Genomic DNA, 115,343 nt, shown 5'->3' on the forward strand with positions numbered 1-115,343 from the left:
CCGACCTTCTGGTCGGCGAACCCGGCGAGGGTGGCGAGGATGCCGACGGCGGCACCGGCGGCGTCGATCACCGCCTGTCGATCCGCGCTGTCCCCGAGCGCCTTCGTGTAGTCCTGCGGGGTGGGCTTCGGCCCGGGACCCACCGGGTACTTCAGGCTGGCCGCGGCGAGCTGCTCCAGGATCTGCTCGTTCTGCTCACCGACCCGGCCCAGCGCGTTGCGCAGCTCCGTGCGCAGCGCATCGAGGAACGCCTGCCCGTTACCGAGGTGTTCGAGGATCGCCTCGGTGTTGATGAAGGAGCCGATCAGCGGGTCGGCGAGCAACTGCTCGGTGGTGGCGGTGGCGCTGACGCTGGCGTGCACCCCGATCGCGCCGTCCCAGGCGGCGGCCAGGTCACCGTCCTGGACAGCACGCCGGCTGAGCTGGCCCCAGGCCCGCTCCTGCACCGCGTAGAGCGCCTCCATCCACCGGTAGTTCTGGTACGCCGTCGTCACCGCGTCCTCGATCTCTGCGGACGCGGTGATGGAGGAGCCGATGGTGGCGTCGAGGACCGCCTTGACCATGGGTCCGACGACGGAAACGCCCTGCACACCGGAGAGCGCGTCGATGGTCTTGATGACCACCGAGTAGACGGTGCGGTAGGTGGTGTCGGAGATACCGGCGGCGTCGACCGCCTGGCGGGTGACGACGAGGTGCCGGGCCAGGTCGTCACGGGACGCGTTCGGGTGCCGGTCCCGCCAGTCCATCAGTTCGGCGGTGAGCACCAGGTTCTTGAGGCCGGCTGCCCCGGTGTTGTGGGCCCGCATGTACGCCGAGAACACCCCGTCGTGGAACTTCTGGGTCTCGAAGTCCACCGGGTCGGCGGCGTGCGCCGCGTTGGGGATGATGACGAGCACGGCGGCCACCATGGCTGCGATCAACGCGCGCAGCCGCGTCCGACGTGGTCGACGTCGGGAGATGAGACGCATTTTCCGGGATCCTCCTGATCCAGAGCGAAACCCGCCAATGGGCGGGTGCGGCTCGGGACACTGCCGCCGGCGGTGTCCCGCCCGCCAGGGGTGGCCGTCCCGTCCGGGCGGGACAACCGCGGCCGACCGTTCGGCCCAGTCACGGCGTCCCGGGCCGGCGGGACATCCGGCTCTGGTAGGCGGGTCGCGGTCCGCCGTGCAATACCGGGCATGACCAATGTCGAACCGGATCACTTCCCGGCCCACGTCAAGAACTCCTACGTGAACTGCGACGAGTACGTCCGCGAGGCACGGCTCACGCCGCCCCCGCCGCCGGTCGCCGCGTCCCGCGCAAGCGGCGGCGAGGGCGGTGCGACGGGCCGGCGGCTCCACCTCGTATCGGAGGCGGCGTGACCACCACGGCCCCGCCCGCTCTCGCCCCCGCATGGCGGGAGTGGATCGTGGAGAACCTGGCGATGGGCGTGCCGATCGACCAGGTGCGGCCTGCCGCCGTGGCCGGCTGCGGCGACCCGGACACGGTCGACGCGGAGTTGGCCGGGCTGGCCGACCACCCCTACTTCACGGTGTGCCGGCGTCTCGCGCTGCGCTACGACTGGATGGAGTCGGTGCTGGACACCTACCGGGCGCTGCGCAACGCCGACGGCGGGCAGGTGTTGGAACGCCGTAGCGGCATCGGCCCCGAGGAGTTCTTCACCCGGTATTACCTCGGCCACCGGCCGGTGGTGCTGGAGGCGATGATGTCGGACTGGCCGGCGCTCGGCTGGACGTTGGACACGTTGGCCGACCGGTGCGGTGACGCCCGGGTCGAGGTGATGACCGGCCGTGACGCGAACCCGGACCACGCCTGGCAGTACGACCGGCATCGCACCGAGATGGCCTTCCGCGACTATCTGGCGCTGGTCGGATCCGGGGGGCGGACCAACGACTACTACATGGTGCCGCGCAACGAGAACTGGTCGGGGGCGTTACGGCCGCTGGCGGCGGACGTCCGGCCCCCGCCGGGGATCGTCGACCCGTCGGGCGGCGGGCACCTGCTGCTCGGCCCGGCGGGTACGGTCACCCCGCTGCACATGGACAACAGCTCGGTGCTGCTCTGCCAGGTGCTCGGGCGGAAACGCGTACGACTCGTGCCCTCGTACGAGCGGCACCTGGTCTATCCGCGCGGCGGAACGTTCAGCGCGGTGGATGCCGCCGACCCGGACCTGCGCCGGCACCCCCGGTACGCGGAGGCGACGGTGCTGGAGACGGTGCTGCAGCCCGGTGAGATGCTGCTCATCCCGGTCGGGTGGTGGCACTGGGTGGAGGCCCTGGACGTCAGCGCGACCGTCACCTTCCATCACTTCCGCATCCCGGGGCAGAACCACAAGCTGGCGACCCCACCGGCCGCCGCCGCGTCCGACTGAGCCGGCTCGGCACCCTGCTGCTCGTGGCCAGCCGATGCGGGGCACGACCGCCCGTCGGTCAGTCGCTCCGCGTCGGCTTCTACGTCGGTCACCGGCCGATGTCGGTACCGCTGGCGGACGAGGCGGCGAGCTGGTCCAGCACGTCCTCGTACACCCCGACCTTGAAGTTGACCAAGTCCAGACACTTGCGGAGCTGGTCCATCTGGTCCAGGACCCGCTCTCGGTGCTCCCGTAGCAGCATCAGCCGTTCCGCCTCGGTGCCGCTGCCGGCGCGGACCAGTTCGGTGTAGCGCCGGATCGCCGGCAGCGGCATGCCGGAGCCGCGCAGGATCAGGCAGACGGTGAGCCAGTCCACATCGTCCTGGTGGTAGACCCGGCGGCCGCCGGGATCGCGCCGGACCGGGTTGGCCAGGATGCCTTCCCGCTCGTAGAACCGCAGCGTGTGCACGCTCAGCCCGGTGTGCTCGGCGACCTCGCCGATGCTCAGGCCCGGGACGACTTCGGACATGCTGTCCAGCGTACGGGTTGACCTAGAGTCGACTCCAGCTCCTAGGGTGCTCGCACGGCTGGCCGGCGGGCCGACCGCCCGGCGCGCGCCGACCACAAGGAGCACGACCATGCGTTACCGCGTCCTCGGCCGCACCGGCATCGAGGTGAGCGTCCACTGCCTCGGCACCATGATGTTCGGCTTCGTGGGCAATCCCGACCACGACGATTGTGCGCGGATCATTCACACCGCCCTCGACCAGGGGATCAACTTTGTGGACACCGCGGACATGTACTCCGCCGGCGAGTCCGAGCAGATCGTCGGCAAGGCGCTGCGAGGCCGCCGGGACGACGTGGTGCTCGCCACCAAGGTGCACTTCCCGATGGGCGAGGGACGGAACCGGGGCGGCAACTCGCGGCGCTGGATCGTCCGGGAGGTCGAGGAGAGTTTGCGCCGGCTGAGCACCGACTGGATCGACCTCTACCAGGTGCACCGGCCGGACGCCACCACCGACATCGAGGAAACCCTGTCGGTCCTGACCGATCTGGTACGCCAGGGGAAGATCCGCGCGTTCGGCTGCTCGACCTTCCCGGCCGAGCAGATCGTCGAGGCGCACCACGTCGCGGAGCGGCGCGGGCTGCACCGGTTCCGGACCGAGCAGCCGCCGTACTCGCTGCTCGCCCGAGGGATCGAGACCGACCTGCTGCCGGTCACCCAGCGCTACGGCATGGGCGTGCTGACCTGGAGCCCGCTTGCCTCCGGCTTCCTGACCGGCCGCTACCGCAAGGGGCAGCCGGTCGACCTGTCCACGGGTCGGGCCGCGCTCACCCCGGCCCGGTTCGACCCGGCGATCGAGGAGAACGTGCGGAAGCTGGACGTGGTGGAGCAGTTCGTCGAGCTGGCGTCGGAGATCGGCAGCACGCTGCCGGCGCTGGCGCTGGCCTTCCCTGTGGCGCATCCCGGGGTCACCTCGGTGATCATCGGACCGCGCACCATGGAGCAGCTCGACGCCGCGCTGAGGGGCGCCGCGCTGACCCTGGACGACGCCGTGCTGGACCGGATCGACGAGATCGTTCCGCCGGGCACCAACCTGTACCAGGCCGACGGCGCCTGGCGCCCGCCGGCGCTGACCGACCCGGCGCTTCGCCGTCGCCCGATTACCGACCGCGCCGCCGTCTGACCGACTGAACGGCGCGGACTTGCCCGTACTGTCATGAGCGCCGGCGCACGGGGGCGCGGTCTTGGCGGGCAACCTCACGCGTCTTCGAGAACCTTCTTGAGGAGCGCGAGGTCGCCGTTGACCAGTGCCGCGTCCCGCTCGAACTCCGCGTCGGTCATCCCCGGCGAGCGGCGGAGCGTGAAGACCACTTCACAGCCGGTGCCGCTCGCGATCGCCCGCAGTGGCACGTACACCGTCTCACCGGAGGGCGTCAGCACCTCGTGGTCGAGCACCCCGTACTCGTTCTCCGGGGCGAACGTCACCCGCACCCGGCCCTCCGGCGTCTCGACGAACCAGTTGTCGTCTATCCGCACCACCGGGCCGCCCAGACCCGGCGCCCACCGAGGCAGGTTTGCCGGATCGGCGGCGAATGCGTAGACCTCCCCCGTCGGCCGGCCGATGTACACGGAGAGGTGCCGGGATTCGGTCTCCATGAGGCGATGATGTCACGGCCTGCTCCCCCGTGAGTGGCCTCGCGGGGATCGTCGTCACGCGTTCGGCGGTGCGCACGCTTGCCTGGCCAGTGCGTCCTGCCACGACCGGCCGTATGGATCGCGGTCGCCCGACCACATCGTCTCGTCGGGCGCCTCGCCGGGGAGGCGCAGGGTCGGTGGCATCACGTCGACTGTGTGCGCGCCGAGGGGGCCCTTGACCCGCACTGGGATCGGCCAGTCCTCGGTGGACACGGCCGTGCAATCCGTCACCCGGTAGCCCAGCCGTATCTCGATCACCTCACCGGGGTGCAGCGTGGTCGGCAGCGTGCCCTCCAGATTCCTCGCGTCGGTCAGTTCCAGCCCCGGCCCCTCGGCCCCGACCGCCTGCACGACGACGGACACCTGGCCGTCGTTGCGAATATGCACCCCGTACGCGAAGCTTCGCTCCTCTGGGTTGATCTGTGCCAGGAACCCGCTGGCCTCGATCGCGCGCAGGCGCGGCACGACGATGCCGATGCTCCACAACACCAGCCCGGCACCCGCGAGCACGGCGACGGCCAGGAGCGATACGGCGAGACGTCGCGCACCCCGCCGGGTCATCCGACCGGCGTCGGGGTCCAGCCGCCGCCACACCTCGTCGGCGATCACGTATCGCGCCACCGCGTCCTCCCCCATCGTCCAGCGTCATGGCGCAATGTATCAATGGCTTGCTACATTGACTAGGTGGAGGTTGAAACGCTGGTCATGACCATCCTGTTCGGTGGCCTACCGCTCGTGGTGGCGGCGGCGCACGCGTACGGGCCGATCAGCCGGGCGCGGCTGGAGACGTTCGCCCAGAAACAGCGGCTCGACATCACGGCCGGCAACGGCGATCGGGTCATCGCGTACCTGGCGATCACCCGGCGCTGGAGGTGCGCCGGAGCCGGCCTGGGCTGCGCCATCGGGTTCGCCTGGGGCCTGCCCGAAGGCCGCTTCCAGATCAATTTCCTCGCCCTGTTCGCGGGTTGGTTCGTCGGCGCCCTCGTCGCCGAGTTGACCCTCGCCCGGGTACGCCGCGGCACCAGGCGCGCCGCGTCCCTCGTCGTACGCACATCCGCCACCTACCTGGTCCCGCTCACCCGCGGCATGCTGCCGCTCGCCGCGATCGTTCTCACCGCCGCGATGATCGTCGTGCTGATGCGCCGCGATCCGCAGTCTGTGCCGGCCGCTGCGATGGCCTGGATCGCGTTCGGCGCCGGGGTTATAAGCCTCGTCACGCTCGTCCGGCGGCAGGTCGTGACCCGGGCACGCCCGGGCGCCGAGCCCGACGTGCTGGCCGCCGACGACGCGATCCGCACCCGGTCGCTGCACGTGCTCACCTCCGGTGGGTTCGTCCTCGCCGGGATCAGCGCCATCGCCGCGATGAATCTCGCCGATCCGGGCGCCGCCGCCATCCGCACCGTGTTCGGTGGCCTTCTCGTCCTGTTGTGCGGCATCGCCATCGCGAACGGGCGCGGGCCGCAGCGCCAAGTCGCGCCGTGATCGTCGAGGTCGACACCGCCAGTGCCGTTCCGGCGTACGAGCAGATCAGGGCGCAGCTCGCCACGATGATCGAGACCGGCGTGCTGGCGCCCGGGACGAAGCTGCCGCCCGTACGTCAGCTCGCCGCCGATCTCGGGCTCGCCGTCAACACCGTCGCACGGGCCTATACCGAGTTGGATCGGGCCGGCCTGGTCACCAGCCGCGTACGCCACGGCACCGTGGTCGCACCTCACCAGGCGATCGGTCAACCGGAGATACGCCGACGGCTCGCCGAGGCCGCCGACAGCTTCGCCGCCATCGCGGGGCGCCTCGGTGTCACCCCGGACGAGTCGCTCGACGCAGTCCGCAAAGCCCTGCACCGGTAAACGCCCGTTAGTGCTGCGGCCGGTGCCCGTCGCCCTCGGCGGCCGCGGCGACGTGCTCGGTGGTCGGGCCGAGCACCGAGGGCTCCTCCGCCGCCCCCGGCCCGCCGGGCGCCACCTGCTCGCGGCCGCGCCGTCCGTACTCCTGAAAGAACTGCAGCAGCTCTACCGGGAACGGCATGACCAGGGTGCTGTTCTTCTCCGCCGCCACGTCCACCACCGTCTGCAGCAGCCGCAGCTGGTACGCCCCCGGCGTCTGCGACATCGTCCGGGACGCATCGGCCAGCCGGCGGGAGGCCTGGTATTCAGCGTCGGCGACGATGACCCGCGCCCGCCGTTCCCGCTCGGCCTCGGCCTGGCGGGACATCGAGCGCTTCATCTCCTCGGGCAGCGCCACGTCCTTGACCTCGACCCGCTCGATCAGCAGGCCCCACGGCTTCTCGGTGGGCACGTCGATCACCGATTTCAGCTCGGCGTTGATCTGATCCCGGTTGCTCAGCAGAGTGTCCAGGTCAGCCTTGCCGATCACCGAACGCAACGCGGTCTGCGCCACCTGCAGCACTGCCGCCGGGTAGTCCCGCACGTTGACCAGCGCCTTCACCGGATCGACGACTCGGTAGTAGACCACCGCGTCGACAGTGAGTGTCACATTGTCCCGGGTGATCGCGCCCTGCGCCGGCACCCCGATCACGGTGGTCTGCATGCTGACCCGCATCATCCGGTCGGCGATCGGGATGATCAGGTGAAAGCCGGGCTGGCGGACGCGCTCCAGCACCCGGCCGAAGCGGAACACGATGCCGCGCTGGTACTGCTGGACCAGCCGGACGCTCAGCGACAACCCGAGCAGCACAATCACGACGACGATGATCGCCACGATGATGGCGACTGCCATGTCCCCCTCGATCCCGGAGGCGCCCGCCTCCCGGCGCCGCGCCTACCCGTTCCGGCCCCGTCCATTCCCGTGCGGGCCGCCGCCCCCACCCAGGAGCCGCCCGGAGTGCAGATTCAGCACGATGTCGGCCACCTCGATCAACCGGGCGTCGTGCGTGGCCACCAGGACGGTTGTCCCCCGGCCAACGGACTCCCGGAGCGCCGCGACAACCTGCTCGACGTGCCCGTCGTCCTGGTGGGCCGTCGGTTCGTCCAGCACCGCCAATTCGGGGCCGAGGACGAGCGCCCGGGCCAGGGCGGTCCGCTGTTGCTCTCCGAGCGAGGTCTCCCGCGCCGGGCGCTGCGCGATGCGCTCAAGGTCCATCCGAGCCAGCAGGTCGGGATCGAGCGGCGTCCCCCGTAGCAGGGCTGGCAGGTGGACGTTCTCGGCGACGGTCAGCTCACCGACCAGGGCCAGTCGCTGGGGCGCGAGCGCGACGCCGGCCCAATCCCGCAGCGCGGTCGCCGGCTCGCCCTTGACGCGCACCTGGCCGGCGGTCGGCGCCATCACTCCGGCCACCAGATGGCAGAGGGTGGACTTTCCCGACCCGGAGCGGCCGGCGAGGGCCACCAGGACTCCCCCGCCGATTTCCACCGTGACCTCGTGCAGCACGGTGACGGCCGCCGCGCCGCGTCCGTGGGTGTGGGTGACCGCCTGGACGTCCACGAGCGCTGGGGGCGGGGCGTTACTCATCTGCGGCCCTCCCGGACGTCGCCGGCCGATCGGTCGACGTCAGGCGCACGTGGTCGGCGTGCACCTCGATCAGCGCGCGGCCGTCGGGGAACAGGGCCAGCGCCTGCTCGGGAAGCTGCACCCGCCCGAACCTGTCGATGGCCGCGGTCCGTGCCGCAGTAGCGTGCTGCTCGGCCGACAGCACCCCGTGCCGCAGGTGCAGCACCACGTCGGCGACGGCCACCGCCCGCGCGTCGTGGGTGGCGAGCACCACGGCTGCGCCCTGCTCCGCGCACCCGCGTAGCCGGGCCAGAACAAGGTCGGCGGTGGCGTCGTCGAGTTCGGCGGTCGGTTCGTCGGCGATCACCAGATCCGGTGGCCCGACGCACGCGACGGCCACGGCGAGCCGCTGCTGCTCCCCTCCCGACAGGGCGGCGGGCAGCGCGTCCACCCGGCCCGCAAGGTCCACGTCGCCCAGTACCGCGACCGGGTCGATGGGCATGCCACGCAGCCACGCTGTCTGCTCGACCTGTCGACGGGCGGACAGTTGCGGGAACAGCCCGTGCGCCGGCCGCTGGGCGATGTAGCCGATGTGGTGTCGGCGCAGCCGCTGCAACTGCCGCCGGGTCAGCGTGGCGACCGGGCTGCCGCGGTGGCGCAGCGTCCCACCGGCGGGCCGTTCCCGCAGGGCCAGGATCGCCAGCAGGGTGGACTTTCCACTGCCGGACGGGCCCGTGATCGCGGTCAGCGTTCCGGTGCGGATCCGCACGTCGACGCCGCGTAGCGCCTGGGTCGGACCGGTGGGCGTCGGGTAGAGCTGAAGCAGTTCGGTGCCGTCGAGCAGCGGCCGGGTGACATGGTCAGGCATCGGTGCGGTACGCCTCCTCCTCGCCACGGCCGGAGCGCTGGTGGCTGACAGCCGTCGCCGCGCCGGCCGCCAGCAGCGCCGCCAGGGCCGTCATCCCGAGCGCCGCCGGGGTGACGACCAGATGGAACGCGGGAGCCTCGTCGGGGGCGACGTCGAGCAGCCGCCCGGCCAGGGGTGTGAGCAGCAGCAACCCCAGCACGGCGCAGAGCAGCGCCAGGGCCGCCAGGGTGGCCTGTTCGACCGCCCGTGACAGCAGGACCCGGGGCCGCCCGAAGCCGAGCCGCGCGAGCATGAGGTCGGTGGGCCGGTCCGCGGCCGCGCGGCGCTGGGCGTGCACGCACAACGCCAGCACCGCGAGCAGCGCCAGGTAGCCGGCGACGGCCACCTGATAGCCGCCCGCCTGCTCAGCGGCTACGTAGATGTCGCGCCGACGCAGCCGCTCCGCGGTGTCGAGTTGCCGCGGCTGCACGCCGTGGGCGCTCAGCACAGCATCCACGGCCACATCCGAGGACCCCCACAGCTCGGTACGGGCGAAGATGCCGGTCGCCAGGTTGTCGCGTGGCTTGAGCCGGGGGTCCACCGGGCCGAACGTCGAGAATGCCGGCCCGGCGGACACCACGTACATCGGCTCGCCGGCGTACCGCGGGAACACGTCGACGGCGTCCACGACCCGGAGGCGTTCCCGCCACGGCCCGGCCTCGACCTGGACGATGTCGGCCACCTCGATCCCGTCCACCCCGACGGCGATCGCCGGCAGGCCGAGGATCGGGTCGTACGGGGTGTCCTGGTCGGCGAGTCGGCTGAGCGCGCGGCGGGCCCGGGCGAGTTCCGGTCCGTGGCCCCAGGAGGCGGCGTCGCCGAGCGTGGCCGGGTCCACGATGAGGAGCTGGTGTGTGCCGAAGGTCGCCGGGTTCGTGACGTCGATCCGCCAGACCAGCGTGGTACGGGCGGGCAACGGTGGGGTACGCACCCCGCGCGCCGGTTCGTCGGGCTGCGGCTCTCCGGGCTTCGGGCGTGGTGGCGCGAGCACCGGATCGTCGTCGAGCTGCCAGGCTGCCTCGATGGCGGCCACCGTCTCGGCGCCGGAGCGCACGGCGACCCGGTCCTCGATCGTCGTCCGGGTGGCGGCCACGCCCGAGAGGGCGAACAGCACCATGCCGAGTCCGGCGGTCACCGCGGCGGCGACCGGCGCACGGCCGGGCACGGTCGCGCCGAGTCGACGGCGGGCGAGCCACACCGCGTTCGGGCGCGACGCTCGGGACGGCCGGTGCCGCCTGGAACGGGTCAGCCAGGGCAGCAGCCGCATGGCGAGGGCGCCGGCCGCGACGAACACGAGTAGCGGCACGAGCAGATCGGTGCTCCGCGCGTCGCCGCCGGAGCGGTCCGCGGCCGCCAGACCCGCCGTCGCGGTGAGGGCCGCGGCGACCAGCAGGGCCAGCCACGGTGCGGGACGACGGGTGGTGCCTGGGGCGGCCGGGCGGACCCGCCGGGCGGCGACGCCGCCGGCGAGCGCCCCCACCAGGACGGCACCCACCGCCGCCGACGCCACCGCGAGCAGCAGCCCCGGCAGGACGGACAGGGCGGTCACGGCGCCGGTGGGGCCGGCCTGCCCGACGATCGCCCAGGCGCAGAGCCAGCCCAGGACGCCGCCCAGCGCGGCGGGTAACAGGTGTTCGAGCGACCAGAGCAGGGCGACGAGAACGGTGGGTGTGCCGGTGCCGACCGCGTGCCGCAACTCGACGTCCCGGCGGCGCAGCGCGGCGGCCACGACGGCGAGCAGGGCGGTCAGCGCGACCAGCACGGCGGCCCATTCCAGGGGCAGGGTGCGTTGCCGTGTGCCGTCGGCCACCGCGCCGGCCTGTTCGGTCAGGTCGCCGATGCCGCTGGCCACCCGGCGGGCCAGTACCTCACCCTCGGCCCGGCCCTGCACGTACCGCTTGCGTAGCACGTCGATCCGGTCCGCCACCACCTGCGCCTGTGCGAGCGTCAGGCCGGGGGCGAGTGCGGCGTCCACCGACCAGAGCAGCTGGTCGCCGACCTCGTCCGCCAGTGCTTCGGCGGTCGCGACGTCGCCGATGACGAGGTACGCCGGCAGGGTCTCCAGGGCGCTGTCGAGTGGCAGCTCGCCTCTGCGGAGGGACCAGTCCCGGTGGCCCGGGCGGTCCAGCGGCCGACGGCCGTCCTCGGCGACCCGGTAGGTCCCGGCGACGGTGGTGTCGACGCGCCGTTCGTCGCCGTCGCGGTTGCGGGCGGAGAACGTCACCGGGTCGCCGGCTTCGACGCGGAGTCCCTGAGCCAATGGCACGGGCAGCCAGACCCCGCCAGCCTGCCCGGCGGCGGCATCCCCCGTGGTCACCAGGTGCTCGGCCGGGTCGGGGAGGGCGAAGAGACGGGCGCGCTCGCTGCGGGTTCCGTGTGCGAGGAACGACTCCCACCGTGTTGACCGGCCCAGCTCGACGCCCACCGACTTCCCGTTCAGGGTGGGCGCGGACAGCCCGGGGATGGCGCGGATCTGGTCGAGGACGGCCTGCTGGTCGGCGCTGGACGGCGATGCCGACGCGGTCAGCCGGACGACGTCCGCATCGCTCTGGCGGGCGCCGGCGGGTACGGCGGCACGGACGCCTTCGAACGCCGCGTTCTCCGACGCCTCGGCGAACATCGGCGGTGCCGCACTGGCCGTGGCGAGCGCCATGAACACGAGCAGCACCAGCAAAGACCACGGTCCCTGGCGGACACCCCACCAGGCGGCCGAGCGCGGCAGTGGAGAACCACGTCGACCTGCTCGGCCCGGGCGGGGCGGGTTGCTGCCGGCCGGCGGGGTCGGGGTGCCGTGCGCGGCCGTCTCGTCGAGCCGATGCGCCATGGGGCCCCCGGTCGTGTGTGGACCCACTGATCCTGCCCGCTCACAGCGACGGGAGGAAGGCCCCGCCGACAAAACAGGACGAACCACGCCGATCGAAAATTGTCACTCGCGTGCCTAGCGCGGCGCACACCATTGGCAATATCCTCCGACTCACGAGCGGGTATTGAAGCTCCTTTTCACACCCTGGCTCTCGCCCGGCCACGGAGGAGATGACATGCACTTCGACCACCCTGAGCTGGATCGTCGTACCTTGCTGCGGGCCGGCCTCGGCGCCGCTGCGGTCGCGGTCGTCGGGACCGAACTCGCCTTCCCGGCCGCCGCACAGGCCGCGCCGGGCGCGAACCTCGACTGGATCATCAGCTGCAACGGGTGGGGCGCCCGGCCGCCTGCGGACCCGCTGTCGATCAGCGCTACCGCCACCAACAAGATCATCGTGCATCACATGGCGTTCCCGAACAGCACCGACTATTCGCCGGAGCACGCCAAGCAGCTCGCCCGCGACTGCCAGGACCTGCACATCGACGGCAACGGCTGGTCGGACACCGGCCAGCACTTCACGGTCAGCCGGGGCGGCCACGTGCTGGAGGGCCGGCACGGCAGCCTGGAGCGGCTCCGGGCCGGCGACCGGCAGATGATCTCGGCGCACTGCCCCGGCGAGAACGGCCGGGCCATCGGCATCGAGAACGAGGGCACCTACGTCACCGACACCCCGCCACGCGAACTGCTCGACTCCCTGGTCACGCTCTGCACCACCATCTGCCAGCAGTACGGGCTGCACGCGCACGACATCTTCGGCCACTGGGACTTCCGGGCCACGCTGTGCCCGGGAGCGACGTTCTACCGCGAGTTCCCGACGTTGCGCCGCCGGGTCTTCGCCAACCTCGGCACCCGCCTGGCCGACGTGCCGGCCCGCCGCTGGCCGGACATCTGGCGGTTCGTCGGCGGCCCCGTCGTCCAGGTCGCGCAGTACCTGCTCACGTTCCGCGGCTACCCGGTCCCGGTCAACGGCGTCTTCGACGCCGCCACCGTCGCCGCCGTGCAGGACTGGCAGGCCCGCAACGGCATCCCGGTCGACATCGACGCCACCCTCACCGGCCCGACCTGGGAGACCCTCGCCCCCGAGCTGGACAAGGACGCGACCGGCGTCCCGGTCAGCGCGGTGCAGTTCATGCTCAACTCCAAGGGCTACGCCGACGTCGCGATCACCGGCGAGTACGACCACCCGACCCAGAAGGCGCTCCAGGACCTGCAGCGCCTGCACGGCCTGACGCCGAACGGCAAGGTCACGACCACTACCTGGTGCGCTCTGGTGGGGGGCGTGGTGCGTCAGTCGTTCTCGAAGAACTGACCGACGCACCGGTGGGGGAAGCGGTGGAGGTGTCAACGGCGACACCTCCACCGCATTCCCGGCCCGGTCCCCGCGACTCGCCCGTTCCCGCCTCGTTGTCCACGCAGGGCGGGGCTGCGACGATGCCCCTCGCCAACGACAGAGGAGGGGTCCCATGGCGTCTCGGCTCAACCCGTACCTGAGCTTCCGGGACAGCGCCCGGCCGGCGATGGAGTTCTACCAGCAGGTTTTCGGCGGCACGCTGACGGCGACCACCTTCGGCGAGTCCGGCAACCCGGATCCCGCCGTGGCCGCCAACGTCATGCACGCGCAGCTTGAGACCGACCGCGGCTTCACCCTGATGGCATCCGACACGCCGCCCGAGATGGACCTCACCGTCGGCAACAACATCGCGGTGAGCCTGAGCGGGGACGACGCCGACGAGCTGCGGGGCTACTGGGACAAGCTCTCCGACGGCGCCGTCATCGCCGTTCCCCTAGAGAAGCAAATGTGGGGCGACGAGTTCGGCATGTGCGTGGACCGGTTCGGCATCGGGTGGATGGTGAACATCAGTCAGCCCCAGCCCTGATCCACTCCGGGCAGAGGGCGTCGCCCGAACGGCGGTATCCATGGCCGGCACTCATGACCCAACGGGCCATTGAGACACGCTGTAGAGTCGCCCCCCGTGGACAAGACGCGGCAGTCGCGCCGCGATGGCGGCATCACCGCTCTGGTGGAGGGGTTCTTCGGTGCGGCCTGGTTCGGCTGGGGGCACGTGGCACCACCGGCCTGGCTGGATCCGTGGCTGACCGCAGGCAGCGTGGTCGCCCTGCTCGTCGCGATCGCCGGAGCGGTGGTCGGCTTCTCCAGCCCGGCATCGACCGCCGCCCTCAACAATCGGGCGAGCGGGCGGCGGTACGGGATCATTGTTGGTGTCGAGTTCGGACTGGCCGGCGCGGGCGCCGCCCTCCTGGGGGTGTTCGGCCAGCCGGATTACATCCCCGTGTGGATCTGCGCCGTGGTGGGCGTCCACTTCCTGCCGCTGGCACCGGTGCTCCGCGACCGGAACCTCATACCGCTGGGCATCCTGGTCACGGCCACCGCCGTCGCGGCGTTGGTGGTCGGCCTGACCACCAGTGCGGCGCCGAGCACGATCACCGGGGTCGGCGCGGGACTGTCGCTGTCGTCGTTCGGTGTGCTCGCGCTCGTCGGGGCACTACGCCAGCCGCGATGAGCGCCGGCACGGTGCCGATCGGGCCGACGCTGGTCGTCGCCCTGCTCGGGTTGACCGTGGCGGCTGCCGCCGTGTTGCAGGTGAGCGGGGTCGGCCGGGGCCGGGCGGTACTGACCGCGGCCGCCCGGGCCACCGTGCAGCTCGGCGTGGTGTCGCTGGTCATCGTCGCCGTGCTGCGGGCCTGGTGGAGCACCGGCGTGTTCATCGTGCTCATGTACGTGGTCGCCAGCGTCACCGCCCGCCGGCGGATCGGGCCGTCCTGCCCGCGCCGGGTCGCCCCCCTCGCGATCGCGGCCGGGGTGGTGCCGAGTCTCGGCGTACTGCTGGTCAGCCGGGCGCTGCCGGCGACGCCGCTGGTGGTGCTGCCGACGGCCGGCATCCTGATCGGCGGGGCGATGACCGCGACCAGCCTCGCCGGCCGGCGCACCCTGGACGAGCTGCGCACCCGCCACGGCGAGTACGAGGCCGGCCTGGCCCTGGGGCTGCTCCCCCGCGACGCGGCGCTGGAGATCTGCCGGCCGGCCGCCGGGCAGGCGCTCATCCCTGCGCTGGACCAGACCCGCACGGTCGGGCTGGTCACCCTGCCGGGCGCGTTCGTCGGCGTGCTGCTGGGCGGGGCGGGGCCGCTGGAGGCCGGGGCGACCCAGCTGCTCATCCTGCTCACCCTGCTGGCGGTCGAGGCGGTGGCGATCGCGCTGGCCCTGGAACTGCTCGTGCGCGAGCGGGCCCGCACCGCGCCCTGATCCCGCCCGGCCTGGGTGTAGTCGGAACGCGAACGGGTACAGGCGGCCGGTGACCAGGGTCCGTAGCCTGCGCGTTCGACCCGACCTGCTCTACGTGGCGAGCGGGTGGAGCACCCTGGTCACCGACGTGCGTGGCCGGATCAGCGGCACCGATCCGCAGGGCTTCTTCGCCCGTAACACCCGGGTGATCAGCCGGGAATGGATCACCGTCGACGGCCGGGAGCCGGTCCCGTTCGCCACCGGCAACGTGCGGGGGCACGCCCAGCTCTCGTACGCGGAGCTGGGCAACGGGGAGGAACTGCCGTCACGAGCGGCGTACCTGCAGACCGAGCGGTTCGTCGGAGCGGGACTCCGGACCCGGTTCACCGTGGTCAGCTACGCCGCCCTGCGCCTGGAGTTCGCGCTGCAGATTCGGGTCGCGGCGGACTTCGCCGACACCAGCGAGGCGGAGACGGGGCGACGGTTGCAGGTCGGCGAGGTGGACACCCGGTGGGATCCGGCGGCGGGGGAACTGCGCCTGACCTACCTGTGTGACGGCCTCGACCGGGCGGTCGCGGTCGTGATCCGGGCCGACGCCCCGGTGGCGTACGGCGACGGCGCGTTGCGCGTCGAGCTGGCGGTGCCGCCGCGCGGCAGCGCCTCGGTGGAGCTGCTGGTCGAGCCGGTCTTCGACGGGGTCCGACTGGCCGCTCCCACGGCGACGTTCCTCGAGCCGGATGACTCCGCCGCCCGGGCCCGGTCCCGGCTGATCGGCGAGCTGGCCGATTTGAGCAGCAGCAATTTCGACGTGACGGCGGCCTGGCGGTGTGCCACGCACGACCTGGCCGTGCTGCCGCTCGGCGAACCGGCCGGCCCGGCGGCGCCGATCGCCGGGTTGCCCATCTACCAGGAGATCTTCGGTCGGGACACGATGACCGCCTCCTGGCAGGCACTGCTGGCCGGTTCGACAATGCTGGGCGACAGCCTGCGGCTCATCGCCGGGCATGTGGGTGAGCGGCTGGACGACTGGCGCGACGAGGAACCGGGCAAGCCGCTGCACGAGGCCCGGCACGGGCCGGTTTCCGCGCTCGGGTTGAACCCGTTCAGCAGCTACTACGGCGACTGGTCGACGGCGCCGGACTTCCTGGTCTTCCTCGGGCAGTTCCTCGCCTGGACCGGTGACCTGGACACCGTGCGGGAGTTGCTGCCGACGGCCCGGCGGGCGCTGGGCTGGATCGAGCGGTACGGCGACCCCGACGGCGACGGCTTCCTGGAGTACCACTCCCGCTCCCCGGCGGGGTTGAAGAACCAGGGCTGGAAGGACTCGGACACCGCGATCGTCGACGAGGACGGCCGGCTGGTGACCGACCCGATCGCGACCAGCGAGTTGCAGGCCTACTGGTATGCCGCGCTGCGGCACGCTGCCGTGGTGTTCACGGTGACCGGCCATCCGGCGCGGGGCGCCGCCCTGCTGGCCCGGGCCCGGGCGCTGCGCCGCCGTTTCCATCGCGCGTACTGGCTGCCCGAGCGGGGCTGTTACGCGATGGCGCTCGGGCCGGACAAGCAGCCGGTGCGCTCGACCAACTCCAACGACGGGCACCTGCTGGTCAGCGGCATCGTGCCGGCCCGGGCCGCCGCACTGGTGGCGGACCGGCTGCTGGCGCCGGACATGTTCAGCGGCTGGGGGGTGCGAACCCTGTCGGCCGACCACCCCGCGTACAACCCGTTCAGCTACCACCGGGGCAGCGTCTGGCCGGTGGAGGCGGGCACGATCGGCCTGGGGTTGGCCCGGTACGGCTGCTGGGACCACCTGCACCGGCTGGCCGAGGGGATGTTCGCCGCGGCGGCCCTGTTCGAGGAGCACCGCCTGCCCGAGGTGCTCAGCGGGCTGCCCCGCGACCCGGCCCACCCGCACCCCGGCATCTACCCGAACTCCTGTTCCCCGCAGGCCTGGTCGGCCAGCGCGATCGTCGCGCTGGTCCAGGCGCTGCTGGCGCTGCGGCCCGCCGCGCCGCTGCGCACGATCTTCGTGGATCCGCATCTGCCCGAGTGGCTGCCCGACCTACGGCTGGAGGGCGTACGGGTCGGGCACGCCACGGTCGACCTGACGGTACGACGGCGGCGCGGCGGGCGGACCTCGGTGACCGTGCGCGGCGACCGGCTGGCGGTGATCCGCCGCGCCCCGCGCCAGGCGATCTCCCCGCACGGGCGCCGGATGTAACCAGACCCGATCCGGGAATCCGCCCCGGAACTTCCGCGGCACAGAACGAAGGGACTGACATGGAGAGTCGCGCCAAGGCGATGGGACACAGCGTCCACCCCATCCTGATCGTTTTCCCGTTGGGGCTGCTCATCACTGCGGTGATCTTCGACATCCTCCACCTGATCACCAGTCGGACGGGATTCCAGATCTCGGCCGCGTACACGATGGGCATCGGCGTCCTCGGCGGTCTGCTCGCCGGGGTGTTCGGTTTCACCGACTGGCTGGGCATCCCCTCCGGTACGCGCGCGAAGCGGATCGGCGCCGTGCACGGCCTCGGCAACGTGGTGGTGCTGGCGCTGTTCGCGGCGAGTTGGTTCCTGCGGCTGGCCGCTGTCAACTGGGACACGCACGCCCCGGCCCTGATCTGCAGCTTCGTCGGCATCGTGCTGATCGGGGTGACCGGTTGGCTCGGCGGTGAGTTGGTGGAGCGGCTCGGGGTCGGCGTGAGCGACGGGGCGGGCGTGAACGCGCCGAACTCGTTGTCACGCCGCTCCGGAAGCCGGGCCCGGACCCGTGGCGCCTGAGTGGGCGTCCCTCGCCGGCCGCCGGCTCAGCCGAGGCCGATCTGCTTCATGAAGGTGGTCAGGTCGTAGAAGAGGTTCTCTTCGACGACCTTGCCGTCGACCCAGTGGGCGACTGTGCAGAAGTCCACGTCGAAGGACTTGCCGGTGGGCGGGATCTGGTTGCCGTCCGGGCCTTTCATGGGGCCGGTCATGGTGCCGGTGAAGCGGGCGATGGAGCAGGTCCACTCACCCGAGGCGAACAGCACCTTGTACGGCCGGTTGCCGAGGCGTTGGTCGGGGAAGGCGGTGAAGAAGTCCCTCGCCTCGGCCTCGTGGTTGTGCTGGCCGTGGGTCTCGGGCTTGCCGGGCCACCGGACCACCACGTCGTCGGCGTGGCGGCTGTTGAACGTCTCAAGATCCTGGTCGTTCCAGGAGTCGTCGAGCGTCTGCATGAGTTCCATGTTTCGCTGCTCGACACCCATCACCGGTCCCCGCATCCGTCGACGTCACCTACGACGCCGTCACGTTATCGGGTTGTTCGGTGCATTTCAGGCAATTGGCCAATCGCCGGGGAGGAGCTTGTCCAGGGTGATCGGCAGGTCGCGGACGCGGACGCCGGTGGCGTGGTAGACGCCGTTGGCGATCGCCGCTGCCACGCCGACGATGCCGATCTCACCGACGCCCTTGGTCCCCATCGGGTTGACGTACGGGTCCTCCTCTTCGATCAGGTGGACCTCGATCGCGCCGACGTCGGCGTTGCTGCTGATGTGGTACTGGGCGAGGTCGTGGTTGACCACGTGACCGAACCGGAGATCGAGCACGCTCTGTTCGTGCAGCGCCATGGACAGACCCCAGGTCATTCCGCCGAGCAGTTGCGAACGGGCGGTCTTCGGGTTGACGATCCGGCCGCACGCGAACACCCCCAGTTGCCGGGGTACCCGTACCTCGCCGGTCTCCTCGTGCACCCGCACTTCGGCGAACTGCGCGCCGAAGCTGTGCATCGCGTACTGCTTGAGGTAGGGGTTTTCCGGCATGTCGGCGGTAACCTCCAGCCCGTGCGCCGGCACGGTGCCGCCGTGTTCGGCGGCCAACCGCTGGCGCAACTGGTCGGCGGCTGCGCAGATCGCCGAGCCCCAGCTGGTGATCCCCGACGATCCACCCTCCTCGGTGGCCGGCGGGTACGCGGTGTCCCCGATCCGCAGGTCGACCTGCTCGACGTCGACCTGCAACGTGTCGGCGGCGACCTGGGCCAGCGCGGTCCGGGTGCCGGTACCGATGTCCGCGGCCGCGATCAGTACGACGTACCGGCCGTCCGGGCCGACCCGGATGGTCGCCTTCGACCCGGGCAGCCGCAGCACCGGGTACGAGGCGGCAGCCACCCCGGTGCCCACCAGCCAGTTCCCCTCGCGGCGCGCCCGCGGGGTGGGGTCGCGCTGCGCCCAGCCGAACCGGCGGGCGCCCTCGCGCAGGCAGGCAACCAGGTTGCGGCTGGAGAACGGCAGGCCGAAAAGGGGGTGCACGTCCGGCTCGTTGCGGATCCGCAGTTCTATCGGGTCCAGACCGCAGGCGATGGCCAGCTCGTCCATTGCCGACTCGAGCGCGAACATGCCGGACGCCTCCCCGGGCGCCCGCATGATCGTCGGCGTCGGGACGTCCAGGTCCGCCACCCGCTGCCGGGTACGGCGGTTCGGTGCGGCGTACATGCCTGGGGTGGCTCTGGTGCTCTGCTCGGCGAACTCCCTGACCTTCGAGCTCTGCTCGATCGAGTCGTGGTCGATCGCGACCAGCCGCCCGTCGCTGCCGGCGCCGAGCCGGACCCGCTGAATCGTCGGCGGCCGGTAGCCGGTCTGGGAGAACGTCTGCTGCCGGGTGAGCGCGAACTTCACCGGTCGGTCCGGAACGAGCCGAGCGGCCATCGCGGCGAGCACGACATCGGCCCACGGATAGACCTTCGACCCGAACGCGCCGCCCACGTGTGGCGATATCACCCGTACCCGGTCCGGTTCGAGCCGGAACGCAGCAGCTATCGCGGCTTGAATCCGATTCACCCCCTGGGTCGACAGGTGCAGGGTGAACCGATCGTCCGCCCAGCAGGCGACTGTGGTGTGCGGCTCCAGCGCGTTGTGGTTGTTCCAGGAGGTGCTGTAGGCCTGGTCCACCCGGACCGCCGCCGAGTCCAGGGCCGCGTCGACGTCACCCTCGGCGGTGTGCATCGGGAAGATCGGCAGCACCTCGTTCGGCACCCGCAGTGCCTCCCGGTGCACCTCGCCCCGCAGGTCGACGGTGTGCGGCCGCGCCTCATAGTCGACTCGGACCAGGCCGGCGGCGTGCCGGGCGATCTCCGAGGTCTCCGCGATCACCGCGCCGACGAACTGGCCCCGGAACGCGACCTCGTCGGACTGCAGGATGCGCAGGTCACCGCTGTCGGTGGCGACCCGGGGCGCGTTCTGGTACGTCAGCACGGCCAGCACGCCCGGCTGGGCACTCGCCTGGCTGCAGTCGATTCCGGTGATCCGGCCGGCGGCGACGGTGCTCTGCACCGGAAACAGGTACACCGGGCGCGCGGCCGGCTGTTCGAAGGCGTACCGGGCCAGGCCGCGCACCTTCTCCGCGCCGTCGAACCTGTCCAGCGCCTGGCCCATGGCCCGGGGCGTGACCGGGGTCATCGCAGCCCGCCGGTCAGATCCAGCAGCGTACGCACCATGGTGTTGCGGGCCAACGGGACCTTGAACGCGTTTCCCGGCAACGGTCGGACGTCGGCAAGTTCGGCCTCGGCGGCCTGGCGAAACCGCTCCGCGTCGGCCGGGCCGCCGCGCAACAGCTCCTCGGCCTTGGCCGCCCGCCACGGCTTGTGTGCCACCCCGCCGAGCGCCACCCGTACGTCACGCACCACGCCATCCGCCACGTCGATCGCGGCGGCCACCGCGACCAGCGCAAACGCGTACGACGCCCGGTCGCGGACCTTGCGGAAGTGGGAGCGGGCCGCGAACGGCAACGGCGGCAGGTCGATCGCGGTGATCAGCTCACCGTGCTGGAGCACGGTGTCCCGCTGCGGTTCCGGCCCGGGCAGCCGGTGCAGCTCGGTCATCGGGATCACCCGCTCCCCGTCCGGCCCCACGGTACGCACCACCGCGTCCAGCGCGGCCAGCGCGACGGCCAGGTCCGACGGATGGGTCGCGACGCACTCCGGTGAGGTGCCGAGGATGGCGAGGTCGCGCTGGTGCCCCTGGATCGCGGAGCAGCCGGTCCCGGGTTCACGTTTGTTGCACGGGGTGGTGACGTTCTGGAAGTACGGGCAGCGGGTGCGCTGCAACAGGTTCCCGGCGGTGGTGGCGAGATTGCGCAGTTGGCCGGAGGCGCCGGAGAGCAGGGCCTGGGAGAGCATCGGGTAGCGCCGCCGGATCAGCGGGTCGGCGGCGAGGTCGCTGTTGGGAGTAGCAGCGCCGATCCGTACCCCGCCCTCGGGCAGCTCCTCGACCCGGTCGGACGTCAGCCGCCGTACGTCGACCAGCAGGTCCGGCCGGGCCACGTCGAGCTTCATCAGGTCCACCAGGTTGGTTCCCCCGCCCAGGAAGGCCCCGTGCGGCGCCTCGGCGAGCAGCGCGACAGCGCCGGACACGGTGCCGGCGCGCTCGTAGCGGAATGTCCTCACCGCCGGGCCGCTTCCTGGATCGCCGGCACGATGTTGGCGTACGCGGCACAGCGGCACAGGTTGCCGCTCATCCGCTCGCGGACCTCGTCGTCGGTCAACATCGCCCCGGTCGGGCCGTCTCCCCCGCCACTGCCCACGCCGGCAGGCTGGCCCGCGGTGACCGCGCTCGGCCAGCCGGCCTCGGCCTCGCGCAGCATGCCGACCGCCGAGACGACCTGACCCGGCGTGCAGTAGCCGCACTGGAAGGCGTCGTGGCGGATGAAGGCATGTTGCATCGGATGCAGCTCACCGTCCGGCGCCAGCCCGGCGGCCGTCACCACCTCCGCACCGTCGTGCGCCACGGCGAGCACGAGGCAACTGTTGACCCGTCGGCCGTCGAGCAGCACCGTGCACGCACCGCACTGCCCGTGGTCGCATCCCTTCTTGGCACTGGTGTTGCCCAGCCGCTCGCGCAGGGCGTCGAGCAGCGTGGTGCGGACATCCACGGTCAGTCGGTGCGGGGTCCCGTCCACCCGGATATCGACTTCGACTTCCATCCTCGCCGACCCCCGGCACCGTCCCGCCAACCTGACGGGGTCGAGAGTAGCCAGGACAACCCGATATGTTGCAGAAACAGGGGGATTGCCTGTTTGCCATCACGGGGGAAACGCGAAACGCGGGGTCGACAGCCCCTTTTCGAACAAGTGTGCGAACATGGGTGCGTGTCGAGTGAGGCCACGATCCTGCACGCCGACCTGGACGCGTTCTACGCGTCGGTCGAGCAGCGCGACGATCCCCGGCTGCGCGGCCGGCCCGTGATCGTCGGCGGCGGGGTGGTGCTGGCCTGCAGCTACGAGGCGAAGGCGCGCGGGGTGCGCAGCGCGATGGGCGGGCGGCAGGCCCGGCGACTCTGCCCGGAGGCGATCGTGGTCCCGCCGCGGATGGCCGCGTACACGGCGGCGAGCCGGGCGGTGTTCGACATCTTCCGGCAGACCACGCCGCTGGTGGAGGGGCTCTCCATCGACGAGGCATTCCTTGACGTGGGTGGGCTGCGCCGGCTGGTCGGCCCGCCCGCCGACATCGCGGCGCAACTGCGCCGGGAGGTACGCGAACACGTCGGCCTGTCGATCACCGTCGGCGTGGCCCGGACGAAGTTCCTGGCCAAGGTGGCCAGCGGGGTGGCCAAGCCGGACGGGCTGCTGGTCGTCGCGCCGGAGCGGGAGCTGGCGTTCCTGCACCCGCTGCCGGTGGAACGGCTGTGGGGCGTCGGGCCGGTCACCGCGGGGAAGTTGTGCGACCGGGGCATCCGTACGGTGGGGCAGGTGGCCCGGCTCGACGAGGCGACCCTGGTGTCGCTGCTCGGCACGGGCGCCGGCCGCCACCTGCACGCCCTCGCCCACAACCGCGACCCCCGCCCCGTGCAGGTCGGGCGGCGACGGTCCTCGATGGGAGCCCAGCACGCGCTCGGCAACGAGCCGCACTCCCCGGCCGAGCTGGACGCCGTGCTGGCCGGGCTGGTCGACCGGGTGACCGGGCGGATGCGCGCGGCACACCGCACCGGGCGCACGGTGACCCTCCGGCTGCGCTTCGCCGACTACACCCGGGCGACCCGCTCGCACACGCTCGGCAAGGCGACGGCACAGACCGGGCCGCTGCGGGAGGCGGCGCGGGCGCTGCTGCGCACGGCGCTGCCGGAGATCGAGAGCCGGGGCGTGACGCTGCTCGGGGTGTCCGTCGGCAACCTCGATGACGGGCACATGCAGTTGACGCTGCCGTTCACCCGCGACCCGGGTGCGGAACTGGATGCGGCGGTGGACGCGGTCCGGGACCGGTTCGGCTCGACGGCGCTGACGAGGGCCGTGCTGCTCGGCCGGGATCCCGGCTTGGAGATGCCCCGCCTGCCGGACTGACCGGGGTATGGTCCGCGCATGTCGATCTTCCGGACGCCGCAGGTGATCCTGTTCAGCGAGGACGTCACCCGGGCCGCCGCCTTCTACACGCGGCTCGGGTTTACCGAAACCTTCCGGGTGCCCGCCGAGGGCGGGCCGATCCACGTCGACCTGACCCTCGACGGTTACCGGATCGGGATCGCGTCGGTCGTCTCCACCCGGGCCGACCACGGCCTCGACCCGGTGCCCTCGGGTCAGCGCGCGGCGGTCGTCCTGTGGACCGACGACACCGCCGCCGCGTACGCGACGCTCACCGCCGACGGCGCACCCGCCCTGGCCGCCCCGCACGTCTGGCTCCACCGGCTGCTCATCGCCTGGACGGCCGACCCGGACGGCAACCCGATCCAGCTCGTCCAGCAGCTGCCGGCCCGATAACCGGTCGTGGCACCGGGCGCCGCTGCCGCACAATCAGCCGATCATGAGTACGCGCCTGCGGGCCATCGCCCGAGACACCCTGGACATCCTCGACGCCGGCCGGTACGTCAACGGCCGGGGCGAGACGGTGCACCTCGCCGATCCGGTGCGCGCCGCGGTCGCCGGCACCCGCCTGCACCTGCCTGACGAGCCGCTGCCCACCCCGCCGGTTGACGGCGCCGGGCCGGTGGTGGAGGTGACCGGGGAGAGCACTCTGCTGGCCGCCCGGCGCCTGGCCGCCGGCGGGGACGTCGCCGCGCTGATGTTCGCCTCGGCGAAGAACCCGGGCGGCGGTTTCCGCACCGGCGCGCAGGCGCAGGAGGAGAGCGTCGCCCGGGCGTCCGCGCTGTTTCCCTGCCTGATGTCCGTCCCCGAGTTCTACGATTTCCACCGCGAGCAGCGGGATCTTCTCTACAGCGACCGGGTCATCCATTCACCGCGGGTCCCGGTGTTCCGCGACGACAAGGGGCGGCTGCTCGACGCCGCCCACGCGGTGTCGTTCCTGACCGCCGCCGCACCCAACCGCGGCGCGGTGCTGCGCAACCAGCCCGCCGACGTCGACGAGGTCGGTCCGGCGCTGCGTACCCGGGCGCGTCGGGTGCTCGCCGTCGCCGCCGCATACGGACATCGGCGGCTGGTGCTCGGCGCGTGGGGGTGCGGGGTGTTCCGCAACGATCCGGCGACGGTGGCGGAGGCGCTCGCGCTCGCCCTCGGCGACACGGCGGGCTGGTTCGACCAGGTCACCTTCGCCGTGCTCGACCGGGCGGACGGGCCCGTGCGCGCGGCGTTCGCCACCCGCTTCGGCGCGACCTGACCGGCGCGCGGTGATCGCCGGGCAGGGACCGGCGATCACCGCTGGTACGAACTACGCGATGCGACGGATCCGGCGGATGGCGAGGTAGAGCAGGAGCAGGGCGAGTACGACGAAGATGCCGGTCTCGATGCTCTGGAAGAGCCAGAATCGGTCCCCCGGCTGGTAGAGCTGCCAGTTGTAGGCGCCCGGCCCGAGGCCCAGATCGGCACCGCAGGCATCGCCGGCCGGCCCGCCACCAGCCGGCGGGCAGGCGACAACAGCGTCGGGCGCCACCATCTTTCCGTCGGCGTTGCGGACTCCGCTGGCGAGGACCCAGTCGCCAAGGGACATGACCGGTTGGGCCCCTTCCACGGGGGAGGTGAGGGTGAGTGCGGGCTGATAGTGCGGCCGAACCAGGATCGCCAGTGCCGCTCGCATGCCGACGAATCCGACGAGGGTGACGGCCATGGCGGGTAGCATCCGGCGCCATACGGTGCCGGCGAAGATGCCGAGCGCCACGGCGAAGAGGGTGTAGCCGATCGGGACGACGCCGAGCAGGTCGAAGACCATGATGCCCATCCGGCCCCCGCGTGCGGCCTGGGTGATTGGGCTCGCCCACCACGACATGCCCAGGCCGTAGCAGATCGAGAGGGCAACCGTGGCCGCGCCGACCAGGCCGAACTTCACCAGCGCCCAGTGGGTGCGGCCGACGCCCTGGGTCCAGGCGAAGCGGTGCGTGCCGTGCTCCACTTCGCGGGCGACCAGTGGGGCGCCCCAGAACAGGCCGACCAGCATCGGCAGGACGAGCAGCAGGACGGCCACGAGATTGAGGGCGCCGTAGCGGTTGGTGAAGCGGCGGAAGCCGGCCTGGCAGGCGTCCGCGGTGGCCTGGGCCACGTCGGTGCGGGCCATCTCCCGTACGCAGTCGGGCAGGCCGAGGTCGCTGAACGTGTGCCGCATCGACAGGCCGATCGGGATCATCAGGGCGGCGAGCGCCGCGAACCCGATGAGGGTGAACAGCAGTTGCTTGCGGTGTTGCCGCCAGGTCAGCCAGATCATGCCGGCACCCCCCACTCGGTGTGACTGGTCATCGTGTCGCCGTCGGCAAGGTAGGCCAGGATGATGTCCTCGACGCTGACCTCGCGAACCGTCCAGGCGGGATCATCGATCGGCCGGTCGGTGCGGACCAGCAGCGTGGACTGTCGGTCGGTGTGGCTGGCCCGGACCACCGCAGCGACGCCGACGGGCGGCGTGCCGTCGAGTCGGGGGCCGACCAGTTGCCGGTGCCCGGCCGCGATCTCGTCGACCGGGCCGGTGAGTTGCACCCGGGCGGCGTGCAGCACGATCAGGTAGTCGCAGACCCGCTCCAGATCCGCCAGCAGGTGCGACGAGAGCAGCACCGTGGTGCCAGCGTCGGCCACGCTACCCATCAGCGATTGCAGGAACTCCCGCCGGGCCAGCGGGTCCAGGCTGGCGACCGGCTCGTCGAGCAGCAGCAGCCGGGGCCGTTTGGCCAGTGCGAGCGCGAGCGCGACCTGGGCGCGTTGCCCGCCGGACAGTTTGCCGACCGGCCGGTTGGGTGGGATGCCGAGCTGGGCCAGTCGGTTGCGGGCCAGGGCCGCGTCCCACCGTCGGTTCAGTTTCGCGCCGGCGGTGACCAGTTCGGCGGCGCTGAAGTCCCGGTACAGCGGGGTGTCCTGGGCGACGAACCCGATGTCGGCCAGGGTGTTCGTGTTGTTGTAGGGCGACTCGCCGAACACCCGCACGGCCCCCGCGTCCGGGCGGAGCAGGCCGACGGCCATGTGCAGCAGGGTGCTCTTGCCCGCGCCGTTCGGTCCGACCAGGGCGGCGACCCGCCCGGCCGGCAGGTGCAGCGAGCAGTCCCGCAGCGCCCAGGTGCTGCCGTACCGCTTGCCTAACTGGTCGGCCTCCAGGACCACGTCCATCTTCTGTCCTCTCCTCCGCTCACGCGGGCTCCTTTTGCTGTGCTTCGTCGGCGAGTGCGGCCCGCATGGTGGTCTCCACCAGAGCGGTGACGTCCTCCGGGGTGAGCCCCGCGGACCGCGCCCGGTGCAGCCACGCCACCAGGTCCTCGCGCAGCTCGGCCTGGTTGGGCAGGGACGCGCCCGCCAGGGTGCGCGTGACGAAGGTGCCGACCCCGGGGCGGCCGCCGACCAGGCCCTCGATCTCCAGTTCGCGGTACGCCTTGAGCACCGTGTTCGGGTTGATCGCCAGCGACTGCGCGACGTCACGAACCTTTGGTAGTTGGTCGCCCGGCATCAGCAGGCCGACCCGCAGCGCCTGTTTCACCTGCTGCACCAGCTGCATGTAGGTGTTCACCTTTGACCGGCTGTCCAGCACAAACTCGATCACTCAGGGCGGTCCTCTCTATTGTCCTACAGCAGTAGGACTATGGGACAGCGTCGTCGCGATTGGAGCCACTGTCAAGGCCGGCCGTGGCGGGTCGCGCGATTGGGTGACAGGAGGGCCGAGTGAGCGCGTCGGCGACCCTGTCGGTGGCAGGCCGTACCCTGGCGTCCGTGGTGGCTTCGATCGACCGCGTGGAGGTGCTCGGCTTTCGCGCGCGCGCCCAGCAGCTCGACCGCACCGACGGCACGTTGGCCGACACCGCCGTGCTGGAGATCGGCGCGCAGGACACCGGCCCGGACGGCGGGCTGTGGGCGCTGCGCAACCGTGGCCTGGACGGCTCGGCACTCGCCGATCACGGCCTGGCCACGCTCTGGACGGTGCGCGGCGCTCCGCATCTTTACCGCCGCGAGGACCTGCCGCAGGTCGCTGCGGCAGTGACGCCCTTCTCCGACGCCGACGCCGGCAAGCGCATCTACGACGCGGCCAAGCCGTTGCGGGCGGCCGGCATCGGCAACCTCGCCGCGCTGGACGCCGTTGCCGCCGCCATGCGATCGGTGGTGACCGCGCCGCTGGTCAAGGGCGAGGTGTCCGCCCGGGTCGCCGCCCTGATGGACGCCCCCTACCTGCGGCACTGCCGGCCGTGCGACGCCACCCACCTCTACGAAATGCCGTTCCGGCTCGCGGCGGTGCGCGCCGGGCTGGAACTGCGGGCCGGCACCTCCCCGCCGGTGCTGCAACCCATCGCCGGTCTCCGACCGGCGGCTCGGGTGTCGGAGCGGTTCGACCTGATCCGCGCCTACCTGCGGCTGCTCGGCCCGGCCACCCCCAAGCACGTCGCCGACTACCTCGACGCCCCGGTCAAGGACGTCAAGGCCCGCTGGCCGGCCGACGCCGTCGAGGTGTCCGTGGCCGGCGAGACCCGCTGGGTGCTGCCCGCCGACGCCGACCAGTTCGACGCGCCACGCCCGCAACTGGTCCGGCTGCTCGGTCCGTTCGACCTGTTCCTGCAGGCCAAGGACCGCCCGCTGCTGGTCGACGAGCCGGCCCGAGCCAAGGCCCTCTGGCCAGTGCTCGGTCGGCCCGGCGCGGTGGTTGCCGACGGTGAGATCGCCGGCACCTGGCGACCGCGCCAGTCCGGCGGCAAGCTGACCGTGCAGGTGCAGTTGTGGTCCGGGGCGTCCGCCCGCGTCCGGGCCGCCATCGGGGAGCAGGCCGAGCGGCTGGCCGCGCACCGCCAGGTCCGCCTGCTCAGGGCTGACTTCGTCGACTGACCAGGGCGCGGGAAGCCCGACCGGTGCCAGCACAGCTGGTCCTTCCTCGGCGTGTCGACCAGGTCAGCTGTCACCGATCACGAACCCGACCTCCTGTGTGTAGGAAATCTTCCGGGCAGGTGTTGACTTTGGTGATTTCCAACACAACAATCGCCATCTATATCGACGTTCATCGCTGTCGATTACCGACGATGGGAGGAGGTAACCATGGGAGCTCTGCAAGGCGAGGTGTCCTGGTTCTGCTGCGGCAGCGCCTGGGGTCCCTGCGGCACCGCGGGCGGCGGCGCCTGCGGCACCTGCAAATCGGGCAACTACCAGCACGCCTGGCCCAACGCCTCGGACGCCTGTAACGCCATCACCCGCCCGGACGCCTGCGGAATCAGCATGAGCCGCCGCGGCTGCGGCTTCGTGCACTACACCACCAACCTCTGCAACGGCGCCCGGGTCGGCACGAGCATCGCCGACTGCGGGCCGCGCACCGTCTCGTTCTGCGGCGAGCGCACGTGCTGCGGCTCGGCCTGCGGCAGCAACCGGGTCGTCGACCTGACGCCCGCGGCGTACAGCGCTATCGCCAGTCTGTCCACCGGCCTGCAGCCCTGCACGATCGACATCGTCTGAACGGGAGGGCGCCATGATGCACCAGACCCTCAACCGCCGGCGACTGCTCGCCGCCGCCGCGCTCGGTGGCGTCGTGGGCGCCACCGGGCTCGGCTCGCTCGCCCCCGAGGCGGCCTTCGCCGCCGAGGCCGCCGCCATCGCACCCGGGGCACCGGACCCGAACTTCGCCGAGGGCCGGATCAGCAAGGTCTCCGGACACATGCTGCTGGTCACCGGCTCGGACACCGTGCTGCACTCGATCCGGGTCACCAACGGCACAAGCATCTGGAAGCTGCACCCGACCACCTTCGACCAGGTGGCCGTCGGGGACGGCCTCTACGCCCGCGGCGTCCGCCTGCCCGACGGCACGCTCGCCGCCGACTCCATCTGGGTCAACATCGTCAACCTGCACGCGCACATCGCGTCGGTCGGCCGCAACATGGTGCACCTCGACCACCAGGGTCGCCGGATCGTCGCGCACGTCGTGCCGGGACGATCCGCCGCGGTCTACAACGGCACCCCGGCGATCAGCGACCTGTCGCTGCTGCGGGTCGGCCGGCACGTCCAGGTGCTCGGCGCCTGGCATCCGGACACCAACGAGATCAGCATCGCCACCGTCTACGCCGCCGCCTGACCGACGACGCCCGGGCGGTGCGCCGCGTACCGCCCGGGCACCGCCGGCCGGACAATCCGAGGGGACAACCCATGATCGAACTGATCGCGGCGCTGCAACCGCTGGTCGTCGGTGTGGTGCTGATCTGGTCCGCGCGCGTCAAGCTGTTCAGCCGGCACGCCGCCGAAGCCGCCAACCAATCGGCCCTCGTGCGGCTGCTCGGCCAACGCCGGGCGCTGCCCGCGTACCGGCTGCTCGGCGGCGTCGAGCTGACCCTCGGCGCGCTGCTCCTGCTGCCGCCCGCACTGCGGCTGGAGGCGGTCGCCGCGACCGTGCTGGCCGTCGGTTTCCTCGCCTACCTCACGTACGCCCGGCGGGCCGCACCCACCTCCTCGTGCGGCTGCCTGAGCGCCCGATCGGCACCGGTCTCCGGGCGCAGCCTGGGCCGGGCCGTGCTGCTGGTGGTGGCCGGCGGACTGGCCGTCGTGGCAGCTGGCGGCTGGCCGGCCGCGCTGTCCGCGCGGCCGCTGGCCGGCGCCGCCGTCCTGCTCGCCGAAGTGGCGGCGGTGGTGGCGCTCTCGCCGGAGCTGGACGTCGCCTGGCTGCTGCCGCTGCGCCGGCTGCGCGCCCGGCTGACCCACCCGCTGCGCGGTGGCACCGGCGTGCCGCTGCTCGCCACCGTGCAGCAGCTCCAGCTCAGTGACGCCTACCGGCGGGTCGCCCCGCTGCTCCGCTCCGACGTGCGGGAGCACTGGGACGACGGAGACTGGCGCTTCGTCGGGCACACCGCGCTCTATCAGGGCCGCCCGGTGACCGCGGTGTTCGCCGTGCCACTGGCCGACCAGCAGCCCGACGCGGTGCGGGTCGCCGTCGTCGACGACGCCACCGGCCACACGCTGCTGAGCATGGCCGGCACGGCGCCGCCCGCCGGCCCGCGGCTCACCGTCGTCCCCGCGTGACAGCGGCGGAACGTTCAACGCCGAGCCACCGGCCGCCTCGTCGGACCGGGCGGGCCTCATGGTCCCGCCTGGTCCGATCGGCTCTCGCACCGGAGTTCCGACGCGCCCCGGTGGCCGAGAGCCAGGCCTGCGGTCATTCGCAACGGTACGGTCCCGAGGTGACCACCGAAGCCCTGTTGCGCCGCGCGGACGCCGGCACGCTCGACTACTACCTGCTGCACGCCGAAACCGACGCCGCCCAGGCGGCCGGGCTGCTGGTCGAGGAGTTCGTCCTGGCCGACGACCTCTCCGCCATGCGGCTGAGCAGCGCCGGCTGGACCGCGGCCGACGGCGGCTGGTGGAGCTCCGCCGCGTTCGCCCGGGCGATCCGCGCGGACCAGCAGCTCCGCACCCGCCTGAGCGCCGTCGACCGCGCCGCCGCCGAGGCGACCTACCGCCGGCTCGGCGGCGGCACGCTGCCCGACGAGGAGGCGCTGCGCGGCCACTTCCACGACGACGTACCGCTGTCATCCGGGGCGCCGCTTCGGCTGGGGGCCGGCACGGACGTCCACCGGATCCTCTTCGCCGGCGAGTTGGACGATCGCCGGTTGGCCCGACTGAGCGCGCTGCTGCGGCTTGGCGACGTCCCGACCCCAACCGGACGGCAACCGGGTGTGGTCGGCACCGGGCACCTACGGGTCAACGACACGAACTTCCGGTGGGACCTGCGACGCGTCGGCGGCGCATGGTGCCTCGACGTGACATCGCAGCCGGCCGCCGGCGAGGCGCTGCGCTGGGTGCTGCGCCAGCTCAGCGCCGTGGCACGCGGCCACGGTCTCGTCCCCGCCACGGTCGACCGGCTCTCCTGAGTGTTAGGGCAGGTCGAGGACGAGATCGGCGACAGCGACACCGACGTTGCCGCCGTACCCGGCGCGGGCTGCGAATCGCGCGGCCGCCGGGTCCGTGCCCGGCCGGAGATGGGTCAGGATCAGGTGCCCGACGTCGGCATCCGCGGCCTGCCGGCCGGCCTGACACGCGCTCGACTGGTAGCGCCGCGAGTCCGGCGGCACCTGATCGAGATAGGTGGCCTCGGCGAGCAGCACGTCCGCGCCGCGCGCCAGTTCCACCACATCGGGGCTCGGGCCGGTGTCCCCGGTGTACGTCAGGACGCGGCCGCCGGCAGCCAGCCGGACGCCGGCATTGGGCACGAAGTGCGGCAGTGGGCGGGTCTCGGCGCGGAACGGGCCGATGTCGAGGTGACTGCCGGCGTTGAACTCGTGCAGCACGTAGGCGGCGTCCAGCACCCCGGGGCGGTCCAGCGCCAGCACCGCGTCGAGCGCGCCGGGCAGCGCGTACACCGGCAGCGGTGGCGGCGGATCGTCACGCAGCGTACGCGCCCGCAGCAGCGGGTTCAGGTCGGCGCAGTGATCGGGATGGCCGTGACTGATGAACACCGCGTCGACCTGGTCCGCGGTGATCCGTTCCAGCAGCCGCAGCACGGTGGCGTAGCCGAGGTCGACGAGCAGCCGGAACCCGTCATGTTCGACGAGGTAACCGCTGCACGCCTGACCCGCGTCGGGCCACACACCGCACCCGCCGAGCACCGTGAGCCGCACGCTGGAGACTGTACCGACCGGTGGGGGCCTGGCGCTCACGGACGACGCGGCTGCCCCCCTCACTCCTCGATCGCGCCGCCCACCCGGCGCAGGTGCTCACGGAACGTCAACGCCGGCTGCTCCTCCCGAGCGGTCAGGTACGCCCCGAAGCCGACCTGCGCCCGTAGCGACTCGCCGGCCCGGATCCGGTCGGCCTGCCGCCGCTCGAGGTCCCGGATGGACTCGGCGAGGTCGAACAGCTCCCCCAGCCGTCGGGCCGGTACGAAGAGCACGCCATCGTCGTCGGCCAGCGCCACGTCGTCCGACCCGACCTGCCACCGGCCCACCTGTGCCGAGGTCAACGCCTCGGCCGGCCGGGGGTCGAGCCGCTGCGGCCCGGTCGGCGTGGCGCCGACTGCTGCGCCTGCAACTGCCCACTCGGGCGGATCCGCGTTCGTATCGGGACTGGACGTGGGTGGCCTGCCCGATCAACCTGCCACCCACCGTCCCCGCCTCAGCGGTCCTGCACCTGCCCACCCTCCGCCTGGCAGGCCGGCAGGTGCGCGTCGATCTCGCCTACACGCATCCGGTGCCGAAGGCGAAGCACGCCGGGCATGAGGTGGCGCTGGGCGTGGACTGGGGGCTGAACACCCTCCTGTCCGCCGGAACCGTCCGCCTCCGTCCGGACGGTCGGATCACCGCGTTAGGTGCCGGCGGCCAGGTCCGCGCCGCTGGTGTCCTGGCCAAACAGCACCGCCTGCGGCGCCTGTCGGAACGGTTGCAGACCAAGGCCGATCACTACCAGCGGCTGCTCGACGGCTGCCCCGACGAGCACCTGCAAGCGAGACACGCGGTCCTGCGCGACGAGATCCAGTATGTGTCAGCCCGCCGCCGGACCTTGAACGACGCGCTTGCGTGGGCGGCCGCCCGCTGGGCGGTGGACCAGGCCATCGCCGCTACCGCGACCGTGATCTATCTGGAGGATCTGCGGTCGATGGAAGCCACGGGTATGGGCCGCACGTTGAACACGCGCCTGTCCCAGCAGGTCCGCGGGAAGATCGCCGACCGCATCCGACACCTCGCCGCCGAGCAGGGTGTCGCCGTGGTCACCGTCCCCGCCCGCAACACCTCCAAACACTGCCCGCAGTGCCTCACCCCGCTACGGCACCGTAAGGCCCCCGACCAGCCGACCGTCGCGGGCTGGAAGTGGGCCATCTGCCCCCACCCGTCCTGCGGCTGGCAGGGCGACCGCGACCACGGGGCCTGGCGGCGTATCGCCGCCCGGGGCCTCACCCACCAAGGTAAGACCGTCATCGACAAGACCACCGGTGCCATGGTGATCCGCGCGGTCGTCGACGCCCTCGAAGCTGCGGCCGTCGTCACCCCCACCACTACCAAGACCAGCCGGACGGATCGGTCCAAGACCGGCCCCACCGCGCGCAAGCCATCACGCCCCGCGCCCAGGCGACGCAGGGCACCCTCCCCCACCCGACCTCACGGCCGGGCGGGCAAGCGTCCGGAGGGACACGCACCAACGGACCGGCGGCTGCCCCGCGCAGCCCACCGGCACCAGAACGTGACCACGACCAGCACACCCACCACCGGCCACCAGGCCCGAGGAGCAGCGCTGGGCGCAGGATTCCACCTCCACGCCCACGCCACCCCACCCAGGTGGGAAACGATCCCGGAAACCTACTCCGACACAGGATCACTAAGCTGAACTGAGACGCTGAACACCGGTAGCCCGACCGCGCGGATGTCGACGGTGTCGCGGTGCAGTCCCCAGATCACCACCCCGGCCAGGCCGGCCGCCTGGGCCTCCAGCACCACCAGGTCGCCGACGCATGCCTCGTCGGTGCGCCCGGCGTTGTCCACCACCAGCACGTCGCCGGGCGCGGCCCGGTCGATCGCCTCGAGGAAGATGTCGACGCTGCCGGCGTGCCGGGCCGGTCGTACCCGCCCGACCGTCCGCCCGCCGGGCACCACCGGCCCCAATCCGGCCGGGGCGCAGCGTGCCGGGACACCGACCCGCAGGCCGGCGTGGGCGGTGGTCAGCGCGGCGAACCGCTGGCGCATGCTCTTCGGGTCGATGCTCATGGGCGCACCCTAATCAGCCGGGGTCAGCGGCGGAACGTCCGGTCGAGCAGGTCGAACAGGGCGGCCCAGTGCCGCTCGGTGGCCTGCTCGTCGTACATCGGGGTGTCGGACTGGCTGTAGCCGTGCGCGGCGCCGGGGTAGACCTCCGAGCGGTAGGTGACCCCGGCGGCGTCCAGGGTCTTCTCCAGCGTGGTGATCTGCTCGGCGGTCATCGACGGGTCCTGGTCGGCGTGGCCGAAGTACAGCTCGCCGGTGATCGAGTCGACGGCCAGGTGCGGGCTGTCCGGTGCGTCGGTGACCAACCGCCCGGCGTGGAAGGCCGCTGCCGCGGCGATCCGGTCCGGGTGGGCCTCGATGGCCCGCAACGCGTTCATCCCGCCCATGCAGTAGCCGGCGATCGCGGCCGGTCCGGACGCGACACCCGGCTGACCGGCCAGGAAGTCCAGGTAGGCGGTGGTGTCCCGGGCCACCACTGCCGGGGTCAGGGCCTGCATCATCGGGCGGAGCTGCTCGAACAGCGCCCCGCGCCGGTCGGGGTCCGCGAACGCGGACAGGTCGATCACCGGCGCGCGGCCGGCACGGTAGAGCAGGTTCGGCACCAGTACGACGTAGCCGCGGGCGGCGATCGTCTCGGCCATCCTCGCCACCGCCGAACGCAGCCCGAACGCGTCGGTGAAGACCAGGACGGCCGGGAAGGGACCGTCCCCGTCCGGCCGGACAAGAAACGCGTCGGACACGCCGTCGCCGGTCGGCACGTCCACGGTCGTCGTCTGCATTGGCGAACCTCCTCGCACTAGATCGTCTCGCCGTGCACGCTACCGGCGGCGTCTATGCCCGGTGTGCCACACCCCTGGTGGCCGATGGCGCCGCGCCGGGGCCGCCGTTTGGGGTGGCGGTGGCGGGGAAGTCCCGGGCAGCCATCCGAGAGAAGGGCCTTGCAGGTGGACGACAATCAGTTCATCGGCCTGGTAGCCACGCGTACGGGGACGTCGTCGGAACAGGCGACCGCACTCGTCCGGGCCACACTGACCACGCTGGCGGAGCGGATCGACGGCGGCGAGGCCCGGGACCTGGCCGGCCAGCTGCCGCGGGGCCTGCGGCCGTACGCTTTCGCCTCCGGTGAGACCGCCGAACGGTTCGGGCTCGACGTCTTCGTCGAACGGGTCAGCGGGCGCGCCGACATCGACGTGACGCAGGCGAAGGACGGAGTGACCGCGGTGTTCGACGTCCTCCGGCAGGCCCTGCCGCCCGCCGGGTACGGCGACGTCGTCTCGCAGCTTCCGGCCGAGTACGGCGAGGTCGCCGACCTGACCGCCCCCTTCGTCGAGCGTACGCGGTGAGTCCCGCTGATCCGCTGCGCCGACCACCGGACGCCGACGCGCAGGAGCAGCGGCAGGACGAGACCGTCGTCGGCCCCCCGGACCGGGTGTCGGACGCCGTGCCGGAGGCGTCCGAGGCCGACCTGGCGGAGCAGGGCGTCCTGCGGTCACCGAGCGACCAGGCCGACCTGGCCAGCTCGGTGCGCGGCGACCTCACCGCGGCCGACGCGCTGGAGCAGAACCAGGAGGTCCCGGTCCCGGACGAGGACCGTCGGGGCTGAGCGGGCCCGGTCCGCCGGCCCGCCGACCCGGATGCTGACCGGGCGGGCCTGGTGTCGTCCCCGGGTCAGTGCGCGGCGACGGCGAGCGCGGCCGGTTCGACCTCGGCCAGCCGCGCGGGCCGGACAACCACGAGCAGGACGGCCGTCGCCGCGGCCATGCCGCCAGCGACCACGACGGCCATGGCAACGCTGCCGGTGCCGAGCACGCCGACCAGCGGCGCCGCCAGCGCTCCGACGCCGAACTGCACCGAGCCGAGCAGCGCGGCCGCGGTGCCGGCCGCCTCCCCGTGCCGGGACAGCGCCAGGGCGGGTGCGTTCGGCATGGCGAGCCCGGCGGTGGCGAGCACCACCCACAGCGCGGCCAGGACGGCAGCGAGACCGCCGAAGCCGGTGGCGGCGACGGCGACCAGCACGGCCCCGGCCACGGTGCCCACGGCCAGGGCGGTGACGAGGATCCGCTGCGGCGAGTACCGGCGCAGCAGCCGCACGTTGAGCTGGGTGGCCGCGATCAGGCCGACGGCGCCGGCGCCGAAGGCGAGCCCGAACTGCTGCTCGTCGAGGCCGTACTGCTGTTGGAAGACGAACGACGACCCGGCCACGTACGCGAAGAGGGCCGCCATGGCGAGCCCGGTGACCAGCACGAGGCCGACGAACGTCCGGTCGCGCAGCAGCGCGCGGTAGTCCCGCAGGGTGGCGGCGGCGCCGCCGCGGCGGCGGCGCTGGGGCGGCAGGGTTTCCGGGAGCTGGAGGGCCGCGACGATGATCAACAGGACGCCGAAGACGGCGAGGGCGAGGAACACGCCCCGCCAGCTCGACCAGCGCAGCAGGCCGCTGCCGAGGGTGGGGGCCAGGATCGGGGCCACGCCCATCACCAGCATCAGGCGGGAGAACAGCTTGGCGAAGGCGGCGCCGCTGAACAGGTCGCGGACGACCGCGGTGGACACCACGGCGCTGGCCGCGACGCCCAGTCCCTGCAGCACCCGCAGTGCGCCGACCGTGCCGATGCCGGGGGCGATCGCGCACAGCAGGGACGCGACGATGTGCAGGCCGAGGCCGGCGAGCAGGGGCACGCGCCGGCCCACGGCGTCGGAGAGCGGGCCGATCAGCAGCTGGCCGACGGCGAGGCCGGCGAGGGTGCCGGTCAGGGTCAGCTGGACGGCCGCCGAGGTGGTGTGCAGGTCGGTGGTGATGGCCGGGAGGGCGGGCAGGTACATGTCGATGGTCAGCGGCCCGATGGCGATCAGGGAGCCGAGGACGAGCACGAGCCGCAGCCGTTGCCGGGTGCTCATCAGGTCACCGGCGAGCGTGGGTGTTTCGATCGTTTCGACGGTCGCGGTCATGAGGTCACGCCCGTGCGTGGGCGGGCGGAGAACTGTGCGGCGGTCACAACTGCCACCAAATCATCCGGCCGCTGTTCTCATTCCCGTACAAGAAGATGGTGCCTCAGCTCACATGCCTCGCGCACCCTTGACCAAACCGATCGGTGAACCGCTGCCCGACCGAGCCCAGTAATGGAGGAAACGGTGACAGACTACCCCAAGGCGGTCACCCCGGTCGACCACATCGAACCGGTGCCCCGCCGGATCCGCGCGTTCCTCGCCGCCGAGCCGGTGCTGGACACCACCCGAGCCCAGTACGTGTGGGAATGGCCGTTCTATCCGCAGTACTACATACCGAGCGCGGACGTGAACCGTGACCTGCTGATGGACGAGCAGCGCACGGAGCCGTCGCGGCGCGGCACCGCCCGGCTGCACGGGCTGCGGGTCGGCGACACCACCCGTGGTTCGTGCGCCCGGTGGTACGGGGACGACGCGCGGCCCGGGTTGGCGGACACGATCCGGTTCGACTGGGCGGCGCTGGACGCCTGGTTCGAGGAGGACGAGGAGGTTTTCGTCCATCCCCGCAACCCGTACGCCCGGGTGGACGCCCTGCGCTCCTCGCGCAGCGTGCGGGTGGAGCTGGACGGGACGGTGCTGGCCGAGTCGACGTCGCCGGTGCTGGTCTTCGAGACCGGCCTGCCGACCCGCTACTACCTCGACCGCACCGAGGTGAACTTCCGGCACCTCGTGCCGTCGGACACCACGACCGCCTGCCCGTACAAGGGGCGGACCGGCGGCTACTGGTCGGCGCGCGTCGACGGCACGGTGCATCCCGACCTGGCCTGGTCGTACCGCTTCCCCACTGCGGCGCTGCTGCCGATCGCCGGGCTGGTCGCCTTCTACAACGAGAAGGTGGACCTGATCGTCGACGGGGAGCGGCTGGCCCGACCGCGTACCCACTTCTCGTGACCTTGACGTCCGGTCACCGGGTCGCCGCACCAGGGGGTACGACCGTTGGCTGGCGTGCTCGGCTGCGGGGTACGGGGTGGTCCCACCATTCGGTGAGGTGCCTGGCCTGTCCGGGCCGGGTGTCGGTGTCGGCGTGCAGCCCAACGCCGGTTCGCAGCGGGAGTTGGCCGCGGGCGGGGCGCCGGCCTGCGCCGCGCCACCCGACGCGCCAGCCACTGCCCAAACGACCTGATCACCAGCGTGACCAGCGGTCACCCGACACGCAATGACCCTGGCCTCTCGGGCTCGCGGGCGGATTCGCCGTCCGCAGGGTGAGCTGCGGACGGCGAATGCCGGGTCAGGTCAGCTTTACTGCGCCGAGCCGTTGCTGCGGGGAATCGGCCAGCCGGGTTGCACTGGGTTCTGCCACACAGAGCAGGTCGCGGGCGGGCAACTGACCGGAGAGCAGGTAGCCTGTGGCGGCCGCCTCAACGCAGGCGTTGGGATACTCGCCAAGCACGCTGTGGTGACTCGCCGGGACGGTGATCAGGCGGGAATTGGGCATCATCCGGCGGGTTGTCAACGCGCCGCGATATGGCGTAGCGGGATCACCCGTCGAGTTGATCAAAAGTAGGGGCACCCGACTGCCGGCCACGCTCGGCTGATGCCTACGCTCGATGTCCGGCCAGAACGCGCACGGCGTGATGTTCGCGGTAGCCGGCCCGAAGAATGGGTAGGCGCGGCTGTCCATCGCGTGCTCGATCCGGTACCGCGCGACGCTGGTCGGCCACTTGGTGTCCGCGCATTCGACGAGGAAGTATGCCGCGACGGCGTTGTCGGCGGGAGCCGGCGGTGGCGAGTCCGAGCGGCCCAGGTTCAGCAGGAACGCGAGGTTAGCCGGCAGCGGCAGTCCGTTGTGGAGTATGCCGAGGAAGCGACCGAGGAGGTCGAACCGGTTCTCGGCGTAGAGCAACCGGAAGACGATGGCCCGGAGTTCGGCAGCGGTGAGGCTCTTCGTTCCGACCTGAAGTAGCCCTGTTTCCGCTTGCGCGACCAGCCTGTCCACCGCCCGGCGCACCTCTCGTGCGTCGCTGCCGAGCCCGTACCGGGCATCGTTGCGGGCTGCTGCCGAGGTGAAGAGCCCGAGCATTCGCTCGAATTCAGGCCCGAATGCCCGGTCGGCTTCCCGGCCGTCCTTCAACGGGTCGGTGTTGCTGTCCAGCACGAACCGGTCGACCCGGTGTGGAAAGAGCGCCGCGTAGACACGCCCGAGGGTCGTGCCGTAGGAGTAGCCGAGGTACGAAATCTTGGGCTCGCCGAGCGCCGTCCGGATCAGGTCCATGTCCCGGGCCGCGTCGGCGGTCGTCGCGTACGGGATGGCCCAGCCGGCGTGCGTGCCACAACGTTGCGCGACCATCCGAGCCTGGGCCACCTCGGCAGGGAAGCCGCCCGCTCCGGGCCAGCGTGATATTGCGATGTCGTCACCGGTCAGGCCGCAGGTCACCGGTGACGAACGGCCGACGAAGCGCGGGTCGAAGCCCACCAGGTCGAATTCTTCGACGACCCGCGGATACCCGCTGAGCAACTGGGCGATGTACTCCGGGATTTCGAGCCCGCTGCCACCGGGCCCGCCGGGGTTGACGAGCAGCACGCCACGGCGGCGGGCCGGTTCGATCGCTGGCAGGCGGGAGATGGCGAGCTCGATAGTACGGCTGGCCCGGTCGTTGTGGTCCAGGGGCACCTGGATGGTGGTGCACTCCAGACGACCGCCGGGGCTGCCGCATGGACTCCAGTTGAGTAGCGGCGCCGCTGGCCGTGCCGCTGGCTCGGCCGCCGCCGCAACAGGCGTGAGTGGGAGCAGGATTCCGAGGGCGATCGTGGCAACTATGGCCCTGACTCGACTCATTCTATAGGTCTACATCACGATCTATCGACGACGATAGAGCGATCCGCCGATGATTCCGTGGGGCGCGGCGGCGGACGCGACACGACGCCATGTCCCATCCTTACCCGCCCGGTCGCTCTCGTCTCGGTTAGTGAGGGTAAACATTCACCCAGGGCACGTGGGATCCCGGCTTGATAGCGCTGGGTGAGGTCGCACGATGCGAGTGAGCTCGCCGATTGGAGGATTGATGACGATGGCGTAGCTACGGGTTAGTGCTCGACGACCTGTCCCCGCTCTGACCTGCGGTCGGCGGTCGGCGTGACGGGTGGCGCGGGCGATGTTGGTGTGGCCGTGGACTCGGTGGTAGCCGATTGCGGTGTTTCGTAGCGTTGCCATGACGGCGGGTCCGGTACCGGTCCGAGCCCGATGTAGGTCCTCACGAAAGGTGACGTCCCGGATGCGTCGGCGGCGGGGGTCGAGACGACCAGGTAGCAGGTTTCGCGGCTGGTCTTCGCGCTGGTCGTGTGGGTGCGAGTGATGCTCCCGGCAAGGCAGTCGGCGTCCCGGAAAACCAGGTCATCGCGGCGCTACCGGAGGTCAGGCCCACTCGCCGGTGAAGAGGGGGGCGACGGGACGCTCGCGGCGCCCGATCCGCAGGTCCCCGAAGACGGTGCTGCGCTCCGCTCGCTCCACCTCTGCGTCCAGGTCGATGCTCAGCTCCGCGGAGGCGTCGTGGGCCGCTCCGATGAGCACGATCTCGGTCCCGGCGTGATCGAGGAAGTCGGGTGGGTCGAGCGGGGCGAAGCGGCGACCGTGGAAGGTCGCCTGCAACGCGGCGGGCAGCCGGACCTTCCGGGATCCACTGAGGCCGACTCCGGGCGGGGAGGGCGCCTGCGGGTTCTTCACCGTGACGATGTAGCTCGCCTCGGACTCGATGCTGAGGTCGTGCTGCGCCTCGCCGAGACGCGGCGGGAGTTCGAGTTCGTACGCGAGGTGGGTGTGGTCGTCGTGCCGCGCGATCGCGTAGGCCCCCTCCGCCGCGGGCCGGGCCGGCGGCTGCCGGCGGTCGGCGCGGGTCCTCGTGCGGTAGCGGTGCGCCTGCAGGGCGTCGTGGAGCTGCTGGGGTCGGTCCACGACCGCGTCGACGAACGCCCAGAAGCGGTCGTGCACCTCGATGTCGGGCAGGCGCTTACGCCCGACCACCAGCAGCCGCAGGTGCCGTCCGTGCCACGGGTGCAGCACCACCAGCAGCCGCTGCACCTCCTGCAGGGAGTCGACGTGCTCCTCCTCGACGCGGGGTCGGTAGAGGAAGTAGATGTCCCCGTCCTCGAGCAACTCGGCCATTCGGCCCGCGTACCCCGATCCGGTCGGTGACCAACGCCCCGGTGACTCGCGACCGAACATGCCGGCGATGTAATGAGCCAAATACTGCTTGCTCATTACATCGATATACAGTAGTGTATCAATTTGCAGGAAGCAGTTATGCACCCGCCGGAAGAAACGCCTCACAACATATCAAATCGGCTATTCCCACCAGATTCGCCATGCTCGCCGGATGATCGGCCATTCCGGAGAATGACCCTGGCACGAGTGGAATAAGAAGGGCCCAGGATGAGGGGGATTCCGACCGCGTCTCTGGTCATCGGCATCGCGTCCTCGCCGGACGAACGCCGGCAGCTCGCCCAACTGCTCGCGGGGAACGCGGCCTTCCTGATCGTCTCGAGCGTCAGCCAGGCGCGCGAGTTCCTCGGCGTGCCCCAGACGCCCCGCACCACGGCGTCACCGCCCACCGAAGCCGCGGTCACCGAAACGGCGATCGCCGAGCCCGTGGAGGACGTCGACGCGCCACCGCACTCCGGCCTGAGCGTCGACTCTGACCGCCGGGTGCTGCGCTGGCGGGACCGCGAGATCGAACTGACCCCGCTGGAGCATGACTTCCTGCGCTGCCTGGTCGGCACGCCCGGGCAGGTGTGGACCTACGAGCGGTTGCACCTGAAGGTCTGGGGCAACATGCACCTCGGCCGGGGCTCCGACATGCACTCGGTGGTGCGCCGGGTACGGCGCAAGCTCGCCTGGCTGAACGCCACGACGACGATCCACGCGGTCCGTGGGGTCGGTTTCCGCCTGGCCACCTCCTGACCATCGCCGCTCCCTGAGGGCAGAGCCGCCGGGCCGACGAGGCCACCAAACGGGTTCGGCCCGCCTGGTCGATGACCAGGCGGGCCGAACCTTTCAACTACCGGTCAGGTTGTCAGCAACGGATGGGAGACAGCGCGAAGTCCTCCACCGTCGGCGCACTGTTGTTGATCTTCGTCGTACGGGTCTGGGGCTTCCAGCCGTCCTTGGCGACGATCAACGTCAGCGGGTTGTTCCGCTTGTCCATCCAGTAGGCGTACCCGCCATCGGCTTCGGTGGTGAACGTGAACGACATCGCCCACGTGTCCACCTGGACGATCGCCCCGGAAATCGGCGCCTTCGCGCCCTGGCAACTCGTCCCGGTGACCGTACCCATCAGCTTGCCCCAGGTCTTCGGCGCGCTCGCGATCATCGTCACCGGCACCGGCTGCACCTGGTACGGGGTGTTCTGCTTGATCGCGACCGAAGCGGTGTAGGTGCCCGGCTGGTCGACGTTCGCCGTCATCCCGACGGTGACCGTCACCTTGGCGCCCGGCGCCAGCGTGACCGCCGTCTTGTCGATCGTCATCCAGCTGACGTCCGCCGCGGCCTCGCTGCATCCCTCGAACCCGGGCAGCACCTCGTTGTCGGAGGTGGCGTCGAAGCTGCCCGACGAACCGCCGATCTTGTAGAAGCCGCACGCCGCGGCACCGCGGTAGCGGGCCGTGTTGGCGTTCGGCAGGTTGGACCACGCCTTGGTGGCCGGGTCGTAGGCGAAGCCGGCGTTGGTGATGGCGCCACCCTGCGAGCCACCGACGACCATGAGCTTGCCGCTCGCCACGGCGAACGAGCTGGCCCAGCTGTCGACCGGCGCGTCGGCGATCGCCGTCCAGGCGTTGGTGCCCGGGTCGAAGGCGTAGCTGGCCTTCAGCGCGGCGGAACCGTCGTTACCACCGGTGCAGTAGACGACGCCGTCGATCCCGCCACAGGACAGGAACGCCACCGACTTCGGGTAGTTGGGCAACGTCTCCCAGGCGTCGCCGCCCGGGTCGTACCGGACGACCGAGTTGGACATCGGGGTGCAGGACGAGGTCGTGCAGCCGCCGACGGCGTACAGCTTGCCGCCGACCACCGCCTGCCCGGCGGCGGAGCGCGCCGCGGGGTTGTTGGCCTTCTTCGTCCAGCTGTTGGCCGCCGGGTCGTACGACCAGGTGGTGCCGTCCGGCCCGGACGCTCCCCAGCCGCCGGTCGCGATGATCTTCCCGTCCACGACGCCCACCGTCATGGCGTTGCGCGCGCCGGGGAGATCGGCGATCGGCGCCCAGTTCTGCGCGATCGGGTCGTAGGCGTAGTTCTTCGCGGTGGAGGACGACCCGTCGCTGCCGGCGATCGAATAGATCTTGCCGTCGAGGTTCACCACCCGGTTGTCCATCACCTTCGCCGGGTAGTTGGCGATGGTGGTCCACGGCGCGGCGTGCGGGCCGACCGCGGCGGGTGTCGCCGTGGTCCCCATGCCGGACGTCTGCGCGGCGAACGACGTGGAAGCGGTGAGCCGCTGCTCCGGTGCGCCGCTGGACGCGAGCACCTGCTGCTTGCTCAGCTGGGTGCCGTCGGCCCGCTCGAGCACGAAGCCGCCGTCCCGCTTGCTGAACTCGACGTCGACCGGGGCGCCACCGGTGTTGGTCACCGTGAACTTCGAATTGACCTTGCCGGTGGGCATCTGCGCGGTGCCGACGACCTCGGCCGGGGTGATCGACAGCTGGCCGGCCCCGAGCTTGAAGTTCACCGACGTCGCCCAGTCAGTCTCGACGTCGACCTGCTTGCTCTGGCTGACGTACTTGCCGGCCTTCGCGGTGAAGCTGTGCGAGCCGGTCAGCGACGAGAACATCCAGAAGAAGCCGTTGGGCAGAGCGGGATCGTCCGGCTTGGCCACGGTGGTGGCCTGCTCCGCCGGCCGGTCGTCGCTGGTGACGGTGGCGCCGTTGAGATATCTGTCGTCGTTCTTGTCCTGCACCTGGCCGAACACCAGGCCACCGTCGATCGGCTCGCAGAGGACCTGGCTGCCGATCAGCACGTTGTCGATCTGCCACCACCACACCCACTGGGCGTCGTAGAAGTGGAACCGAACCCGCGCCTGGGACTTGCCCGCAGCCTGCGGGATCTTGACCTCCGTCGCCCGCGGACCACGGGCGTCGGCCGTCTGCCGCAGCACGTTGGTCCAGGTGGCGCCGCCGTCGAGGCTCAGGTCGACATCCGCCTTGTTGGAGCTCAGCTGGCGGAAGTCCTGGTTGAACCGGATCACCGGCGCGGCGACGTTGGTCAGGTCGACGATCGGGCTGACCAGCGAGCTGTCCTGCCGGTTGCCGCTGCCGTACTTGTCGCTGTCGAGGATCGCGAAGTTGCCGGTGCCGCCGGTCAGGTTGCCCCGGAGGCCGGGGTCGTTGAACTGCCACCCCTGGCCGTTGCCGATGTTGTCCACGATGGACCAGCCGGCCGGTCTGGTGGTGCCGTCGAAGGTCTCGTACACCCCGTCGGAGCCGTTGCGGTAGCCGGGCGCCGTGGTGCAGGAGTTGGCGGCCACCGGCACGGCCACGTTGTGGGTGACGTTCTTGGAGCCGACCACGACGTCCTTGGTCACCGTCTGGTAGCCGGGGTACTGCGACTCGACCTTGATGCTGTAGGTCGCCCCGGCCGGGAGCGTGAAGCTGTAGCGGCCGTTGTTGGGCTTGGTGTAGGTCGAGACGCCCGAGGGGCCCGTGACGCTGACCCTCGCGTAGAGCGGCCAACCGTGTCCGGAGCCGTCGGTGACCGTTCCGCTGACAGTCACGCTCGGCACCATCGCCAACGCGACGTTGGTCGTCGTGGTCGCGTTCTTGGTGATCGTCGCCGACACCGTCTTGCTCTGGTAGCCGAACGCCGACACCGCGACCTGGTAGTCACCGGCCGGCAGGGTCGACGAGTACTTGCCGTCGCTGCCGGTGGTCAGATCGCGGCTGGCCGCACCGGTCAGGGCGACGGTGGCGCCCGGGATCGCCGCGCCGGTGCCCGCGTCGGTGACCGTGCCGGCCAGGGTGCCGGTGTCGCCGATCGGGGCGGCGTTGAGCAGCGCGAGGACGTCCAGCCGGCCCTCGCCGTAGACGTTGTTGTTCGCCGCGGTGCCGCCACACTGGCTTCCGGCCGTGTCGATAGCCGTGGAGTTCAGCAGTGCGCGGGTCCGGGTGATGTCACCGACCAGCGTCGGCGCCGCCGACCACAGCAGCGCGATCGCGCCCGCGAGGTGCGGCGAGGCCATCGAGGTGCCGCTGGCGCTGCCGTAGGCGCTGCCCGGCAAGCTCGACCGGACGTTGACCCCGGGCGCCGAGATGTTCGGCTTGATCGTGCCGCCCTGCCCGGCGCCGCGGGAGGAGAAGCTGGCGATGGTGTTGTTGACGTCGTAGGCACCGGCGGAGTAGTTGCTGGTCCGGCTGCCCGGCGAGCCGCTGGTCTGGCAGCCCGGACCGTTGTTGCCGTTGGACCAGGACCCGAAGATGCCCGAGGCGGCCCACGCGTCGGTCACGTCCTCCATGAACGGGTCGTTGGAGGGCAGCTCCGTTCCCCACGAGTTGTTGATGATGTTCGGCCGCTTGCTGGCGTCCGGGTTCTGGCCGTTGAGGTCCCGGGGCTGGAGCATCCACTGGCCGGAGTTGATCAGCGCGGCGTCGGTGGGGCAGCAGCCGTTCGCGGCGATCCACTTGACCTCGGGGGCGACACCGATCTGGTTGGCCCCGGCGGAGCCGGCCATCGTGCCCATCGTGTGCGTGCCGTGGCCGTTGTTGTCGCAGGGGGTGGCGCAGGTCCCGGCGGCGTTGTACCAGTTGTAGTTGTGGTTGAACGTGCCGTCGCCGTTGTTGCCGCGGTAGGAGTTCACCAGCGCCGGGTGGTCGAACTGGACCCCGGTGTCGATGTTCGCCACCGTGATGCCGGCACCCTTGACGCCGTACTGGGACCAGACCTGGTCGGCCTTGATGTTCGCGACGCCCCACTCGACGGCGTTCACCGTCTTCTCGTCGGTGCCCTTCGTCGTCTCGGGCACCTTGTACTCGATCGGGGCGTAGAGGCCCTCGACCTCGGCGTGGGTGGCGAAGTTCTGCACCATCATCGACGAGCCGCCGCTGACCTTGATGGCGTTGGTCGCCCAGAAGGTCTGGTACTTGACGCCCGAGCTGTTCAGCTCAGCCCGGATGGCGGCCTGGCTCTTCGCGGCGGTCTGCTGCAACGCTTCCGCGACCGCGGTGCCCCGCTCGTTCCAGTCCTTGATCGCGCTGGCTTTGCTCAGGTCCGCCTTGTCCTTGAAGTGGATCCAGAAGTCACCCTCGCTCTTGCCCTGCAGTTGCTGCGCGAGATCCGGGCGGATCTTGTCCGACGGGGACACCGCGCCGATGCCCGTTCCGGCCTGCGCGCCGGTGCCGGTGGCGACCAGGGCTGTCGCGACGAGGGCCAGAGCCGCTCCTGCACTCAGCAGGGGTCTGGCGATCTGCCTCGGGTGTGGACGTCTCAGCATCGCTGCTGCCTCCTCCAGTACGACCCGCGGTTAATCGAGCCATGCCGAAGGGTTCAGGAGATCCCTTCCGTCAGGATCACACCGGAACGAACAGACCCCCGCACCCCCCGGGCCGCCGTGCGGGTCACGCCGGCTGCCCGGTTGGACACTATGATCGAGGCAAAAGGACGATCAAGAACGCGACGTAAGCAACTTGTAACTAACGGTTGCCTAGTTGCGGGCGGCTTTGACAATTATGGTCACGACCAAGACGAAGCTGGGCAGAAACTGCCCGTCGTTTCGGGGTGGAGGGCTGTGGCCGAGGACCTGTTTCCACTGTTGATCGCCGTGACACCGTCGCCGGCCGAGCGGATCCGGCTGGCGGAACTCCTCGACGGTGTCGCACCGCTGCTGCTGGTGGCTGATTTCGATGAGCTGCGCAGGCTGATCGCGGTCCCGCAGCAACGTACGGCGGAGCCGCCCGGCCGGGCACCCGCCGCCGTGGCCGCGGCGGTCGACGACACGTTGCTGATCGACTCGGTCCGGTCCACCGCCCGCTGCGGGGACCGTCAGGTCGATCTCACCCGGCTCGAGCATGACCTGCTGACCTGCCTGACCACCGAGCCGGTCCGGGTGTGGAGCTACGCCGAGCTGCACCGTTCGGTCTGGCACGACGAGCGGCTGCAGCGCAGGGCGGACGTGCAGTCCCTGGTGAAACGGCTGCGGCGCAAGCTCGCCGACCTCGGCACCGGCGTCACCATCGACGCCGTACGCGGTGTCGGGCTCCGGCTGACCCACCACCGACGGCCCAGAGTCGGTGGCGCGTGATGCCTCAGACGGTGGGCATCCGTCGGGCACCGGTGGGCCACAGGATCGTGGTCGGGATGCCGCGCTGCCGCGCCCAGTCGACGGTCCGGTCCGTCGATGCGGCGTGGCAGCCGAGCTCGCCGTCCCAGACCGCCACAAGGCGCTGTATCCGGCGGAGCAACTCCCGGTTGGCGGCCACGTAGGCGGCGGTACCGGAGCGGTTATGGTCAATGTGGATGACCCGGGTCGCCCGCTGGAGCAGCTCGTCGTAGGCGGCCCGGCGGTCCTGCGCGATCGCCGCGGCCCGGTAGTCCGGGGCCGGCAGGATCACCTCGTACGTGCCGCCGGTGGCCAGGACCGCGCGGGCGAAGATCTGGTCGGCCCCGGCCGCGAGGCAGGTGACGCCGTGCACCGGCCGGTCGCTGATCCGGCGTAGCTCGACGCGGAGCGCGTCGGCGATGAGCCGCTCGGTGTCGGGCGTCAGGTTGATGTGCCCGGTGATGCCGACGCGCAGCGGTGCGGGGTCAGGCAGCGTCATCGGCCGATCCTTTCCGCTGCCCGGGCACGGCGGACGCCAGCCGGATCAGTTCGAACCCGCTGTCGGACAGGACGTCGGGCAGCGCTCGGATCTCCTCGCGGTTCTGCTCCTGAACCTCGGGAGTCAGCTCGTGCCAGGGTCGCAGTGCGGGATGCTGCCGCCGGGCGTCGTCGCGGGGCTCGCCGTACGTCCAGCCCTCCCCCTGACGTTCCCGGCACCAGCGCTCGTGCTCGAGTTGGGCGAGTTCGTCGACCCGGTCGTCGATGGCCCGCCCGGCGGCCGAGGCGTCGCCGGTGCTGCCGTGCCGGGGCGCCACGACGCAGCCGAGGTTCAGCAGCTTGGCGGCGATGTCCTGGACGTGGGCGCGGTTGGCCCGCCGCAGGGACTCGGGCAGGTGCGACCAGTCGACCATCGCGGGTGCGTCGCCGGGGCGTACCCCGGCCCGCTGCTGGGCGTGCAGGTAGCGGTCGTGAATCTGCTCGGCCAGCCGTTCGGTGAGGTCCTCGGCGATCAGTCGGGCGTCGCAGGCCCGGGTCAGCACCGGGTACAAACGCAGTTTGCCGTGGACCTCGTCGAGCAGGTCGTGGCGGGAGTCGCCGTGGAAGGCGGCGGCGAGCGCCGCCTGCCGGTAGACCGGGATGAAGACGGCGCTCGCCACTGCCCGCCAGAGCGCGGGGGTGTCCAGCACGAACTGCAGGCCGGTGCGTTCGTCGAGTGGGCAGAGGTAGATGCGGTCGTAGCCGCCGGCGGCCAGTTGCGGCAGCCTGACCAGGCCGTCGAGGTCCACGTCGTACGCGGAAAGCTGGCAGATGGTGGTCAGGAACGGGTAGCGGGAGGCGGCCAGGGCGAGCTCGGTGGTGGCGTCGGTGGCGACGAGGTCCACGTGCAGGGGTGGGGCGGGCTGACCCGCGCGGGCCGGGCGTGCCCGCCAGTGGCGGGCGGTCTCCACCAGCAGGGCGCGGCGGAAGGTGCCGTTGCCGGCGATGAGCACCTTCGCCGGTCGGCTCGGGGCGGGGCGCAGCGGGTGGTGGCGGTGCAGCGCACGGGCGGCGATGTCGTCGACGTGGAAGTAGTCCAGTCGTAGTCGGCTGGATCCGGCGGCGCCGAGCCGCCGGGCCTGCAGGGACAGGCACATCTCCGGGTCGTGGACCTGGACGTAGACCCGGGGTGCGGGCCGCCGGTCGTGAACCAGGTGACTGGCCGTGTTGGCGATGGCGTGGTTGCGGTCGTCGTCGCCGGTGCAGGCGTAGATGGTGCGGGCCCGCGGCAGGCCCGCGCCGCGCAGCACGTCGGCGCGGGTGGGGTCGCCGATGACGCCGAGGTAGCGGCGTTGGCGGAATTCCAGTGGCCCGAACGGTTCGGAGCGCACCACGACCACGCGTTCGCCGTCGGCGAAGAGCCGGTCGGCGAGCATGTGGGCGAACTGGGAGTCGCCGCAGACCAGGGCGTGGTTGCGGGCTCGCCGGGCGCGCAGGCGACGGATCTCGGCGGCGAGCAGCAGCCGGCTGGCCTCGACCACGGCGATCAGGGTGAACAGCGGGGCGGTGAACCGGGCGACCTCCAGCTGCCACGGGTAGGGGCCCCGCTGCTGGAAGGGCTCGGCGCTGAGCACGAAGAGTTGAAGGTCGTAGTAGAGGACGTCGTACACGTCGTGGATGGCGTTCGGCTGCTCCAGCCGCAGTTGCTGGAAGCCGAGGTAGCCCAGCGCCAGGGAGAGCAGGCCGATGACCCCGAACACCACCCGCAGCCATCGTGCGGTGGGGCGGGAGAAGCCGGCGAGGGGGTGCGTCATCGGGTGGCACTCCCGCCGATGGGATCGTCGCGGCGCAGGCCAGCCACCTCGGAGCGCCGGGAACGGCGTCGCGGCCACCAGGTTGCGACCATAAGTCCCATGGTATTGGACGAAATCGATCACGCCGGTGTTCGGCACACCGGGCCGGTCGGCTCTTTTAGCAGGTCAGCCCGCCGCCGCTGCGCCTGCGGCGGTCATCGCGCTCAAGTCCTCCGCGTCGGATTTCCGTCGTCGCGGCCGATGCGTAGGTCCCGCTCCAACTCCGTCAGCATCGTGCGCATGTCGTCCAGCCGCTGACTGATCATGATCCGGTCGAGATGATCCGGCACACCGTCGCCGTCCTCGTCGACCGCCATCCGCTCGGTCATCTCCAGCCGCCGGGCCTCCTCCATCGAGTTGACGACCACCGCGATCAGGATGTTCAGCAACAGGTTTACCGTGATCAACACATAGCTGACGTAATAGACCAGGGTCCACGGCGACAACGCCATGCCCTGCTCGACCAGCTCCGGCAGCGTGTTCAAGGACAGCAACACGAAGAGGGTCACCACACTCTGGCCGATGGTGCCGTAGTCGTCCGGATAGGTCTCGGCGAAGATCAGCCACCCGACCATGCCGTACACGTACAACGTCACCAACGCCAGCGCGAGGAACCCACCAACACCCGGAAGACTGCGCAACAGAGCCGCCACAATGGTCCGCAACCCCGGCGAGAAACGCACCAACCGCACCACCCGCGCCATGCGGATCACCCGCAACGCCGCCGTATCCCCGTGCAGACCCGGAATGAACGCCGCCGCGATCACCACAAAATCGAAGACGTTCCACCCACCCCGGAAAAAGTCCTGCGGCCGCCGACCATGCGCCAACACCCGGATGACGATCTCCACCACGAACACCGCACGGAAACACCACTCCAACACCCGCAGCAGCACCCCGAGCGACCCCGGATGCGGATAGGTCTCGACACCGAGCATCACCGCGTTCACACCGATGACGACCACAATCGTCACCTCGAACCAATGCGACTCCGCAACGCCGGCACACCAACGAGCCACCCGCGACGGCCGCGGCCCGGACACCACCGGGGCAGACCGCTGCGGCGGCACCGGCCGCCGGCTCACCGGACCGCCCGTTCTCCGGGGGCGATCAGGCCGAACGGCGCGTACGGGGGAACGGCGCTTCGCCACGTCACCGGCGAGATCCGGCCGCGCCGTTGGGTTGATCATCAGGGCAGCGTACCGACCGATCGAGGCGGTCACCGGTCAGCAGGGCGCGCAAGGATCGATCACCGACGCGGGCGGCGTCCCGCTTCGCGCAGATCGTCCAGCAGCAGGTCGATCAGCCGCTCCTCCATCACCGCGCGCCCGGCACGGCGCATCGCGTTGACCAGCGCCGGGTCCCAGGGCGTCGGGGCGGGAACGCCGACGAGGGTGGGGCCCGACACCGCGGCGGTCTCGTACTCGGTCGTGGACATCCGCCAGGGAAGCGCCGTCGGGTAACGCGCGAGGGCCGCGGCGGTCAGTCGTACGCCGGTCCAGTCCAGGTCGTTGCGCCACCGGATCGCGGCACCCCGCGCCGCGCGCAGCAGGGTGTGCACCGCCACCGACGGCACGCCCTCGGCGCAGATCAGCGGCGGGGCCTGCGCGCCGAGCGCGGCGGTGGCCGCCCGTAGCACCGCCGGGTTCTCGCAGACGAAGATCTCGTCGCAGGCCAGGGCGAGCGGGGCGAGGCGAAGCTGGTGCAGGGTGACCCGCACCGGCACGCCCGCCTCCGCGGCCTCGGTCAACCACCGTCCGAGCAGGCCGCCGGCGGCGGGCACGTTGAGCACCAGCACCTGACTGGCGAGGTCGTCGGGGACCAGCCCGACGGACTCCCACAGGGCCCGCTCGGGCTCCCCTCCGGTGGGAACCGGCAGCTGCTGCCAGGCAGCGAGGGCCCGCAGCACGAGGCCCCGCAGCGGGCCCTCGGCCAGGGCCTTCGTGTCGTCGAGCACCCGGTCGGCAAAGACCGGGATGGGCTCGTCCGGTGCGGGCAAGGCGTCGAGTACGCGCAGCACGTCCGGGAACGGAAGGCCGGCTCTGACGGCGCGGGTGAGGGTGCCGTCGTGGCGCAGGGCGTCGAGCCAGTCGCCGTACCAGCCGGCGGTGGCGTGCCGGCTGGCTTGAGCGAGGGTGAGCAGGGCAGCTCGCGCCTCGGCCTCGCGCGCCGCCTCGGCGGGCCGGTTGCGCAGGGGGACCACTGCGGAGAGCAGGTCGCGCAGGTCTACCCCGTGGACCGCGCGAAGATGATCGTCCACGTCGCTGAGACGCACGCTGAGCCGCGCCGACCCCGCGGACCGGTGGGCGCCGCTGATCCCGATGATCACCACTCGTTCGTCGTCGCTCGGGGACGTCAGGGTCACGGCGACGTCGAGCCGCCCGCCGGTGCGCTCAAGACTGCGCCGGGCGGCGGCCAGCAGCCGCCGCCACCCCGGGTCGTCGGACAGCCGCAGGCCCGCGCTCATTGGTCGGCGAGGTCGAGGACGAGTTCGGACGGGTCGATCTGGTCGGCGATGCCCGGCGCGCGGCGGGTCTCCGGCGAGCCGAGCGCGCGGGCCAGCGTCCCGTCGAAGTCGGCGACGTTGACCGATCCGTCCCACACCAGCAGCAAGGTGGACACCGTGTGCTCGACCGTGGAGTGGGACAGGTCGTAGTGAGCCGCGCCGCGGACCGTCGGATGGGTGGCCCACAGGTCGTATCCGGTCATGAACAGGTCCAGGTCGAACTGCTTCGCCAGCGCCATCAGCTCGCCCCGGCCGGTGTCGTCCACCCCCGCGAACGCCTCGTCCAGGCCGAGGAGGCGGGGCGCGTCCGGCCGGGCCGAGCCGAACAGCGCGTTCGCGGCGGCGAACAGCGGCAGGTGCAGCGACACGGACTGCTCGCCGCCGGAGAGCTGGCTGTGCCGGGCCCTGGTCAACGCCTCGGTGCCGCCACCCGGTGGGTGCAGGGTGAACGCGAACGCCCGCCACTGCCGGTAGTCGAGCACCTCCCCCAGCAGCTCCCGGTAGGGGCGCTCGGGGTGCATCGCGCGAGCCGCCTTGATCCGGGCGGCGAAGTGCCGGCGCATGGCGGTCAGCTGCGCCGGTCCCAGCCGGGCCGGGTCGCGTTCCAGCAGCTTGCACACCTCCCGCTGCTCGGCGTCGAGGTCGTCGGCGAGCCGCCACCCGACGCCGACGGTCAGCCCGGAGGACATCCGGCGGGCCCGCATCTGGGTGTCCATCGCCTCAACCAGGTCGCGAGCCTCGATGGTGCGGTGATGGATCTGCCGGGCGAGCTGGCCCAGCAGCGCGTCCTCCAGCACCCGCTGCTCGGCGTCGGTGAGCAGCTGCTCCTGATCGCGTCGCTCGCGGGCGATCCGGTCGGCGAAGTGCGCCACCGGGGTGAGGCCCTGCTCGTCGGCGACCCGGACGATGATGACCCCGTCATCGGTGTCCCACTCGGGGCGCTGGTCCAGCCCGGCCGCCGGCAGCTGCGCCTGCAGTTCGGTCAGCGCGGTGGTGAGCCGGGTGGCGCTCTGCTTGAGCGAGGTCTCGGTCGGGCTGAGCTCCCTGGTGGCGGCGAGGATCGCCTCGTGCAGGGCGGCCACCTGCGGATCCAGCTCCGCGCCGGGGCCGTCGCCCGTCACCCGGGCCGGCCACCGCAGGTCTGTCGGGCAGCGCAGCAGCCCGAGCAGGTCCGCCCGGGCGTACGGGCGCAGCCGCAACGCGTCGTGGTGCGCCTCGGCCACCGCGGCGGCGACGGCCTGCTCGCTCAACTCCACCCGGGTGACCGCGGCGGCCCGCCGCTGCTGGGCGACGCTCAGTTCGGTGCGGACCCGCTCGACGGCGGCCTCCGCTTCGATGATCTCGTCGGCGGTACGCGCCACGTCGGCCAGCACACGTTCCGCCTCGGCGCCGACGCTGGCCCGAAGCGTCCGGTACGCCTCGGCCTTCTCCCGGTGCCGCTCGGCCGCCGCACGGGCCGCGTCCTCGGCGGCGGTGAGCCGGTCGACGGCCTCGTCGTGGCGCTGCTGCGCCTGCTCCTCCTGCTCGGCGGCGCGCCTGGCGGCCGGATGGGCGGCATCCAGGCGTACGCCGCGCTTCTCGAACCGGTCGACGGCGTCGGCGGTGGCCTCCAGGCGCTCCAGCGGCAGGGACCGCTCCGCGATGACCCGGTGCAGCGCCGCGGCGGCCACGGCCCGTTCGGCCAGGGCCTGGTCCAGGCGGGCGTTCGCCGCGGCCGCGGACTCCTGCCGGTTGCGCAGCGTGACCGCCGCCCGCTCCACCTCCCGCAGCGCGGTGTGGATCACTGTGAGCGGTGGCAGCTGACCGGCGGCAGCCGACACGGCGGCCAGCAGCCGCTCGATCGCCGACCGCTCCTCGTCGAGGGTGCGCAGCTCCGCGTCGAGCGCGGCGCGCTGCCGGTCGCAGTCGGCGAGCCGGGCGGCGCGCCGGGCCGCCCGGGCGGTCGCGCCGATGTACTCGCAGCGGGGCTTGGCGAACCGGCCGACGCCGATGCCCTGGGCGTACCGGCCGTCGACGCCGACGGTGACCGCCGCCGCGTCCTGCGGGTCGACCACGTCCGCCAACGCCACCGAGGCCAGCAGCTCGCGGATCCGTTCGGCGGGCACCTCGTCCTGTTCCTCGGCGACCAGCATGTCGGCGAGCGTCGCGCCGGCGGGACGCCGCTGTGGCCGCAGGGGCAGCAGGTAGCCGTCCAACCCCTCGCCGGCCACCGCGTCCGCCGCGAGGTCCGGGTCGGGGTGCAGCCAGGCGTCCAGGAGACCGGCCGCGTGCAGGGCCGCCTCGATGGCCGCGGCGGTCGCGTCGGGCACCTCGTCGGCGAAGCGGACCAGCCGCCACAGGGGTGCGCCGGGCCGGCCGGCGCGCGGAGCGGGACGGGTCACCGGGGTCGGCGGCGCGTCGTCGTGTTCGGCGGCGATCCGGTCCCGTTCCGCCGCCAGCTCGGCCACCCGGCCGGCCAGCGCCGTGCGGTGCGCGGTCAACTCCGCGAGCCGGTCGCGGTGCCGTGCGACGGCCGGGGCGGTGGCGTCCGCGTACACCTCCCGTGGGGTCGGCGCGCCGGGCTCGCCGGCGGCGTCGACGGCGGCGCCCAGCAGGGCCGGCAGGTCCGGGCGGTCGAGGTCGGGCAGCAGGCCGGCGTGGTCCTGCGCCCACCGGTCGACGGCGGCGCGCACCTGCCCGCGAACGTCCGTCAGGGCCCGCTCGGCGCGCTGCTCGGCCTGCTCGGCCTCGGTGAGCGCGTCGGCCGCGCTGGCGGCGTCGGCGGCCGCCCGGCCATGGTCGCGTTCGGCCTGTCCGTGCCGGGTCGCCTGCGCACGCACGGCGCGCACGTCGTCGCGGCGGGCCCCCGCCCGGGCGGCGAGCCGCGCGGAGAGCCCTTCCGGAACGCCGTCGGCGGCGGTCCAGGCGATCCCGGCGGTCTCGGCGTCGAGCAGCAACTCGGCGGCGAGGCGCTCCGCGCCGGCCCGCGCGTCCCGGGTCGCCAGGACGGCCCGCTCCCACTCGCCGCGCCGCCGTCCGGCCGCGTCCTGCTCGACGGTGACGGACCGGCGGGCCCGCTCGGCCTCCTCGGCCAGGTCGTGCACATGCCGTTCCAGGTCGGCGAGCTGCTCGTGGGACTGATATGCCGCCGAACTCTTCAGGCTGTCCAGGTGCGCGCGCAGCCGACCCGGCTCGCCCTCCACCGCCCGCAGGCGCCCGGTGGATCCGCTCTCCGCCTCGGCCGCCGCCGTGGCCTCCCGGCGTGCCTCGCCGAGCGCCGCGGACCGGTCGGCGACGGCGGCGCGGCGCGCGGTCAGCAGATCGGCCGCCGCGCGGGCGTGGGTACGCAGGTAGGTGGAGTAGACCGTGAGGAAGGCGGCGGTGGCGCCGTCCGCCGCGGCCAGCCCTTCGAGGGTACGGGCGACCGCCTCCATGTCGTCGAACGAGCGAGCCGCCTCCACGAGCAGGTGGTCCTCGATCGGGCGCAGGCCCCGCTGCAGGGTGCGGGACAGTTCGACCGGGTTGAGGTCCTTGGCGAGCTGTGGCTTGCGCAGCGTCAACACCAGGTCGAGCAGCTGCTCGTAGCGGGCCGGGCCGAGGCCGAACAGGCGGGCGTCGACGAGCTGCCGGTAGTCCTCCGGGGAGTCCCGCACCGCGTCGGCGCCCAGCCGGTCGATGAGATCGCGCCGGGTCAGCGGCCGGTCGTCGCCGTCCAGCAGGGAGAAGTCCACGCCGACCCGGCCGTCGGTGACGAAGTGCCAGCGGGTCACCCGGTCCACGTGCCGGTGGGCGCGCAGCCCGATGCCGACCGTCACGTACTCCTCGCCGTTCCCGAACTCCATCCACACGTACGCGTGAGCCGTCTCCTGCCCGCGGTAGAGCAGGTTCGACTTCATGGTCCGGTCCTCGCTGGCGAACGGGTTGAGCCGGCGCGGCTCGATCCGCCCGTCGAGCACGAACGGGAAGAGGACCTCCAGCGCCTTGGTCTTGCCGGAGCCGTTCGGCCCGCGCAGCACCAGCCACCCGTCGACGAAGAGGAACTCCTCGTCGCGGTAGTCCCACAGGTTGATGATCCCGGCCCGGGTGGGCGCGAAGCGGCGTACGGCGCGTTGTTCGATCACGGAAACGTCCCGGGTGTCAGAAGAGGGTCTCGGCGGCGGCCCGTTGCCGGACCGCGGCCACGGTGTTGCGGTAGCGGGCCACCAGCGGGCGGACCAGGACGCCGCCCGGCACCCGGGTGACCGCGCCGAAGCGGTCCAGCAGCGCCACCGCCTCGCCGCGTAGCCGCTCCGGGTCGGCGTGCCACTGGGCGCCGAACGCGGACCCGTACCGGCGCAGGATCTCCCCGACCGCGTCGCGCAGGAAGCTGTCGGTGACGAACGGCAGGCGGTCGTCGCCGCCCGCGTCGTCCGGTTCGTCACCGGGCGGCGGCGGTAACTCGGCGTCGTCGAGCAGCACCAGCGTGGCCGTGGGCAGACCGGAATCGAGCTGGTCGACCAGCGCGTGGTGCCGGGCCTGCGGGTCGGGCGGGGCGAGCCGACGGACCCGGCGGCGGTCCGGGTCGCCAGCCCGGTCGGCCATCTCCACAGCGAGCAGCACCGCTGCCTGCGCCACCGAGCCGGTGCCCGGGAAACGCTCGGTGGTGAACCCGGCGGTGTCCACCAGCAGCACGCCCTCGGCGCGCCGTTCCAGCCGCAGCCCGGTGAGCCGGGCCAGGTCGGCGGCGAACGGGGCGCCGCGCAGGTGGTTGGCGACCGCCGGGTCGACGTCGGCGAGGTAGACCACCGGGGACTCCACCACCGCCCGCCGGGCGAACTGGGCGGCGTGCCGACGCTCGGCGTTGCCGCTGTGGGCCGCCGACCGGTCCAGCAGCGCCGCCACCGAGTCGACGTGTTGCAGCACCCGGGTCGGCCGGAACAGCGCGAACACCGCGTCGCGGGCCACGTCGTACAGCGCCTCACCCGCGCCGGGGTCGCTGGCCCAGGCGGCGCTGGACCCGTCGGCCACCCGCAACGCGCCCCGCTCCTCCAGCCAGCCGACGGCGTCCACGAACGCCCGCCGGTCCGCGCCCTGGTCCGGGTCCAGGCCCAGGCCGGTGACGCGGTTCGCGTCGGCGGCCACCGAATCGGCCAGCTCGCTGAGGGTGATCTGGATGCCGGCGCGGCCCAGCGCCGCCAGGCACAGGGCCAGGTACGCGTACCGCTGGCGGTCGAAGGAGCGGCCGGTGCGCGACACCGCCGGTTGGGTGGGGTCCAGCCGATCCTTGGCCCGGATCAGCCGGGCCGTGCCGCCGTGCAGCTCCAGCCGGTAACCGAACGCCTCGGACAGGTCCCGCCGCAGGGTCGCGGCGAACCGCCGTACCCGCGGCAACGCCCGCTCGTCGGGCCAGGTCGCCGTGATCAGCGGGTGGCGCAGCACCAGCCGGACGGCGCGCTGGTACTCGGCCAGTTCCAGGTCGTTGACGGCGGCGGCGAAGCGGTGCCGGACCTGATCGGTCATGCCGGCGCTCCGCTTCGCTCGATGCCGTCATGACACACCACCGCACTGCATTGATGATTCGCTCGCTGGCGCTCGCTCATGCCGGCACCAGTTCCGGGCGGCGGACCGCCGTGTGGGTCGCGGCGGTCACGGTCAGCGCGTACCCGTCGAGGTGGAGCCGGCCGGCGGCGGTGACCACCGTGGTGAACCGCCCCGGCGTCGGGGTGAGGGTGAGCCGAACGCCGTGCGCGGCCGCGGCCAGCGGCGCTCCCGCGGCACCGCCGACCCGGGCGGCGAGGGCGATGTCGAGCAGCCGCAGCAGCACGCCGCTCTGCGCCTCATCGAGTCGGTGCCCATCGAGCCCCTCCTCCGCCAGCACGGCCGCCGCGTCGGCGAGCCGGCGTTCCCGGCCGAGCTGCTCGGCGCGCAGCCGGTGCCGGCGGTCCTCGCCACGGTCGACCCGCGCCGGCCGGCCCCGCCCCGTGCCGGGTGCGCGACCGGTGGCCACCAGGGTGCGCGACAGTTCGACCGCCGGCGCCTCCCACCACGACAGGCGGGTCGGAATCGCCTCCGGGTCCGGATGGGCCACCGCCACGTGCCGCGGACCGCCCAGGCCGAACACGACGTCGAAGAGCGCGTGCGCGGCCTCCTGGGACCCGGCGCGGGTGAACCAGGCGGCCAGGTGCCGCAACTGCGACTCGCGGCTCACCCCGCCGCGCCGGGCCTCGGTCACCCGACGTAGCAGCGCCAGCACGTCACCGATCGCGCCGACGGTGGCGTCGGCGAGCCGGTCGGCCTCGCTGGCCTCCTCGGGCCCCGGCGGCGCCAGCCACGACCGCAGCCCGCGCCAGCGGCGCCGCCAGTCCTCCAGCCGCTCCGCGGGCGTGTGGAACAGCCGCTCGTCGGCCTCGGCCGCCGCCTCGACGAGCCGGTCGAGGCCGGTCGCCTCCACCTCCTCCACCGCCGCCCGCAGCCGCGGCGTGTAGCGCTGCAACTCGTCGTGGAAGTCCCGCAGGTGGGCCAGCAGGGCGTCCTTGTGGGTGAGGAACGCCTCCGGACGTACGTCGTTGGTGCGGCTCAGGTCACCGAGCATGTGGTAGAAGCGGGCGGCCCGCTCGGCGATGTCGGCCAACGCCCGGTCGAGTCGGTTGAGCTTGCGGTAGACCTCCTCCGCGTCGCCCGCCTCGTTCGCGGCGGCGAGCGCCGTCAGGTCGGCCAGCAGGTCCGCGAAGACCAGCCGGGACAGGGTCGTGTCGTCCATCGTCGCGGTGAGCACCGTCTCCACCGCCCGGTGCGCCCGGTAGCCGGCCTCCGTGAACTGGTAGACCGAGTGCCGGTTGCGGTATTCGGCGAGGGTCGTCGCGCGGGCGCCGTCCTGACCCCGGTCGAGCACACCCCAGTCCACGAGCGCGTCGAGCAGCCGCGGCAGCTCCAGCTCGGCCGGATCGGGGCAGTCCGGGTTGGCCTGGTGCAACGCCTCCATCGCCGTGGCGACATCGGCGGTGTGCAGCATCACGTGGTAGCTGGCGCGGGCCGTGTCGAAGGCGCGCAGCAGCCAGAGGTAGGCGAACCGGTTCTCGGCGGTGACGTAACCGAACAGCCGCATACGGTCGTCCAGCCCGAAGTCGTCCAGGCCGAACGTGTGCCTCGACGGCTGCGCGGTCATCGTCGTCCTTCCGGGCGGCTGTTCCAGGAGTCGGGCCAGCCTACCCATCCCACCCGAATTTCCCGGATCGAGCCGGCCGTGTCGCCGCCCCGACGTGAGGTCATCGACCGAGGTGGGTGAAGGCGGCCCAGGCCAGCGGCTCGGCGATCTCCCCACGGCCGCATTGCGCGACCAGTTCCACCGGCATGTCCGCCGGGTGCTTCCGGGCCGGGTCGAGCATCCACAACTGCGCCCGGTGCAGGGCCTCGGCCGGAGCGCACCCTTCCGCGCGCAGGAAATGGTGCACCAGATACATCAGCAGGGATGTGCCCACGTCCGGCACCGACCACAACGAGCCGTAAACGGTGTGGGCGCCGGCCGCGAGGAAGGCCGTGGCCAGGCTGAACGCCTCGTCGTGGTCGGTGCCGGCGAGGTTCGTGGTGCATGCGGCGAGAAAGACCTGGTCGAGGTCGAGCGCGGCGAGCCGGGACTCCTCCAGCAACTGCCGAGCCGGCAGCCGACCACCCACCAACACCACATGGGCATCCGCCGGTCGCGCCGGATCGACCCGCCCGTGGCAGGCGAGGTGTAGCAGCGACGGCCCGGCTCCCGCGGAGCGGATCCATTCCAGCACGCTTTCGGGAGTGGCGACCCGGCCCGGATCCGCATCCGCATCCGCATCCGCATCCGCATCCGGACCAAGGTACTGGCCGTCCGGGTAGAAGCGCTGGTGGATCGCCCGCGCCTCCACGCCGGCGAACGGCAGGTCGCCGAGCGGGTCTCCGATCACCAGAGCTGACCGGACGGGACGCGCCGGTCTGGCCGCCGCCGCACACAGCATCCGGGCGGACGGGCTGTAGGAGACGACCAGGTCGTGCACCGCGTAGTGGCGGCCGGACGGGGTGTCCTGGTACGCGGCGTGCCAGGGCACGAGCCCGAGCACGCCCATCGGCACGAGAACCAGCCGAGCCGGAGAAAGGCGGATCGATCGCAGGTCGGCGACGATCCGACCCATCGCCGCACGCCACGCCCACCGGCACAGGTCGTCGATCCGGGCGCCCACCGAATCGGGTGCCCCGCCGCCGACCGCCCCGGCGTCCCGTGGCTCCGCTCCTGCTTCCCGGCCGGTGACGTTCCGCCGCTGCGCGGCGTGCAGAAGCCGGTGCACCGGCGAGCCGCCGCCGACCACCAGCTCGGGAAGTTCCATCACGTCGATCTCGCCGACGGCGGGTACGACGACGGCGAGCCCCGGCACCGGGTCGGCGGCCGGCACCAGGTACACGAGCGCATCGACGCTCAGCGCGGCGAGCGCCTGGCGAACCTCCCCGGCACGTACCTGGGCCAGCGGGCCCTGGGTGGTCAGGCCGGCGGTCTCCAGTGCGCGCAGCACGCGCGTGCGCAGGTCGTCGGGAAGCTCACCGGCGGACAGGTCCGCGCCGAGGGCTTCGCCGGTGAGCCGATCGCGGCCCAGGCCCGCGGTCTGGCGCCACTCCTCGGCGAGCTCGGGTTGCCCGGCCTGGGTGAGCAGATCCGCCACCGTACGGGACACGGTGGCGGCGTGCAGGACGAGGCCTCGTCCCGCGTCCAGGGCGGTGACCAGATCGTCGTCGGCCTGGTCCTGCAGGCACCACCGGGCGACGGTGGTCGCGTCGGCGGCGGCCTCCCGAGCGGTTTCCATCGCGTGGTCGGTGCCGGCCTGCAGCAGGACCCGCCGGGCGTGGCCGTGCAGGGCGGCGAGGCCGAGCCGTCGGGTCCGGGCGCGGTCGGGGTCGCCGGCGCGGCGCAGCGCCTCGGCGTGGTCGCGGACCAGGTCGGTCCAGAGCAGGCTCTCCGGTCCGGCGACCTCGGCGGTCGCCACCTCGAACTGGCGGGCGGCGCGGGCGGCGGCGGCCCGATCGCCAAGGCCTCTTGCTCTGGTGAGCTCGGCCTTGCCGATGAGGGTCAGCGCCGCCACCCGGATGACGTGTCCCGGTTCCAGCCGGCCCGTGAAATCTGTCAGATGGTCGGCCCACTGGCGTAGCAGCGGCAGGTTCCCGTCGCGCACCGCCGCGGCGACCTGGGTGGTGGCGGCCGCGATCGTGGCGGTCACCGTCAGGTACGACAGCGGCCCGGCCGGCAGGGGCACGGGTGGTTGTGCCGGGATGCGCGCTTCTCCGGTGCGGATCGCGACGAGGTCCTGGCAGAGGCGGATCAGCGGTCCCAGCGCCTGCGCGTCCTGACGCGACGAGGGAAATCGCTGCCAGAGGGCGAGGGCCCGTTCGCTCGCCTCGTGCATGCCGGTGAGATCGCCCTGCCCGCCTCGTCGCACCGCCTCCATCACGACGGACAGCAGCTGCGACTGGGCGACGACGTTGCCGGTGTGCCCCTCGTCGCCGAACTCGGTGGCCAGCTGCGTTGCCCACGCTCCGGCGGCAGTGTGGTCACGCAGGTCAGCGTTGCCGGACGCGCGGGAGTGCAGGGCGAGCGGCAATGACGCTCGCAGCCGATCGCCGGCGACTCTGGCGAACGCCGGGTCCTTGCGGGCCCGCAGCAGTGCGCCGACGAGACCGTCCGAGTCGGGGCTCGCCGCGGCGGGGCCGCCCTCGTACTCCAGCATGCCCTCGGCCAGCTCCAGCGCCCCGACAAGGCCCGCAGGCGCGTCGTCGCCGACCGCCCGGCCGAGCGCGAGCAGGTGGCGCAGTCGCGCCGCGTCGACCTGGTCCATGGCCTCGGCGAAGCGGGCGAACTCGGCGTAGACCAGCACGGTGGCGAGGACAGCCCGCTCGCGGGCCGTGGCGGTGACCGCCGCGTCCAGCGCCCGGCCGGCCTCGTCGATCGCGCCGCGCAACTGCCCGAGGCTGGGGGGCACGCGGCTGTCGTCCTGGGCGACGTCGTGCTCCATCACCTCGTCCGCGACGACCACCCGCACGGCGTGCGCCGCCAGTAGTTCATCGTCCGCGTTGGCGGCGGCGATGGCGTGGTCCAGGCACCGGGTTGCGGCGTCCAGGCTGCCCGGCACGTGGGCGAGCTGCCAGTGCAGCAGATGGGTCTCCCCGAGTTGCCGCCACACCGGTCCAGGCTGGTCGGCGAGGGGCAGGGCCTCTTCGAGCAGCGCGACGGCCTCGGGGACACCTTCGGGATCCCCGGTCCTGACCGCTCTGCTGTGCAGCAGTTCGGCAAGGGTGACCGGGACGGCCGGGTCGTCGTCATCCTCGCGGACCGTACGCCAGCAGGCGATCGCCCGGGCGAGGTGGACCGGGTCCTCATCGAGGTCCCACAGCGCGGTGTGGGCGGTGGCCTGGCCGCGGTGGAGGCGGCGCCAGCCGGGCTGGGCCGGCGCGCTGGCGCTGATGGCTCGCTCCCCCACGGTCAGGGCCAGCTCGACGCTCGCTCGGTCCTTCCGCCGGCCGGCGGCTTCCAGGCAGGCCGCCGCCAGGTCCGCGGACGCGACGGCGTACCGGGGAGTGCTCCGCGGCGAAAGCTCCGCCAGGGCCGCCGTAAGGGTGGCGATCCCGGCGGTCAGGTCCTCGTCCCGTTCGCCGGCGTAGTCGTACCGAGCCAGCAGCGCCATGCCCAGGAGCATGCGGCCGTAGGAGGCGTTGTCCGGGTCGGCCGGGCTCACCTGGACGGCGAGCATCGCCGTCAGCGTTTCGTCGGCATCGGCGGCAGCGGCCCGCACGGTTCGCGACTCGTCCAGACACCGTTCCAGGAACCGCTCCCAGATCGCGTCCAGCAGTGTCACGGCCACGATGTCGCCCTCCGGATCATCCGGCGGCCACCCCTGATGTGCGACGGTCAGCTGCGCGACGGCCCGTTCATGGTCGGTCAGGCCGGGTCCGAGCCGGGCCCGTTCCGCATGGGCCACACCGAGCCCCCAGTGCCAGATCACCGCCTGTTCGTGGGTCGGCGCGTGGGCCAGCGCCCGCTCGAACTGCGCGACGGCGGCATGCAGGAGGTTCTCGTCCGGGTCGATGTCATAGCGTTCCAGATAGGCCCGTCCCAGCGTTCCGGTCAGCTCCGCGAGGTCGGAGCCCGGCGGCGGGTTGCTGATGAGCATCGTCAGCTGGGTGGTCCACTCGTCGAACGGGACACCGCTGAGGCTGCCGTCCTGGGTCACCGGCTCACCCCAGTCCGGCGTCGAGCGGTATCTCGGTCACCACCGGCACGGCCAAGGTGATCCAGTCGCACGCGCCAGCCTCGACCGCTGCGGCGTCGCGGTGCACGGCGGCCAGGCCCAGCCACCCGAGCAGACCAGTGACGGCGAGCGGGGCGCGGGTCCGCCCCGGCCATGCCTCCTCGGCCGCGGGCAGTTCGAACGGAGACGAGCTGAACTGCTCCTCCGCGGCCAGCAGCACCAGCCAGTCGCGGGTACTCGCCCCGGGTTCGGTCGGGGTCCCCGCGGGCATCCGAAACTCGACGGGGCGCCCGTGCAGGGCCGCGCCGCTGCGCCCGGGGGCGAGGTGGTCGCCGGGAAAGAGACCCGCGTGGACGCGGTGCCGTTGGGTGACGTCCAGCAGCACGCAGAAGAGTCGACGGTCGCTGTGGTTGTGCAACCGGACGAAGGCGGTCGGCGGCACCCAGCGGCCCTGTTCCTGCCGGTAACGCAGGTGTACGGCGCCATCCCGGTCGGGTCGCAGCCCTGGCCGGTGAGCAGGCCCGATCACCTCGCCGGGACGAGCCTGGACGAGGTCGACGGAGACCGCCCCGGCCAGCGTGGAAACCGGGTTCGTCAAGCTCCTGACCCGATGCACCCGGGCGAGATGCTCCAGCATCGCGGCCACCCGCCGGCCTCCGTCGCGGCGTACGTCGGTCAGGTCGGCGCAGAGCGGCGTCCCGTCCCCGCCGGCGATGCGGACCCGGTCCGGCTGGTCGGCGTCCACCCGGAGCTCCGGGGTACGCCCGTCGGCGCTGGCGTCCGGTCGCACGTGCGGCGAGGGACCGCCACCGGGCCCCGACGTCCGTAGCGCCGCCAGCACCTGGTCGACGGTGGGCTGGTGTCCACCTTCGACGAGCACGGTGACCATCGGCACGGGGACCCGGCTGACCACGACGGGGTACTGCAGGTCGCCGTCCGGTTCCCAACCGAGCGGCTGGACGACGCTGCGCTCGGGGTGCACCTGGACGATGCGCGCCTCGCGTAGGTCCGGCCCGGGCACGGCCACCCGGACGTCGTCCCCGTTGGGGCCGATCGACAGTCCGTGGCAGGAGCCGACGTCGATCTCCCACTCGTGGCGGACCCGGCGCATCCGCATGCCGCTGGCGGACGGCTTGACCTGCCCACCCAGGAACGGTTGGTCGGCGATACCGGGAGTGACCGGTTCCAGTTGAGGAATCTGCTGGAATGCCTGCCGTTCCACCTCGCACCGGGCTGCGGTGAGCAACTCGCGGTAGGTCGCCGACGGGCCGAGCCGCCGCAGGGCGGTCAGCAGGGACCAGCTGAACAGCCCGTGCGGTCGGCCCTCGGCCCAGGTCTCGATCGCGGTCTCGGACGACTGGCAGGCGGCCAGCACCACGTGTTCGGTCGGCGGACGGGTGGCGGCACGGCGCAACTCCGGCAGGAGCGCCTCGATCAACGGCGCGGTCTCCAGCGCGGGTGCGAACCGGACGAGGTTGCGGGTGGCACTGAACGAATGGCAGCTGTCGAGGACGACCGCCAGGTGGCATCCGGTGGCGGCTACCTCGCCGAGCAGCAGCGAGAGCTCCTTGTCGTAGAGGTCGGGCACCTCGTCGTGCCGGCTGTCGTGGCAGATCAGGGTCTGCATCTGCCCCGTCGGTTCCAGGTGCCACAGCTCGTCGGGTACGGCAGCCCAGGAGCCGTGCCCGCTGAACCAGAAGAGCGCGGTGTCACCCGGCCCCGCCTGACCCAGATGGTCGCGCAGACCGTCGACGACCGCCTGCCGAGTCGCCGTCTCGTTCTCGAGCAGCAGTGTGGCGGGCGGCTCGTCCCCCAGCGCCCGCACGCGCAGGAACTCTGCCACCTGGGTCACGTCGTTGTGGCATCCCTGCAACGGTCCGACGGCGCGGTAGCGGTCGATACCGACCAGCAGCGCGAAGATCCGTCCGGTCATGCGCCCTCTCCCGCCGGAACGTGGAGCCAGCCGTGTTCGAGGAACTGCTTCTCGGGCAGATCGATGGTGATCTCGGTGAACCGATCGGGCAGCGGTGGCACCTCGGAGTGTTGGATGACGTCCCGGTAGAGCACGTCGGGCACGGCGAGGACGTAGTCGACGGCCGGGTTGTCCCGCAGCGCGGCCCGCAACGGTGGGCTGTCGAGAATCCGGTGCACCGCGATGGCGGCGGCGCCGACCCAGCCGCTGTCGGCGGGTTTCATCAGGCCCCGGTGCAGGGCGACGCGCAGCCGTATCCGCTCGGCCGGGTCCAGGCCGTGATTCGTTCGGCGTAGTGCGTCGGTCAGACCACCGATCAGCAGCGGGATCACGGTCGACTCGTCGATGCCGACGGGCAGGACGGCGAACTGCCCGTCGCCCTGGGCCTGCACCGCCACCGCGGACTCGTCGAGGCGGGCGGCGCGACGGGCGTCGACGAGCGCTCGCACCAGCCACGACTGCGTCCGTTCCGCAAGGTGGTTGGGGCGGCGGCTGTAGCTCGACACGTCCGCGGCCATGCACAGCCGCACGGCTGCCGAACTGGGCTCGACCTTTCCCGGCAGCACCTCCCGGAACGGCACCGCGTCCTGCAGGGTGGCATGTCGTCGAACGGTGCGGTCCCGCCAGGTCCCGAGAGACTCGGCCCGCACGTCGAGACGACCCCGCAGAACGGAAACCGACGCCGGCACCTCGATGAGCGCGTGCATGCCGTACGTCAGGGGCAGGAACAGCCGGCCGGAGGGGTCCTCGTAGGTCCAGCCGAAGCGGTTGCGGTGCGCGCCGAAGGACCAGGCGCGGGGACGGCCGGGGCGTGGGGCCAGTCGGAGCAGCCAGCCGGGGCGAGCGGCACCGGCCGCGGCAACCGCCCGGTCCGCAGCGGTGGTCATCGGACGGGGTGCGCCCGCGCCGTAGCTGAGCCCCAGTGCACCACCGTCGTTGTCAAGCCGTACGGCCAGCGCGTCGTCGTTGTCGAGGGTGACCTCGAAGCGGACAGAGGTGTAGCGGCGCCCGTCCGTCAACTGGTCCAGATCGAACGCGACGAGCATCCCGTAGTAGTGCCGTCCGGTCGCCTCGGCGCGCCGGCTCAGCCGGACCGGAAGATCCTCCTCAGGTACCGGAAAGAACAGCGGTCGGCCGCAGCTCACCCCGCCCAGACCGAACGGCGAGTCCGGCCCGTCCGGGTCGCGCGCCTGGCTCGGTCTCAGCACCGACCGGGCCAGCACGTCGGACGGCCGCAGCGGCTCGTCCCCGCCCGGTACCCAATCCTCACCGGTCATTTGGCCTCCAGTCGACGATACGTTCCTCGGTAGTGCACGGCCGATTTCAGGCGGATCAGAAAGAGTGGCGCGGAGTAAATCCGCTACGACGATGTCACGCGCGAGTGCCGTCCCAGGGTGGGCTCCGATCATTCCGGGGCGGACCGGATCGATGACATCAGTGTCGCCGAATTGACAGACGCGTCGCTGCCGGCGAGTAGGGGGGCTTGATCTTCGCACCCCCTCACGATTACCCGACTGTCGGGCAGGAATCCCGTACAAATCCGGGATCGGTATGCATGCAAGGTGTCAGGCTCGACCCGATGGAACGCACAAAGGAGCAACAGGTGCTTCGACGGACAGCACCCACCCCGCCCGGCCCGGTGCGGTCCTGCCGGGTGGGCGGTCGTCGGGCCATTGCGGGTACGCCTCGGCTGTCGCAGACTTGCCGGGTCATCCGCAGTTTCCCGAATCACGGCGAGGTGGGAGTGGACGGTGCCGCACGGCGTCCGAAAGTCTCGCCGCCGAAGGCGTTTCTGGCCCGGCTGCCAACGGCGATCCGGCAGGAGTTGCTCGGGCGCGGCCAACCGTGCCGATACGAGCCCGGCGATCGACTGCTTGTCGAGGGCGGCGTTGACACTCATGTCATCCTGCTGACCAGCGGCTTCGTGAAGGTGACCAACGTCGTCGAGGGCTTTGAGGCGTTGGTGGCCATCCGGGGCGCCGGCGACATCGTCGGGGAATCAGCGGCGCTGGCCGATCAGCCGCGGATGGCCAGCGTCACGGCCTGCGGCGTGGTGACCGGATGCCTGGTCATCGCCGAGGCGTTTCGTCATGTGCTCGGCCGCCATCCCGATGCCGCCCGGCTGGTGACGGCGACGGTCGCCGAACGGCTGCGTTGGGCGAACCAGCGGCGGGCCGACTTCGTCGCCTACTCGGCGGAGGTACGACTCGCCCGGGTTCTGGTCGAGATCGCCAGAACCTACGGCCGGCAGCTCGACGACGGCGCGGTGGTGATCGACGTACCGCTGAGCCAACCTGAACTGGCCACGATGATCGGCGTCGCGGAGGCCACCGTGCACAAGGCGCTGCGGACGCTGCGGGACGGGGAACTCATCCGATCCGGGTACCGGCGGGTCTACATCCTTGATCTGGACGCCCTGCGGCGGATGGGCCATGAACCGCCCGGCCTGTCTCCGTAGCCGAACGTCCATCCTGGTCCAATGATCGATGCCGAACGGATGCGGTAATCCATATCCGTTCGGTTGACCGTTCGATCCCTTCGGTCGACGCGACGACTGAACCGCTGCCGAAAACATTCATGACACCTTTCCCAAACGCTTCTGCGTCGCTCCGTCTCCTTTTCCTCCATCACGAGATCCCATTCGCCGGGCCCTCGGAGTATCGTCCACGGGATCCGGCGACGACCTCCCGCACCGCAACGCAGCGGTCCCGAAGAAACGCGTGACGTCATCCTCGACATTCGCAGGCGAACCGGAGAATCATGTCCGACCTCAGCGCAGTACGGAACGACATTCGCGCCACCCAGCGAATGCTGGCCAACCTCCAGGGTGCCATCGACGGGGTGGGCAGCCAGGTCGATGTCATCGGGCGGGAGCAGCAGGCCACCCAGGACCAACTCCTCACCCTCCGCGCGGAGTTCGCCCGCTTCGTCCAGCAGGCCGAGCGGACCGCCAACATCCAGCGCGCCGAGACCGCCATCAACACCCTCAAGAACGACATCGAGCACCAGTTCGGCCACCACAAGGTGGTCCGCCGGACCGCGGTGGGGATGCTGCGCTCCTTCGACCTGGGGCTGGTGACCGAGGAGACGGTTCGGGCGGTCGGCGAGCAACTGATGTTGCAGACCCCACGCTACTGGCTGGCGCCTGTCCTGGTGGCGTTGGCGGCCTGGGCTGGAGACGACCCGGATCTGTGCGTCCGGGCGGTGGAGGAGGCCTACCACCGCTCTCCCCATCGCACCTCACTGCTGATGACGCTGGTGCTGCGGCGCCAGGGACGACGCTCCAGCGCCGTGCGGTGGCTTCGTCACTACCTCGACGCGCAGGACCCGGCTGCGCTCAGCCGCGAGTTCGCCGTCATCCTGGAGTCGATCGCCCAGGGTGCGTTCGGCCCCGCAGGTGTGGAACTCGTGCGCGAGCGGCTCGAGACCTGGCGCGACCGGCTGCTCGCGGACGAGGCGGTGACCATCGCCCAGGTGAACCGCTGGCGCCGGGAGATGGAAACGCACGTGCGAGCCGATGGCGTGGCGGACGACTTCCCCCGCCTGGCTGCCGCGTCACCGCAGTGGCCGCAGCTGCAACACGCGCTTGCCTGCGCCGATGCGCACCAGTCGATCATCGACCGGTACACCGCGCTGATGAACGCCGAGGCGCCGCCCAGCAGCCGGATCGAAGACGCCATCGACGACATTCTCGACCGGCTGGTGGGCGACTACGACCACGAGGAGCTGCCGCTGCGTCGGAAACTCGCCGCGAACGAGGCGATCGTCCAGTGCGACGGCGACCTCGAGCAGGCCGCGCGCGCCGCGCACTCCGAGGCCACCGGCCTGGAGGACACCCGTGACTACCTCACGATCCAGACCGAGTCCGCGCTCCACCCTGACGCGATCGGTGTGTCGACGCAGACGCAACGGCTGGCTGTCGCCTTCTGTCACGACTGGATGAGCCATTCCCACGCGGCGTTCACCCGCGACTACCGGCTGGAGGTGCCGGACACCGTCAAGGTGACCTTCGCCCTGCGCAGCACCTACGGCAAGATCGGATTTCGGCCACCCCAGTGGACCGGCTCCTTCACCACCCCGATGGACGCTCTGGAACGGTCGCTGGAGGCGCACTGGGACCGCCACGCCCAGTCCTTCCTGGACAGCCTGACGTTCGACTGGGGCAAGCGGCTCATCGGTCCGGCGGTGGTGGCCGTCCTCGTCCTGCTCGTCGTGTCCGGCATGAGCAACGTCGGGCTTGGCCTCCTCGCCGCCGCCGCGGTCGCCGGGGTCTGGGCGCTGGCGCTCAAGGGGCAGGCGGAGAAAGCGGCAGCGGAGCAGGAGAAGGCACGCGCGGCAATCGCCAAGGCCAGAACGGAGTCGCTGGTCGCGCTGCGGGCCACCGGGGCGGAACTCACCGACTGGACGAGCCGATTCACCGCGGCGGACGGCAAGGAGCCGCAGGTGAAGGCCCTGCTCACCGACCTGGCCACGGCGGGCGCCCCCGGTGCGCGGCACGAGCGTCGCATGGTCGGCCGAATCGAGGAGGAGTGACATGACCAGCACCGACCCTACGGAGGAACCGGCCACGCCGGCGACCTCCGACGAGCCCGAGGCGGTGCCGTGGGCCCGGCAGCCGACTCCGCCCCGGCAACGCAGCACCAGCCGGGTACGGCGGATCGCCGAGGGGCTGCCCGACTGGGAGCCGATGCCCCCCGGCGAAATGCTGGTCCGCCGCCCCCGGCAGGGCTGAGCCGTGGCGGTCAACGGCGGCGGCTACCAGGAATGGGCCGCCTTCCTGGAACGGTGGCGGGCCGGGGAGGAGAACACCTCCCACTGGCTGCCGGCGCTGGCCGAGCAGGACTATCCCGCGGACAGCTGGGCTCGACTCGTGGCCCGGATCACCCAGGCGCTGTCGTACCGGCTGCAGTCCTGGGCGGACGCGCTGCTGCGGGCGATGGCCGCCGCCCGAGACGAGTTCGAGGTGGCGCGGGCGCTGACCCAGGCTCGATGCGGCCTGGCGTCGATCCGGGCGGTGGCTGGTCATCCCGGCCTGCCGGCGGAGCTGTCGCGGCACCTGCGCGATGCCGTCGACGAGCAGATCCGCTCGGTCCAGCAGGCGTTGGAGGACGGGATCGAATCCGCCCGCCGCGCCGGCGTCGATGGCCGGGTGACTCAGGCCCGACTGCGCACCCTGCGCGACAACCCGATCACCGTGACCGGTGCCGGGAGGGCGGCTCGCGCGGACGGCTGGGCCGCCGAGCCCACCCGTCCCACCCGCCGCCGGATCATCATCGGCCCCGACACCCCGGGCGAGGAGTGAGCGTGTCCCACTACGACGAGGCCCGGCGGGATCTCGACAGCTACATCGCCGCGCGGGTGCCACTCATCGGCATACGCAGCATCGAGCAGGTGCGGGCCGTCCGTCTGCTGCGCGAGGTCGCCGCCAGCCCACGCCGGGCCAACCTGCCCTTCTGGATTCACACCCGGGCCACCGGGCTGCGGGACCTACGCACCAACACACCGGTCCAGGAGGATCGGTCGCTGGTGGCCGCCATGGATTTCGCCGCTGGCCAGTTGACCCGGCGGGCGCAGGCGACGATCGCCTTCGTCGACCCGGACGACCTTAGCGGCGACTCTCCGGTCACCCGGCACATCGCGGAGCTGGCCCGCCTCGCCGACGCCCACTCCGGCAGCGTCGTCCTGATCACGGACAACCCGCTCTGGACCGGCCTGCAACGCCTGGGCATGAGCATCACGCTCGCCCCACCCAACGCCATCGAGATGTACGACATCGTCGTCGACTTCCTCAAGGAACAGCAGGGTGCGGTCAACATCGACTGGACCGAGTCCGACGCGCGACGGGCGGCGGAGTTTCTCGTCGGGGTGCCGGAGGGCACCGCGGTCAACGTGCTGGCAACCATGGCCGCGACCGGGCGGATGCACCGGGAGGACGTCGAGCGCCTCGCCGAGTTCAAGGACAAGCACTTCGCCGACCTGTCCGGTCTGGAGCGCGTCGCGCTCGGGCCGGCCGACCACGAGATCGGCGGGCTGACCAGCCTGCGCGCCTGGCTGCGTCGCCGGCACCAGGTGATGGTTTCCGACCTGCGTGGCACCGGGCTACGTCCGCCCAGGGGAGTCCTGCTGGTCGGCGTACCCGGGTGCGGCAAGTCACTGTCGGCCAGGGCGGTGGCGGCGCAGTGGCGGTTGCCGCTCTACCGGCTCGACTTCGCCACCATCCTCGGGATGTACGTCGGCCAGTCGGAGACCCGCCTGCGGGAGGCGTTGGAGATGGCCGACCGGACCGCGCCCTGCGTGCTGTGGATCGACGAGATCGAGAAGGGCCTGGCCGGGCAGCACGACTCCACCGGGGTGAGCCGACGCCTGGTCGGACAATTCCTGTTCTGGCTCCAGGAGTCACGCTCGAGGGTCTTCGTCGTGGCCACCTCCAACGATGTCCGCGCGTTGCCGCCCGAACTGCTGCGCAAGGGGCGCTTCGACGAACTCTTCTTCGTCGACCTGCCCGACGAGGCCGAGCGGGCCGAGATCATCGGGCTCTACCACCGCCGGTACGTCGATGAGGAGCCGAGCGCGGATCTGCTCGGCCGGCTGGTCACCGTTTCGGACGGCTTCGCCGGCTCAGACATCGAGTCCGCGCTGCACGAGGTGGGCGTCGAGGTGTTGCTGCACGGACGCGGCAACCTCCGGCCGGAGTTCATCGTCGACACGTTTGTCAACACGTTCCCGCTGAGCCGCACCCACCCGGAGCAGATCGCGGAGATCCGAGCGTGGGGCCGGGACCGGGCCGTGCCGGCCGGCGTCGCGGGCACCTCGGCGTCGCCCGACGCTGGTGGCCGCCGCCGGGTCATCGTGCCGGGCGACGCATGACCGGGAGGCCGGAGATGAGCAAGGAACAGCAGCCGGACGGCGGAGCGATCTGGAACGTCCGAGCCCTGGTCGGCGACCTCGCCGACGAGACCCCGCCGAGCCCGGCCAGCCAAACGGGCCGGGAGGCAGGCTCGCCCGGCCCGGCCGCCGTCCACCAGGCCCCTGCGGACCCGGGCGAACCGCGGACCCGGGGTGGCTGGGTCAGCCAGGGCGAGGTGGTCCGGCGGACCACCGGAAACTCGACGCGAAGAATGACACTGCTGGCCGGGATCATGCTGGTGGGGCTGCTCGTCCTGCTCGTCGGAGCGGCACTGGTGAGCACCGGTGAGGACGAGGCCGACCGGCCGTTCTCGCCGTCCGTTCCGGCGGAACCGCGCAGCCTGCCCAGCCCGGACGAACCGGACCCGACGGAACCCACCAGCACCACCGCGGAGGCCGGCGACCCGGAGGAGGACGCCCTGTCGTCGCTGCGGCGACTCAACCTCCAGGACCTGTCCGGGATCTCCCTGGACGGCACGTACGCCGCCCAGCTGGCATCGAAAACCGTGGGCATCGTGGACGTGAAACAGACAGCGGCGAACGGCTCACACACCTTCTACGCCACCGACATCCTTGAGGAGCACCTTCGGTTGCGGGAAAAGTTCGATGGCGACGCCAGCGTGGTGCTCCTGCTCAGCACCGACTACGGACGGCAGCAACTTTACGACGGGCAGCCGCTCTGGATCACGTTCGCTCTCCTCTCCGCGCCTTCGAAGGAAGTGGTCGCGCAGTGGTGCGCGGGCCGGTTCCCCGACCTGACCGGATCGGACCTGGAGAACCGGTGCGTGCCGCGTCGGCTGAATCCGCCGGGCTCCCCGTAGTGCCTTGTCGTGATCGCTGCCAGGACCGCTCTCTGCACCGGGGCGTCGGGTCGCTGCACCGCCGTGGGCCGGTCGATCCGGGTCAGGCCGCGGCGAGCCGCAGCAGGTTGCCCTCCGGAATTCTCAGCTCGGGATACCCGTGCGCCACCAGCTCGGTGGCCCGGCTGGTCAGGAACGAGGACGCCCCGGCGACCGCCGTCGCGTAGACCCGGCCAGTGCGCCGGGCGATGAGCGACCAGGAGAAACGGTCGATCACCACGTGCTGTGCGGTACGCGCCATCCGCCGGGCGTTGCCGTCGTCGGCCAGCAGTTTCGACACGATGGTGGCCAGCGCCTCAGGGTTGGCGGCCGGGAAGTTCATCCCCGTCCGACCCGGCTCGACGATCTCCTTGAGGCCGCCCGTCGACGCCGCCGCGATCGGCGTGCCGGTCGCCGCGGTCTCCAACGCGATCATGCCGAACGGCTCGTAGATGGACGGCACGACCATCGCGTCGGTGGCCGCCATCACGGACGGCAGGTCACCGCCGAGAAATCCGGTGAAGGACACCGCCTGCTCCAGCCCCAGGGACTCGGTCAGTCCCACCAGCCGTTGCCGGTGCGGGCCGTCGCCGGCGACGATCAGGCGCAGTCCCGGGTGCTGCGCGCGCACCGCGGGTAGCGCCGTGATCAGGTCCTGGACTCCCTTCTCGTACACCAGTCGCCCGGCGAAGCCGATCAACGGCCCGTCCCCGGCGTACGCGCGGCGGGCGTTGTCCGTCCGCACCGGATCGCTGCGCCACAGCTCGGGGTCGACGCCGTTGGCCACCACGTCGATGCGCTGGTGTGGGACTCCGAACAGCTGGTTGACCTCCCACCGCATGTAGTGCGAGCAGACCACGACCCGGTCGGACTCGTTGGCCAACCACCATTCAGTGGAGTGGATCGACCGGTTGGTGTCCGCGGGCAGCCAACCCTGGTGACGGCCCGCCTCGGTGGCGTGGATGGTGGTCACCAGGGGGATCCCCAGGTGTTCGCGGAGCGTCATCGCGCTGTGCGCGACCAGCCAGTCGTGGGCGTGGATGACGTCGAACCCGGCGGTGTCGGCGGCCCGCAACGCGGCGCGGGTCAAGGTGTGGTTCAGCGCCATCGTCCAGGCGAGCAGCGTCGGCCCGGAGAACGTGAACAGCGGAGGGTCCTCCGCCGCCCGGATGACCCGGACACCGTCGACGTACTCCTCGTACGCGGCGCCGGGCGCGTGCCGGGTCACCACGGTCACCTCGTGGCCGGCCTGCACGAGCGCCTTCGAGAGCGAATACACGTGCCGCCCCAGCCCCCCGACCATGACCGGCGGGTACTCCCAGGACAAGAAGAGCGCCCTCATCGGGCCCTCACCCCTTCAGTCAAAACTCCCCCTTGGTTGTCGGCGCGGTACGCCCGGCCGGCCTGGCCCGGTCACCGTTCCTTCCCGACGGGCTGCGGTGCAGCCCCAGCATGGTCACGTCGTCGAACTGCTCGGCCGATCCGGTATGGGCGGTGACCGCCTGGACGAACCGGTCGAGCACGACCGCCGCCGAACCGGGCTCGTCGAGCGTCTCGCGCATCCGGTCCTCACCGAAGAAGTTCCCGTCGGCATCCTTGGCCTCGGTGACCCCGTCGGTGTAGAGGAACAACAGGTCGTCCGCGCGCAGCGTCTCGCGTCCCAGTTGGAACTGGGCGTCGTGCATCAGGCCCAGGGCCGGCCCGGTGGGCGCGAGACCGACCTGCTCGCCGCCGGCCCGGCGGATCATCGGCGGATTGTGGCCGCAGTTGATGTAGACCAACTCGCCGCTCCTCGGGTCGATCACCCCGAAGAACAAGGTGGCGAAGTACGCCTGGTGCAGGTGGTTGGCGGTCAGGTAGTCGTTGGTGGTGCGTACCGCGTGCAGCGCCAGGTTGGCGCTGGCGAACGGCGGCTCCGGCTCCTCGCCGCCCCGCCACCCGCCCCGGGTAGCGTCGTTGGCGACCGCGGCCTGCCGCAGCAGGCTACGGATCAGGGCCATGAACAGCGCGGCACCGACCCCTTTGTCGCAGACGTCGGCGATGGCGAAGCCGAGGAAGTTGCCGTTGATGATGTCGTACGCGTCGTAGAAGTCGCCGCTGACCTCGTGCGCCGGCGCGAAGTACGCGGCGATGTCCCATCCGTCGATCACCGGCAGCGACTCCGGCAGGAAGCCCCGCTGGATCTCGCGGCCGATCTGCAGTTCCCGCTCGACCTCGCGTCGGTACACGGCGGCCTCGATGTTGCGTACCGCCAGGCCCAGGTCCCGGCGCTGCCGCGACGTGGCGAGGCGACGGCGGACCAGGTGCGGCTGGAACGGCGCCACCAGAAAGTCGAGGCCGTCCTCCACGTGCAAGGTCAGCGCCTCGCAGTACCCCTGTGAGAAGCACACCACGGCGGGTGGGTGTTCGGTGGCCTCGGCGAGGCGCTGGACGAGGCCACGCATGGTGACCACGTCCAGCGCCGCGTCGACGAGTAGCACGTCCGGCGTGCTTTCGGCCGGCCACGAGTCGGCCAGCAGGGTCTGAGGCGTGCGGACGACGGACGGGATTCCCTCGTCCGTCAGCGCCCGCCACAGGTCCCGGGCCGCCGGACTGCACTCACTGACGATCAGTGTCATCCCGGCCATGGCCGATCCGTCCATCCTCGTCCGGTCGAGCCCGCCACATGGCGACGGTGGTCCGGTTGGATCCGCCGATGTACTCGTGTGACGCCGCGTCCACGGCGTGCCGGATCAGATACAGGCCCAGTTCACCCGGCTTCCGGTCCCGCAGGGGCCGGCTCAACCCGGTCGGCGTGCCTGCCTGGAAGGGATCGAAAGGTGGCGCGGTGTCGGTGAGACGCACCCAGGCGCGCTCCGCGGACATCCCGCCTTCGACCACGATCCGGCCGTCGGGTCGGCCCGGCCCGTACCCGTGCCGCACGATGTTGACGAACAGTTCCTCCGTTGCCAGGCGGAGTTGGTAGGCCGCCTCGGGGCTGAGGCCGGCGTCCGCGGCCAGTCGCTGGACCAGCACGGTCACCGGCTCCAGGGACTCCACGACCGCCGACACGGTGAGGGTCGGCATGACCGCTACTCCGGCACGTTGTCGCTGAACGTGACGCTCTGGTCGAAGCCGACCAGCCGGATGGTCTGGGCCACCCGCTTGCTCACGCCGACCAGCACGACCCGAACGTCGTCGTCCATCTTCTGCCGGGCGTAGATCAGCTGCCGTAGCCCCGCCGACGAGAGATAGTCGAGCTTGCTCATTTCCAGCACCAGTCGCCGCGGGTGGTGCGTGGCGGCCCGGTCCACGTTCTCCTGGAGAACCGGTGCGCCGTTCGCGTCGAGATCGCCGTTCAGAACGATGATCGCCGTCTCGTCGCGAGTGCTCAGGGTCGCGGTGAATCCCATTTCGAATCTCCTCCGGTTGATGCTTTCGCGGTCATCAGTCTTTCCGCAGAACTGCGATTCCTTCGGTGACGTTGTCGACCACCTGGAAGAATCGCAGGAATCCGGTCGCGGAGAGGATGCCGCGGAGCGGATGCGAGACGCCCACCAATGCGATGGGAACGTCCTTCTGCTGTGCCTGCCGGTAAACCATGAGCATGGTGCGTAGCCCGGCACTGGACACGTAACGGAGCTCGGTGAGGTCCAGCAGCACCGCGCTGCCCGTGGACAGGCCGCTCACCAACCGGTCCTGCACGATTGACGCGGTACGTGCGTCGAGTTCACCCATCAGGCTGACAATGGTCACCGAATCGAGCGTTCGTTGGGCGATCTGCATCGCTTCCTCCCCGGCCGGAAAAGGCTGTCGAAATCAGCCCTCCGACCCATTGCACCCAGCCGCTCAATGTCTTTACCCAGAGTCTTGCGGCCTGGGCGCGGCCGACGCAACCGCATCCGTCCGCTTCACCCGATGACATGGCGATAGCCCGCCGGTTTTCGTCAAGTCCGCCGGGCAGGCCGCCAAATCGGCGCCATTCACCGGGGCATCGAGTGAATCGAGGCCGCGGCGAGGGTCAGTGCATCGCCACCCCGGTCAGCTCCGCACACGCGGCCAGCAGTCCTTCCTGGAGGGACACCGAGAGGGCGGGCTCCGGCGGCTGGAGGAGCCGCATGTGCCGGAAGTAGCGCCCCGTGACCCGGGCCGCCGGCTCATCGCTGCCGGCCAGCCAGACCTGGGTGGCCGCGCCGGTCCGCAGGTCGGTCGGCGCCGAGGGGCCGCCCATCCGCGAGCGGACCCAGCCGGGGCAGACGGCGTTGCTGCACACCTGCGGCCGCCGCCGCGCGACGGCGAACGCCAGTGCGATGTCGGCGAGCTTCGAGTCGCAGTAGGCGCCGGTGCCGTCCCAGGGGCGTCGCTCGCGCTGCAGGTCGGTCAGGTCGACGGTGCCGCCCGAGGCCATTCCCGAGGTGAGGTAGACCAGCCGGCGAGGCAGCGGCATCAGTGCGGTCAACAGGTACGGCGCGAGCACGTTGACCTGGAAGACCCGTTCCAACCCGTCCTCGGTGACGGTCCGCCGCCGGGAGCCCGAGTCGGCGATTCCGGCGTTGTGCACCACGGTCTCGAACGGGCCGTGATCGGCGGCGGATTTGGCCAGGACCCGGGTCTGCTCCAGCGATGCGAGGTCACCGACGAGCACCGCCTGGGCCGCCGGCACCGCCGCCAGGGCCGCCTCGGCGCGTTCGTCGTTGCGGGCGTGCAGGAAGACTTGGTGGCCGGCGTCGGCCAGCATGAGCGCGGTCTGCCGGCCGATGCCGTCGGCCGAGCCGGTCACGAGGATCTTCGCCACGAGTCAGCTCCGGGTGAGGTCGTGGGGGGCATGGTCGTGCCGCCACGCGGCGGGGCGGCACGCCAGCCGCTCGGCGGGCCCGACCAACTTTAGTGGCGGCGACGCCGCCGCGACGCCCCTTCGCGCGTGCGAGGCCGGTGGCACCCCGGCACGCCGGACACGGCCCGTCGGCACCGCACGCACGGATCGGCGGCACCGGGCAGTCCCCGGTACCGCCGATCCGTGTCGGTGCGGTCAGCTGGTCGCCACCCCCGGCTCCCCCTCGCCGAACGGAAACCGGTCGCTGAACTCGACGCTGTAGTGGAAGCCGACCAGCTGCATCGTCCGCTGGATCGCCTCGTTGGCACCGACGAGCACGATCCGGCTACCGTCCGGCATCTTGTGCCGGGCGAAGATCAGCGTGCGCAGGCCGGCCGAGGACAGGTACTTCACCCCGCTCATGTCGAGCACGAGCTGGCTCGGCTGGTGTTGGGCGGCCCGCTCGACCTCTCCCCGCAGCGCCGGCGCGGTCAGCGCGTCCAGCGCTCCGACCAGGGTGATCAGAGCGGCAGTGCCATGGCGACGGAACGTGGTCCGAAACGACGTCAATGCATCCTCCCCCGTTTTCGGCACTTCTCCTCGGACCGGAACCCGGCGTGGGCCGATCTACCGGCGGCGTCCAATCAGGACGATCGCGGATCGGGGCCCGAGGTGCACCGAGTGCTGATTGTCGAGCGGTACCTCGCTGCCCGGGGCTACGTTGCCCGGGGCAGCCGCGAAGGTGTCGGCGAACAGGTGCCAGCTGGTGTCGGCAGGAAGCTCTGGCAGCTGTAGGTCGTGCCCCTCCCAGTGCGAGTTGACCGCAATGTAGACATAGTCGGCAAGCCCCTCCGCCGTCAGTCCCGTCCGAAGGACTGCCAACAGGTGGCTGTCCGGGGCCCAGTCAGCCGACCAGGCGTGTACGCCGTGCCAGCTGATGTCCGGGTAGCCGAGGCCGTGGTGGTCCTCGCCGGTCGGGTGCTGCCGGCTCCGCAGCAGAGGGTGGGCCACCCGGAACGCGATGAGGTTGCGCACGAAGTCGAACAGTTCGCTGTTGCGCTCCGTGAGACCCCAGTCGAACCAGGTCAACGTGCTGTCGTGGCAGTACGCGTTGTTGTTGCCCTGCTGCGTCCGGCCCACCTCGTCGCCGGCATTGATCATCGGGATGCCCTGGCTGGTGAGCAACAGCACCATGGCGTTCTTCATCTGCCGCAGGCGCAGCCGTTGCACCTCCGAGTCGTCGGTCGGCCCCTCGACGCCGCAGTTCCAGCTGTTGTTGTCGTCGCCGCCGTCCCGGTTGCCCTCGCCATTCGCCTCGTTGTGCTTGCCGTTGTACGTCACCAGGTCGTTCAGCGTGAACCCGTCGTGGCAGGTGACGAAGTTGACCGAGGCGTTCGCACCGCGGCGGGAGTACAGGTCGGGCGAGCCGACCATCCGGGTGGCCAGGTCACCGATCGTTCCGACGTCACCCTTGAGATACCGGCGGACGGTGTCCCGGAACTTGCCGTTCCACTCCGACCAGCGCCCGTAGTTGGGGAAGGAGCCGACCTGGTACAGGCCGCCGGCGTCCCATGCCTCGGCGATGAGCACGCAGTCGCGCAGCACCGGGTCGAACGAGAGCGCCTCGATCAGCGGCGGGTTGGCCAGCGGGGCGCCGTCCTCCCCGCGGTCGAGGATCGCCGCCAGGTCGAAGCGGAAGCCGTCCACGTGGTACTCGCTGGCCCAGTAGCGCAGGCAGGACAGCACGTAGTTCCGTACCACCGGGTGGTTGCAGTTCAGCGTGTTGCCGGTGCCGCTGAAGTTGTAGTAGTAGCCCTCCGGCGTGAGGATGTAGTACGTCCGGTTGTCCAGGCCCCGGAAGTGGATGGTCGGCCCGTCCTCGTTGCCCTCGGCGGTGTGGTTGAACACCACGTCGAGAAGTACCTGGATGCCGGCGGCGTGCAGCTCCTTGACCATGTTCTTGAACTCGTCGCACTGCATGCCGAACCTGCCCGTGGCCGCGTAGCCCGCCTTGGGGGCGAAGAAGCCGACCGTCGAGTAGCCCCAGTAGTTCAGCAGCAGCTCGCCGCTGGTCGGGTCGATCCGCTGGTTCTCGAACTCGTCGAACTCGAAGACCGGCATGAGCTCGACGCAGTTGACCCCGAGCGACTTGAGGTAGGGGATCTTCTCCACCACCCCGGCGTACGTGCCGGGCTCGGCCACGCCGGAGGACGGATCGCGGGTGAAGCCGCGCACGTGCATCTCGTAGATGACCAGGTCCTCCTGCGGGATCCGCAGCGGCTGGTCGTCGTCCCAGTCGAAGTCGTCGAACGCCAGCTTCGACCGGTACTGGTAGGGATCGTGCCAGTCGGGCTCGGCGCCCCAGACATCGCGGCCGGACATCGCCCGGGCGTACGGGTCGGCCAGTATCCGCTCGGGGTCGAAGCGGTCGGCGATGTGGGGATCCCGCGGTCCGTGCACCCGGTAGCCGTAGTCCAGGTTCTCGTAGTCCAGGCCGAAGACGGTGATCGCCCACACCCCGCCGATCCGGAACTCGTCCGGGATCGGCAGCTCGGCCAGGGGGGTGTGCTCGCCCCGCCGGAACAGGACCAGCGCGACGGCCTCGGCGGTGCTGGAGTGGAGCGAGAAGTTCACCCCGCCGGGCACGAGCGTGGCGCCGAACGGCATGTGCCGTCCCGGGCGGACGCCGTAGCCGGCGATCTGATGGGTGGGATACGAGTCGATCCGGTCCCGGACGACGTGCACCGGCGCGGTCATGCGGCCACACTCCGCCGGTGCTCCGTGCCCGCCTCCGAGGTCCCGAGCGCCGCGAGCCCGCCGGCGAGGTCGTCCGCGACCGCGAAGAAGCGGAGGAACCCGGTGGCGGCCAGCGCCGACCGCAGGTCGGGGTTGAGCCCCACCACGGCCACCCGGCCGTCGACGCACTGGGCCTGCCGGTAGATGACGAGCATCGTGCGGAGGCCGGCGTCGGAAACGTGCGACACCTCGCCGAAGTCGAGGAGGAGGGGCCGACCCTCCATCAGCATGGGCAGGATCTCCGCGTGCAGGTCCCCGGCGGTCGAGCTGTCGAGTATCCCGGCGAGCCGGGCCACCGTGACGTCGTTGACGCTGTTTTTCGATATCTCCATGGCTGCTCCTGCCAAGAATGGTGTGAAAGCGAGCGGAGGGGTGCGCCGCCGAGCCGGGTCCCCCACCCGGCCGGTGGCGGCGTGGTGATCGGTCATCCCGCCGGCGTGAGCTGCACCTTGACCGTCAGCGAGGACTCCGACTCGGGCAGTGCCACGGTCATCGCGACCGGGTCGAAGCTCTCCCAGGGCTTGCCGTCGATCTCGACCTCGGTGAGCCGGACCCGACCGGGCGGCAGCAGGTCGGGCGCGACCCGCAGGGTCCGGTCGGCGTCCGGGCGGGGCTTGAACCAGAGGTTCAGCGGCTGCTTGGTGATGAGCAGGTTGGTGTAGACCGCGGCCAGGTAGCAGAGCTCCGCGGAGTGGTACATGCTCATCGAGTGGCTGCCCTTGAGCCGCTCGGTGCCGAGCAGGTAGGGCATGCCGCTGGCCAGCACGTTGAAGTAGACGGCGCCCTCGTCGTGGTCCAGGAAGAAGGCGTTGTAGAAGGCCGTCGCCTGTCGGGCCTCGCGCTGGTTGGCCTCGCCGCCGATGCTGCCGAAGAGGATCAGGTACGCCAGGATCGCCTGCTCCTGCTGCCACCAGGCCTTGCGGTCGTGCCAGGCGAACCGGTGCCACTCCTGGCCGTCCTGGCGCACCCGCTCGACCACGTCGTACCAGCCGCCGCGCTGCCGGTCCGCGCCGACCGGCGGCATGATCTCGGCGATCTTCTCGGCCAAGGCGCGGTAGCCGCTCTTGGGCGTGTGGGCGTACATGCGCATCAGGTTCCAGGCGATCTTCAGGTTGTGGCCGACGACCGCGCGGTTCTGCTGCCAGGTGTGCCCCTGGTCAGGTGACCAGTCGGTGAAGAACCGCTCGTTGACAAACGGGCTTTTGGCGTAGTCGGGGAAGTGTTCGACAATGGTGTCGAACGTCCGCTCCAGCATCTCCGCGTGCTTTTCATCGCCGGTGGCGAGCAGCAGGTTGACCAGATAGGCCGGGGCGTGGTCGCCCACGGAGTTCCAGTTCTTGCGGGACTTGTTGAACTTGAGCGAATCGTGGTGCGGGCTCATCAGCAGCGGGTCGATGTGGGAGAAGTAGCCACTGCCCTCGTGGTCCCGGAAATACTTCTCGAAAAGCCGCAGCGTCGCGTCGACGTCCGCCGCGATCCGCCGGTCACCGGTCACCCGGAAGGTCTGCGTGGGGCCGGCGAGCGCGTAAATCTGCTCGTACATCGGAATGGCGTCGTAGTCGTCGTCGAACTCCGAGGTCAGCAGTTTCTTCTCGTAGCCGCCCTCGACCTTGACCCCGTGGTACCAGTACACGACGTCGGCGTCCGCGTCGACGAAGCGCATGTGCTTGCGCAGGTACTCGGTCCCCGCCTCGGCGACCGCCAGGTAGTCCTCGTTGCCGGTCAGCATGTAGGCGGAGGCCATGCCGTACACCAGCCGGGAGATCGTGTCGGTCTCCTGGACGTGGCTGTCGGTCTTCTCGCCGCCGAGCCGGATGTTCGTCCGGTAGTCCCGGTAGTCGATCGGGCCGGTGCCGAACTGGGCCTTACGGTAGAACCGGGCCAGCGAGTCGATCTGGCGCACCCACCAGTCGGGCCGCTCGAAGTTGAAGTCGGTGACGCCGCGGCCGAGGAACAGCAGCCGCTTCGCCTCGTAGTGGTAGGCGCCGCCCTCGGGGTAGAAGACCCCGTAGACGAACAGCTGGCGACCGGCGGTGAGCATGTCCTCGACGTGCTCACCGGCGTCCGCGTACGGCTCGTCCAGGTTGCGGAGCAGTTCCGCCGACATTCCGTCGGACAGCCGCACGTCGACCCGCCTGTCATCGATGGTTCTCATCGTGAAGACACCATTGCCGGGCAGGTATTCGACGACGGTCCCAGCAATCGTGTCCATAAACGGGAATTGCATGATCTCACCCATGGACGACCAACCTTCCTTAACGGCGCTGTAGTCGACAGTATCGGAGCACCGCTATTCGGAACGGTGCCCGCAGTCCCCTGTGTCGCCCGCCGGACACTCTCGTTCCGGCTAGTTTGAATGGTGTCGAGACGGCGGTACAGCGTCAACGAAAATGCCGTCGGCAGACCGCGAGGCACGGGATCGAGGGACATGCTTCGTCAAGTCGGACCCGAAGATATTCGGCGGCGCGGAAGTGATGGGAGACATCCCGTCCGCTATGAAAACGACAGGTGTCAAACGGTACGGGCCGGGACCTTCCGGTCCCGGCCCGCGCGCTTTCGTCGGCTTTCCGACTACCGCCCCGCGATCGGCGCCTGCGCGAACAGGAGGAGGTCGGCCAGGCCGAACTTCGAGCCGGCCGACGGCAGGGTGGGCCGCCAGGTCGGGTCGACGGTCAGGAACGAGTCCAGGTCGGCCCGGATCAGTCCGATCAGCACCTCCGCGACGATCCGGCCGCCGACCGGGCCGAGCCGGTCCCCTCCGCCGCAGTACTGCGCCTCCTTGAGGATGTAGAGCCAGAGCGGCGTGCCGCCGGCCCACTCCTCGCCGACCTGCACCGGGTCGAGCTGCTCCGCGTCGAGAAGGTGGGCGACCGCCTCACCACTCGGCAGGGCGGTAGCTCTCCCCCGCAGCATGTCCCGCACGGCCAGGGAACGGTGCTCGGCGACGTCCACCTCGCCGGTGATCTGCTCGGGTAGCGAGATGAGGCTCGCCGGCAGGCCGCCGTCGAGCCGCTTGGCGCGCTGCGCCGGCGGCCGCGACGGCAGATCGAACAACAGCGACCAGTCGAGTTGGTGTTCCGGACGGATCGGTCCGTGCCCGAACAGGTCGGGGAAGAGCGGATACTCCGGGCCGTCCGGCTGGAGCCGGTACCGGTGCCGGATCTGCCCGTGGCCGTAGCGGTACGCCGCGTCGGCGAACTCCAGCGGGATGAAGGCGGCACCCGGATCGGGCGCGAAGTACCGGGGCCCGCCGGTGAGCAGCTCGTCGACGAGCTGCGCACCGACCAGCCGGGGCAGGAAGTCGTGGATCACGATCCACTGGTAGTGCCAGACGAGCGCGCGCCGCGCCTCTTCGAAGATCTCGCTCTCGGGCACGCCGTCCTCCCGCAGGCGGTCGACCAACCCGTTGTGAGCGCACAGGAAGGCCAGATGCAGATGGGCGACGAAGCGGTGAACGTCGTTGCGCGGGTCGCCGATCAGTGCGGTGCCCTGCCAGTTGCGGGGCAGGTCCAGGCCGTCCGCGCTGGTGAGCAGCTTGGCCGGGTCGCCGGTGTCGTACAGGTACGGCGTGCCGACCGGCCCCTCGGCGTGCACCATCTCCAGGTTGAGCCGCGGGGAGCGCGCGTTGCGCAGGGCGATCACATCGGCCTCGATGCCCACCGGCGAGCGGTCCGCCGTGATGTCGTGGGCGACGAACTGGCCGAAGAACGGCCAGCCGGCCGCCTCGCCGCCGTCATCGATCGCATGCCCCGGGCGACTCGGGAACCGCGTGGCGTCGCAGACCCCGCCCGGCGTGCCGGCGGCGTAGAGCACCTGGGGGTCGGCGATCAGCGGCGGCAGGTCGGGGAACATCCGTCCGTAGCGCGCCCCCTGCGCGGGGGCGTCGACCATCCGCCCGGGCGCCAGGCAGTGGTCCCGGATGGCGCGGAGGCTACCGTGCCGCGCCGTTTCCACCGCCGCGGTCACAGCGCGTCCTCGGGCAGGAGGAAAAGTTCGTCGGCGTAGCACCAGCCCCATTCCTCGCCCGGCTCGTACGAGCGCACCAGGGCGTGCGCGACCGTGTGCCAGTGCGCGGTCGCGTGGCGTCGCGGGGAGTTGTCGCAGCATCCGATGTGCCCGCACTCCAGGCACTCCCGCAGGTGCATCCAGCGGGTGCCCTCCCGTAGGCAGTCCTCGCACCCCCTGCGGGTGCTCGGCCGGATGTCGACGGCCCGGTCCAGGTGGTCACAGGTCTTCGTCGTCGGGTTGCCGTCGGCGTCCCCGGCCACGGTCCAAGCGGTCATGGGCATAGCTCCTCGTGTCGGTGTCCGGTCCGTGGTCAGTCCGCCTTGAGCTCGGGCGGGTAGAGGAAGTAGTTGGCCGCCGAGGCCGCCTGGGCCCCCTCGTGCACGGCGGCGGTGACCTGGTGGGAGTGCAGCGAGGTGACGTCGCCGGCGGCGTAGACCCCCGGCACGTTGGTCTTCTGCTCGCTGTCCACCCGGATCCAGCCGCTGGGGGCGAGCTCGACGTCGAGCTGTTGCGCCAGGCGGGTTTCCGGGGTGGCGCCCTGGATGCTGAACAGGGAGTCGAGGTCGAGTCGCTCCCCGCCCCGGGTGATGACGGCGGTCATCATCCCGTCCTCCCCCTCCACCGACCGGATGTGGTCGTGCACGACGGGGATGCCGGCGTTGTTGAGCCGCTTCTGGAACTTCGGGCTGATGTCGAAGAACTCGCTGTTGGTCAGCAGTCGGACCCGGTCGGTCAGACTGTGCAGCTGAAGGGCCTCACCGGCGGCGGCGTCGGTGTGCCCGACGACGAGGATGTTGCGCCCACGGTTTTCGTAGCCGTCGCAGGTGATGCACCAGAACATGCTGCGGCCGACGTACGACTCCCAGTGCGGGAAGTGCGGGAAGTGGTCAAGCACCCCGGTGGCCAGGACCAGCACCCGGCCCTGCCATCGGTGGCCGCCCTGAGCCTCGGCGACGAAGCCCTGCTCGCCGTCCCCGCCGACCCGCTCGATCAGGTGGTGCACGAAGTGGATCCGGTCGTACCGGGAGAGCTGCTGCCGGGCGAGTTCGCGTAGCCCCACCGTGGCAATGCCGTCCGGGAATCCGAGGTAGTTTCGGTTCTTCTGGTGATGGGTCGAGCGACCCCGGCCGTTGTCGAAAACGAGCACTTCACGGTTGTATCGGGCCAGATAGAGAGCGGCGGAGAGGCCAGCTGGCCCACCACCCACGACGATTGCGTCGGCTCTGCGGGGAACCGAGGCGGATGCGGTCACGATGATGCGTCCTTTGCGGTCGGAGCTCGTGGTTGATGCCGGCGTTCGGGACCAACAACGGCCGTCCGGCGTTTATGCCGCCCCACGCCGATCGCACGTCGCGAGTGAATCACACGGCCAGCGGCGCCCACCGTATTCGAATGAAAGGCGCGCGGACTATCGGAGGTCCGGCCCCGGATTAAGTTATGTCCGCAGGCCAGGGGCCGCCGCGCCGGGCACGCCGAAACCTGACAACCTCGTCAAGTCTCCCCGTCAAGCATTCATTTCGGACAGTCGACGCGCATCCCGCGTTCGATCATGGCGAGGGGGCGCCGGAGGGACTCGGGGACAGATCCGCCGATCAGTACACATCGGATCTTCCGGTCATGCGTATGCCCTGCTCAGCGGAGCCCTTCATCCAACTCGAAACCCACTGTCGCGAGGTAAATGCGTGACGTTACGGCACGGGCGGCCCTTCCGACAGGGCTGAGGGCCGGCACCCGCCACTCATACGTCGCCACGCCGTCAGAATCCTGACTCTAGGATCAGTCAAGAACCGGGCAGCGACACGATCCACAGTTGGATGGACTCTGTCCGGCAGTTTGACCGGCAATTGGCACGGCCACGATCAACACAGGGGGAGGCATCAAGATGGTTGTGGCATCGTGAGTGGCAAAGGGGCGACTAACGAGGACTTCAGGGAGTTCTGCGCCGACGTGTTCGGCACACTCGGCCGAACGGACCAGCGTCAGGCGGCCGAGACCTACCTCTACGGGCTGCTCAACTGTACGGGCCGGAAGTCGATCCGTCGTCTCGTCGCCGCGGCGCCGGGTCGCAGCGAACAGTCCCTTCAGCAATTCATCAACCAGAGCCCATGGGATCCGGAGCCAATCCGGGAACGGCTCATGTACCGACTGGCCAAGGCCGTTCGCCCGACCGCCTGGGTAATCGAGGAGGTGCACTTTCCCAAACACGGCCAGTACTCGGCGGCGGTCGAGCGGCAGTACGTGCAGTCCCTGGGCCGGGTCCGCAACTGCCAGCTGGCCATCACGGTCACGTTGACCGCCGGCCGGATCACCGTGCCGGTGAACTGGCGTTTGATCGTGCCTGACTCCTGGGGCCGTGACCACGAGAGACGGACCCGGGCGCGCATGCCGAGCCACGAACTGCCACGGCCGTACTGGCAGTACCACCTCGAGGTGCTCGACGACATGGCCCTGGAGTGGGGCATGCCGGTGGCCCCGGTGGTCGTCGACACCAGCAACCGCGGAAACGTGGAGGCGTTCCTCGGCGCCCTCGAGCTGCGTCGACAGCCGTACCTGGCGCAGGTCGCCAGCACCTTCCTCGTCGCCTACGACCAGCCGGCGAGGGCAAACCATCCCAGCTGGGGCGCAAGCCCCGCGAACGGCTCGGCCCCGACCTGGCAGGGGACCGCCGGCGACCTCATCGCCAGGACCGGTCACGTCACCCGGGACACTGTCGAGTGGCGCAACAGCGAAATCGACAGTGTCATGCGCTCCCAGTTCCTCCAGGTCCCGGTTCGGTCGTCCGTACCGGGCCGGGGTGCCGGCGCCTCGTCGACGCCGACGGGTGCGCGGACGCTCATCGCCGAGTGGCCGCTGGGCAAGCCCGGTCCCCGCAACTACTGGATCACGAACATGACGGACCCGCCCCTGCCGGAGCTCGTCGAGCTCGCAAAGCTGCGAGAGTTGGCGACGCCCCGCATCGAGGAGTTCGCGGGCACGTACGGCCTGCGGGACTACGAGGGGCGTACCTTCGCCGGCTGGCACCACCACGTCACCCTCGCCACCGCCGCGTACATCTACTGCCTGCTGGACAGCCCTGGCTGACAACCCGGCGCCGGCCGGGTCGTCGAACGCGGCCGGCGCCCGCCGGGTCGGATGAGCGACAGGCCGGATGAGCGACGGGCCGAGCCCGGCCGTCCTGCTCCGAGGCGAGGGTCCGACCGACCCCGACGGAGCAGCCAGAAAATGGTGATGCGGTGCCGGTAACGACCGGCACCGCATCACCGTCCGGGGTCGCGGGCGAGGATCAGGCGCGCCCTCGACCGAGGAAGTCGACCCGATGGCCGACCGGACCGTAGACGAACTCCCGCATGGAGCTGATGAAGTCACTCGGAAACCCGAGCTGGATCGCGCTGGCCTCGTCCAGCCTCCGCACCGCCTCGTCGGGCAGCTCGAGTTCGGCCGCCGCGAGGTTGTCCATCAGTTGCTCCACCCGGCGGGCGCCCACCACCGGGTGCACGTGCGCCCGGGTGGCCATCAGCCAGGCCAGGGCAACCTGCGACGAGGACGCGCCCAGTTCGTCGGCGACCGCGTCCACCTCGCGGGCGATCCGCAGGTCCCGCTCGCTCAGGTCGTCCTTGCTCACCCGGGTGTGGGTGGTCGGATCCGAGCGGGTGAACTTGCCGGACAGGACTCCGCGGGCCAGCGGCGACCAGGCGGCGACGCCCAGGCCCAGCTCGTCGGCCATCGGAAGCAGCTCCCGCTCGGCCTCGCGTTCGAGGAGGCTGTACGGCAACTGGAGCCCCACGAAGGGACTCCAGCCGCGCAGCTCCGCGATCGTGTTCGCCCGGGAGACCACCCAGGCCGGCGTGTCGGACATGCCGACGTAGAGCACCTTGCCGGCCCGGACCATGTCGTCCAGCGCGCGCATCATCTCCTCGATCGGGGTGCCCCGATCCCAGATGTGCACCCAGAGCAGGTCGATGTAGTCGGTGCGCAGGCGCTTCAAGCTCTGCTCGACCGAGCGTACGAGACTCTTGCGGTGGTTGCCCGACGCGTTCGGATCGGCGCCGTCATTGGACAGCGTGTACTTGGTGGCGACCACGAACCGGTCGCGGTCGGCGCCGAGGAGCTCGCCGACGATGCGTTCACTCGCCCCCTCGGTGTACTTGTTCGCCGTGTCGATGACGTTGCCGCCCGCCTCGGCGTACGCACTGAACAGCTTGCGACACTCCTCGACCGGCGCTCCCCAGCCCCAGTCCTCGCCGAAGGTCATGGTGCCGAGGATCAGCTCCGACACCCGTAACCCCGACTGGCCGAGCGTGCGGTACCTCAATGGCCCTACCCCTCCCATAGCGCACTGTCTGTTATGGGCAGAGGCTACACTCGGTGCGCATCCCGTTGCGCCAAGCCGCCATGGTGGTGTGGCGTGGCAAGACTGGCCGGGTCCTGGTCCCGGTATCCCTGGCTCACCTCGACGACCACGCCGTCCGGGTCGGTCAGCCAGACACTGCGCCAACCCGGGATGAAGTCGTCGAACCGCAGCGGCCCGAGGGAGACGGGGACCTGCGTGCCGATCCGCTCGAGAAAGGCCTCCAGGTCGTCGGTCTGGAACGCGAGGTGCCGGGCAATGCCGACGTGCGGCGGGCCGTCCCCGGTCGAGGTGAACGGTGCGGGCTCCGGTGAGGCGAACAGCTCCAGGTAGACCGACCCCTGCCGGAGGAAGATGATCTCCTGCTCCCCCAGCGGCACGACCCGCGCCCGCTGGAAGCCGAACCAGCGTCGGTAGAACTCCTCGGTGGCCCGCTGGTCGGCGCAGTTGAGCGCCACATGCGACCAGCGCAGGGCCGGCGCCGGCGCGGTCATGCCGCCACCCGCCGATCGGCGAGAATGTCGATGATCTGCCGGGCGAAGAGGTGGGCGTGCATACCCGTCCGGCCGGTGACCAGGTCGTCGCCGTCGACCACGACGTCCGCGTCGACGTACTCGGCACCCATGTTGCGCACGTCCCCGACGAGGTTGTTGTGACAGGTCACCTTGCGTCCGCGGATGGTCTCCGGGATCGGCGCGAGCAGCCAGAAGCCGTGGCAGATGACGCCCTTGAGGATGACCGGCTCCTGGAAGGCGCGCCGGACCAGGTCGACCGCCGGCGCCAACTCGTTGACGTCCTCGGTGTACCGCAGCCGGTCGGAGACCATGCCCGAGGGAACGATCACCGCCGCGTACGACCGCAGGTCCGCGTCGGAGACGCCCTCGACGCTCTCCCGCGCCGTGAAGGGCGCCCGCCACTCGTGACCGTGGAAGGTGATCTCGGACTGCCCCCAGAGGCGGGTGAGGAAATGGACCGCCGCACCCTCCTCGGCGAACCGGCGCTGGTAGTAGTGGATCTCGGGCTCGAAGAAGTCGCTCTCCACCAGCACGGCGATCCTGGTGCCGGACAGCGGGCCGTCCCGCAGGACGAGGTCAGACATCGCGTGCCTCCTTGATCAGGTCAGCGGCCCGCTCGGCGATGGCGACGATGGCGGTGTGGCAGTTGCCGGAGGGCACCGCGGGCATCACGCTCGCGTCGACCACCCGTACGCCCTGCACGCCGCGCACCTTGAGCTGCGGGTCGACCACAGCGAGGTCGTCGATCCCCATCCGGCAGGAGCCCGCCTGGTGGTGGTAGCAGTCGGCCCGGTTACGGACGAAGTCCCGGATCTCCGCGTCGGTCCGGACGCCCGGTCCGGGCATCAGCTCGCCCTTCAGGTGCTCCTTGAACGCCGAGGTCGCGAAGATCTCCCGGCTCAGCTTGAACGCCTGCACCAGCCGGTCGAGGTCGGACCGGTCGCCGAGGTAGTTCGGGTCGATGAGCGGGTGGGCGAACGGATCGGCGCCGGCCAGCCGGATCGTGCCCCGCGAGTTCGGCCGGACCACGCCGGGCAGGATGGAGACGGCGTTCGGGTGGTTCTGCCCCACGATGATGTCGAACGGTACGTGCACGAACGCCAGTTGGAGGTCCGGCGCCACCATGCCGGGCTGGGAGATCGTGAAGAGCGCCGACTCCGACAGGTTCTGCCGGCCCGGTCGCACCGGGTCCACGGTCTCCGCGATCAGGCCGGTGAGCACGTGGTTGTGGAAGTTCTCCCCCACGCCGGGCAGGTCCGCCACCACCGGGATGTCGAACTGCCGCAACTGGGCGGCCGCCCCCAACCCGGACAGCAGCAGCAGCTTGGGCGACTCGATCGCGCCCAGGCAGACGATCACCTCACGGCCGGCCCGCACCTCCCGGGCGCCCGGCTCGGCGCGGTCGACCCCCGGCAGTTCACGCCCGTCGCCGGCGGTCGCCGCGGGCGCCTGCTGTCGGTAGCGCACGCCCACGCAGCGGGTGCCTTCGAAGATCAGGCCGGCGGCCTGGGCGTCGGGCCGCACGGTGAGGTTCGGACGGCCCAGCGCCGGCTCGAGGAAGGACTTCAGCGCCCCGCGCCGTTCACCGTCCTTCACGTCGATGTGGTGCCAGCCGGCGCCCATCATCTGCGGCCCGTTGAAGTCGGGCACCTCCGGGTGCCCGAGCTCCTTGCCGGCGTCGATGAACACCCGGGACATCGGGTTGGCGTCCGGCCCGCCGGCGTTGGTGACGGTCTGCGGCCCGCTGGTGCCGATCCGCGGGTCTGTCCGGTCCTCCTGCGCCTCCAGTTTGCTGAAGTACGGCAGCAGGTCGGCGTACGACCATCCGGCCGCGCCCTGGTACGCCCAGTTGTCGAAGTCCGAGGCGTGCCCTCGGACGTGCATCATGATGTACAGGTTGCTGCTGCCGCCGAGCAGCTTGCCGCGCGGCTCGTAGACGGTCCGGCCGTTGAGGCCCGGCTGCGGCACCGTCTGGTAGCCCCAGTCGATGGGGCTGCCGAGCAGTGTGAACCAGAGCGGCGCGGCGTCCACGTTGGCGGGCACGTGGCTTCCGCCGGCCTCCAGGACGAGGACGCTGACGTCCGGGTCCTCGGAGAGGCGGTTCGCCAGCACCGAACCCGCGGTGCCGCCGCCGACGACGACGTAGTCGAACTGTTCCATGATCTTCCGCCCTCCGGACCTCAGTCGTTGGACAGGACGGCGCGGAAGGGCACCGTGTCGTGGAAGTTGGCCATGTACGTGATGAGCCCGTCGACCACGCGGTAGTAGTTCACGACGTCCGCTTCCACCGTTCCCCCGGCGGGGGTGGTGGCCGAGATGTGCGAGACGACCGCCGCCTGATCGCCGTCGACGACGATGTGCCGGGGCACGTTCTGGAACCTGGCGTACATTCCGGGAAAACCCTTCATCATGTTCCGCAGGGTCTCCCGGCCCTCTACGTGACCCGCGAGCTGCTCGTCCATGACCTGGCCGGCCGCGAACAGGTCACACCACGCGTCCCAGTCGCCGGCGTTGGCGAGCTCGTAGTACCGGTTGACAACTTCCCTCGTGTTCATCGGTGCCCTTCCGCGTCCGCGTGGCCGCCGGCTACGCCCCGACGCGCGTGGCGTCGGTGGCCAGTTGCGACCAGAACTGGTTGAACTGGGTGGTTCCGTCACCGAAGATCGCGCCGCGACCCTCGATCACCTTGTCGTCGCGCCACCGCAGCAGGTGGACCACGTCGATCTCCAGCCGGTCGTACGGCGAGGTGCTGCCGTCCTTCGCGGTGACCCGGGTGCCCACGTTGTGTGAGACGTCCGCGGACCACTCGTCGCCCAGGAGGATGGCCGAACGGGTCATCACGAAGCTGCCGCCGGAGAGCTTGCCGACCTGCTCCATGAAGCCGAAGAAGCCGTCCAGGCCCTCCCACCAGCCGGCGAGCTGGTGGTTGCCCGGCACGAGCCAACGCATGTCCTCGGCCCAGTACTTCTCGACCTCGGCCCGGTCACCGGTGGCGAGCGCCTGGTAGGCGGCCTCCACCAACTCCTTCGTGGGGGCCACGGGTCAGTCCTCCGCGAGCCGGCTCGCGACGCTCTTCAGCGTGAAGCGCGACCACATGTACCGGTCCACGCCGTGCTGGTCGGCGGTGTGCACCTGGACCGTCTTGATCCGGCCGTCCTCGATCCCGTACGTGGTGCAGGTCGGGAAGAGGTACTCCTGGCCGTCCGCGTTGCCGTGCCCGTGGTGCTTCTCCACGACGGTGCCGTCGTCGAGCTCCCCGAAGTGGACGTCGTCCACCGTGATGCCGGCCTTGAAGAGGTCACCGAAGAAGGCGATGACCTCGTCGGCGCCCTTCATCGTGCCCGACAGCGGGTGGTGCCCCGGCATGGCCCAGGTGACCTCCGGGTGGAAGACCTCCGCCCTGATCTTGTCCATGGCGCCGTTGCCGAAGTGTTCGTACATCTTCAGTACGAGAGCGGTGTTGGACACTGTTGCCTCCCTGTTGGTGGTTCGCCCTGGCCGTTCCAGGGCGGGACTGGCCGACACCGTCGTCGACTAGAGCGATGCCGAACCCGGCATCGGGTCGAGGCGGTCGACGGTGTAGGTCTTGATCTGCGGCGTACCCCCCGGGCCGGCGACGACCTCCCAGGTCTGGTAGGCGTCGAAGCCCAGCCACTGGCTCTTCGCCGCGGGCGGAGTCCAGATGCGGGCCTGCCAGTTCACGACGACCTTCAGGTCGGCGCGGCCGGTGCTCAGGTTGCCGACGTCGACGGAGGTGACGGTGTGCACCTCGTCGAAGAATCGGTTGGTGACGGCCTTGTACCAGTCGGCGAAGCCGCTGTGTCCCCGCGCGGTGGCCTCGGGGAAGCGCATCTCCAGCCCGTCGGCGGCGAGGTACGTCAGCGCCTCGTCGAGATCGACGTGCCGGTCCAGCGCGACGTACCAGTCCGCCACCATGGCACGGATCGCCGCTTCGGTGAACGCCATTTCCACTCCTTCTCGGTGTCGTGCGAAGCGGTCAGGACCGCAGGGTGTCGTCGGTGGCCAGGTCGATCAGGAACGGCCGGCGGTAGGTGAGCAGCCGCTCGACCGCCTCGGCGACCTGGTCCGGCTTGTCGACCCGCATGCCGTCCGCCCCGAAGGAGCGCGCCAGCCCGACGAAGTCGACCTCGGGGTGGGAGAGGTCGAACGAGCGCGGGAACTCGTGCCGGCCGATCGCGCGCTCCGACCAGTACTGCTCGATGTTCCGGTTGAGCAGCTCGTACCGGTGGTTGTTGCAGACCACGAACGACGCCGGCACGTCGTGCCGCGCGGCCGTCCACAACGCCTGATACGTGTAGAGGCTCCCGCCGTCGCCGCTGAAGCTGACCACCGTCTTGTCCGGGTGGGCGATCTGCATCCCCACCGCGCCGGGAATGCCCACCCCCAGGGAGCCGCCTCTGGTGAGGTGGTAGTGGCCGGGCAACCGTGGCCGGAGGTGACGCGTGAGGTAGGGCGAGGCGGTCAACGCCTCGTCGAACACCATGAGGTCCTGCGGCGCCCGGCGGGCCAGCTCGGCCAGGAAGGCGGCGATGAGCGTGCCGTCCTCCGGCTCGACCTCGGGCCGTTCGGCCCGCCGGCGGGCGATCCGGTCCCGCGCCGCGGCGTCCTGCGCCGGGGTACGGAGCCGGTCGAGGTGGTCGGCCAGCGCGGCCAGGGTGAGCTTGGGATCGGCGACCAGGCCGAGGGTGACCGGGTGGTTCTTGGCGATCTCCCAGTCGTCGAGGTCGATGTGCACCACCCGCGCGTCCGGGTGGAACGGGCTGGTCAGGTCCGGGAAGACCTCGGGGAAGACGTAGGTGCCGACGATGAGCACGGCGTCCGCGTCCGCCACCGCGGCCCGGCTGGCCGAGCCGAACATGTGCCCCAGCGGGCCCCGCACCAGCGGGTGGTCCGCCGGCATGTGGGCCTCGGAGGAGTCCACGAACCACACGTCGGCGCCCAGCTTCTCGGCCACCCGGGTCAGCTCCGGCTCCGCGCCGGAGACCGAGACGCCGTCGCCGACGAGGACGAGTGGGCGCTCCGCCCCGGCCAGCATGGCGCCCGCCCGGGCGACCAGGTCGGGTGCCGGCAGCGTCCGGGTCTCCGGTACGACGGTGGGCAGCACCGGCTCGTCGTTGAGCGCGTCGAGCACGTCCATCGGCAGTGCCACGAAGACCGGTCCGCGCGGCGGTGTCATCGCCGTCTTGACGGCCCGGCGCAGCACCCTCAGCAGCGAGCGAGGGTCCACCACCCGCGTCGCCCACTTGGTCACCGGCCGTGCCATCGACACGAGGTCGGCGGCCATCTGGGCGTCCATGGCGTCGTACGCGGTGCCGGCCTCGCCGGCTATCACCACCAGCGGCGTGTGCCCCCGCTTGGACTGGTACATCATGCCGATGCCGTTGCCCAGGCCCACGCCGCTGTGCAGCTGGAGCACGGCCGGCCCGCCCGTCGCTCGGGCGTATCCGTCGGCGATGCCGGCGGCGACGGTTTCCTGGAGGGTCAGGATGTAGTGGAAGTCCGGAAACCCCTCCAGGGCGTCGAGGAATCCCTGCTCGACTGTTCCCGGATTGCCGAACATGTGGGTGATCCCGTCGGCGAGAAACTGCTCGATGATCGCTACTTTTCCGGGACGTGCCGCCATGGAAATCCCCTACCAACCGTACCGGCGGAGTCCGTGCTCCAGCATTTCCACCATTTTCTCGCCGGTCCGGAACGAGTCCGGCGTCGACCGTCCGGTGACGAACGGATAGTCGACCACGACGGACACCTCCTTGCCGAAGTTGCCGTGGTAGGCGCCGTCCGGTCCGGTGGCGTCCCGCAGGATGTATTCCAGCGGGTACGGCGGCGGGCCCATGTTGAAGTCGGTGTTCAGGAACCCGGTGCCGTCCTTGTAGTCGTATTCCTTGCAGTGCCCGGTGACGTGCTTGCCCCAGATGATGCTGCGGCGGTCCTCCCAGTCCCGGGCGAAGGCCAGGCAGGCGACGCCGTAGCATTCGGCGCCGATGACCTTGTCGGCTCGCAGGAAGGCCAGGATCAGATCGTGCACCCGGCCGTTGTTGGCCAGGTCGACGATCGGCCCGCTGCCGCCCACGACGAGCAGGGCGTCGTATTCGGCGATCGCCTCGGCGAGCGGGTCACCGATCGCGCGGTTGTACGCCTCCAGCTTGCGGAGGTAGTCGTCTTCGCTGGTGTACGGCCGGTCCGGGATCCACTCGGCGATGTTGAGCGGGTTGTCCAGCCGCGCTGCGGTGTCCACCTCGCGGGCGAGTTTGGCGACCTCCTCGGTGACCACGCTGCGGCCGAGCGGCGGGTCGATGAAGTCGGGCTGCAGGCTCGGTGGCAGCGCGTGCGGCCGACGGCCGTTCGGGGTGGCGAAGACGACCTCGTAACCGCGCTGGTCGAAGTGACTCAACGGGCCGACGAGTTCCTCTCCCCAATAGCCGTACTCGGACAGCAATACCAGAATCTTTTTTGTCACGGCGACTCCCGGGGTAGGAGATTTCCTGACGGCGGTGCCTTGTGCGCCAGGCCGATCAGCTCTTTCCGGATCGGATCCTCGGTCGCCGTGCAACATCGAGTCAACGCCGGGAAAAGCCATCCGGCACAGGACGCGGGATTCGGTTCCAAGCTTCGTCAAGTCGGGGGCACGGGGTCTGATCTGTGCGGCGGTAGTGGGCTCAACCGGGCGTATGGCCGATATGGGAGCCAGCCCCCCGACCGACGCGCGGAACGCGGTACTTCGTCAAGTTGCCGACACGACTCCCGGTAGTAGATTCGCCGGCCGGAAGGGCTCTCGGAACGGGTCCCGGGTGGCACAATCAGGCGCATGACCGAGGCACATCTGACGGATGCCGAGCCGCCGAAGCCGGTATCACCGTTCGAGCTCTTCTTCGACCTGGTCTTCGTGTTCTCATTGACGCGGGTGACCAGTCTGGTATTGGGGCACCCGGATGTGGCGGGTGTCGGCCGGGGCCTGTTGGTGCTGGCGCTGCTCTGGTGGGCCTGGGGCGCGTACGCGTGGCTGACCAACGCCGTGAACATCGACACGGCGTCCTCCCGGGCGGTGATCCTGGGGGCGATGGCGGCCATGCTCATCGTCGCCGTCGCGGTGCCCCAGGCGTCCGGCCGCAACGCCCTGCCGTTCGCGCTGGGCTACTTCGTCGTGCGACTGCTGCACCTGGTGCTCTTCTCGGTGGCCGGGGGCGCCAACCGGGCCGCCATCCTGCGCCTCGCGCCGGGCAACCTGGCCGCGTCGGTCCTGCTCATCATCGGCGTGTTCACTCCGACTGCCGTACAGATGGGACTCTGGGCCCTGGCCGTGATGATCGACTACGGCACGCCGTTGATCACCGGCGTCGGTGGCTTCACGGTGCACGCGGGGCACTTCTTCGAGCGGCACACCCTCTTCATGATCATCGCCCTGGGCGAGTCGGTGATCGCCATCGGCGCCGGCGTGCTGCACAGCTCGGCCAGCATCACGCCGATCGTGGCCGGCAGCATCGTCCTCGCGCTCGCCGCGATCAGCGGGCTGTGGTGGTCATACTTCGACTGGGAGGCCGGGGTGACCGAACGGGTCCTGTCGAGCTCGATGGGGCCCCGTCGCGCGCACCTGGCCCGCGACCTCTTCAGCTATCTGCACCTGCCGCTGGTCGCGGGCGTCGTGTTCGCCGCCGTCGGGGTGGAGAGCGTGACCTCACACCCGATGGACCCGCTGCACGGCGTCCATGCCCTGGGCCTCGGCGGCGGGGTGGGGATCTTCCTGTTGGGACTCAGCGCGGTGTGCGGTCGGCGGGGTCACCGCCCCCGCGTCGACCACCTGATCGGCGGGCTGCTCAGTCTCGCCACGATCCCGGCGTCGACCGTCCTGCCCGGCCTGCTCACGCTCGCGTTCCTCGTGGTCATCCTGCTCTTCATCGCCTTCGTGGACCGCGCCCACGGCCGCTCGGAGGTCGGCGAACGGACGGAACCCGTCGGGGTGCCGGTCCCCCGGTGAACCGAGGAGCGGGATCGGGCCGGCACACCGCCGGTTGAGGACTGTGGCCGCGTATTGTCCACGGCGAGACAAAGTGCTTTTCGTCACAGCTGAATGCGGTGTCACCAACCTGATTATCGCGTTGACCGGGTTCCAATTCAGTCGCCAGTATCGGACCACCCACAAGGAGGAAACGAGGTTCGATGCGAGCACGAAGAAGCGTGGCGGTCATCGGCGCCATCCTGACCGGATTGGGCATGGCCCTGGCGCTGGTGCAACCGGCATCCGCACGACCCAACTGCGATGTGCCGAATCCGCCACCGATCTGCGATCCGACTGAGCCGCCGGATGATCCGACGCCGGCGACGTATGTGCCCGTCCTGGCATTCGACGGTGCACAACAGACCACGTCCCGAACCGGCGTACACATCTGGGGCTGGACGGCGGACGACGACCTGCCGGCCACTTCCCTGACCGTGAGAATCACCATCGACGGCGCCTCGGCCACCACCCTGACCGCCAATCAGTCCCGGCCCGACGTCGCCGCCGCCTACCCGAAGTACGGCGCGGCGCACGGCTTCGACCTGGTGCTGCCCGCGTCCGCCGCCGGGCACAACATCTGCGTGGCCGCGGTCAGCGTCGGCGGTGGAGCGGACAAAACGGTTTGCCGTCAGATGGACGACATCGTCGATTTCGTGGCGTACAACATCAGCTACGACATCGCTCACGCCGTGCTGACCGGCGCATCGCTGGAACAACTCGACAAGGTGACCAACCGCAACGACACCACGTTGCAGCAGTCCACCGAAATCAGCGGTTCCCGAACGGCGACGGACAGCGAGGGATGGTCGGACACCGTCGGCATCAAGGTCACGGTCTCGACCGGCTTCAAAACCGGAATTCCGATTCTCGCCGAGGGCAAGATAACGGTCACCGCCGAGGGCACCTACAGCTACACGCAGAACGGTTCCCACCAGCGCGCCCAGACGTTCTCCTGGCGTCAGCCGGTTTTGGTGCCGGCGAGGTCGATCGTGGAAGCGACCGTCACGATCACGCACTCGACCATTTCTGTGCCGTACACGTTGACCGGTGAATTCGTCTACCGCAGTGGCGCACGGGCAGCCGGCAGCGTCAACGGGATGTTCTCCGGTGGCAACAGCGAGAACCTGTCGGTCAACCTGAAGCAGTACAACCTGGACGGTACACCCGCCGCCGCGCCGGCCTCGCAGTCGCCGGCCGCGATGCTCAAGGTCACGCAGGCGCGATAGAGCGACAGTCGAACTGGCTGCCGGCCCTCGACCGAGGTCGGCAGCCCGTTTCGGGTCAAGGCGGCCGAGGGTGCCCCAAGGTGCCGGTGGGCTTCCCGACGCGGGCAGGCGCAGGCCCGCGACCCGGCCGGAGTCCTGAAGTGACCAACCGGCCGACTGCTCACGATGGATGCGCGTAGATATCGTCGGCCGGTGTCGACCATCGCTGCCGCCGTACAGGACATCGTCGCCGACATCGCTCCGGAGGAAGTCGACCTGATCCCCACGGTGACGCGCGGCTTCTACGACAGCGCGGCCTCCCGCCGGGCAACGGTGCAGGGCGTCCTGCTCGGCAAGGGCCACGACGCCGCGCTCGGTTTCGGTGCGATCGAGACCGGGCAACTCGTCGCCTCGATCACCCTGATCGTTTTCAACGGAGTCGCGACCAACATGCTGAGTGGGATGACCGAGCGCAAGCTCACCGGGCTCGGACGCTGGGCGGCCCGGCGGCGGCTCGCGCGGCAGCTCACCACGGCGGCGCCGCAGGCGGAGGCAGCGCCGCTGCCGAAGCTCACGCCCACCGAGGCCGACGCCATCGCCGGCCTGGTCAAGCATCTCGCGCGCACCAACGGCCTCTCCGACGACGTCGGTACCCGACTGGCCATCAACCTGGCGGCCAAACTCATCGGTGCGTCGTGACCGAATCACCCGAGCACGTCGTGCCCGATGCTCACGCAGGCGCGGTTACCGCCGGGCGGCTCAGCGCCGCCGACGCGTTCCGGCTGCCGCCCGCGACCGCCGGTCGGTTCCTGCTGCTCATCCTGACGGCCCTGGTCAGTGCGGCGTACGCGTACAACTGGATCTTCACGCAATACCACGTGCGCATCGGCGCCAGCGTCTTTCAATGCGGCGCGCAGGCGTACGCGACCGTGGAGACCGCGACCCCGGCGGAACTCGTCGACACGTTCGACGCCTGCTACCAAGGGGTCGCCCTACGCACCGCCGCCTACCTCACGGCACCGAGCCTCCTCCTGATGATCGTCACGGGGATTTTCTACCTGCTCACGCCCTGGCTGGTGCTGCGCCGCGGCGCCGTGCCGCTGGACCGGGTCGGTGACGTGCCCGCCGTGGCCGTGGTACACGAGATGATCGCGCAGTCCCCCCGCCCAGTACGGATCTACGTGAGCATCGCGCCGCTGGTCGGGCTCGCTCGGACCTTCGGCCGGCTCCCGCGCTACCGCATCCTGCTCGACGCGCGGTTACTGCGGGCCACGCCGCAGGGGCAGGCGACACTCCGGGCGGTCCTGGCCCACGAGCTGGGCCACGTCGCGAACCGCGACGTCGACCTGACCTCCGTCGCCATCGCCGTGTGGTGGGCGTTCCTCACGGTCGTCGCCGCGCCCCTGCTGGTGCTGGGCCTGCTCCGCCCGGCGGGATTCGCGAACCTCGCCTGGCGGCTGGCAATCCTCGTGGCCCTGCTGTGGCTGGTCCGCGTGGCGGTGCTGCGCACCCGCGAGTACTACGCCGACCTGCGGGTGGCGCGGGCGTCCCCCGCGGACGAGCTGGTCGAGGTGCTGGCGACCATCCCGGACCGGCCCGCGATGCCGGGGCTGCGAGGCTGGCTGCGCTGGCATCTGCGATCCGTGCACCACCCGCGCACGAGCCACCGGCTGGCAGTCCTGCGCGGTGCCCCACGACTGCATCAGCTCAGCCCCACGACCGGGGCGGCGACCGGGCTGCTGCTCGGCTTCGGGTATCTGCCCGCCTACTTCATCGTCACGCTCGTCAACCCGTTGGACAACACCGAGCTTCGCGGCTGGATCGTGGCGCTCCTGTTCGGCAGCCTCGTCGCCGGTGTGATCACCGGCATGGTGTGGCGGGCCGCGCAGAGCAGCGTCCTCCTCAATACCCGTCCACCCCGCACCTGGCCGTTCGCCGTGGCCTTCACCCTCGGCGTCCTCGCCGCCCAGTACGCCGCCCCGCCGTTCCCGCTGGTGCTGACCTGGGGGATCCTCGTGACCGCAGCACCCCTGGTGGGTGCGCTCAGCGGCCTCCTGTTGCTTCTGCTCACCCAGGCGTATCTGCGCTGGACGATGCTCGGCGCGCTCTCCCGGCTGCGCCACGGGGCCAACGACCGGCGGGCCTACCGGCTCGGCGTCCTGCAGTCCGCCGTCGTCGTCGCGTTGTGGCTCGCGTTCTGGTTCCTGATGAACTCGCTCATCGTCGACGGCACGCCCAGCCTGCACGCGCTCGGCGTCGTTCTTTTCGCCGTCGCCCTCAACCCCGTACTGCAGTTGACGGTCCTCTGGGCCTGCGCCTACCTCGTGGTCGTCTGGCACGGACCGCGTACCCCGCTGGTATCCGTCCTCGTCCTGAGCGGCGTCCTCACCATCGGCTTCGCGCTCATCGGGATCCCGTTCTACCCGGCGCTCAAGCGCGGCCTCGTCGCCGCGGCGGCCGCCGGCAAGGACACCGCCTTTTACGGCCCGCTGCTCCTGCTCGTCGCCGCAGCCGCCGTCACCGCGTTGCTCGTGGGATTCGTCCACGGCCTGTGCTCTGGTGGTCGCGGCCGTACCGGCGTGGCGCTCGCGTCCGGCCTGCTCGCCCTGATCATTCCCGCGCTCTGCGCGGTGCCGATCGCCTTCGCACACATGACTCTCGCCATCTGCGGCCTCGGTCAGGAAGGATGGTACTGCCTGACCACGACCACCTTCCCGAAGATCATCGAGGGCGGGCGGGTCATGCTGCTGCTCTCCGGCATGGCGATCCCGACCATCCCGGCCGTCCTCCTCGGCAGTCTCGCGCGCAGCATCGCCCAAACCGTCTCCGGCAAGCCCCGAATCCCGCGGCCGGCCCGGGGGCGATCCGCCACCGTCGCGCTCTTCCTGCCCGTCTTCCTCGCCATCACGTTCTACGGATACACAGCGGTGCAGTCCTGGCTCGTCGGGCAGTTCAGCTCGGGCAAGCTCGTCGCCGGATCCGAGGTAGAGGGCTGGCTCAACCGGCAACTCGACAGGCCGGCGACGATGATCGAAGCTTGCACCCAGATAACCAGCTTCGGCCGCGACATCAATCTCACCGACGCGGTCGGCGAGACGTTCGCGCGCCAACAGACCGACATGGTCGTCGTATCGCGCGCCGCGCCCGACCCCGTCTTGCGGAAAATGTCGACCGAAGCGGGCGACGCGTTGCTCGCGGGCGACAACCGCCGGGCTGGCACCGCCCTGCAGGCGATGGGTCAATACTGCATGGCCCTCCCGCCGACCGCGTTCGCCCCGGAGGCGTACGGGCCGGCACCTGACCCAGGCCCCACGCCGTCACCCTCCGCGTCGCCCTCGGGCCCACCGGCGCCGGTCGCACCGACGGTGACGTCGGCGGACGTGGCCACGGCGGGCTGTCCGGGCTGTCGCATCACCGGGCAGTACAGCTTCGCCCACCCCTCCTGGGGACCGGTGACCCTCGTCGTCGCTCTGTCCGATGACGCGCAGTCGGCTCTCCTGGTCTTCGACGCCGGAGGCGCCGTGGTGTGGCAGGCGGACTACGCCGTTCGTTGGGAGTCAGCGGAGCTACCTGCGCCCACGATGGACGCCACCGGCAACGTGTTCGTCATCTTCAATCCCGGCCGGTACGACGGGGTAATCATCCTGCGGCCGATCAGCGGTGGCTTCGAGGACTTCGGCACGCTCCCCGACCCGGACACCGGATACGACGCCCGCTTCTACGGCGCGGTGTTGGCATACGACTCCCGCTCCGGGCAGTATTTCGTCCGTCACGAGGTCAACGACTGCACACCATCGTGCGCGGACGGGACGACGCACGTCACGGTCTACCATTTCGACGGACAGGACTACGTGCCGAAATAGAAGCGAACCCCCAGGCGACCGACGGCTGGGCTGAGCGCGCCCTCGCCGGCGGCCGACTGGTGGTCGACATCGCCGTCTACCCGCCGTTCTTCCTCCTCGCCCGGCTGACCGGCGATGGCCGCTGATCGGGTAACCGACAGGGGGCGGTGTCGCCGCGTTCCACGCCCAACTCTGCCCTTTGACGTGGGAAGACATGGGCCCCAGGCATCAGTTGCGACGCGAAAGTTCCTCATGGCAATCCGGGGTTGACGCTGCTAGCGTCATGCGACGTCCCGCCGGTCGAACGCGGTGACGCCTCCTTCCCCTTATGCCCTGAATGGACGAACCATGACGACTACGGCTACCGCGGGCTTGGTGCTGAGCATCGATGGCAAGGAGGTGCTGCTGGCGCCCCAGGATGTGTCGGACGCGCTCAAGAAGGGCGCGAGGTACACGCTGGCCGAGCCGGTATCGCTCGGTACGCCGGGTGAACTCGTGGGCTTCCTGGATCGTAACTTTGGCGCGTCGGGCTTCTCGATGCCGTCGCTTCCCGACCCGCTGGACTCGATCGCCGACAAGCTCGGAACCCTCAACGTCTCCATCGAGAAGTTCAACCTCACGATTCCGCCCACCAAGGACGACAAGGGAGTGGACCTGCCGCAGGACAAGCGGAAGGCGACCTCCTTCACGCTCGGGATGGCCGCCGTGTGGTCGGACGACGAGGTGATCAACCTGATCGACGACAAGCTGGCGGTCAAGGGCGTGTATCTCCAGGTGGTCAAGGACGACGCACCGAAGGCGTAGCCGCCGCGTCGGCCACACTCGCCACGGACATCGAAGGCAGCGACATGCGCGTACCACCCGCGGGTCAGCGATGACGACGACCAGCACCTTGTTCCTGCTGTACACGCTCGCCTTCGATGCCGGCGGCCAGCCGATTCGGCTCCGTGGATTTCTGGCTGTCGCACCGGGTGAGGCGCGCTTCGTCGTCGGGGCGGACGTGCCGTTCGACGAGATCGGCGGGTCCTCCCCCGAGGCTGTCACGACCCAGATCGACAACCCGCTCGGCCTGACCGGGGTGACGCTGACGGATCTGGCCGCGGAAGGAAGGATCTACCGGCGGCCCGCCGGACCACATGCGGGCGAGACCGCTGTCGACCTCGCGGTGCGAGCCACCGCGGTCTTACCCGGGCTGGGACTGAGGCTGACCGGCGCGATGGTGCTGGAGGACGGCGACGTACGGCTGGTGCTGGTCCAACTGTCCGCCGACCATCCGATCACCATGACCGAGTTCCTCAGCCAGATCCTGGGTGGTGTCGTGCGATGGGCGGCCATGGTGACCGACCAACTCGCGTTCCGCGCCGGGCATCTCTACTGGTTAGAGGTGCCCACGGGAGAAAGGGAGAACTACACCTACGACTATCCGCCGGCACCGGACGCAGCGTCGGTCACGTTCCGGCCCGGCTACCGGGTAGAGGGTACGTTGCGGCTGTTCGGCCGGTACGACTTTGTGGTCTCCCTGGTCGCATCGAACGGCGAGACCACGATGACCACCACCACCCCCAACGCGATCGACGTCTTCGACTTCGTCACCCTCGACCAGCTGGAGCTGGAATTCGCCAACGCGAGCCGTGGCAGCTACCTGCGGGTGCGTACCACGGTGAGCATCCTGCGGACCCCGATCCAGGGGAAGATCCTTGCCGAGTACGACACCGGCCGCAACGTCTTCGCCGGCCGGGTGACGGCGGAGCTGCCCGGCGTCCGCCTGCCCCTCCACGACCATCCCGTCGACGTGCGACTGGGCGTGGCATTCACCTGGGGGCGGGGCGGTGGTGGCGACTCGGGCTTCCGGATCACAGAGATCAGCGGCCTGCCGGATGGCGCGCTGGACATGCTGGACCGGTTTCGTTACCTACTCAACCCACCCTTCGGCTCGTGCGGGAAGATCGTCGAGGAATGGCTCGGCGAGACGCTGCGGGCCCGAATCACCCCGGCGCTGGACGGCAACCCGACCCGGCAGGGCCCCAGCACCATGCGGGTGCCCCTGAAGCTGGCCTACGCGCTAGAGGTAGATGGCCATTCCATCGTGGAAAACTCGATCAGCTTCGCGGCGGTCTTTGACATCCCGGGCAGCCTGGACGAGCTGCCCCGCAGCATCTGGCTGTCGCTGTTCGACAGCGTCGCGGACATCGCTCAGTCGGTTATCGCCCAGCCTGCCACGTACGAGGCACTCGCCTTTGAGGCGGGCCGCCGAGGTGGCGCGTCGGCGTTCGCCCGGTTCATCTGCCGCGCGTTGGAGGAGGCGTTGGAGGAGGTGGCCAAGGCACTCGCGCAGGTGGCCAAGACCGTCGTCGCCGAGACCATCGCGGCCGCGGCCGAACTGGCCGGCGCACTGGTCGCCGTGGCTCTTCTGGGCGTCGCCGCCGTGGTCAGCTTCTTTGAACAGATCTGGGACGAGATCAAGAGTTGGTTCGGCGGCGGCGACAGCAAGAAGGAGGAAGCCCGCGAGCGGGTACGCGCCATCAGGGCCCAGGTGGAGGAGGCGGTCAATGACGTCACTCGACAGATCGACGAGGTGTGCCGGCGGATCACCGCCTCGGCCCTGCGCACCACCCTCGACGACGCCGGCCAAGCGGCCACCACGGTCATCTGGAACGTGCCCGACGCCGATCGACAGGACACCGGGTGCCTCTCCTGCCACCTCCAGTACCTCTCCGGAGAGGCCGGTGACCCGAGCGGGACGCTGCTGCTGGACGTTCCCGACCCGACGTTCCCGGAGGTCCGGCCCGTGGACTTCGGCGCCGACGTCGACTACCGGATGAACGCCCGGATCCAGACCGCCGTCACCGGGATCACCTTCATCCGGCCTCAGGTTCTTGCCAGGATCGACGAGGCTGTTGATCAACTCCGAGGCGTCGGCGACCGCGAGGCCGGGGACTTCGCCGACTACCTGGCGTCCCTTCGAGTCAGGTACGACGGCTACAACCGCGACGGCATCCGGGGCGACTGGGTGTACGCGACGACGGACGTACCGACGTGGCTGACCATCGGTCGGAGCCGGGTCGGCTTCAACACCCGCCTCTCCACGTGAGCACCAGGCTGCGCGCGGACGGCATGCAGGAAAGGACAGGAACGTGACCGACGGCCCGCCACCGCTGATCCTGCGGCCGGTCTACCAGAACAATCAGGTGCTCAAGGTGGACGACTTCGTCCGCGAGCAGACCCTGCACGTCGCCAGCCGGCAGTTGCAGACCGGCGTCCTTTTCAGGCCCGGGATCCTGACCGGCTTCACCGTCACCCCCGGGCCGTCGCCGGCCGGCACGGGCGCCGTCGCGAGCGTGACGGTGTCGCCGGGGGCGGCGCTCGACGACCAGGGCCGGTTGATCCTGCTGGTCGACCGCGCCGAGTTCGAGGGGGCCGCAGTTTCCGCAGTCGGCGGCCAGTTCACGCTGCCGCTGCACGCGCCGCGTCCCGTCTCCCCCGGGGAGCAAGTCAGCGTGCAACTTGTCGTCGGGTTCCGCGAGGAGCCGGTGCCCGGGGCAGCCAACCAAGCCCGGCCGGCACCCGTGTTCTCGCTGGTCGTACCCCAGCGCCAGGAACCGCCGGAGTCGGTCATGCTCGCCGAGGTGACCCTGACCGCCGCGGGCGCTGCCGGGCAGCCCGGAACGCCGGGCGACATGCCCCTGGCCGTCACCGTGGACCCGGCGGTCGGGTGGACGGCCACGCTCAGCCCAGGACGGCTTCCGCCGATCGACGCGAGCCAGATCACCTCCGGGGTGCTCGACCCCGCTCGCGTTCCGGCGACGCAGCCGGACGACGGTCCGATACCGGCGGAGCGGATCGTCGGCCCGCTCGGGCCGGAGCAGATCCCTGCGCTGTCGGAGATCCTCAACCGGCTCACCGCTGTGGACGACTTCGTTCGCGAGCAGCCCGCGCATGTCGCGAGCAGCCAGTTGCAGACCCGTGTCTTCTGTACGGATGGCGTGCTGACCGGGCTCACCGTCGCCCCCGGCCCGTCGCCCGTCGTCGTCGGCGCCGTCCCGAGCGTGACGGTGTCGCCGGGGGCGGCGCTCGACGACCAGGGCCGGTTGATTCAGCTCGTCGAGCACGCCCAGTTCGAAGGGGGCCCGATCACCGCGGTCGACGGCCAGTTCACGCTGCCGCTGCCCGCCCACCTGGCTCACCTCACTCCCGGGGAAACCGACGGCCGGCTGATTGTTATCGGGTTCGGCGAGGAACCAGTGCCCGGGGCGGCCGACCAGGCCCGGCCGGAACCCGTGTTCTCGCTGGTCGTACCCCAGCGCCAGGAGCTGCCGGAATCGACGGTCGTGCTCGCCATGGTAGGGGTGACCGCTGCCGAGGCGGCCGAAGGGTCAGAGGCGTCCCTAACCGTCTCGGTGAACACGACGGTCGGGGGGATGGCGAAGGTCAGGCCCGATCGGCTCCCGCCGATCGACGCGAGCCAGATCACCTCCGGCGTACTCAATCCGGCGCGCGTCCCGGCGCCACAGCCGCAGCCCGACGTCGGTCCGATCCCGGCGCAGCGGATCGTGGGCCCGCTCGGGCCGGACCAGATCCCCGCGCTGACGGAGATCCTCAGCCGCCTCGCGGCCCTGGAACAGGCGGCGCCGACGCCGCCACCGGTCCCGCCAACCCCGACGTTCCGCGGCCTCTACTTCAACGGTACGAACGCCAGCGTCGACCTGGGCACCCCCAGCAAGATGGAGAAGTTCCCGGCGCTGACCGTGATGGCCTGGATCCGCCCAGAGGCCAGCGACGGCATCCGCAACATCGTGGCGCACGGCTACACCGACCGGCCCCGCGCCGAGATCTACTTCCGCCTCAACGACGGGCGATACCAGATCGGCTGTTGGGCGCCGGACTCGTTTGCCGAAGCGCCGATCCCCGTCGGCGACCTGGGGCGGTGGGTGCACCTGGCGGGCAGCTACGACGGCGCGACGTGGCGCCTTCACCGCAACGGAATCCAGATCGCCAGCACGGCCATGCCGGTCGGCCCACCGGACGTACCGGCGCCCTGGTCGATCGGCGCCCGAGGTCCCGCGACCGAACGCTTCTTCCAGGGACACATGTTCGCCGTGTCGCTGTGGAGGGCGGCGCTGGACCCCACCGAGATCCGCCGATGCATGGTGGGCCTCCCCACGGAGCAGCCGAACCTGGTCGCGTTCTGGCCACTGGATCCGACCATTCCCGTCCCGCCGGAACCAGTGCTCCTGCCGCCGCCCTTCGAACCGCCCGGGATCGTGCAAGGGGTCAAGCCGGCTGTCATGAAATTGAACTTTCGCCCGCCCGAACAAGGATTCAAGCCAGCTCTGGTCCCGGTGCCCGCCGAGCCCAGGATTCCCGCCAACGCCATGGTGGCGGATCTGGGGCCGGGTCGCCCTGCGCCGGGGACGTTACGCGGGGCTGAGTGGCGGACGGTGGAGCCACCCCCGACGGTCGTGCCGCAGTACGTCGTCCGTACCCGCTGGCGGCGGCTCGCCGGAGTCAGCGCCGCGACCGCACTCAACGCCGCCCGCGGCGACGGCTGTGCCCAGGGAGCCTTTCCCGCCGTGGCCACCCTCGTGGCCGCCGGCTACAACCTGCCCGAGGCCGTCGCCGCAGCCGGAACCACCACGCCGGGTGAGCTACCCGGCGACCTGGCACGGGTGCTCACCGACCCGAGGGCGCTCGCCGTCTCGCTGAACCGGGCCGGGGTTTCCGGCGGTGAGGCGTTGCCCATCCTCGCGGGCTGCTGCGCCACGACGCCACCGGCCAGTCAGCTGAGCGCCTCCTCGGCCGCCGGATACCTCCCTGGCGACTCATGGATGTGGCCGTGGCGCTCTACGTCGACCTGGACCCAGCCGCCGTGCAGCAACTCCTCGGCCCCCTTGGAGAGAGAATCCCATAGGGAGTCTGGATAGGCTGATCTTGGTTTCGATCCGACATCGGCCCGGGTCTGGGCAGGCCAGCCGCCTGACAGGCCGGGTGCGGAGGACTCGTTTGGGGCCTCGTCTCGCGGACACCCCCAAACGAGCCCCCAATGCCGCACCCAGCCGAGCCCCCAAACGCGGGCTGACAAACGCAGCGCCAGCGGACACGGGCCTTGGCCTTGTTGGCGGACAGCGGTGTCGCGTCGGGATACGCACGCGGTCGCGCGTACGCGTTCTGAAGCTCCCGCGCCGCTTCCGCTCCTCGGCGCGTTGGCCGCACCTGCGGTGCGGGGTCGGCGCGCCATCGGGCATCACGCATGGTGACCGCCGTGGCTCGGGAAAGACGGGATCGATCATCAGCCAGGCACCCTGGTGATCACCACGACGTCGCGCATGGCGGTAACGGCCCATCCGAATTGTCCACAAATTATGCTCATCACGAGTGACGAAACGTGCTCATGCCGGGTGCCGTTCAACAACCGCCCCCGGCCATCGCGGCGGCGGTGAGTGGCGTCCTTGATGTCAGCACCTGTCCGGTCAGATCCGGTCAGATCCGGTCAGGTTCTGTCAGGTCCGGTCAGGTTCTGTCTGGTTCTGTCTGGTTCTGTCTGAACAGCGGGGCCTGCTGACAGCGGCGCTCGCTCGCCTCGCAGGGGCGGCGCGGTCTGGACCGGAATCGCGGATCGCGGTCCTATCACGCAGAATCCCGGTCTGACAGGTCGCGCGGAGCTGGCCGAGTGTGGTGTGGCATCGGCACGCAGGAGGTGCACGAGCGCGGAGGCGGCGGCGTCGGACAGGTGGTGCCCGTCAGCGCGTAGCCGTCGGACGAGGGCCTTGCGGGACAGCGGTGTTCCGTGAGCGGCCAAGACTTGGCGGCGATCCGGCAATGCCTGTCATCCGGTCGCTGCCGGCGGGCTTCGTGCGGTGGTCGCCGGCGCCACCGCCCGCCAGGGCTGAGGACGACGGCTCGCGCTCACCGTCCAGGTTCTCCACCCCATTTGGTGACGATAGGCCCGTCCCCGTTCCGCTCTCGTCCCGGTCCCGGTCCCGGTCCCGGTTCCCACGTCCCCCGTCCCGGCCCCGATCCCACGGTCCCGCTCCCCCACCGTCCCCGTCCCGCTGTCCCCGTCCCGCTGTCCCCGTCCCGCTGTCGCCGCCCGAGTCCAACTCCCGTCCCGTCGCCCCCGTCCCGTCTGCGCCCTCGTCCCGTCCCGGTCCAAGTCCCCGCCGCAGTCCCCGTCCCGCTCTGCCCTCCGCGTCCCGGTCCCCGTCCACCGTCCCCGTTTCTGCCTTCATCCCACGACCGACCTCGCCGTCCCCGTTCGAGTCCCGGTCCGGCCTCCACAATCCGCCCGTCCCGGGTTCGGGCAGCGTCCGCGACCGGTGGGCTGGTGTCGCCGGCCGATGGAAAAGGCCGGGTCAGGTCCTGTGAGGTCGTGTCAGATCCCGTCAGACGGTGGGGCTTGCTGACAGAATCGCTCGCTCACCGCACCGGGAACGGCTCAGCCTGACAGGAATCGCAGGTCGTGGGCCCCGTCCCGCGGTGTGCCGGCCTGACAGGCCGGGCGTGAGATAGTCGGCTGCGGCGGCGGCTTCGACGCGAAGGACGTGCTCGAGCGCGGCAGCGGCGTCTGGGCTGCTGGTGCCCGTCAACGCGTAGCTGTCAGGTGAAGGCCTCGCGGGAAGCGGTGTCCCGTAAGCGGTCACGGCCTGGGCTGCGGCTCGGGCGGCCGGGACCAGAGCGACGACTTCCGGGCCTCGGTCCCGGAGTGGTGGTAGTCCGCCGAGTGCCGCCCGGGGCCGCCGAACATCGTCGGAGACCGCGAACGCAGCCCGGGAGCGCCGAGCGCTTGTCTGTTGGGGCAAGTACCGCGATGGCGGTGGCCCGGACTGCGGCAGCGGCCGCGGGGACCGGCAGAGGTGGTCCGGGGTCCGGCTTGCGAGTATCCGGGACCGAGGCGTGACCGCAACCGCTCGCTCATCAGCGCGATGAAGGGGCCACGCGGACGAACGGAGCCCATGAAGCGGGGGGTGAACGTGAGGACCGGACCGTCGCGGTCGTTCCTGCCGCGTACGGCAACGACGCCCGGTAGGTTGTCGGTTTCCTCGACCCCGTTGCCGGCGTCGCCGCCACTGCGGGTGCTGGTGCGCCAGTGACGTGCTCCTGCGCCTGTCTCTAGAAGCGCTCGCCGTACACGTCAGTCAACTCCAGGTACGCCTCACGAACCGTGATGAGGGCGCTCGGATCGTCAGCGGCGTTCTCGGCAGCGATGGCCGAGAGCTCGAGTGCGGTCTGGATCCGGGACAGTTCCGCCTCGGTCTCCTCCCACAGCGCTGACGCCTTTCCCCGCTGTTCGGCCAGCGCCTGGGCGGCGGGACTGTTCGGCACTGCGTTCGGTCCGGGCTGCTGCTGGCGGACGACCCGAGGGCGAACCTGCTGTCGACGGCTGAGAACGTCGGCGGCCTCCCACAACACCTGTGCGATCAGCCGCCCGCCCTCAGCCGGCTCGATCACTCTTTCGACGGCAGGGAGGGCACGGCCGGCTCGCTCGGCCAGCCTCACCAGGCCACGGAATTCCTCGCGCTCCTCCTGCCTGTACAGCGTCAGGTGGAGCGCCGGGTACGGCGCCTGCTCCGGTGCCACCACCTGGGAAGGCACAGCCTGCGTCATCGCCGTCGCCGAGCCGAGCCCCAACACCAGCACCGCCAGGACGAAGACCGCCAGCGGCGGCATACCGCTGAGGAACAGCGCCAAGGCGCCGATCAAGGTCAGCGTGGCGAGCACGATGACGCCGGCGACATTGGGTGGCTTCTGGGGCACCGGTACGGCGCGCAGGTCGGTGATGCTTCCCCACTCCTGCTTGAGCGGCGCCCGGGACACCTTGAGCGGGGCGAGGGCGACCACCGTCTGCGAGTCGTCTGCGGCGATCCAGAGGTGGAAGGGGGGCTCGGACGGGGGCACCGGTCCTCCTCTCGGCAGGGGTAGGGAAGTCAGGGATGCCCTTGCGGCGGCGGATCATCTGTTAGGCAGCAGATGCTACGCGGTCGCCAGGACGGTGCGAGCTGGCCAACGTCCATGAGGACCAGCAGCCGCGACACCGCGCCTGCGGGCACAGCATGGGTGAGTCCGCGCTGGCGTGTGGGCTGCTCGTTGAGGTCGCACACCCAGTCAAGGGCCCCGATCATGACACATTGGAGCGCGTATGAATGAGGGGTTGGTCGGCGGCAGGATTCGATTCGCACAACTCGAACGGGCAAGCCAACGCCTGCTGTCGGCCCTCTTCGGCAAGATCATTTTGGCCATCCGAAATTACCGAAGCCCCGATCGACCCTCTTGGCTGGTCCCCGGTCGACGCGCGATCATGCGGGAAGCATGATCACGATCCCGCACCCGGCGAAGGAGAAGCGGCATGTCTGGCAGCAGCTTGCGGCACCGTATGGGCAGGACCACCCTCGTCCTCCGCGGGCCTGACCGCAGGCCGCTCGCCGACCAGGTTGTGACGGTTGCCCAGCAACGGCACTCCTTCGCCTTCGGCAACATCGGCTTCGACTTCGTCGGCCTAGTCGGCGGCCCCGAGCCGGAGGCGGCCGCGGATATCGAGGGCTTTGGCGGCACGAACGACGGGGACCTGGATCGGCTGGGCGACTTGTGGCTCAACCTCTTCAACACCGCGACCCTGCCGTTCTACTGGGGCAGCTACGAGCCGCGGCGCGGCGTCGTCGACGCAGCGCGCCTCAGGAAGACGGCGCGGTGGTTGGCCGACCGCGGCGTCACGGTCAAGGGGCATCCGCTCGTCTGGCACACCGTGCAGCCGCCGTGGCTGCTCGACCTCGACCTCGATGAAGTCGAGCGACTGCTGCGGGCCCGGATCCGTGACCTTGTCGGCGGGTTCGCGGGACTCATCGACGTCTGGGACGCGATCAACGAGGCGGTCATCATGCCCGTCTTCGAGAACGGGGACAACGCGATCACCCGGCTCGCCCGGGCCCGGGGCCGCATCTACGTGGTGCGGATGGCATTCGAGGAGGCTCGCGCGGCCAACCCGGCAGCCACCCTGGTGCTCAACGACTTCGACCTCAGCTCGGCGTACGAATGTCTCATCGAGGGGTTGCTCGAAGCTGGCGTCGGCATCGACGCGATCGGGCTGCAGACCCACATGCACCAGGGGTACCGGGGCGAAGAGCACATGCAGCACATGCTCGACCGGTTCGCCCGATATGGTCTGCCGCTGCACCTGACCGAGACCACGCTGGTCTCCGGCCACCTCATGCCACCCCACATCGAGGATCTCAACGATTACCAGATCCCGGACTGGCCGACGACCGCCGAGGGCGAGGCCCGGCAGGCCGAGGAGGTGGTGCGGCACTACCGGTCCCTGGTCGCGCACCCGGCGGTCCAGTCGATCAACTATTGGGGGCTCACCGACAACGGCGCCTGGCTCGGCGCGCCCGCCGGCCTGATCCGCGCCGACGGCAGCCGCAAGCCGGCCTACGACGCGCTCGAAGCACTCGTCAACGGCGAGTGGTGGTTGCCGCCCACCGACATGCGCACCGACGCCAACGGCACGGTCACCGTGGAGGGATTCCTCGGGGACTACACCATTTCCGTCGGCGACCGGACCGAGCGGTTCAACCTCGGCCCCACCCAGACCACGGCAACCCTGGACCTCGACCAAACCGCCGACTACCGACGGTGATCAGCACGACCGGCCCGTCGGCCCACCGTTGAGTAGCCGTGCTCAGGACCCCGTCCCAGCAGCGCCCGCATACTTTCCCAGTCGCTTGCACGAGCCCGGGAAGGCGGACACAGATGACGAAGCAAGGCCGCACGTCGATTCTCATCGCAGCGCTCGTATTGATCCTGGCCACGCCGGTCGCGTCCTGGTGGCTCATCGGCGACCTCAGCAACGCGGCGGCTCGCCAACTCGCCGCCGAGGGCGTCGAGCTGGACTACGTGATCCGGCCGCTGAGCCTGGGTCCCGTGGGCGACCGCATCGTCGGCCTCCTGGCCTGCATCGGCGCGCTCGGCGCGCTCGCCTGGTTGATGTGGGCCACCCCCAGCCGACGGCTGGATTCCCGGTGGTGGTGGGTGCTGTTGCCGCTTGTCGTGGCCGGCGTCCTCGTCGGCTTCGGCTGGCGGGTACTGACCTCCGGGGCACTCAGCGCGAACATCGGAGCCGGCCTGACCGTAATCTTTGGTGGCCCGCTGCTTGCCGCCCTGCTGCTTGCCGCCGCCGTTGCCGCAGTACACATGCGTCTGGTCAGGATGCGGCGCAACAGCAGTCGTTGAGCCGGCCGCGGCGGGTCAGGCAGGGACGGCGCGCTCTGACCGGAATCGCGGGTCGTGGTCTCCGTGGGCCGGGACGGAACCGTCCTCGTCGTACGCGTCGCGGACGACCGCCGACAGGACGCGCCCTGTCAGCCAAGGTCGTAGGGATCCCGAGCAGCCAGTGCCTCAGCGTCCGACAACCCATGGCGGCTGGCGACTCGCCGTCGCATCCGGACCTGGGCGCTCGTTCGTGGCCGAAACTTCGACTCCCGCGAACACCCGCACGCCTCGAAACCCTCGTAGCGCAGCCCCGCCCCAAGAACTGCCGCAACCGCAGCCCACCCGGAGTCGTTCCGCCGCCGGGGCGCCGCGAAGTCATGCCCAGCAAAAACCATCAGCTGCCGACACGACGTACATAGGTGCTTCGCGTCGTTCCACCCGTACTTGTGGCTACGACGACACGGCACGCACACGTAGTGGACCTTGTAGGTGATCTCGCCGTACCGGCACATGTCCGCATGCTAGACCTCGGCGGCGGATGCGGCAGATGTTTTCGCGTCGCTGCGTCATTTCTGGACACGATGGCGGCGTGCTGCTGCTGCAGAAGCGGGCAGACCGCATGCGTAACTTTCCCGGACTGCTCGACGTCTGCGCCCGGCGCGCTCGTCGGGCTGCCGGTCGCGGCGGGCATGGACCTCTTCATCGGAAGTGGCAGGTACAAGCCCCCGGCCGTGACGCTCGATGACCTCACCGCCCCTGAGCCGGCCAGACAACCAGACCACGGGCAGGCGGAGCAACCCGCGAAAGGCGCAAAGGCCACCAGAGTGACCGGTTGCCCTGTCGGGCTTCCTGACAGCGGTTGGCCCCACAGACCGCACAGCGACCCGCGCTGACCGCGTACTGCGAATCGGCAGGCAGTGCGTGCTGCCCCGTATCGTGTCAGCTGCCGAGCGGACCGTACGGGCGAGGGCCGTAGCGGTCGTTCAGGTCCCGGGTTGCTGCGGCGTTGAGCCGCATCCTGTGGACGGTACCGCGGCCCGCAACACCCGCCACTGGGCAGGGTGCAGGTCCTGCGCCTCATCGACCACCCCTCCGGACACCACGCGACCGACGCCTGCCATCAGGAGGGCATCGGGATCGCCCAATATTGCTGACTGACCCCGGAGCGCCGTTGTATGCATCATGTATCCTACGTTGGTGAAGAGATTCAGCCAGGCGGTGCGGGTGTGGTTCGCGGAGCGTCGCCGGTCCCGGCGCCTCACGGTCGCGCTCGTCGCGTTCGTCGTCTTTCTCAGTGTGGTGGTGACGGCTCAGCTCACACCCGGCCGGAGCCCGGTCACCGCCCCGCCAACGGCTGATAGCGCGAACGGCGCGCGGGATGCCGGTGATTTCATGCTGGTACGTCGCGATCCGAACGATCCGATGGCGGTCGGCGACGTGGATGCGCCGGTGGTCCTGGTCCAGTGGACCGACATGCGGTGCCCGTACTGCGCGGTGTTCAACCGGGAGACGCTGCCCGTGCTGCTGCGGGAGTACGTGCAGACGGGCAAGGTTCGTCTCGAGGTTCATGACGTG

General features: G+C 70.9%; 99 protein-coding genes and 2 pseudogenes (2 of these 101 cut by a window edge). 42 read left to right on the plus strand and 59 right to left on the minus strand.

Annotated elements, in window-relative coordinates:
* Positions 1 to 968: the beginning of a hypothetical protein gene (locus AB0C02_RS12790; protein WP_357547113.1), read on the minus strand. The gene continues 2,203 nt to the left of window position 1, outside the view; 968 of the gene's 3,171 nt are visible here — the first part of the coding sequence; its start codon is at positions 966 to 968; its stop codon lies beyond the left edge, outside the window.
* A gap of 210 nt (positions 969 to 1,178) precedes the next feature.
* Here AB0C02_RS12790 and AB0C02_RS12795 point away from each other — a divergent pair, with 210 nt between their 5' ends.
* Both AB0C02_RS12795 and AB0C02_RS12800 read left to right on the plus strand, forming a co-directional pair.
* Positions 1,179 to 1,361, plus strand: coding sequence for a hypothetical protein (locus AB0C02_RS12795; RefSeq protein WP_357547115.1), 183 nt, complete (start codon positions 1,179 to 1,181; stop codon positions 1,359 to 1,361).
* Complete coding sequence (locus tag AB0C02_RS12800) at positions 1,358 to 2,371, plus strand: cupin-like domain-containing protein (protein ID WP_357547127.1); 1,014 nt, start codon at positions 1,358 to 1,360, stop codon at positions 2,369 to 2,371. Before AB0C02_RS12795 ends, AB0C02_RS12800 begins: the two co-directional genes overlap by 4 nt.
* Positions 2,372 to 2,459: 88 nt before the next feature.
* Here the strand turns inward: AB0C02_RS12800 and AB0C02_RS12805 are convergent, their stop codons facing one another.
* Positions 2,460 to 2,879 (minus strand): MerR family transcriptional regulator, encoded by a 420-nt coding sequence (locus tag AB0C02_RS12805; protein ID WP_357547143.1) that lies wholly within the window; start codon positions 2,877 to 2,879, stop codon positions 2,460 to 2,462.
* 109 nt (positions 2,880 to 2,988) lie between these two features.
* Here AB0C02_RS12805 and AB0C02_RS12810 point away from each other — a divergent pair, with 109 nt between their 5' ends.
* A complete protein-coding gene (locus AB0C02_RS12810) occupies positions 2,989 to 4,038 on the plus strand; it encodes an aldo/keto reductase (protein WP_357547153.1) in 1,050 nt (349 codons plus the stop codon).
* A gap of 74 nt (positions 4,039 to 4,112) precedes the next feature.
* Here the strand turns inward: AB0C02_RS12810 and AB0C02_RS12815 are convergent, their stop codons facing one another.
* Together AB0C02_RS12815 and AB0C02_RS12820 are read right to left on the minus strand one after the other, a co-directional pair.
* Positions 4,113 to 4,511, minus strand: a complete 399-nt coding sequence (locus AB0C02_RS12815; protein ID WP_357547157.1) for an SRPBCC family protein — start codon at positions 4,509 to 4,511, stop codon at positions 4,113 to 4,115.
* A gap of 54 nt (positions 4,512 to 4,565) precedes the next feature.
* Positions 4,566 to 5,159, minus strand: a complete 594-nt coding sequence (locus AB0C02_RS12820; RefSeq protein ID WP_357547160.1) for a hypothetical protein — start codon at positions 5,157 to 5,159, stop codon at positions 4,566 to 4,568.
* Positions 5,160 to 5,234: 75 nt separating this feature from the next.
* Between AB0C02_RS12820 and AB0C02_RS12825 the strand changes: the two genes are divergently transcribed.
* Together AB0C02_RS12825 and AB0C02_RS12830 are read left to right on the plus strand one after the other, a co-directional pair.
* Positions 5,235 to 6,032: a hypothetical protein gene (locus tag AB0C02_RS12825; protein WP_357547162.1), complete on the plus strand. Its 798-nt coding sequence runs from the start codon at positions 5,235 to 5,237 to the stop codon at positions 6,030 to 6,032.
* On the plus strand, positions 6,029 to 6,397 hold the full coding sequence (locus tag AB0C02_RS12830; RefSeq protein WP_357547182.1) for a GntR family transcriptional regulator: 369 nt from the start codon (positions 6,029 to 6,031) through the stop codon (positions 6,395 to 6,397). The genes AB0C02_RS12825 and AB0C02_RS12830 overlap by 4 nt, the downstream gene beginning before the upstream one ends.
* Before the next feature lie 7 nt (positions 6,398 to 6,404).
* Here AB0C02_RS12830 and AB0C02_RS12835 read toward each other — a convergent pair whose 3' ends face one another.
* Genes AB0C02_RS12835 through AB0C02_RS12850 form a run of 4 tightly spaced genes read right to left on the minus strand, consistent with a single transcriptional unit; the run spans position 6,405 to position 11,572 of the window.
* On the minus strand, positions 6,405 to 7,286 hold the full coding sequence (locus AB0C02_RS12835; protein ID WP_357547202.1) for a slipin family protein: 882 nt from the start codon (positions 7,284 to 7,286) through the stop codon (positions 6,405 to 6,407).
* Positions 7,287 to 7,328: 42 nt separating this feature from the next.
* Positions 7,329 to 8,018 carry an ATP-binding cassette domain-containing protein gene (locus AB0C02_RS12840; protein WP_357547215.1) on the minus strand — a complete coding sequence of 230 codons (690 nt, stop codon included), beginning with the start codon at positions 8,016 to 8,018 and terminating at the stop codon, positions 7,329 to 7,331.
* Positions 8,011 to 8,865, minus strand: a complete 855-nt coding sequence (locus tag AB0C02_RS12845; RefSeq protein ID WP_357547233.1) for an ATP-binding cassette domain-containing protein — start codon at positions 8,863 to 8,865, stop codon at positions 8,011 to 8,013. Before AB0C02_RS12845 ends, AB0C02_RS12840 begins: the two co-directional genes overlap by 8 nt.
* Entirely contained in the window at positions 8,858 to 11,572 is a 2,715-nt protein-coding gene (locus tag AB0C02_RS12850) for a hypothetical protein (RefSeq protein WP_357547243.1), read from the minus strand. The genes AB0C02_RS12845 and AB0C02_RS12850 overlap by 8 nt, the downstream gene beginning before the upstream one ends.
* A 370-nt stretch (positions 11,573 to 11,942) precedes the next feature.
* On the opposite strand from AB0C02_RS12850, the gene AB0C02_RS12855 reads away from it, so the two are divergent.
* From AB0C02_RS12855 to AB0C02_RS12880, 6 genes are all read left to right on the plus strand, one after another.
* Entirely contained in the window at positions 11,943 to 13,076 is a 1,134-nt protein-coding gene (locus AB0C02_RS12855; protein WP_357547247.1) for an N-acetylmuramoyl-L-alanine amidase, read from the plus strand.
* 154 nt (positions 13,077 to 13,230) lie between these two features.
* Complete coding sequence (locus tag AB0C02_RS12860) at positions 13,231 to 13,644, plus strand: VOC family protein (RefSeq protein WP_357547253.1); 414 nt, start codon at positions 13,231 to 13,233, stop codon at positions 13,642 to 13,644.
* A 96-nt stretch (positions 13,645 to 13,740) separates the two neighbouring features.
* Entirely contained in the window at positions 13,741 to 14,289 is a 549-nt protein-coding gene (locus AB0C02_RS12865; RefSeq protein ID WP_357547260.1) for a hypothetical protein, read from the plus strand.
* Positions 14,286 to 15,032, plus strand: coding sequence for an ABC transporter permease (locus tag AB0C02_RS12870; RefSeq protein ID WP_357547268.1), 747 nt, complete (start codon positions 14,286 to 14,288; stop codon positions 15,030 to 15,032). The genes AB0C02_RS12865 and AB0C02_RS12870 overlap by 4 nt, the downstream gene beginning before the upstream one ends.
* A 49-nt stretch (positions 15,033 to 15,081) precedes the next feature.
* A complete protein-coding gene (locus AB0C02_RS12875; protein WP_357547273.1) occupies positions 15,082 to 17,232 on the plus strand; it encodes a glycogen debranching N-terminal domain-containing protein in 2,151 nt (716 codons plus the stop codon).
* Between the two features lie 59 nt (positions 17,233 to 17,291).
* Entirely contained in the window at positions 17,292 to 17,798 is a 507-nt protein-coding gene (locus AB0C02_RS12880) for a DUF2231 domain-containing protein (protein ID WP_357547276.1), read from the plus strand.
* 26 nt (positions 17,799 to 17,824) lie between these two features.
* Here AB0C02_RS12880 and AB0C02_RS12885 read toward each other — a convergent pair whose 3' ends face one another.
* The 4 genes from AB0C02_RS12885 to AB0C02_RS12900 all read right to left on the minus strand — a co-directional run bounded on the left by AB0C02_RS12885 (position 17,825) and on the right by AB0C02_RS12900 (position 21,965).
* Positions 17,825 to 18,238: an ester cyclase gene (locus AB0C02_RS12885; RefSeq protein WP_357547281.1), complete on the minus strand. Its 414-nt coding sequence runs from the start codon at positions 18,236 to 18,238 to the stop codon at positions 17,825 to 17,827.
* An 87-nt stretch (positions 18,239 to 18,325) separates the two neighbouring features.
* Entirely contained in the window at positions 18,326 to 20,443 is a 2,118-nt protein-coding gene (locus AB0C02_RS12890) for a xanthine dehydrogenase family protein molybdopterin-binding subunit (protein WP_357547287.1), read from the minus strand.
* On the minus strand, positions 20,440 to 21,429 hold the full coding sequence (locus tag AB0C02_RS12895; RefSeq protein ID WP_357547292.1) for a xanthine dehydrogenase family protein subunit M: 990 nt from the start codon (positions 21,427 to 21,429) through the stop codon (positions 20,440 to 20,442). Before AB0C02_RS12895 ends, AB0C02_RS12890 begins: the two co-directional genes overlap by 4 nt.
* The gene (locus AB0C02_RS12900) at positions 21,426 to 21,965 is read right to left on the minus strand and encodes a 2Fe-2S iron-sulfur cluster-binding protein (protein WP_357547300.1); all 540 of its coding nucleotides are present in this window, start codon (positions 21,963 to 21,965) and stop codon (positions 21,426 to 21,428) included. Before AB0C02_RS12900 ends, AB0C02_RS12895 begins: the two co-directional genes overlap by 4 nt.
* A 165-nt stretch (positions 21,966 to 22,130) precedes the next feature.
* On the opposite strand from AB0C02_RS12900, the gene dinB reads away from it, so the two are divergent.
* Genes dinB through AB0C02_RS12915 form a run of 3 tightly spaced genes read left to right on the plus strand, consistent with a single transcriptional unit; the run spans position 22,131 to position 24,585 of the window.
* Positions 22,131 to 23,318, plus strand: a complete 1,188-nt coding sequence (dinB, locus tag AB0C02_RS12905) for a DNA polymerase IV (RefSeq protein ID WP_357547323.1) — start codon at positions 22,131 to 22,133, stop codon at positions 23,316 to 23,318.
* A gap of 18 nt (positions 23,319 to 23,336) precedes the next feature.
* Complete coding sequence (locus tag AB0C02_RS12910) at positions 23,337 to 23,732, plus strand: VOC family protein (RefSeq protein ID WP_357547337.1); 396 nt, start codon at positions 23,337 to 23,339, stop codon at positions 23,730 to 23,732.
* 43 nt (positions 23,733 to 23,775) lie between these two features.
* Complete coding sequence (locus tag AB0C02_RS12915) at positions 23,776 to 24,585, plus strand: TIGR02452 family protein (RefSeq protein WP_357547344.1); 810 nt, start codon at positions 23,776 to 23,778, stop codon at positions 24,583 to 24,585.
* A 51-nt stretch (positions 24,586 to 24,636) separates the two neighbouring features.
* Here AB0C02_RS12915 and AB0C02_RS12920 read toward each other — a convergent pair whose 3' ends face one another.
* From AB0C02_RS12920 to AB0C02_RS12930, 3 genes are read right to left on the minus strand one after another with little or no spacing between them, the layout of a single operon-like run.
* Positions 24,637 to 25,623: a transporter gene (locus AB0C02_RS12920; protein ID WP_357547349.1), complete on the minus strand. Its 987-nt coding sequence runs from the start codon at positions 25,621 to 25,623 to the stop codon at positions 24,637 to 24,639.
* Positions 25,620 to 26,510 (minus strand): ABC transporter ATP-binding protein, encoded by an 891-nt coding sequence (locus AB0C02_RS12925; protein WP_357547358.1) that lies wholly within the window; start codon positions 26,508 to 26,510, stop codon positions 25,620 to 25,622. Before AB0C02_RS12925 ends, AB0C02_RS12920 begins: the two co-directional genes overlap by 4 nt.
* Before the next feature lie 19 nt (positions 26,511 to 26,529).
* Positions 26,530 to 26,937, minus strand: coding sequence for a GntR family transcriptional regulator (locus tag AB0C02_RS12930; RefSeq protein ID WP_357547381.1), 408 nt, complete (start codon positions 26,935 to 26,937; stop codon positions 26,530 to 26,532).
* Positions 26,938 to 27,104: 167 nt separating this feature from the next.
* Here AB0C02_RS12930 and AB0C02_RS12935 point away from each other — a divergent pair, with 167 nt between their 5' ends.
* From AB0C02_RS12935 to AB0C02_RS12955, 5 genes are all read left to right on the plus strand, one after another.
* Positions 27,105 to 28,205: a winged helix DNA-binding domain-containing protein gene (locus AB0C02_RS12935; RefSeq protein ID WP_357547399.1), complete on the plus strand. Its 1,101-nt coding sequence runs from the start codon at positions 27,105 to 27,107 to the stop codon at positions 28,203 to 28,205.
* A gap of 207 nt (positions 28,206 to 28,412) precedes the next feature.
* The gene (locus tag AB0C02_RS12940) at positions 28,413 to 28,823 is read left to right on the plus strand and encodes a hypothetical protein (RefSeq protein WP_357547402.1); all 411 of its coding nucleotides are present in this window, start codon (positions 28,413 to 28,415) and stop codon (positions 28,821 to 28,823) included.
* A gap of 13 nt (positions 28,824 to 28,836) precedes the next feature.
* Positions 28,837 to 29,436 (plus strand): cell wall protein, encoded by a 600-nt coding sequence (locus tag AB0C02_RS12945; RefSeq protein ID WP_357547407.1) that lies wholly within the window; start codon positions 28,837 to 28,839, stop codon positions 29,434 to 29,436.
* 71 nt (positions 29,437 to 29,507) lie between these two features.
* On the plus strand, positions 29,508 to 30,374 hold the full coding sequence (locus tag AB0C02_RS12950) for a MauE/DoxX family redox-associated membrane protein (RefSeq protein WP_357547416.1): 867 nt from the start codon (positions 29,508 to 29,510) through the stop codon (positions 30,372 to 30,374).
* 158 nt (positions 30,375 to 30,532) lie between these two features.
* Complete coding sequence (locus AB0C02_RS12955; RefSeq protein WP_357547422.1) at positions 30,533 to 31,222, plus strand: hypothetical protein; 690 nt, start codon at positions 30,533 to 30,535, stop codon at positions 31,220 to 31,222.
* 3 nt (positions 31,223 to 31,225) lie between these two features.
* On the opposite strand, the gene AB0C02_RS12960 is transcribed toward AB0C02_RS12955, so the two are convergent.
* Both AB0C02_RS12960 and AB0C02_RS12965 read right to left on the minus strand, forming a co-directional pair.
* Positions 31,226 to 31,969, minus strand: coding sequence for an MBL fold metallo-hydrolase (locus AB0C02_RS12960; RefSeq protein WP_357547424.1), 744 nt, complete (start codon positions 31,967 to 31,969; stop codon positions 31,226 to 31,228).
* A gap of 59 nt (positions 31,970 to 32,028) precedes the next feature.
* Positions 32,029 to 32,295, minus strand: coding sequence for a hypothetical protein (locus tag AB0C02_RS12965; RefSeq protein ID WP_357547427.1), 267 nt, complete (start codon positions 32,293 to 32,295; stop codon positions 32,029 to 32,031).
* A gap of 128 nt (positions 32,296 to 32,423) precedes the next feature.
* Here AB0C02_RS12965 and AB0C02_RS12970 point away from each other — a divergent pair, with 128 nt between their 5' ends.
* Positions 32,424 to 33,668 carry a zinc ribbon domain-containing protein gene (locus tag AB0C02_RS12970; protein ID WP_357547430.1) on the plus strand — a complete coding sequence of 415 codons (1,245 nt, stop codon included), beginning with the start codon at positions 32,424 to 32,426 and terminating at the stop codon, positions 33,666 to 33,668.
* Here AB0C02_RS12970 and AB0C02_RS12975 read toward each other — a convergent pair.
* Positions 33,641 to 34,045, minus strand: a complete 405-nt coding sequence (locus tag AB0C02_RS12975) for an RraA family protein (RefSeq protein ID WP_357547433.1) — start codon at positions 34,043 to 34,045, stop codon at positions 33,641 to 33,643. The two genes, AB0C02_RS12970 and AB0C02_RS12975, sit on opposite strands and share 28 nt — an antisense overlap.
* A 23-nt stretch (positions 34,046 to 34,068) precedes the next feature.
* The gene (locus tag AB0C02_RS12980; protein WP_357547436.1) at positions 34,069 to 34,821 is read right to left on the minus strand and encodes a dienelactone hydrolase family protein; all 753 of its coding nucleotides are present in this window, start codon (positions 34,819 to 34,821) and stop codon (positions 34,069 to 34,071) included.
* A gap of 165 nt (positions 34,822 to 34,986) precedes the next feature.
* Between AB0C02_RS12980 and AB0C02_RS12985 the strand changes: the two genes are divergently transcribed.
* Positions 34,987 to 35,385 carry a DUF2267 domain-containing protein gene (locus AB0C02_RS12985; protein WP_357547439.1) on the plus strand — a complete coding sequence of 133 codons (399 nt, stop codon included), beginning with the start codon at positions 34,987 to 34,989 and terminating at the stop codon, positions 35,383 to 35,385.
* Positions 35,382 to 35,645 carry a hypothetical protein gene (locus AB0C02_RS12990; RefSeq protein ID WP_357547443.1) on the plus strand — a complete coding sequence of 88 codons (264 nt, stop codon included), beginning with the start codon at positions 35,382 to 35,384 and terminating at the stop codon, positions 35,643 to 35,645. The genes AB0C02_RS12985 and AB0C02_RS12990 overlap by 4 nt, the downstream gene beginning before the upstream one ends.
* 65 nt (positions 35,646 to 35,710) lie before the next feature.
* Here AB0C02_RS12990 and AB0C02_RS12995 read toward each other — a convergent pair whose 3' ends face one another.
* Entirely contained in the window at positions 35,711 to 36,985 is a 1,275-nt protein-coding gene (locus AB0C02_RS12995) for a multidrug effflux MFS transporter (RefSeq protein WP_357547454.1), read from the minus strand.
* A gap of 183 nt (positions 36,986 to 37,168) precedes the next feature.
* Here AB0C02_RS12995 and AB0C02_RS13000 point away from each other — a divergent pair, with 183 nt between their 5' ends.
* Positions 37,169 to 37,933 (plus strand): DUF427 domain-containing protein, encoded by a 765-nt coding sequence (locus AB0C02_RS13000; RefSeq protein WP_357547458.1) that lies wholly within the window; start codon positions 37,169 to 37,171, stop codon positions 37,931 to 37,933.
* A gap of 337 nt (positions 37,934 to 38,270) precedes the next feature.
* On the opposite strand, the gene AB0C02_RS13005 is transcribed toward AB0C02_RS13000, so the two are convergent.
* The 3 genes and pseudogenes from AB0C02_RS13005 to AB0C02_RS13015 all read right to left on the minus strand — a co-directional run bounded on the left by AB0C02_RS13005 (position 38,271) and on the right by AB0C02_RS13015 (position 41,141).
* On the minus strand, positions 38,271 to 39,653 hold the full coding sequence (locus AB0C02_RS13005) for an alpha/beta hydrolase (RefSeq protein ID WP_357547465.1): 1,383 nt from the start codon (positions 39,651 to 39,653) through the stop codon (positions 38,271 to 38,273).
* A gap of 413 nt (positions 39,654 to 40,066) precedes the next feature.
* Positions 40,067 to 40,256 (minus strand): annotated as a pseudogene (locus AB0C02_RS13010) (hypothetical protein); the annotation flags it as partial.
* A gap of 138 nt (positions 40,257 to 40,394) precedes the next feature.
* The gene (locus AB0C02_RS13015) at positions 40,395 to 41,141 is read right to left on the minus strand and encodes a hypothetical protein (protein ID WP_357547469.1); all 747 of its coding nucleotides are present in this window, start codon (positions 41,139 to 41,141) and stop codon (positions 40,395 to 40,397) included.
* A 267-nt stretch (positions 41,142 to 41,408) separates the two neighbouring features.
* Here AB0C02_RS13015 and AB0C02_RS13020 point away from each other — a divergent pair, with 267 nt between their 5' ends.
* On the plus strand, positions 41,409 to 41,936 hold the full coding sequence (locus AB0C02_RS13020) for a winged helix-turn-helix domain-containing protein (RefSeq protein ID WP_357547471.1): 528 nt from the start codon (positions 41,409 to 41,411) through the stop codon (positions 41,934 to 41,936).
* 112 nt (positions 41,937 to 42,048) lie between these two features.
* Here the strand turns inward: AB0C02_RS13020 and AB0C02_RS13025 are convergent, their stop codons facing one another.
* Positions 42,049 to 46,452, minus strand: coding sequence for a S8 family serine peptidase (locus AB0C02_RS13025; protein WP_357547478.1), 4,404 nt, complete (start codon positions 46,450 to 46,452; stop codon positions 42,049 to 42,051).
* 294 nt (positions 46,453 to 46,746) lie between these two features.
* Between AB0C02_RS13025 and AB0C02_RS13030 the strand changes: the two genes are divergently transcribed.
* Positions 46,747 to 47,259, plus strand: coding sequence for a winged helix-turn-helix domain-containing protein (locus AB0C02_RS13030; RefSeq protein WP_357547483.1), 513 nt, complete (start codon positions 46,747 to 46,749; stop codon positions 47,257 to 47,259).
* Positions 47,260 to 47,263: 4 nt separating this feature from the next.
* On the opposite strand, the gene AB0C02_RS13035 is transcribed toward AB0C02_RS13030, so the two are convergent.
* The 10 genes from AB0C02_RS13035 to AB0C02_RS13080 form a co-directional block, all read right to left on the minus strand.
* Positions 47,264 to 47,776, minus strand: a complete 513-nt coding sequence (locus AB0C02_RS13035) for a hypothetical protein (RefSeq protein WP_357547487.1) — start codon at positions 47,774 to 47,776, stop codon at positions 47,264 to 47,266.
* The gene (locus AB0C02_RS13040) at positions 47,763 to 49,568 is read right to left on the minus strand and encodes a RyR domain-containing protein (RefSeq protein ID WP_357547492.1); all 1,806 of its coding nucleotides are present in this window, start codon (positions 49,566 to 49,568) and stop codon (positions 47,763 to 47,765) included. The genes AB0C02_RS13035 and AB0C02_RS13040 overlap by 14 nt, the downstream gene beginning before the upstream one ends.
* Before the next feature lie 203 nt (positions 49,569 to 49,771).
* Positions 49,772 to 50,677 carry an ion transporter gene (locus AB0C02_RS13045; RefSeq protein WP_357547498.1) on the minus strand — a complete coding sequence of 302 codons (906 nt, stop codon included), beginning with the start codon at positions 50,675 to 50,677 and terminating at the stop codon, positions 49,772 to 49,774.
* Between the two features lie 179 nt (positions 50,678 to 50,856).
* A complete protein-coding gene (locus tag AB0C02_RS13050; protein WP_357547505.1) occupies positions 50,857 to 52,074 on the minus strand; it encodes a TIGR02679 domain-containing protein in 1,218 nt (405 codons plus the stop codon).
* Positions 52,071 to 56,213, minus strand: a complete 4,143-nt coding sequence (locus AB0C02_RS13055; protein ID WP_357547510.1) for a TIGR02680 family protein — start codon at positions 56,211 to 56,213, stop codon at positions 52,071 to 52,073. The genes AB0C02_RS13050 and AB0C02_RS13055 overlap by 4 nt, the downstream gene beginning before the upstream one ends.
* Before the next feature lie 16 nt (positions 56,214 to 56,229).
* Positions 56,230 to 57,591 carry a TIGR02678 family protein gene (locus AB0C02_RS13060; protein ID WP_357547514.1) on the minus strand — a complete coding sequence of 454 codons (1,362 nt, stop codon included), beginning with the start codon at positions 57,589 to 57,591 and terminating at the stop codon, positions 56,230 to 56,232.
* Between the two features lie 76 nt (positions 57,592 to 57,667).
* Positions 57,668 to 59,236: a TIGR02677 family protein gene (locus AB0C02_RS13065; RefSeq protein WP_357547519.1), complete on the minus strand. Its 1,569-nt coding sequence runs from the start codon at positions 59,234 to 59,236 to the stop codon at positions 57,668 to 57,670.
* A 100-nt stretch (positions 59,237 to 59,336) separates the two neighbouring features.
* Positions 59,337 to 63,311, minus strand: coding sequence for a CHAT domain-containing protein (locus AB0C02_RS13070; protein ID WP_357547524.1), 3,975 nt, complete (start codon positions 63,309 to 63,311; stop codon positions 59,337 to 59,339).
* A gap of 4 nt (positions 63,312 to 63,315) precedes the next feature.
* The gene (locus tag AB0C02_RS13075) at positions 63,316 to 65,262 is read right to left on the minus strand and encodes a caspase family protein (protein WP_357547536.1); all 1,947 of its coding nucleotides are present in this window, start codon (positions 65,260 to 65,262) and stop codon (positions 63,316 to 63,318) included.
* On the minus strand, positions 65,259 to 66,578 hold the full coding sequence (locus AB0C02_RS13080) for a hypothetical protein (RefSeq protein ID WP_357547541.1): 1,320 nt from the start codon (positions 66,576 to 66,578) through the stop codon (positions 65,259 to 65,261). The genes AB0C02_RS13075 and AB0C02_RS13080 overlap by 4 nt, the downstream gene beginning before the upstream one ends.
* A 326-nt stretch (positions 66,579 to 66,904) precedes the next feature.
* Here AB0C02_RS13080 and AB0C02_RS13085 point away from each other — a divergent pair, with 326 nt between their 5' ends.
* The 6 genes from AB0C02_RS13085 to AB0C02_RS13110 all read left to right on the plus strand — a co-directional run bounded on the left by AB0C02_RS13085 (position 66,905) and on the right by AB0C02_RS13110 (position 73,028).
* Entirely contained in the window at positions 66,905 to 67,759 is an 855-nt protein-coding gene (locus AB0C02_RS13085) for a Crp/Fnr family transcriptional regulator (protein WP_357547552.1), read from the plus strand.
* 302 nt (positions 67,760 to 68,061) lie between these two features.
* On the plus strand, positions 68,062 to 69,834 hold the full coding sequence (locus AB0C02_RS13090; RefSeq protein ID WP_357547557.1) for a hypothetical protein: 1,773 nt from the start codon (positions 68,062 to 68,064) through the stop codon (positions 69,832 to 69,834).
* 1 nt (position 69,835) lies between these two features.
* On the plus strand, positions 69,836 to 70,033 hold the full coding sequence (locus AB0C02_RS13095; RefSeq protein WP_357547563.1) for a hypothetical protein: 198 nt from the start codon (positions 69,836 to 69,838) through the stop codon (positions 70,031 to 70,033).
* A 3-nt stretch (positions 70,034 to 70,036) separates the two neighbouring features.
* A complete protein-coding gene (locus AB0C02_RS13100) occupies positions 70,037 to 70,603 on the plus strand; it encodes a hypothetical protein (protein ID WP_357547571.1) in 567 nt (188 codons plus the stop codon).
* Between the two features lie 2 nt (positions 70,604 to 70,605).
* A complete protein-coding gene (locus tag AB0C02_RS13105; protein ID WP_357547582.1) occupies positions 70,606 to 72,168 on the plus strand; it encodes an AAA family ATPase in 1,563 nt (520 codons plus the stop codon).
* A 14-nt stretch (positions 72,169 to 72,182) separates the two neighbouring features.
* Entirely contained in the window at positions 72,183 to 73,028 is an 846-nt protein-coding gene (locus AB0C02_RS13110) for a hypothetical protein (RefSeq protein ID WP_357547589.1), read from the plus strand.
* A gap of 82 nt (positions 73,029 to 73,110) precedes the next feature.
* Here AB0C02_RS13110 and AB0C02_RS13115 read toward each other — a convergent pair whose 3' ends face one another.
* The 13 genes from AB0C02_RS13115 to AB0C02_RS13175 all read right to left on the minus strand — a co-directional run bounded on the left by AB0C02_RS13115 (position 73,111) and on the right by AB0C02_RS13175 (position 85,894).
* Positions 73,111 to 74,388, minus strand: a complete 1,278-nt coding sequence (locus AB0C02_RS13115; RefSeq protein WP_357547598.1) for a glycosyltransferase family 4 protein — start codon at positions 74,386 to 74,388, stop codon at positions 73,111 to 73,113.
* A gap of 19 nt (positions 74,389 to 74,407) precedes the next feature.
* Entirely contained in the window at positions 74,408 to 75,673 is a 1,266-nt protein-coding gene (locus AB0C02_RS13120; protein WP_357547602.1) for a PP2C family protein-serine/threonine phosphatase, read from the minus strand.
* Entirely contained in the window at positions 75,645 to 76,112 is a 468-nt protein-coding gene (locus tag AB0C02_RS13125) for an ATP-binding protein (protein ID WP_357547610.1), read from the minus strand. The genes AB0C02_RS13120 and AB0C02_RS13125 overlap by 29 nt, the downstream gene beginning before the upstream one ends.
* A gap of 5 nt (positions 76,113 to 76,117) precedes the next feature.
* Complete coding sequence (locus tag AB0C02_RS13130) at positions 76,118 to 76,438, minus strand: STAS domain-containing protein (protein ID WP_357547617.1); 321 nt, start codon at positions 76,436 to 76,438, stop codon at positions 76,118 to 76,120.
* A gap of 34 nt (positions 76,439 to 76,472) precedes the next feature.
* Positions 76,473 to 76,811, minus strand: coding sequence for an STAS domain-containing protein (locus AB0C02_RS13135; protein ID WP_357547623.1), 339 nt, complete (start codon positions 76,809 to 76,811; stop codon positions 76,473 to 76,475).
* A 235-nt stretch (positions 76,812 to 77,046) separates the two neighbouring features.
* Positions 77,047 to 77,820, minus strand: a complete 774-nt coding sequence (locus AB0C02_RS13140) for an SDR family NAD(P)-dependent oxidoreductase (protein WP_357547630.1) — start codon at positions 77,818 to 77,820, stop codon at positions 77,047 to 77,049.
* 234 nt (positions 77,821 to 78,054) lie between these two features.
* A complete protein-coding gene (locus tag AB0C02_RS13145) occupies positions 78,055 to 78,408 on the minus strand; it encodes an STAS domain-containing protein (RefSeq protein ID WP_357547635.1) in 354 nt (117 codons plus the stop codon).
* Positions 78,409 to 78,465: 57 nt separating this feature from the next.
* The gene (gene glgX, locus AB0C02_RS13150) at positions 78,466 to 80,595 is read right to left on the minus strand and encodes a glycogen debranching protein GlgX (RefSeq protein ID WP_357547641.1); all 2,130 of its coding nucleotides are present in this window, start codon (positions 80,593 to 80,595) and stop codon (positions 78,466 to 78,468) included.
* Positions 80,592 to 80,966: an STAS domain-containing protein gene (locus tag AB0C02_RS13155; protein ID WP_357547645.1), complete on the minus strand. Its 375-nt coding sequence runs from the start codon at positions 80,964 to 80,966 to the stop codon at positions 80,592 to 80,594. Before AB0C02_RS13155 ends, glgX begins: the two co-directional genes overlap by 4 nt.
* 92 nt (positions 80,967 to 81,058) lie before the next feature.
* A complete protein-coding gene (locus AB0C02_RS13160) occupies positions 81,059 to 82,861 on the minus strand; it encodes an AGE family epimerase/isomerase (protein ID WP_357547648.1) in 1,803 nt (600 codons plus the stop codon).
* Positions 82,862 to 83,205: 344 nt separating this feature from the next.
* Entirely contained in the window at positions 83,206 to 84,600 is a 1,395-nt protein-coding gene (locus AB0C02_RS13165) for a peroxidase family protein (RefSeq protein WP_357547652.1), read from the minus strand.
* Complete coding sequence (locus AB0C02_RS13170; protein WP_357547656.1) at positions 84,597 to 84,917, minus strand: UBP-type zinc finger domain-containing protein; 321 nt, start codon at positions 84,915 to 84,917, stop codon at positions 84,597 to 84,599. Before AB0C02_RS13170 ends, AB0C02_RS13165 begins: the two co-directional genes overlap by 4 nt.
* Positions 84,918 to 84,952: 35 nt before the next feature.
* Positions 84,953 to 85,894 (minus strand): NAD(P)/FAD-dependent oxidoreductase, encoded by a 942-nt coding sequence (locus AB0C02_RS13175; RefSeq protein ID WP_357547661.1) that lies wholly within the window; start codon positions 85,892 to 85,894, stop codon positions 84,953 to 84,955.
* A gap of 644 nt (positions 85,895 to 86,538) precedes the next feature.
* Between AB0C02_RS13175 and AB0C02_RS13180 the strand changes: the two genes are divergently transcribed.
* Complete coding sequence (locus AB0C02_RS13180) at positions 86,539 to 87,723, plus strand: IS701 family transposase (protein WP_357547667.1); 1,185 nt, start codon at positions 86,539 to 86,541, stop codon at positions 87,721 to 87,723.
* A gap of 202 nt (positions 87,724 to 87,925) precedes the next feature.
* Here the strand turns inward: AB0C02_RS13180 and AB0C02_RS13185 are convergent, their stop codons facing one another.
* From AB0C02_RS13185 to AB0C02_RS13230, 10 genes are all read right to left on the minus strand, one after another.
* Complete coding sequence (locus AB0C02_RS13185) at positions 87,926 to 88,918, minus strand: aldo/keto reductase (RefSeq protein WP_357547669.1); 993 nt, start codon at positions 88,916 to 88,918, stop codon at positions 87,926 to 87,928.
* 80 nt (positions 88,919 to 88,998) lie between these two features.
* Positions 88,999 to 89,484 carry a VOC family protein gene (locus AB0C02_RS13190; protein ID WP_357547675.1) on the minus strand — a complete coding sequence of 162 codons (486 nt, stop codon included), beginning with the start codon at positions 89,482 to 89,484 and terminating at the stop codon, positions 88,999 to 89,001.
* On the minus strand, positions 89,481 to 90,089 hold the full coding sequence (locus AB0C02_RS13195) for a DJ-1/PfpI family protein (protein WP_357547683.1): 609 nt from the start codon (positions 90,087 to 90,089) through the stop codon (positions 89,481 to 89,483). The genes AB0C02_RS13190 and AB0C02_RS13195 overlap by 4 nt, the downstream gene beginning before the upstream one ends.
* A complete protein-coding gene (locus tag AB0C02_RS13200; RefSeq protein ID WP_357547689.1) occupies positions 90,082 to 91,665 on the minus strand; it encodes a GMC family oxidoreductase N-terminal domain-containing protein in 1,584 nt (527 codons plus the stop codon). The genes AB0C02_RS13195 and AB0C02_RS13200 overlap by 8 nt, the downstream gene beginning before the upstream one ends.
* Before the next feature lie 20 nt (positions 91,666 to 91,685).
* Entirely contained in the window at positions 91,686 to 92,060 is a 375-nt protein-coding gene (locus tag AB0C02_RS13205; RefSeq protein ID WP_357547697.1) for a nuclear transport factor 2 family protein, read from the minus strand.
* A gap of 31 nt (positions 92,061 to 92,091) precedes the next feature.
* Positions 92,092 to 92,544, minus strand: a complete 453-nt coding sequence (locus AB0C02_RS13210) for a nuclear transport factor 2 family protein (protein WP_357547703.1) — start codon at positions 92,542 to 92,544, stop codon at positions 92,092 to 92,094.
* A gap of 3 nt (positions 92,545 to 92,547) precedes the next feature.
* On the minus strand, positions 92,548 to 92,973 hold the full coding sequence (locus AB0C02_RS13215) for a nuclear transport factor 2 family protein (protein ID WP_357547711.1): 426 nt from the start codon (positions 92,971 to 92,973) through the stop codon (positions 92,548 to 92,550).
* A 66-nt stretch (positions 92,974 to 93,039) separates the two neighbouring features.
* On the minus strand, positions 93,040 to 93,471 hold the full coding sequence (locus AB0C02_RS13220) for a nuclear transport factor 2 family protein (protein ID WP_357547714.1): 432 nt from the start codon (positions 93,469 to 93,471) through the stop codon (positions 93,040 to 93,042).
* Positions 93,472 to 93,502: 31 nt separating this feature from the next.
* Positions 93,503 to 95,149, minus strand: a complete 1,647-nt coding sequence (locus AB0C02_RS13225) for a thiamine pyrophosphate-binding protein (protein WP_357547715.1) — start codon at positions 95,147 to 95,149, stop codon at positions 93,503 to 93,505.
* Between the two features lie 9 nt (positions 95,150 to 95,158).
* A complete protein-coding gene (locus AB0C02_RS13230; protein WP_357547716.1) occupies positions 95,159 to 95,986 on the minus strand; it encodes a type 1 glutamine amidotransferase domain-containing protein in 828 nt (275 codons plus the stop codon).
* Between the two features lie 348 nt (positions 95,987 to 96,334).
* Between AB0C02_RS13230 and AB0C02_RS13235 the strand changes: the two genes are divergently transcribed.
* The 7 genes from AB0C02_RS13235 to AB0C02_RS13265 all read left to right on the plus strand — a co-directional run bounded on the left by AB0C02_RS13235 (position 96,335) and on the right by AB0C02_RS13265 (position 108,490).
* Entirely contained in the window at positions 96,335 to 97,501 is a 1,167-nt protein-coding gene (locus tag AB0C02_RS13235) for a low temperature requirement protein A (protein WP_357547717.1), read from the plus strand.
* Between the two features lie 200 nt (positions 97,502 to 97,701).
* Positions 97,702 to 98,748 carry an ETX/MTX2 family pore-forming toxin gene (locus AB0C02_RS13240; protein ID WP_357547718.1) on the plus strand — a complete coding sequence of 349 codons (1,047 nt, stop codon included), beginning with the start codon at positions 97,702 to 97,704 and terminating at the stop codon, positions 98,746 to 98,748.
* 192 nt (positions 98,749 to 98,940) lie between these two features.
* A complete protein-coding gene (locus tag AB0C02_RS13245; protein WP_357547719.1) occupies positions 98,941 to 99,426 on the plus strand; it encodes a hypothetical protein in 486 nt (161 codons plus the stop codon).
* On the plus strand, positions 99,423 to 102,590 hold the full coding sequence (locus AB0C02_RS13250) for a M56 family metallopeptidase (protein ID WP_357547720.1): 3,168 nt from the start codon (positions 99,423 to 99,425) through the stop codon (positions 102,588 to 102,590). Before AB0C02_RS13245 ends, AB0C02_RS13250 begins: the two co-directional genes overlap by 4 nt.
* Before the next feature lie 354 nt (positions 102,591 to 102,944).
* Entirely contained in the window at positions 102,945 to 103,373 is a 429-nt protein-coding gene (locus tag AB0C02_RS13255) for a hypothetical protein (protein ID WP_357547721.1), read from the plus strand.
* A gap of 70 nt (positions 103,374 to 103,443) precedes the next feature.
* The gene (locus tag AB0C02_RS13260) at positions 103,444 to 105,660 is read left to right on the plus strand and encodes a hypothetical protein (protein ID WP_357547722.1); all 2,217 of its coding nucleotides are present in this window, start codon (positions 103,444 to 103,446) and stop codon (positions 105,658 to 105,660) included.
* 43 nt (positions 105,661 to 105,703) lie between these two features.
* The gene (locus AB0C02_RS13265) at positions 105,704 to 108,490 is read left to right on the plus strand and encodes a LamG domain-containing protein (protein ID WP_357547723.1); all 2,787 of its coding nucleotides are present in this window, start codon (positions 105,704 to 105,706) and stop codon (positions 108,488 to 108,490) included.
* A gap of 2,036 nt (positions 108,491 to 110,526) precedes the next feature.
* Here AB0C02_RS13265 and AB0C02_RS13270 read toward each other — a convergent pair.
* Positions 110,527 to 110,655, minus strand: a pseudogene (locus AB0C02_RS13270) (DUF397 domain-containing protein); the annotation flags it as partial.
* A gap of 20 nt (positions 110,656 to 110,675) precedes the next feature.
* The gene (locus AB0C02_RS13275; RefSeq protein ID WP_357547724.1) at positions 110,676 to 111,404 is read right to left on the minus strand and encodes a hypothetical protein; all 729 of its coding nucleotides are present in this window, start codon (positions 111,402 to 111,404) and stop codon (positions 110,676 to 110,678) included.
* Between the two features lie 505 nt (positions 111,405 to 111,909).
* On the opposite strand from AB0C02_RS13275, the gene AB0C02_RS13280 reads away from it, so the two are divergent.
* From AB0C02_RS13280 to AB0C02_RS13290, 3 genes are all read left to right on the plus strand, one after another.
* Positions 111,910 to 113,196, plus strand: coding sequence for an endo-1,4-beta-xylanase (locus AB0C02_RS13280; RefSeq protein WP_357547725.1), 1,287 nt, complete (start codon positions 111,910 to 111,912; stop codon positions 113,194 to 113,196).
* A gap of 113 nt (positions 113,197 to 113,309) precedes the next feature.
* Entirely contained in the window at positions 113,310 to 113,789 is a 480-nt protein-coding gene (locus tag AB0C02_RS13285) for a hypothetical protein (RefSeq protein WP_357547726.1), read from the plus strand.
* 1,203 nt (positions 113,790 to 114,992) lie between these two features.
* On the plus strand, positions 114,993 to 115,343 hold the 5' end (the start) of the coding sequence (locus AB0C02_RS13290) for a thioredoxin domain-containing protein (protein WP_357547727.1). It continues 366 nt past the right edge of the window; only the first 351 of its 717 coding nucleotides appear in the window; its start codon is at positions 114,993 to 114,995; its stop codon lies beyond the right edge, outside the window.

The sequence above is a fragment of the Micromonospora sp. NPDC048999 genome (assembly GCF_040649295.1).
Taxonomy (GTDB): Bacteria; Actinomycetota; Actinomycetes; order Mycobacteriales; family Micromonosporaceae; genus Micromonospora.

Coding starts and splice junctions, on each gene's coding strand:
- AB0C02_RS12795 (WP_357547115.1), top strand. CDS start 1,179: ATGACCAATGTCGAACCGGATCACTTCCCGGCCCACGTCAAGAACTCC.
- AB0C02_RS12805 (WP_357547143.1), bottom strand. CDS start 2,879: ATGTCCGAAGTCGTCCCGGGCCTGAGCATCGGCGAGGTCGCCGAGCAC.
- AB0C02_RS12810 (WP_357547153.1), top strand. CDS start 2,989: ATGCGTTACCGCGTCCTCGGCCGCACCGGCATCGAGGTGAGCGTCCAC.
- AB0C02_RS12815 (WP_357547157.1), bottom strand. CDS start 4,511: ATGGAGACCGAATCCCGGCACCTCTCCGTGTACATCGGCCGGCCGACG.
- AB0C02_RS12835 (WP_357547202.1), bottom strand. CDS start 7,286: ATGGCAGTCGCCATCATCGTGGCGATCATCGTCGTCGTGATTGTGCTG.
- AB0C02_RS12840 (WP_357547215.1), bottom strand. CDS start 8,018: ATGAGTAACGCCCCGCCCCCAGCGCTCGTGGACGTCCAGGCGGTCACC.
- AB0C02_RS12845 (WP_357547233.1), bottom strand. CDS start 8,865: ATGCCTGACCATGTCACCCGGCCGCTGCTCGACGGCACCGAACTGCTT.
- AB0C02_RS12855 (WP_357547247.1), top strand. CDS start 11,943: ATGCACTTCGACCACCCTGAGCTGGATCGTCGTACCTTGCTGCGGGCC.
- AB0C02_RS12860 (WP_357547253.1), top strand. CDS start 13,231: ATGGCGTCTCGGCTCAACCCGTACCTGAGCTTCCGGGACAGCGCCCGG.
- AB0C02_RS12870 (WP_357547268.1), top strand. CDS start 14,286: ATGAGCGCCGGCACGGTGCCGATCGGGCCGACGCTGGTCGTCGCCCTG.
- AB0C02_RS12880 (WP_357547276.1), top strand. CDS start 17,292: ATGGAGAGTCGCGCCAAGGCGATGGGACACAGCGTCCACCCCATCCTG.
- AB0C02_RS12885 (WP_357547281.1), bottom strand. CDS start 18,238: ATGGAACTCATGCAGACGCTCGACGACTCCTGGAACGACCAGGATCTT.
- AB0C02_RS12890 (WP_357547287.1), bottom strand. CDS start 20,443: ATGACCCCGGTCACGCCCCGGGCCATGGGCCAGGCGCTGGACAGGTTC.
- AB0C02_RS12900 (WP_357547300.1), bottom strand. CDS start 21,965: ATGGAAGTCGAAGTCGATATCCGGGTGGACGGGACCCCGCACCGACTG.
- AB0C02_RS12910 (WP_357547337.1), top strand. CDS start 23,337: ATGTCGATCTTCCGGACGCCGCAGGTGATCCTGTTCAGCGAGGACGTC.
- AB0C02_RS12915 (WP_357547344.1), top strand. CDS start 23,776: ATGAGTACGCGCCTGCGGGCCATCGCCCGAGACACCCTGGACATCCTC.
- AB0C02_RS12920 (WP_357547349.1), bottom strand. CDS start 25,623: ATGATCTGGCTGACCTGGCGGCAACACCGCAAGCAACTGCTGTTCACC.
- AB0C02_RS12925 (WP_357547358.1), bottom strand. CDS start 26,510: ATGGACGTGGTCCTGGAGGCCGACCAGTTAGGCAAGCGGTACGGCAGC.
- AB0C02_RS12940 (WP_357547402.1), top strand. CDS start 28,413: ATGGGAGCTCTGCAAGGCGAGGTGTCCTGGTTCTGCTGCGGCAGCGCC.
- AB0C02_RS12945 (WP_357547407.1), top strand. CDS start 28,837: ATGATGCACCAGACCCTCAACCGCCGGCGACTGCTCGCCGCCGCCGCG.
- AB0C02_RS12950 (WP_357547416.1), top strand. CDS start 29,508: ATGATCGAACTGATCGCGGCGCTGCAACCGCTGGTCGTCGGTGTGGTG.
- AB0C02_RS12975 (WP_357547433.1), bottom strand. CDS start 34,045: ATGAGCATCGACCCGAAGAGCATGCGCCAGCGGTTCGCCGCGCTGACC.
- AB0C02_RS12980 (WP_357547436.1), bottom strand. CDS start 34,821: ATGCAGACGACGACCGTGGACGTGCCGACCGGCGACGGCGTGTCCGAC.
- AB0C02_RS12995 (WP_357547454.1), bottom strand. CDS start 36,985: ATGACCGCGACCGTCGAAACGATCGAAACACCCACGCTCGCCGGTGAC.
- AB0C02_RS13015 (WP_357547469.1), bottom strand. CDS start 41,141: ATGGCCGAGTTGCTCGAGGACGGGGACATCTACTTCCTCTACCGACCC.
- AB0C02_RS13020 (WP_357547471.1), top strand. CDS start 41,409: ATGAGGGGGATTCCGACCGCGTCTCTGGTCATCGGCATCGCGTCCTCG.
- AB0C02_RS13025 (WP_357547478.1), bottom strand. CDS start 46,452: ATGCTGAGACGTCCACACCCGAGGCAGATCGCCAGACCCCTGCTGAGT.
- AB0C02_RS13035 (WP_357547487.1), bottom strand. CDS start 47,776: ATGACGCTGCCTGACCCCGCACCGCTGCGCGTCGGCATCACCGGGCAC.
- AB0C02_RS13040 (WP_357547492.1), bottom strand. CDS start 49,568: ATGACGCACCCCCTCGCCGGCTTCTCCCGCCCCACCGCACGATGGCTG.
- AB0C02_RS13050 (WP_357547505.1), bottom strand. CDS start 52,074: ATGAGCGCGGGCCTGCGGCTGTCCGACGACCCGGGGTGGCGGCGGCTG.
- AB0C02_RS13060 (WP_357547514.1), bottom strand. CDS start 57,591: ATGACCGATCAGGTCCGGCACCGCTTCGCCGCCGCCGTCAACGACCTG.
- AB0C02_RS13065 (WP_357547519.1), bottom strand. CDS start 59,236: ATGACCGCGCAGCCGTCGAGGCACACGTTCGGCCTGGACGACTTCGGG.
- AB0C02_RS13075 (WP_357547536.1), bottom strand. CDS start 65,262: ATGACCGGACGGATCTTCGCGCTGCTGGTCGGTATCGACCGCTACCGC.
- AB0C02_RS13080 (WP_357547541.1), bottom strand. CDS start 66,578: ATGACCGGTGAGGATTGGGTACCGGGCGGGGACGAGCCGCTGCGGCCG.
- AB0C02_RS13090 (WP_357547557.1), top strand. CDS start 68,062: ATGTCCGACCTCAGCGCAGTACGGAACGACATTCGCGCCACCCAGCGA.
- AB0C02_RS13095 (WP_357547563.1), top strand. CDS start 69,836: ATGACCAGCACCGACCCTACGGAGGAACCGGCCACGCCGGCGACCTCC.
- AB0C02_RS13110 (WP_357547589.1), top strand. CDS start 72,183: ATGAGCAAGGAACAGCAGCCGGACGGCGGAGCGATCTGGAACGTCCGA.
- AB0C02_RS13115 (WP_357547598.1), bottom strand. CDS start 74,388: ATGAGGGCGCTCTTCTTGTCCTGGGAGTACCCGCCGGTCATGGTCGGG.
- AB0C02_RS13120 (WP_357547602.1), bottom strand. CDS start 75,673: ATGGCCGGGATGACACTGATCGTCAGTGAGTGCAGTCCGGCGGCCCGG.
- AB0C02_RS13125 (WP_357547610.1), bottom strand. CDS start 76,112: ATGCCGACCCTCACCGTGTCGGCGGTCGTGGAGTCCCTGGAGCCGGTG.
- AB0C02_RS13130 (WP_357547617.1), bottom strand. CDS start 76,438: ATGGGATTCACCGCGACCCTGAGCACTCGCGACGAGACGGCGATCATC.
- AB0C02_RS13135 (WP_357547623.1), bottom strand. CDS start 76,811: ATGCAGATCGCCCAACGAACGCTCGATTCGGTGACCATTGTCAGCCTG.
- glgX (WP_357547641.1), bottom strand. CDS start 80,595: ATGACCGCGCCGGTGCACGTCGTCCGGGACCGGATCGACTCGTATCCC.
- AB0C02_RS13155 (WP_357547645.1), bottom strand. CDS start 80,966: ATGGAGATATCGAAAAACAGCGTCAACGACGTCACGGTGGCCCGGCTC.
- AB0C02_RS13160 (WP_357547648.1), bottom strand. CDS start 82,861: ATGCAATTCCCGTTTATGGACACGATTGCTGGGACCGTCGTCGAATAC.
- AB0C02_RS13170 (WP_357547656.1), bottom strand. CDS start 84,917: ATGACCGCTTGGACCGTGGCCGGGGACGCCGACGGCAACCCGACGACG.
- AB0C02_RS13190 (WP_357547675.1), bottom strand. CDS start 89,484: ATGACCGCGCCGGCGCCGGCCCTGCGCTGGTCGCATGTGGCGCTCAAC.
- AB0C02_RS13195 (WP_357547683.1), bottom strand. CDS start 90,089: ATGTCTGACCTCGTCCTGCGGGACGGCCCGCTGTCCGGCACCAGGATC.
- AB0C02_RS13200 (WP_357547689.1), bottom strand. CDS start 91,665: ATGGAACAGTTCGACTACGTCGTCGTCGGCGGCGGCACCGCGGGTTCG.
- AB0C02_RS13205 (WP_357547697.1), bottom strand. CDS start 92,060: ATGAACACGAGGGAAGTTGTCAACCGGTACTACGAGCTCGCCAACGCC.
- AB0C02_RS13220 (WP_357547714.1), bottom strand. CDS start 93,471: ATGGCGTTCACCGAAGCGGCGATCCGTGCCATGGTGGCGGACTGGTAC.
- AB0C02_RS13225 (WP_357547715.1), bottom strand. CDS start 95,149: ATGGCGGCACGTCCCGGAAAAGTAGCGATCATCGAGCAGTTTCTCGCC.
- AB0C02_RS13235 (WP_357547717.1), top strand. CDS start 96,335: ATGACCGAGGCACATCTGACGGATGCCGAGCCGCCGAAGCCGGTATCA.
- AB0C02_RS13260 (WP_357547722.1), top strand. CDS start 103,444: ATGACGACGACCAGCACCTTGTTCCTGCTGTACACGCTCGCCTTCGAT.
- AB0C02_RS13280 (WP_357547725.1), top strand. CDS start 111,910: ATGTCTGGCAGCAGCTTGCGGCACCGTATGGGCAGGACCACCCTCGTC.
- AB0C02_RS13285 (WP_357547726.1), top strand. CDS start 113,310: ATGACGAAGCAAGGCCGCACGTCGATTCTCATCGCAGCGCTCGTATTG.